Source organism: Kitasatospora sp. NPDC092286, from assembly GCF_044755565.1.
Taxonomy (GTDB): domain Bacteria; phylum Actinomycetota; class Actinomycetes; order Streptomycetales; family Streptomycetaceae; genus Kitasatospora.
Genome location: NZ_JBIVRD010000016.1, coordinates 56,219 through 166,311 on the forward strand (window position 1 = coordinate 56,219; position 110,093 = coordinate 166,311).

Below are 110,093 nucleotides of genomic sequence, written 5' to 3' on the forward strand. Positions count from 1 at the left end.
CGCTCGGGGGTGCCGGCCGGCAGCGCGCCGAGCGAGTTGCCGTCCAGGTAGACGACGCCCTCGGGCAGGGCGAACTCCCGGCGGAAGCCCGCCAGCGGGTCGGCGGCGTCCAGCGCCGCGCACTCCTCGCGCGTGATCACGGCGGGTCCCTTTCTCTCCGGCTCCGTCAGCCCCGGCAGCACCGTCGGTTCCGTCGTCACAGCTCGTCCCGGACGGTCCACAGCTCCGGGAACACGTCCTGCTCGGCGGACCTGCGCAGCCAGGCGAGGCCGCTGGAGCCGCCCGAGCCCGGCTTGGCGCCCATCGAGCGCTTCACCGCCGCCAGGTGGCGCCGGCGCCAGCGGGTCACCCGCTCGGCGACGTCCAGCAGCGCCTCGGCGAGCGCCTTCAGGTCGGCGAACCCGGGCTCGGTGTAGACCCGCCGCCAGGCCGCCTCCACCGCAGGCTCGGCCCGGTACCGCTGCTCGGACGGTTCGGCGGGCCCGACCGGCAGCGCCAGGCCGCGCCGGGCGAGCAGCGCCAGCGCGTCGTCGTAGAGGCCGGGGGAGCGCAGCGCCGCGGTCAGTTCGGCGTGCGTCCCCGGCGCCTCGTCGTACATCCGCAGCAGGGCGGCGTTCTTGTTGCCCAGCAGGAACTCCAGGTGCAGGAAGGCCGAGGACTGGAAGCCCGAGGCCTCGCCGAACACCGGGCGGAAGGCGTTGAACTCCTGCGGGGTCATGGTCGCCAGCAGGTCCCAGGACTCCACCAGCACGTCCTGGACGTGGGTGCCGCGCCGCAGCGCGGCCAGCGCGGCCGGCAGGTCGTCCTCGCGCAGCGCCCGCTGGGCGAGCGTCCACTCGTGCCGCAGCAGGTCGAAGAGCAGTTCCATCACCTGGGTGGTGACGATGAACGACAGCTCGGCCGGCACCTCGCTGCGCGGGTGCTGCAGGCTGTGCAGCTCCTCCAGCCGTACGTAGCGGGCGTACGGGGTGCCTCGACCCGGCTCCCCGTCCCGACCGAACGACAGGTTGGGTGTTTCCACCGTGTCGTGCCCCATCGTGATCCCTCCTGGTGACCCGGACGCCGCCGGGGGCCCCATTGTGCGGCGGTCCCTGCCCGTTCTTGAATGGGCTTCGGGCACGGCAACCGCATCCGTGCTTATCGTTCAAGAGGTCTTTCCGTCGGTCCTCCTTACGATCGCAAAACAGCGGGATCCAGCCACTCGACCCACCCGCCGGGAGCCGCCATGGACGCCGTCGACCGCCGCCTGCTCGCCGAGCTGCAGGCCGATGCCCGGCTCTCCTACAACGAACTCTCCCGCCGGGTGAGCCTGTCCGCACCCGCCGTCGCCGAGCGGGTGCGCCGGCTGGAGGCCGACGGGGTGATCACCGGGTACCACGCCCACGTCGACCTCGCCCGGGCCGGGCTGCCGATCACCGCGCTGGTCCAGCTCCAGTGCTACGGCCCCCGCTGCGTGCTGCGCGATCCGGCGGTGGCCCGCTGGCCCGAGGTGCTCCAACTGCACCGGGTCACCGGCGGGGCCTGCTGCGTGCTGCTGGTCGCGGTGCCCGCGATGGCCGATTTCGAGGCGCTGATCGACCGCCTCGGCGGCTACGGCCAGCCGGCCAGCTCGATGATCCTCTCCAGCCCGGTGCCCTGGCGGCCGGTGGTCGCGCCGTAGGGCCTGGACCGGGCACGCACGTGGTGGGACACGCTCCGGCAGCGGCCGGTAGGTTCATCGCCATGCCGATCAACCGTCACGTCCTCCTGATCCCCGGCAGCCTGCGCGCGGGCTCCACCAACGAGACCGTGCTGCGCACCGCCGCCGCAGTGGCGCCGGAGTCCGTCACCACGACGTACTACACCGGGCTGGCCGGACTGCCGCACTTCAACCCCGACCACGACACCGACCCGCTGCCGGAGCCGGTCGTCGAGCTGCGGGCCGCCATCGAGGCCGCCGACGCGCTGCTGATCTGTACCCCCGAGTACGCCGGCACGCTGCCGGGCTCGTTCAAGAACCTGCTGGACTGGACGGTCGGCGGGATCGAGATCTCGGACAAGCCGGTCGGCTGGATCAACGCCGCCGCACCGGGCCGGGGCCAGGGTGCCGAGGCCGCGCTGGGCGCCGTGCTCCGCCACACCGGCGCCGCCCTCGTGGCGGACGCCTGCGTCCGGGTCCCGCTGGACCGCAAGGACGTCGGCCCGGACGGCCTGGCCGCCGACCCGCTGGTCCGGGCGCGGATCGGCGAGGTCCTGGAGCTGCTGGCCGCCGGCTGAGCCGGACCGCCGCGGCGCCCGCCGGGCGGGCTCAGTGCCCGTCGGGCAGGTGCAGGCCCAGGCCCGCCAGGCCGGTCAGGAACAGCTCCACGCCGACCGCCGCCAGCAGCAGGCCGAGCAGCCGGGAGAGCACCTCCAGCGAGGTGCGGTGGGTGCGCTGCATCAGCGGGGCGAGCAGCGCCACACAGACGTAGTTGATCACCACGACGGCGATGTACGCCCCGGCGACGGTGACGCGCCAGCCCCAGTCGTTCTTGGCGAGCGAGCCCACCAGCACCGCCGTCACCGCGAGCGGGCTCGCGATGTAGGGCAGCAGCAGCTCGCGGATGCCGTCCACCAGCGGGTTGGGCAGGTGCTCGGTGTCCTCGTCGCCGCCGCCGAGGTGGATGCCCAGGACCAGCGCGAGGGCGTAGATGAAGAAGATCGCGCCGCCGGCCAGTTGCAGGGACTGGTCGGAGATGTGGAACAGCGAGGTGACGAAGTCCGCGCTGAAGGCGAGCAGCAGGCCGACGACGGCGGAGATGATCGTGCTCCAGGCGGCCAGCCTGCGCAGCTCCCCGGTGGTGCGGGTGGAGGCGAGCCGGGCGAAGGACAGCAGGACCTTGGGCGGACCGACGACGGCGAAGAAGGCGATGAAAGCGCTGCTCAGGTTGAAGACGAACATAGGGGCAAGCATGACCGGGGCGATTTACCGCAGATCGACCGCCACGCCTCCGGCGCGGAGTGTGTCGAGGATCGCGTCGAAGTAGCTCAGGGCGCGTTCGCCGAGGAAGACCGTGCCGGTCAGGTGGCTGCGGGCGATGCCGGCGTCCCGCCAGACCAGGGTGAACGGGGGCGTGGGGCCGAAGCCGCCGCGCAGGCAGTCGGCGAGCGCGTCGAGGTTCCCGCCGTAGTAGCCGCCGGGGCCGTTCAGGGCCGCCCCCAGGGCGGTGTAGAAGGCCTCGCGGTCGGTGATCGTGCCGCCGTCCAGCCGGTACTCGGGTTGCCGCCGGGTCATCGGGACTCCACTCCTCACTGCTTCGATATTCGCCCGGATGGCGGTCCCGAGTCGAGCCGGCTCGCCCTTTCGGCTGGGATGGAAGCCGGACCACCCTCCGCTGGAACGAGGATTCGACATGTGTCTGAACCGCAAGGATCTCGGTCTGCTGGCCCTGCGCGGCGCTGTGGGCGGGGTGCTGATCGCGCACGGCACCCAGAAACTGTTCGGCTGGTTCGGCGGCGCCGGCCTGGAGGGCACCGCCAAGGCGATGGAGCACATGGGCTTCCACCCGGGGCGGCAGAACGCCCTGGCGGCGGGCCTCGGCGAAGCGGGTGGCGGCGCGCTGCTGGTGGCCGGGCTGGCGACGCCGGCGGCCGGTGCGGTGGTGGCCGGCACCATGGCGGGGGCGGTGGCGGTGCACGCCCCGGCGGGCTTCTTCATGACGTCCGGCGGCTACGAGTACCCGGCGTTCCTCGGCGCGACCGGGCTGGCGCTGGGCGTGTCCGGTGCGGGGCGGTACTCGCTGGACCATCTGGCCGGGCACGTCCTCGACCGGCCGTGGATCGGCGCGGTGTCGTTCGTGGCGAGCGCGGCCTCGGCGTACTGCGTGGTGGCCCGCCGCCGGCACGTGGTGCGGCTGCGCGAGGAGCGGTCCGCCGTGGAGGCGGAGGAGGCGGCGCGCGAGGAGGGTTCGGGGCTGTCCTGAGGACCGGCCCCGCCTCCGTACGGCCACCCGGCCGGAGCGGTACGTCGGACCGGCCGACGTCCCGCTCCGGCCGGGGCCCGGGTCAGACCCGGACCGCGCCCGCGTACGGCATGCTGTCGAGCGGGACGACCTCGACGTTCTTGCCGGTACGGGGGGCGTGCAGCAGCTTGCCGTCGCCCGCGTAGATGCCCACGTGGTGGATGTCCGGGTAGTAGAACACCAGGTCACCGGGTTGCAGCTGGTCCCGGGAGATCTTGGTGCCGATCCGGTACTGGTCCTGTGAGGTGCGCGGGATCTTGATATTGGCCGCCGCGTACGCGGTGACGGTCAGTCCGGAGCAGTCGAAGCCGCTCGGGCCGACGCCACCCCGGACGTACGGCTTGCCGAGCTGGGCGTAGCCGAACGCCAGGATGTCCTTGGCCCGGCCGGCGGACGGGGCCGCCGGGGCGGACTGCGGGGTGCCGGAGGCGCCCTCGCCGTTGCTGCCCGGGGCGTCGGAACGGTTGGTGCCGCGGGAGGCGGCCTGCTGTGCGGCGGCGGCAGCCTGCTGGTTCTCGCGCAGGACCTTGGCCCGCTCGTCCGCCTTGAGGCCGTTCAGGATGCCCTGCACCTTGGCGAGCTTGGCCTGCACCTCGGTCTTCTTGGCCGCCAACTGGGCCCGGTTGCCGTCGAGTTCGGCGAGCCGGGCGGCGGTCTCGGTGCGCAGCTGGTCGATCTTGCGCTGGTCGGCCTGGAGCCGGACCAGGGTGGCGGACTGGTCGGCGGTGGCGGCCTCCTGGAGGCCGGCCCGGCCGAGGTAGTCCTCGGGGCTGGAGCTGAGCATCAGCTTGACCGTGGGGTCGATGCCGCCGGTGCGGTACTGCTCCCCGGCCACCGTGGCGAGCGACTCGTGCACGGTGTTGATCTTCGCCTGCTGGTCGGCCAGTTGCTGCTGGAAGGTGCCGGCCTGGGCCTCCAGCTGCTGCTGGCGCTCCTGGAGTCCGTTCTGCTGCTCGGTGGCGACCTCCACCTCCTCGTACAGGGCGTCGACCTCGCGCTGTACCTGTTCCAGGGACGGTTTGGCCCCGGGGGCCGGGGTGGAGGGCGCCGCGTGGGCGACGGTGCCGGAGAGCAGTAAGGCACCCCCGGCGGTCAGGGTGAGGGCGGAAATGCGTTGCCGGTTGCGGGTTTTCGGGAGGCGGTGCTGGCCCATGCGCTGAGGCTCCTGGGGGGCTGGGAGAGATCAACAAGTCCGATAATCCAGAAAATTAATAGTTCTACCGCTATGTCAGCAAGCCGTCGGGCCCTCACCCGTACGTATCAGCCCTGCTGGCGGACCCGGTCCGGGGCTCGGAGGGTGGGCGTGGAGTGTGCCGGGCAGCCCGGCGCCGGGCAGAATCGAGGACCCCATGGATCGCCAGCCGCCCACCAGGACGACCGCCACCGGCCGGCCGACCGCCCCGGTGCGGGTGACCGCGCAGGACGTCACCGCCCCCGCGGTCCGGCACCGGAGCCGGGCCGTGGCCGCCGCCCTGGCCGCGGCCGTGCTCGGCGCGGCGGCACTGGCCGGCTGCTCGTCCAGCGGCAAGCCGAACGGTGCCATCGCCTCCGCGGTGGAGAAGGGTGCCTCCGCCGCGGCCTCCGCCGCCGCCTCCGCCGCGGCCTCCGCGGTCGGCTCGGCCGCGGGTGGGCTCTCCTCGGCGGCCGGCGCCGCGGCCGGCGGGCTCTCCTCGGCCGTGGCCTCCGCGGAGGCGGCGGCCTCCTCGGCGATCGCGGGCGTCAAGGGCGGCCTGGACGCCAAGGCGGACGTCGCCGCGGGGGCGGTGACCACGACCCCGGACGGCAAGGCGGAGGTGCCGCTCACCGTCACCAACCCCGAGCAGCAGGCCAACCGGTACGTCATCCAGATCAACTTCACGGACGCCTCCGGCAACGTGCTGGACGCGACGGCGGTCACCGTGTCGGATGTCGCCGCCGGGCAGAGCGCCCAGGCCACCGCGCGCAGCAACCGGGACCTCACCGGCACGGTCAAGGCGGTCGTGTCCAACGCCGTCCGGTACTGACCCGCGTCACCCGGTCCCGCACCGCCGCTCACCCGCAGGTCAGCGGCGGTGCGGCCGGAGCGGGTGAACCTTAACGGCGGCTCAAGCGTCAACATCACCCCTTGACGGGGGAGTTGGTCTAGTCCATTTTAATCCCCAGGTGCAGGGAGCCCCTGAACCGGCGTCAGCGGTCCGTACCGCTGGCGCCGGTTCGGCATATCCCGGTGTCCGTCAGGCATGTTTCCGCTCGATTCCCTCCCCCGTTCTGTCATGCCCTGGTCGTACGGCCCCACCCCGTACGGGTTCGCCAGGGCGGCGGAATCCCCCACAACAAGGAGTCACGCACCCATGCTCCGTTCACGTATCGAAAGGGCCGGGGCGCCGGCCCAGCAGGGCGGCCGTCGACGCCGCCCGAAGAGCCTGGCCGCCCTCGCGGCCGGCACGACCGCCTCGCTGCTGCTCGGCACGGGCCTCGCGCTCAGCGGTGGCGCCGCGGCCAACGCCGCCGTCACCAACAGCACCGGCGCGCCCGCCACCAGCGGCGGCCTCAAGGTGGCCTACTTCGACCAGTGGTCGATCTACGGCAACGCGTACTACCCCAAGACGATCCAGGACACCGGCGTGGCCGGGAACCTGGACTACCTGATCTACTCGTTCGCCAACATCAGCCCGACCGACCTGGGCTGTTTCCAGGCGACCAAGGCCGCCAGCCAGGACGACAACAACCCGAACGCGGGTGACGGCGCGGCCGACGCGTTCGCCGACTACCAGAAGAGCTTCGGCCCGGACATCTCGGTCGACGGCGTCGGCGACGCCTGGGGCCAGCCGATCGCGGGCAACTTCAACCAGCTGAAGAAGCTGAAGGCGAAGAACCCCAACCTCAAGATCCTGCTCTCGATCGGTGGCTGGACCTACTCCAAGTACTTCTCGGCGGCGTCCGCCACCGACGCCTCGCGCAAGCACCTGGTCTCGTCCTGCATCGACATGTTCATCAAGGGCAACCTGCCGGTCGACGCCGGCTACGGCGGCCCGGGCTCGGCGGCCGGCATCTTCGACGGCATCGACATCGACTGGGAGTACCCGGGCGGCGGCGGCCACACCGGCAACGGTTCCAGCCCGGCCGACAAGCAGAACTTCACCCTGCTGCTGAAGGAGCTGCGCACGCAGCTCGACGCGCAGGGCAAGGCCGACGGCAGGACCTACGCCACGGCGGCGGCGGTCGGCGCCGGCCAGGACAAGATCATGAACATCGAGACGGACAAGATCGCTCCGTACCTCACCTTCCTCGATGTCATGACCTACGACATGCACGGTGGCTGGGACGCCAAGGGCCCGACCAACCACCAGGCCCCGCTGTACTCCGGTCCGAACGACCCGAGCACCCCCGTCAAGCCGGGCAGCGGCAAGTACTCGATCGACAGCGCCATCAAGGCGTACACGGTCGGTGACAAGGAGTACGGCATCCCCGGCGGCTTCCCCGCCAACAAGATCAACATGGGTGTGCCGTTCTACTACCGCGGCTGGACCGGCGTCGCGAACAACGGCCAGAACGGCCTGTTCCAGCCCGCCGCCGCGCCCGCCACCGGCGCCGCGATGTCCGGCAACATGCCCGGCATCCAGATGTACAAGGAGCTCACGGGCTTCGTCGACAACCCGTCCAAGACCTTCTGGGACGACACGGCGAAGGCCACGTACTTCTACGACGGCAACACCTTCTGGTCCGGCGAGGACGCCAAGTCGATCCAGGCCAAGGTGGACTACGCCCACTGCAACGGCCTCGGCGGCTCCTTCGCCTTCTCGCTGTACGACCTGGGCACCAAGACCGCGCTGTTCGACAAGATGGTCCAGGCCACCAACGGCTCGTCCGCGTCCTGCCCGGCCCCGCCGACCACGACGCCGCCGACCACCCCGCCGACCACGCCGCCCACCACTCCGCCCACGACCCCGCCGACCACGCCGCCCACCACGCCGCCGACCACCCCGGCCGGCTGCTCGGGCGCCCCGAGCTGGGACGCGGCCGCCACCTACGCCACCTCGACCAAGGTGTCCTGGAAGGGCCACTTCTACACCAACAAGTGGTGGACCAAGGGCGACGACCCGGCCGCCAGCGGTGCGTGGGGCGTCTGGACCGACAACGGCCCCTGCTGAGGCCGGTACCACCGGGCGGCTGACCCGCCCGTACATCTGAGGGCCTGACGGACCCTCGCACCACGAGTCCGGCCCGCCGGGGGAGCTCCCCCGGCGGGCCGGACTTCCGCGTGTGCGGGCAGGTGTGCGGGCCGGGTCAGGCCAGGTCGTCGGTGCGCCCCAGCGCGTCGGGCTGGGTCTCCTCGATCCGCCGCAGCATCCGGGCCAGCAGCGCGGACAGCTCGGTGCGCTCCTCCCCGGCGAGGTCCTGGAGCAGCTCCTCCTCGAAGCCGGCGGCCATCCGCATCGACTCCAGCCACTTGTCGCGGCCGTTCTCGGTCAGCTCGATGATCACCCGGACCCGGTTGGCCTCGTCCCGTTCCCGGGTGACCAGGTCCTCGGCGACCATCCGGTCGATCCGGTGGGTCATCGCGGCCGGGGTGAGTCCGAGCCGCTTGGCCAGCTCGCCCGGGCCGAGCCGGTACGGGCTGCCCGCGACCACCAGGGCCTTGAGCACCTCCCACTCGGCGGAGGTGATCCCGAGCACATTCAGCTGCCGGCCGTACGCCACGCCCATCCGCCGGGCGACCCGCGAGAGGGTCTGCACGATGGTCTCCACCTGTGGGTCCACGGTGGGGAATTCCCGCTGGTAGACGGCCACCTGCTCGGCGACTCCCAGCTCGTTGGCGGTGGCCGGGGCGGGCTTCTCTGCAGTCATGCGGACCAGTGTCGCATGAAGCGGTGCACTCCTTAAGCCTTTGACTCCACACTCTTCCGGATGCTAAGACTTTAGCTCTGAAATCTTCTGGACTTAAGAGTATCCAGCGAAACTAGTGAAGGGGTGTGCACGGTGACCGGCACGGTGAAGCAGCAGAGGCAGCGGCGTCATGGGGCGGGCGGCCCGCTGCGCCGCGTCCAGATCGGCAACGCGCTCAGCGCGTTCGGCAGCGGATTCACGATGCCGTACATGTTCGTGTACGTGGACCAGGTGCGGGGCCTGGGCTCGCTGGCCGCCGGGATGGTGTTCACCGTCTTCGCGCTGGCCGCGCTGGCCGTGCTCCCGTTCACCGGCCGCGGCATCGACAGGTACGGCCCGCGCCCGGTGCTGCTGGCCGGCGCGACGCTCGCCGCCACCGGCGCGTTCGCCTTCGGTCACGCCACCGGCACCCCGGCCCTGCTGGTCTCGTCCTTCCTGTTCGGCGCGGGTGTCACCACCTGCCAGCCGGCGCTCGCCACGATGATCGTCCGCTGCTCGACCACCGCGACCAGGTCGCACGCGTTCGCGCTGCAGTTCACCCTGATCAACCTGGGCATGGGCATCGGCGCGCTGGTCGGCGGCCAGATCGTCGACGTCGCCGACCCGGCCAGCCTGACCCGGCTGTTCACCATCGAGGCCGTGACCTTCCTCGGCCTGGCCCTGGTCACCGGCTCCGCCCGGATCCCGGCGCCGGCCCCGGTGTCGGTCCAGGAGCGGACGGACGGCCCCCAGGGCCTGCGCGCCCTGGTCACCGACAAGGCGATGCTGCGGCTCTGCGTGCTCGCCGGGCTGATCTTCTTCGCCTGCTACGGCCAGTTCGAGTCCGGCGTCGCGGCCTTCGCCACCGACACCGTCGGCACCGCGCCCTCCACCCTGGGCCTGGCGATCGGCGCCAACGCCGTCACCATCGTGGTGCTGCAGATGTTCGTGGTGCGGATCACCGCCCGCCGCCGCCGCACCACCGCGATGGCCGCGGCCGGTGTGGTCTGGCTCGGCGCCTGGGCGATGGCCCTGGTCGCCGGCCTGATCCGGACCGAGACCATGGCCGCCACGGTCGCGATCGTCTCGATCTACGCCCTGTTCGGTGTCGGCGAGTCGCTGCTCGCCCCCACCATGGGCCCGATGGTCGCCGAGCTCGCCCCGGCCCGGCTGCTCGGCACCTACAACGCCGGGTACGCCCTGGTGAAGCAGATCGCGATCGCGGTCGGCCCGGCCGTCGGCGTGCTGCTGGTCGGCTCCGGCACCTGGCCGCTCTACCTCGCGGCGATGGCCGGCTCCACCCTGCTGATCGTCGTCATGTCGATCCGGCTGCGCCCGCACCTCACCGCGGCCCAGGACAACGCCGCCCCGGTCGTGGTCCGCACCCCCGTCCCCGTCCGGGAACTGCAGACCGCCGCCTGACGACACCGCCCGACGGGCGCCGCCAGGGTCACCTGGTCGGCGCCCGTCGCGCTTGGATTCACGACCACCGGCACATAGTGTCAGTGGCTGTTGAACGCCCGGCCCAGGCCCGGCACAGGCGAGACAGGCGAAATCGGCGAGGCTATGACGCAAGCGGCGCTCACGCACCCACCGGCAGCACCCCCGGCCCCCGCAGCCCCCGCACCGGCTCCGCGGGGGCCGCTGCGCTGGGCGGCCGACCGGGCCGGCTGGCTCGGGCCGATCGGTGTGGCGGTCTTCGCCGGCCTGCTCCGGTTCTGGAACCTCGGCTATCCCGACTCCTTCGTCTTCGACGAGACGTACTACCCCAAGGACGCCTGGTCGTTGCTCCAGCAGGGCTACGAGGGCACCTGGCCGGAGAGCGCCAACGCCGACATCCTGGCCGTCCCGCAGCACGTCCCGCTGACCTCCGCGCCCGAGTTCATCGCCCACCCGCCGCTCGGCAAGTGGGTGATCGCGATCGGCGAGTACGCCTTCGGGCTTCACCCCTTCGGCTGGCGCTTCATGACGGCCCTGCTCGGCACCGTCACCGTGCTGATGCTGGCCCGGATCGGCCGCCGGCTCTTCGGCTCGACCCTGATCGGCTGCACCGCCGCCCTGCTGATGTCCGTGGACGGCCTCCAGCTGGTGATGAGCCGGGTCGGCCTGCTGGACGGCGTCCAGATGTTCTTCGTCCTCGCCGCCTTCGGCAGCCTGCTGATCGACCGCGACCGCACCCGCGCCCGGCTCGCCGCCGCCTACCCCGACGGCGACCTGGTCCGCCTCGGCCCGCGCCCCTGGCGGATCGCCGCCGGCGTGGCCCTCGGCGCCGCCTGCGCGGTCAAGTGGAACGGCATCATGGTGCTCGCCGCCTTCGGCCTGCTCACCGTGCTCTGGGACCAGTCCGGCCGCCGCTGGGCCGGTGCCCGCCGCCCCTGGCGCTCGATGCTGCGCCGGGACGCGCTGCCCGCCTTCCTCGCCACCGTCGGCTCCGCCCTGGTGGTGTACGTCGGTGCCTGGGGCGGCTGGCTCGCCACCGGCGGCGGGTACGACCGGCACTGGGCGGACGGCCGGGCCGGGCTCTCCCCGGACAGCCTCCTCGGCATCGGCCTGCCGCAGGTCTCGATGAGCTGGGTGCCCGCGCCGCTGCGCAGCCTCTGGCACTACCACTCGCAGATGTACGACTTCAATACCGGGCTGAGCACCCCGCACACCTACCAGTCCAACCCGTTCAGCTGGCTGGTCCAGGGCCGCCCGGTCTCCATGTACTGGGAGCAGGTGCCCAACGGGCAGCAGGGCTGCACGGCCTCCGGCGGCTGCGCCGCGCAGATCCTCGGCCTCGGCACCCCGCTGCTCTGGTGGACGGCCTGCGCCGCCCTGGTCTACCTGCTGTGGCGCTGGTTCTTCCGCCGGGACTGGCGCTCGGGCGCGGTGCTCTGCGGCGTCGCCGGCGTCTACCTGCCGTGGTTCCAGTACCAGGAGCGGACGGTCTTCTCCTTCTACATGGTCGTGCTGGTGCCGTTCCTCTGCCTGGCCGTCGCCCAGATGCTCGGAGCCATGGTCGGTCCGGCGGGCTGCTCGCCCGAGCGGCGCCGGATCGGCGCGGCCGGGGCCGGGCTGATCGTGCTGGCCATCGTGGCCTGCTTCGCCTTCTTCTACCCGCTCTACACGGCGGAGGTGATCCCGATGACGTCCTGGCAGGACCGGATGTGGTTCACCAGCTGGATCTGACGGATGACGGTTCTGGCGGCCGGGCAGTCCCAGCTGCTCCCCGTCACCCCCGTGCTCGGGGTGGTCACCGCGGTGCTGCTGGCCGCCGCCGTGGCGGTGGCCGGGTGGGGCCTGCTCGGGCACGGGCACGCGGTGCTGCGGGCCGGACTGCGCGCGGTGGTGCAGCTGGCCGCCGTCGCGCTGGTGATCACCTGGGTGGTCTCCTCGCTCTGGTGGTCGGCGCTGTTCGTCCTGCTGATGTTCGCGGTCGCCGTCCGCACCGCGGGACGGCGGATGACCCCGGGCCCGGACTGGGTCTGGGCGGCCGCCCCGATCGGCGCCGGGGTGCTGCCCGTCCTCGGGCTGCTGTTGGCCGTCGGGCTGCTGCCGCCGAAGGGCCTGTCCGTCATCCCGGTGGCCGGCATCCTGATCGGCGGCGGGCTCAGCGCGACCTCGCTGGCCGGCCGGCGGGCCCTGGACGAGCTGCGGCAGCGGCACGGGGAGGTGGAGGCGGCGCTCGCCCTGGGCTTCGAGGAGCGCGACGCCCGGCTGGAGATCTGCCGCACCGCGGCAGCCACCTCGCTCGTCCCCGCCCTCGACCAGACCCGGACGGTCGGCCTGGTGACGCTGCCCGGCGCGTTCGTCGGCATGCTGCTCGGCGGGGCGTCGCCGGTCCAGGCGGGCGCGGTGCAGCTGTTCGTCCTGGTCGGCCTGCTGGCGGTGGAGACGGTGGCGATCGTGGTGGTGCTGGAGCTCGTCGCCCGCGGGCTGGTGGGCCCGGGGGAGCCCCGCGTCATCGGGTAGGCTTGGGCGCGTTGAAGGGGAGTAGCCCTCCACCGGACCGTCGACATACTGGCCCCCAGGGGCCCGGCGCCCGGGGCACCGCGATCCGTTCCGGTGCCGGCGAGACCTTCGGCCGCAGTGCTGTGAACCATGACCAGCGCTGTCGGGCCGAAGCCTCCCCCGACGGAGCCGCCGAGGCCGGGCAGCCCGACCGAGGGAATCCAGACCCCCGATGAGCCTGACCGTAGCCGCAATCACCTTCGGCATCGTCTTCCTGGCCGAACTGCCGGACAAGACCGCCCTGGCAAGCCTGATGCTCGGCGCCCGCTACCGCGCGAGTCACGTCTTCGCCGGCATCGCCGCCGCCTTCGCCCTCCAGGTCGGTATCGCCCTGGTCGCCGGGCACCTGCTCTCCCTGCTGCCGCACCGCTGGGTGGAGGGCGTCACCGGCGCGCTCTTCCTGGCCGGGGCCGCGATGCTGCTCTTCCACGGCGGTGACGACGAGGACGGCCACGCCGCCAAGGAACCGTCCGCGAACAGCTTCTGGAAGGTCGCCGGGGCCAGCTTCGTGGTCGTCGCGATCGCCGAGTTCGGCGACCTGACCCAGATCATGACCGCCAACCTGGCCGCCAAGTACGCCGATCCGCTGGCCGTGGGCCTGGGCGCCTGGCTGGCGCTCTGCGCCGTCGCGGGGATCGCGATCGTGGGCGGGCAGAAGCTGCTGAAGCACGTGCCGATGAAGATGATCGTCCGGGTGGCGGCCGGTGTGATGGTGCTGATGGCCGGGTTCAGCATCTTCCAGGCGATCACCGGCTGACGCCGGGGTCAGCAGCTCGGGGGGCTCTGCTCCAAGGCCGCGCGGGTCTTGGGGCCGTACTCCCCGTTCTCGCCCTTGATCTTGTTCGCCTGCTGGAAGTTCAGCACCGTATTGCGGGTCCACCAGTCGAAGAAGCCGGTGGCCAGCGACTTGTCGACGGTGCCGCAGGAGGCGGCCACCAGCCGCAGTTGCATGTCCTTCACACTCGCGCCCGTCATACCGAACGTGAGGGTCTGCGGGGTGGTCGTCGGGCTCGCGCTCGTCGTCGGTGTCGGCGTCGGGGTGGTCGTCGGGCTCGGCGGGGCGGGGGGCGGGTCGGCCGGGGCCGGGGGAGCGGCCGGGGGCGGAGTGGGGGCCATCGGGGGCGGGGTGGCCGCCTTGGTGGGGCTCGCCTTGGCCGTCGTCCGGCTGGGGGACGGGCTCGGGGCCTCCGCCTCCGTGGTGGACGGCGGAGCGCTCGGGCTCGGGTCCGCCGGGGTGGTCGGGTCCACCGGTGCGGGCGCCAGGGTGGTGGAGGGGGCGGGCCGCGCCTGGTGGTCCGGCTCCTTGGAGGGCGTCACCGCGTACGCCAGACCGATGGTGACCGCCAGCAGCCCGGCGCCGGCCGCCACCAGCAGTCCCTTGCGGCGGGCGAGCGGGCCCTGTTCGGCCTGTTCCGCGGCCCGGCGGGCGGCCCGGCCACCACCGGCCGGTTCGGGTGCGCCGGGTGCCGAGTGGGCGAACGGGAAGAAGCCGATCTCGTCGTCGGCCGGCTCCGGCTGCTCCTGCGGGTGCTGGGAGTGCTGCGGGTGCTGGGGGTGCCGGGGCGGGGCCGGCGGGGGTACCGACATCACCGGCGGCAGCACGGTCGTCGCGTAGGCGTCCGCGTCGGGCCCGGGCGGCGGGGCCACCGGGGGGAGCACGGTGGTGGCGAACGGATCGGCGGGCGCGCCCGCCGACGGGCCGTCCACGATCTGGCCGACCGCCTGCGGCACGTACGGGCGCACCAGCGGCGGGCCCTCCAGATGCGGCAGGACGGCGGTCTCGGCGAGGCTCGGATCCGGGAGATCCGGGAGGCACCTGCACCCGGCGGAGCGCGCGGTGCCGCACGTCGGGCAGTGCTGGTCCGGCATCGACCGGCCCTCCTCGGTTCTCGCTCGGTACTCGGATGTTTCTCGGGTTGGCGAACGCGCCCGGGCACTCCCGTACGCGCCTGATTATGCAGGACCGTCCCCAAGGGGGGACAGGGGCGTCCGGCCCGCCGTGGGGGTGTTGTGCCGGTTGGTGGCGGTTGGGGAGCCGGTGAACGGGACGGGGCTCGGGGCCGGGCCCGCTACCGGCCGTCGTTCTTGCGTTCGGCTCAATCGAATGCCGCATATCCGGGCATTTCTGACAGCATGGTGAGCCGGGAGTGATCATTCGCACGGCCCCCGGCCCGGCCGGGGGCCGCGACCCCTACGGAGACGCCATGACGGATCCGACCGCGGCGTCCGACCGCGGCCCGGCGCACCAGCCGGGGCCGCCGGAGGTCACCGCCCCCAACCTCTGGGTCCCGATCGGGGCCCTGCTGCTGGCGATGCTGCTCGCGGCGCTCGACCAGACCATCGTCTCCACGGCGCTGCCGACCATCGTCAGCGACCTCGGAGGTCTGGAACACCTCTCCTGGGTCGTCACCGCCTATCTGCTGGCCTCGACGGCGGCCACCCCGCTCTGGGGCAAGCTCGGCGACATGTACGGCCGGAAGCGCTTCTTCCAGGCCTCGATCGTGATCTTCCTGCTGGGCTCGGTGCTCTGCGGCATCGCCCAGAGCATGGGCGAGCTGATCGCCTTCCGCGCCCTCCAGGGCCTCGGTGGCGGCGGGCTGATGGTGCTCTCCCAGGCCATCGTCGGCGACCTGGTCTCACCCCGGGACCGCGGCAAGTACCAGGGCCTCTTCGGGGCCGTCTTCGGCGTCACCAGCGTGCTCGGGCCGCTGCTCGGCGGCGTCTTCGTGGACAACCTCAGCTGGCGCTGGGTCTTCTACATCAACCTGCCGGTCGGGGCGGTCGCCCTGGTGGTGATCGCCTCGGTGCTGCACGGGCAGGAGGTGAAGCGGAAGCACCGGATCGACTACCTGGGGACCGTGCTGATCGCCTCGGTGGCCACCTGCCTGGTCCTGATGACCTCACTCGGCGGCACCACCTGGCCCTGGCGCTCCTGGCAGATCATCGGGCTGGGCGTGCTCGGCGTGGTCCTGCTGGTCGCCTTCGTCGCGGTCGAGCGGGCGGCCGCCGAGCCGGTGCTGCCGCTACGGCTGTTCCGCTCGCGGACGTTCAGCCTGGTCGCCGTCATCTCCTTCGTGGTCGGCTTCGCGATGTTCGGCGCGCTCACCTATCTGCCGACCTTCCTCCAGGTGGTCATGCAGGTCTCGCCGACCTTCTCCGGCATCCACATGCTGCCGATGGTGCTCGGCATGCTGGTCACCTCGATCGGCGCCGGCCAGATCGTCGCCCGCACCGGCCGCTACCGGGTCTTCCCGATCGCCGGGACGGCCGTCACCACCGTCGGCCTGCTGCTGCTGTCCCGGATGGACGAGCACAGCAGCACCACCGAGATGAGCTTCTACTTCCTGGTCTTCGGCCTCGGGCTGGGCCTGGTGATGCAGGTCCTGGTGCTGATCGTGCAGAACTCCGTCGGCTACCAGGACCTCGGGGTGGCCACCGCCGGGGCCACCTTCTTCCGTTCCATCGGGGCGTCGTTCGGCGTCTCCGTCTTCGGCACGATCTTCGCCAGCGGGCTGGGCAGCCGGCTGGCCGACGCCCTGGCGGGGGTGGCGCTGCCGCCCGGCTTCAACCCCGCTGTCGTCACCGCCGATCCCCGCGTGGTCGGTACCCTGCCGCCGGCCGTGCAGGCCGCGGTCCACCACGCGTACGCCGAGTCGATCACCCGGGTCTTCCTCTACGCGGTGCCGGTCGCGCTGGTCGCCTTCGTGCTCTCGCTCTTCCTGCGCGAACAGAAGCTGCGCTCCACCGTCACCGCGCCCGACCTCGGCGAGTCGATCGGCGTCAACCCGGTGGAGCGGTCCTCGCTGGACGAGATCGCCCGCGCGCTCTCGGTGCTGAACACCCGGGAGGCCCGGCGCGACCTGTTCCGGCGGATCACCGCGACCGCCGGGCTCGACCTCGGACCGGCCTCCAGCTGGCTGCTGCTGCAGATGCACCACCAGGGTTCGGTCGAGCCCGCCGAACTCGCCGAGCGCCGGATCGTCCCGATCTCGGTGATCGAGGAGGCCGTGCGGGAGGTGGAGAGCCGGGGCCTGGCGGCCCGCACCGGCGGTCTGCCGCTGCGGCTGACCGAGCCGGGCGAGGAGACGGCGCTCCGGCTGGTCGCGGCCCGCCGGACCCAGCTCTGCGAACTCCTCGGCGACTGGGACGACAAGCAGCACGCCGACCTCGCCGACCTGCTCACCCGGCTCAGCTCCGCGCTCTGCGCCGACCAACGGGACCGGCCCGACCGCAGCGGCCCGGAGCACCCGTACCACGGGGAGGGGCGGTCGTTCTAGGGCTTGCCGTCATTGATTAGCGGGGCTAATCGCCTGTTGAGGAGATCGATCTTGTTCCGCCCCGAAAGGGGTGGTGAGCTGGCTTTATGAGAAATGCGAAAACTCCGGCATCCGGGACGGCGGACGGCGTCGATTACCACTGGTCGCCGGTCATCGCCGTGGCGCTGAGCACATTCACGGTGGTGTCTTCCGAAATGATGCCGGTAGGCCTGCTGACCCCCATCTCGGACACGCTTTCCGTGTCCGACGGTGTTACCGGCCTTTCCCTCACGATCACCGGGCTCATCGCCGCGGCCGTGTCTCCCTTCGTGCCGGCGCTCATCGGACGCCGTGACCGCAAGAGGGTGCTCGTGGCCTTCATGATTCTGCTGTCCCTGGCGAACGCGCTGACCGCGGTCGCGCCCGGTTTCCCGGTGCTGGCCTTCGCCCGGACGGTCCTCGGCATTTCGATGGGGGTGGTCTGGGGGCTTGCCGCGGGGCTGGGCCCGAGACTTGCCGACGGGCGAAGCCGGTCGAAGGCCGGGACGACCTGATCCGCCAATTCCCGCCCCAGGGTGGTCGGCTCGACGCGACGGCTGGTGCGTTCGAACAGCGGGGTGCCCACCCGGCTTTCCAGGCGCTTTATCAGCTGGGAGACCCGCCCCTGGGAAATGCCGAGCGTTTCGGCGGTGCGGCCGAAATGAAGATGGTGGACCAGGACGGAAAAGCACTCAAGTTCCCGTAGCGGAAGTTCCGGGATCGGTAGCGATGGGTTTATGTGATCCACCTCCACAGTCTACGTCGACGCCTTACCGCGCTCTGCTCGCATGCGTCCCGGGTCCGTTCCGGTGTTACAGTCGATCTCTCTCATGTTCTTCCCTTTGCGGGTGAACTCCGGTCTTTCCTCAAGGGCCGCCGAACCAGCGCGGGGTGTCGAGCCGGAACGGGTTGCCGGGGGCGAGCGTGCGCAGACCGGACTCCAGGGCGCGCAGTTGCTCCTCGCCGAGCATGTCGGCCCACTCGGCGCGCAGTTCGTCGAAGATCCGCGCCGAACGGACCAGGCAGTCGACGCCGCGCGCGGTCAGCCGGACCACCTTGCGCCGGGCGTCGCCGGGGTCGGAGCCGCGCTCGACGTAGCCGAGCTGTTCGAGCTGTTCGACGGTCTTTCCGGCGGCCTGCTTGGAGACGCCGAGCCGGCGGCCGAGTTCGACGGCGGTGGTGCCGTCCGGGCCGATCGCCTGGAAGACGAAGCCGTGCATCGGCCGCAGGTCGGGGTGGCCCTCGCGGGCGATCCGCTCGTGCAGCTCATCGATGATCATCCGGAACGCGAGCAGCAGGCGCAGTGGCAGCTCGAAGCCCGGGGGAGCGGGTTCGCTTGACATTGATAGACAACCTCATTGACCATATAGACAACTCGATTGTCCATCTTAGGGGGCACCCGCATGTCTGTCGTCCGCCGCACCGAAACCCGCCGCACCGAGACCCCCAACGGGGTGATGACCACCTTCGCCTCGCCCACCCAGGGCGGCACCGGCCTGTCGATGTGGCACGTCGAGATGGCCCCGGGCCGCCAGGGCCCGCCGCACGCCGCCGACGCCGAGCAGATCTGGACCTTCCTGACCGGCGGCGCCACCGTCGACCTCGCCGGTGACGTGCTCACCGTCGGTCCCGGCGACACCCTCGTCCTGCCCGCCGGTCTGGCCCGCCGGGTGGCCACCGACACCGGCTTCACCGCCGTCGCGGTCGCCCCGGCGCCGTGCCGCGTCTACAACCCGGACCGGGTGACCCCGGAGCACGCCTGCGAGCTGGCGCCGAAGGCCGCCGAGCGGATCGTTCCGCCGTGGATGGCCTGAACCGTCGTGGCCGGACGGGCGGTTCGCCCAGCCGGTCGCGACGGTCCGGGCGGCGGTTCAGATCGCTGGTCGGCCGCCGGTGTCGATGACCGTCGTGCCGGCCGCGATGCCCGAAGGTGCGGCGGCGTTCAGCGTGGAATCACCCAGCCCGGTGTCCAGGTCCCGGCGGCGTCGTGGCCGGCCGCTGCGGCGGCGAGGTGGGCGCGGAGGGTGGCCAGCGCCGGGTGGGGGTTGTCGCGGTGCCAGAGGAGCGAGTGGGGGTAGACGGGCGTCGGGTCGGTCACCGGGATGCGGCGCAGACCGTGGTCGGCGGGCCAGATGAGGCGGGTGTGCTCGCCCATGAAGGTGGCCAGGGCCGGGGTGTCGGCGATGGTGTCCAGGAGTGCGTCGGAGCCGAAGTTGGGGCCGGTCGCCTCGATGGTGAGGCCGAACTCGGCGACGAGGTCGTCGTAGTAGGCGGTCCACTCGGTACCGGGGACGATGCCGGGCATCCAGATCCGGTGCCCGGCGAGCTGGGCGAGGGGCACCGACCGGGCGCCCGCCAGCGCGTGGGCCGGGCCGGTGAGGAGCTGGAGCGGTTCGTCGAGGACCCGGACGGACTCGATGTCCGGGGGAAGGGGCCGGCCGGGTGCGGCGACGGCGCGGAAGGACGCGTCGATCGCACCGGACCGGATGGCGGCGACGGCCGTCTCGATGTCGAACAGCATCACCACGTCGAGCTCGATGTCGGGGTGCGCGCGGTGGAAGCCGCGCATCAGGCCCGACTGCGCGCTGCGCGAGGCGATCACGTCGACGCGCAGTGGACGGTGGCCGGTGCGTACGGACGTGGCCGCGCGCTCGGCGACGCGTAGCAGCTCGCGCGCGTGGGGCAGGAACGCCTGCCCGTCGATGGTGAGTTCGGCGCCGCGCGCGGTGCGGGTGAACAGCCGAACGCCGAGGTTGCGCTCCAGCGCGGCGATGCGCTTGGAGACGGCCTGCTGGGTGACCGCCAGCTCGGCGGCGGCCTCCTGGAACTGCCCCGCGTCGGCGGCGGCGACGAAGGTCCGGACGGTGTCGAGGTCCATGCTGACACCCTATGGGTACAACCGCTGGTTGTGGCCAGGCGGTCCTGCGGTTGTTTGATCCCCGGGTGTGGTGCTCGCTTTGATGCTTCCGATCGCGGATCGGTTGTGCGGGTGAGTGGCGAGAGGGCGGCAGGCATGAGGAGCGGGCACCGGCTGGGACATCTGTGGGGACATCTGCTCGGACACCGGCTGGGGCGGCGGTTCGGGTGGCTCTGGGGAGCGTACGGGACCAGCGCGCTCGGCACGTGGCTCGCCTTCGGCGCGTTCCCGCTGATCGCCATCCAGGTGCTGCACGCCGGACCGGCCGAGGTCGCCGCGCTCTCCTCCGTGGGGGCCGCGGCGGGCGCGGCCGTGGCGGTGCCGCTCGGCCCGTGGGTGGAGTTCCGCCGCAAACGGCCGGTGCTGATCGCGATGGACCTGGTGCGGTTCGCGGCGCTGCTGACGATCCCCGCCGCGTTCGCGCTCGGCGCGCTCACCTTCCTTCAGCTCCTGCTGGTCTCGGTCGTCGTCGCGGCGGCCGACATCGCCTTCCGCGCCGCCTCCGGCGCTTACCTGAAGACGCTGCTGCCGGCCGAGGACCTGCTCGTCGCCAACGCCCGATTCGAGTCCACGGCCTGGACGACCACGATCATCGGACCACCACTGGGCGGCGCCGCGATCGGGCTCCTCGGTCCGGTGGCGACGGTGGTGGCCGACGCGGCCAGCTACCTGCTCTCGGCCCTGGGCATCCGCGCGATGGGCGGGCACGAGCCCCGGCCCGAGCGCCGGGAGGCCGCGCGCATGCGGGCCGGGGACCTGCTCGACGGCTGGCGGTACATCCTCGCCGACGCGACGCTGCGCCCGCTGTTCTTCAACACCGCCCTGTTCAACGGCCTGGTGATGGCCACCCAGCCGCTGCTGGCCGTCCTGATGCTCGACCGACTCGGCTTCGCACCGTGGCAGTACGGCCTGGCCTTCGCCGCGCCCTCGATCGGCGGGCTGCTCGGCTCACGGCTGGCCCGGCCGCTCGTCACCCGGTTCGGGCAGCACCAGGTCCTGGTCGTGGTCGGGACGCTGCGCGCGATCTGGCCCGTCGGCCTGGCCTTCATCGGGCCGGGCACCGGAGGGCTGCTGCTGGTGATGGGCGTCGAGCTCGGGCTCATCTTCTGCTGCGGGGTCTTCAACCCCGTCCACGCCACCTACCGTCTCCAGCGCACCGCGACCGACCGGGTCGCCCGCACGCTGTCCGCCTGGGCGGTGACGGCCAAGGCCTCGACCGCGCTCCTGACGGTCCTCTGGGGCGTGCTGGGCGCCCTGCTCGGCCTTCGTACGGCCATCGGCCTGGCCGGCGTGCTCCTGCTGGCGACTCCGCTGCTGCTTCCTCGCCGCGCGGCAGCGGATCTCTCCGAGCCGGAGCCGGCGCCAGCGCCGAGCCGCGCCTGACGGGCCGCCGGGGCGCAGTAGCAGACTGCTTGCCGGAAGACCTCGGGGCCGGTCCGGGGTGGCTACCTGAGCCGGTGGCGCAGCCAGGCAAGCCCGTGGCCGCTCAGCGCGTCCCACTGCCGGCCGGGGGCCTCGACGGCGCGCAGGGTCCGCATTCCGGTGAGGATCGTGCCGAAGGCGGTCACGGCCCAGGGGGAGGCCTCATGCCACATGGGCACGCCGTCGGCCCATTGCTCGGCTTCCTCGGGCGTGTGTCCGGCCTCGATCAGCCGGATGACCATGTACGCCGTGTCGACCCAGGCGGCGCCGGGGGCGGGGAACGCCCAGTCGACGACGTGTACGGAGTCGCCGTCCACCAGGAGGTTGGGGCCGGTCAGGTCGGTGTGCACCAGGGTCCTGCCGTCGACCAGACCGGGTGCTTCCCGTTCGGCCAGGATCAGCCTCTCCAGCCGTTCCATGGTCCACGGGTCGAGCCGGTCGCGGTGCCGGCCGCCGAGCTTGTGCCAGAAGTCCTGATCGGACCACCTCTTGGCCAGGCTGAACGTCCGCAGGGGAGGGGCCGGGGTCAGCGTCTCGGCGAGCGTTTCCAGCGTCCGGGCGACCATCGGCAGGTCGGCCGACCCCGGTGAGAGGTCTGCGTGCCTGCCGGGAACGCACTCGAATCCGAGGGCCAGCCATCCGCCGGCCTCGACCTTCCACAGCATGCGGGGGGCGATGCCTGGGGGGAGGGCGGTGTTCACGACCGACTCACGCCGGTGCATCCATGCCAGGGGGTTGTCGTCCCGGACGGCCTTGCAGAACACCTGCCCGCCGGTCGTCTCCAGTGTGGCGGCGAAGTCGGACACGGTTCCGGCTGTTGGCGGTACGGCGCAAGTCACCGTGCCGGTCTGCCCTTCGATGCTCGCGCGCAACTCGTCCGGCAGGCCGTTCCAGGTGTAACCCATCGTCGGGTCCTTCGGGGTCGGGCCGGTGATCCGTTCCGTGCTGATCGAAGTCACGCGGACTCTCCTAGCTCTTGTTCGGTCCCAACCAGCATGTGTAAGAGGGGATTTCACAACCGCGCATCTGTGGCCGGCTCGCCGCAGGCGGGAACCTGTGGGCGGTCCCGAATGTCACTCATTCGGCACCGTCCGGGTTCAGGCACTTCCCCGACTCGGCATGGCGTCGGCGCAGTACCCGTACGTCCGTCAGCGCCGAGTGATTGCACCCTTCCGGGTCCTGAAGGGCTTCCTGCGCCATGTCGTCCAGCCGCAGGCACGTTGGGCACACGTCGGCGTCCGGGGCGGGCTGCCTCAGCCCGATCTCACGAAGCGACATGACCGACCGCCTTCCGGCTCTGCTTCCGGTCGGCAGTGCTGACCCTTCCGGGGTACGGACCAGCCGCCCACTGCTGTGAATTGGTGGTCATGGCTCAACTCCCGCGCCGATCGACGTCATCGGTCAGCACGTTAAGCGCACGAGAATTGCTGACGGGGCGCGTGATTCTCGAATATTCCAGTGCTCACGGTCGAGGCGCGTGAGGATTCTCAGCAGGCTCCGAGTGCCCTACGGCACCGGGTGATGACCTTGTGGGCATCCGCGCCGTAGACGGCTGCGCCGGCCAACGTCTCCCACACCCGCAGGTACAGCGCCACGTTGTCCTGTTGGTCCAACCACAGCTCTGCGTGCCAGTCCTCGACAATGACGAGCCGTTCGTCATGAATCCAAAATCCGTTGGCAGGAGGCAACTTGAGCGAAGCTTCGAACGGCACAATGCCCAGGGAGACGGTGTCGAGCCCGATCACGCCGCTGAGCCGGTCAAGTTGCGCGACCATCACGGCCGGTGGGCAGACCAGAGCGCGCAGCGCGGACTCCCACATGATGATGCGGTACTGCTTGCCCGGCTGGTACAAGCTCTCCTGCCGTCGGACCCGGGCCCGTACGGCGTCCTCGACATCGCGCGGCGACTGGTGGAGGTCGACGTACGCGCTGAAGATGTGCCGGGCGTAGTCGGGTGTCTGGAGCATGCCGACGATCATGGAACTTTGCCACGCGCGCAGGACAGCCGAACGGTCGTTCTCGGCGGTCAGCGTGTCCTGCACCGGCTTGTGCCCGGCGGCCAACTGCCGCCGCCAGGAGCGGGACCCTGACTCGAAGGCTCGCAGCCTGGCAGCCAACTCGGCTGCCACGTGGGGTTGTCCGACGCCCTCGGCCCAGGCCTTGAGGTCGTCGTGGGTGGCCGTCTGCCGACCGGTCTCCAGCTTGCTGACCTTGGACTGCGTCCAGTCCAGACGCTCGGCCAGTTGCCGGCCTGTGAGATCGCCCTCGGCACGCAGCTCGCGGAGCCGCAGACCGAGGGCGATTCTGGCTTGCTGGAAGTCGGTGCTCACATGCCGGACGGTACCTCAGCGCCGAACTCGCGGTGCGGAGTGGCGAAGTGCCAGGCAGCGTCCCGCATATTCTCCCGGCACAACCGAAAGTCCCCGCCCGGCCCGGTGAAGGGCCAGACGGGGCAGAGGGCGCCACAACCGGGGAGCTCACAGGTCGACGGTCACCACCGGCGGGCCGTCCTCGTTGCGGAGGCGACGCCGGGAGCACCGCGGGCGATGGTTTCGAGTGGTTCGAGCTGCTGCGTCCGCGACAGATTCGTTGATGCACCTCTGAGGTGTCGGGACCGCCGGGTCCGCACCTGGCGTTGACCTTTGAGGCAGGATAGGGCCATGAGCGTAGTCAAGATCAATGTACTGGCCGTCCCCGCCGAGCAGCGCGAGGTGCTGGAGAAGCGGTTCGCCTCGCGGGCCGGTGCGGTGGAGAGTTCCGACGGCTTCGAGTGGTTCGAGCTCCTCCGCCCGGTTGAAGGCACTGACAACTACCTCGTCTACACGCGGTGGCGCGACGAGGAGTCGTTCCAGGCCTGGATGGAGGGCCCGATGAAGGCGGCGCACCAGGGCACCGGGGAGGGGGGCGAGCGGCCCAAGCCCGCAGCCTCCGGCTCTACCGTCTGGTCCTTCGATGTCGTCCAGCAGGCTGGGCCCAAGAGCGCCTAGCCGGCTCATGAAGATCTTGTCGAGGGGCTGTCCGGCGGTAGGCCGGGCGGCCCCTTCGGCTGTGCGGTGGCCGGGGTGAGGTGCCGGGCGTCGCTGGTGCGGGTGAGTTCGGGATCGATCGGCGTTCGCGGGTTGAGGGCGGCGGCCCGGCCCATCGTGTCCGGTCCGCCGCCCTTCACCTCCGGCTGTCCTTTCACCGGCCGATCGCGGCCACGAAGTGCCGCTGTTCGTCGAGGTAACCCGGGCTGAAGAGCGAGCGCGGTGCGGCGATCGCGAGGAAGGTGCTTCTGAGCTCCGAGTCCTCGATCGCCTCGGGGACGATGTTGTGGGTCGCGTCGGGGTGGCGCTTGACCTGGAGCTGGCCGGGGGTGGTGAGGATCCGGCGGTAGTGGGCCTCGGTGTCGTCGCTGTCGACGTTGACGTCGCGCCCGCCGAGGATCAGGAGGACCGGTACCCGGACCGCGGAGAGGTCCTCGGTGACGTCCGAGGTGTGGTTGCGGCGGTTGAACTCCCACCGGTCGGGGGTGAGGCCGGTGACGTCGCCGCCGGCGGCCTGGTACTGCTCGAAGGTCCGGCCGGTTCGCAGCGCGTCGAGGGTTCGGTCGCTCCTGGCGATCGCCGCCTCGGTCTCGGCCGGGGTGGCGTGTCGCTTCTTGAGCTCGGCGAGCAGGTTGTAGCGGCCTTGCTGAAGCCAGTTGACGGCGGGTGCGACGGCGATGACGAACTTGACGTCGGCGGACTGCCGCGCGGCCTTGGGCATCACCCAGCCGGCCTGGCTGGCGCCCCAGAGGCCGATCCTGGCGGGGTCGATGCCGGGCTGGGTCTTGGCCCAGCCGATGGCCGCGACGGTCTCGTCGGCCCGGTCCTGCATGCTCTGGTCCAGCCAGTTGCCGGGGGCGCCGTTGACGCCGGGCTTGTCCCAGGACAGCGAGGCGTAGCCGGCCTTGGCCATCGCCTCCCACATCGGCCGGTAGAAGGTGTCGTGGGTGGCGTTCTGCGCACCGTCGCCGTGCACGAAGACGACCAGCCCGACCGGGCCGTGGCCGCCGGTCGGGCGGGCGAGGACGCCGTTCAGCGGCTGCCTGCCGCCGGTGATCGTCACCCGCTCCTCCTTCAGGTCGTACTCGTTCTGGTACACGACCCAGCCGCCCGCGCCGAGCGGCAGGACCACCACGGTCAGCAGCGAACCCCAGAGCCACCAGCGTCTGCGCATCCTGCCGGCCACCAATCTATCAATCTATGAACGACCGTATTTGATTCGATCGTACTATGATGATGACCATGCTGGAGATTCCGACCCGGGTGCTGGTGGAGGCGATGGTCCGCGCGGACGGGACCGTGGACTGCGGTGAGCTGTACGCCGTCGCGGGCCTGCTCGGCATGACCGATCAGCAGGTCCGCCTGACGATCAAGCGGCTCGCCGCCGACGGACGGTTCGTCCAGGAGGGGCGCGGGCGGCGGGCCGTCCTGCGGGCCACGGCCGAAACCCGGCGCACGATCGAGCCGACCGCCGGATACATCGCGCTGATGTACGCGCAGGACCGCGGCGAGGCCCCCTGGGACGGGATCTGGCACCTGGCCGGCTTCGCCGTCCCCGAACACGCCCGCCCCGCCCGGGACGCACTGCGCGAGGCGATCACCGGGCTGGGCGGCGCCCCGGTCCAGAACGGGCTGTACGTGTCGCCGCACGCCTGGGAGGAGCCGCTCAGGGCCGAGGCCGCCGCCCTTGGCGTCCTCGGCAATCTCACCCTCCTCACCAGCCGGGACCTGCACACCGGTGACGCCGACGACCCGCGCGCGCTCGCCCGGCGGTGGTGGCCGCTGGCGGAACTCGCCGAGGGGCACGAGCGGCTCGGCGCCCTGGCCGCCGACCGGCTCGCCAGGCTGGCCGCCCACCCGTCCGACACCGAGCAGCTCACCATCGCCATCGAACTCGCCGCCGCGTTCACCGAGGCCCTGGAACCGGACCCGCTCCTGCCCCCCGAACTCCTGCCGCAGCCCTGGCCGGGCACCGCGGCCCGTGCCCTCGTCGCCCGCTGCTGGGCGCTGCTGCTGGCCGACCGCCGGCCGGGCGCACCGCGCCTGTTCGACGTCTACGCCGACGTCGTCGAGGCAGTCACGGCCTGAGCCGAACCCAGCCCGCATGCGGCCTTCCACCGCAGGTCGCGGCGCACCTGACGGGGTGGGGCCCGAAGTGTTTCCGGAGCGGCCGTTCTCAGCCAGGCAGTTCGCGCGCTGCATCTCGATGTAGGTCGGGGTGCAGTAGGCCATGCCGAGCGCGTCATCGCCGTGTTCGTCGTCCGGTGTTGTGGCAAGCTCGTGGGCCTCGTCGAACTTGGCCCGGCGGCCAGGGCCCGGATAGGCGGGGTAGCGCTGGGTGACCGTTGGGCGGCGCGGGCAAGTCCGACAGCCTGTTGTGTCTTGCGGCGGGCCGCGGTCTGATTGCCGAAACCCAATTGCGTCCGGGTGAATGATGAGTGGCATGGTCACCGAGGAGCGTGCCGTCAAGCTGGTTGAGGCCCTGCTGTCGAAAAAGCGCCAGGAGGCGCTGGCCAAGTACGGGAAGTCGCCGGAAGTTGTCGTCCTCAGCGTGGAGGAACACGCCCTGGGGTGGCTGGTCGGCTGGCAGTCGGTGGAGTACATCCGTAGCCGCGACCCATTGAACATGCTGGTAGGGAGTGGCCCCTACCTGGTGGACCGGCAGGACGGGAGCATCCACCACATCCCCGTCGTCACGTTCGTGGTCGAGGACTGGGAGGAGCTCTACCTCTGGCAGGTCAAGGGCGTCAGGCGACCAGAACCTTTGATGGCCACCGTCCGGGCACTTCTGCAGGCTGACGGAACCGTGACCGCAATGCGCCACCTGCGTAAGCACGCCCCGGCCCTTGGACTGTCGGAGGCAAAGGAGTACGTCATGGTGATGCTCGATGGAGGAGACCCTCCGGAGGAACTGATGGACCTCACTCGCACCCCTGACGTGTGCTCGCCGCTGCGCATCGAGACGCTTGCCGGACCACCGCAGCAGTAGCCCACCTACCGTGGCGCGGCCCTGGATTCGTTCGGGGGCGCGCTGTTTTGTGTTGCGCCAGGGGGTTTGTTCGCGCGCCGTCTGTTCGGGTGATCCGGAGCGGGGATTATCTGGTTCCGGCGCTGGTGTTCGTCTGCCGCGTCTACGGTGATCCTTGCGGCCAATGGTGGTGTCATACCTACCTGTTGGCGCACGTAGTCTGATGAATGGTGCCGAAAGATGGTCCCTGGCGGTGCGAATACCCTGGGGCCCGGCATCGACAGGTACGCCAGCAGGGCGAGGGGTCAAGCGGCTTGGGTCCGGTCCAGCGTGGCAGCGCCCGGTTGCGCGAGCCACACCAGTCTCGCGGTGATGCCCGGCTGCCCGGTGAACAGGTGCACGGCACGTTCGGGCGACGCGAGGGTCAACCGCGTTCGCCCGTCGACGCCGACCACGTGCGTCGGCCCGTCACCGTTGGCGAGCCCCCAGGCCACGACCCATCCGTCGGTGCCCTCGCGGCCGTCGCCGTACACCTGGACGACGGCGAACAGTTGGGGCGCGGTGTCGAGCACGAGCCCGCACAGCTCCTGGTCGAAGGGTACAGGCGTCGCCCACAGGCGGGTGGCCGGGCGGGGGTTTTGCGAGGGCGCAGCGGTCATGGAAGTCTCCTACGTGAAAGGGAGTTGGGCGCCGCGCCGCCGCTACTGCGGGCAGCGACCGGCCCTGACGCAGGATCAAAGTAGCCAGTGGGTAGCATGCAGTCCACCTTCCTTGGGGAATTCATAGCACCACCACTCCAAAGGGTGAACGGCGCCGGCCATGGCGAGCGAGGGAAGGAAACAGCGGATGCCGCCCAGCAAGGTTCCGCCGAGTATCCGGCAGCGGCGACTCGGCGCGGAGTTGCGCCGGCTGCGCGAGCGGGCAGGCCTGTCGGTCACGCGCGCCGGGGAGTTGCACGGCGCCACGCAGTCCCGGGTCAGCAACATCGAGTCAGGGGGATATCCGGTGAGCGCGGACCGGGTGCGGGCCCTGTCACGCCTCTACGGCTGTTCGGACGATGCCCTGATCGATGCGCTGACCCACATGACCGGCGGCCGCACCCGGGGCTGGTGGGAGGAGTACCGCGAGATCCTCCCGTCCGGAGCCCTCGACCTGGCCGAACTCGAACACCATGCACAGTCGCTGAGGATCGCCTCCGCGATTCACATCCCTGGACTCCTCCAGACCCCGGAACACGCTCGCGCGCTCTTCCGGGACGTGGTCCCGCCCCTGTCGCCACCCGAAGTGGAACACCTCGTCTCCCATCGCATCAAGCGACAGGCAGTGCTCTACGGCGAGCGGCCGATCCCGCTGTTGGCCATCGTCCACGAGGCCGCCTTGCGGATGGGCTTCGGCGGTCCAGAGGTTGCCCGTGATCAGCTGGAACACCTCCTGACCACAAGCGAGTACCCTCACATCGACCTGCGGGTGATCCCGTTCGGCACCGGTAGTTATCCCAGCTCCGGCGCCGGCATCGTGTACTTCAATGCCGCGGTGACACGATTGGACAGTGTCCAGGTCGACGGGGACAGGTCGGAGTTCATCGACACCGAGCCACAGCTGATCAAGTATCGGGCTGTCATGGATCGGCTGGAGATGAATGCGCTCAAGCCGGACGCCTCCCGCGACCTCATCCGCCGTATCGGCCAGAGCACCTGAGAGGGGAACGACCATGACCGTTCACAACTGGCAGAAGTCCTCGTACAGCGGCGACGCGGCGAACTGCATCTATGTCGCCGCGACCCCCGACGGCACCATCAAGCTCCGCGAGAGCGACGACCCCGGCACCGTCATCACCACCACCCCTGACAACCTCCGTGCCTTCGTACTCGGCGTCAAGGCGGGCGAGTTCGACCACCTGGCAAGGTAATGCGGGCTCTTCTGCCGGACCTGGGGGTGTGATCAGGCGAGTGTGGTGGCGGGGCAGAAGATGATCAGCTCGCTGCTCAGCTCCTCGACGATCGCGTTCGGGACGGCGTCGTAGCGGCGCTGTTTTCTGTTGTGCCAGGGGGTTTATCGGTCCCGCGAGGCACCCCAGGCCGTTGGCTGCTCACCCGGATCGGGTATCAGGCCGCCTGCGGGCGCTTCCGCTGCTGGGGGCTCATGTACTCGACCGTGTCGAGTGTCTCGCCGTCCCCGGGTGTTGATGCCCGGTGTGCCGCTTCTTCGGTACCGGTCCCTGCCGAGGGAGGCGTACCCAGTGCACCCAGTCCGTGGGTGACGCGCCCACCACGTGGTTGTACTGCTTGCCCTCCGCAGGGAACACGGAGATCAACTCGGAGGGATGGGCCCAACCGGCTGCCACGGCGCGTTCGGCGTCGATGTGCTGGAGCAGCCACTGGGGAGCATCCAGCGGGATGGTCGTCTCGTCCATGGCCGCCAGCATGCCAGCTGAGCACAACCTTCAGGTATCGATCGCTAGTTGGGGCCGGTGTTCGAGCAGTCGAACCCGCAACCGGCCAGCTGGCAGCGGCTCCGCTCTGTGGCCCTTCGGGGTGGTGCAGTTGGCCGGTCTGAAGGTTTGACTGGTTGCGGTGTCTGTGACGGCGCGCTGTTTTGTGTTGCGCCAGGGGGGTTGTTCGCGCGCCGTCTGTTCGGGTGATCCGGAGAGGGGATTATCTGGTTCCGGCGCTGGTGTCCGTCCGCCGCGTCTACGGTGATCCTTGCGGCCAACGGTGGTGTCATGCCGACCTGTTGGCGCAATTAATCTGATGAGCAGTGCCAAAAGATGGTCCCCGGCGGTGCGCCAACACCCCGGGGCTCGGCACCAGGAGAAGTAGGGCTCCCTATGCAGATTCATCGTATCCCGAAGCATGCGCCCGGGTACACGATCCTCGACAACGGCCACGTCGTCCGGAAGCACTCGCTCAGCTGGGCGGCCCGTGGGCTGCTGAGTTACCTTCTCAGCCTCCCCGACGGGGCCCGGGAGGACGTGCGGACCCTGGCGGCGAAGAGTGTCGAGGGCCGAACGACCGTAGGTCGTGCGCTCCGTGAGCTTGAGCAGGCCGGCCACTACATCCGGCGGACCGAGCGGGACCCGCTGACGGGACAGGTGCGGACCACGGTGTCCGTCCACGAGGTCCCGGTCACGGGCAAGGCGGTGCACACGGTGCCGCCGCTTCCCGTGTCCCCGGCCGCCGGTCTCCCCGGAGCCGGAACAGCGGCGGCCGGGAAGACGGGAAACCCCTCCGGGAGGGTAAGGAATCTGATTCGGAAGGAAGTTGAAGGACCTTCCGTCCTTCCGTCCCGGCCGGTCGGCCCGGACGCGGAGCTGTCCGTCGGGAGCCCGGGAAGTCCGAGGGTGCCGAGCCCGCCGCGTTCGACGGAGGGCATGGAGCTGCTGCTCGAACTGGGCCGCTGTGAACCGCGCATGGCGCTCGCGGGCAAGCCCCTGGCGGATCAGGCCGCCCGGGTGGAGGGGCTGCTCGCGGGCGGCTGGACCCGGGACGCGCTGACGGGCATCCTGTCCGCCCCGCTCCCGGAGAAGATCACCCGAAGTGTCGGTGCCGTCCTGGCGGCACGGCTGTTGAAGGTGCCCCCGTTCCCATCCGCCCACCGGCCGGCCGAAGCAACTGCCCCCGCTCCGGTGCCTCGCCCATCGAAGCCGGAGTGCGCTGGTCGGGACGGAATGTGTGGTCGATACGTCTCGGCGGTCGGGAAGTTGTGCTCGGCGTGTCGGAGCTGACCAATGTGAGACCGGCAATTCACATGGCAGGCATGTCACGCCCTGCCACGAAGGCCTACCCTGCGTCTAGGAAACCCACTGCTGGGGGCATCATGAGCGCTATTGGCGACCGCATCCGCGAGCACCGCAAGATCCGACACATGACCGTCCGAGAGCTGGCCGGGAAGGTCAACATCTCGCCGTCAACGCTGGAGAAGTACGAGGCTGGCAGCCGAAACCCGTCCTCTGGGCTGCTCGTGCGACTCGCAAAGGCATTGGCCGTCGGACCGGAGCGGTTGACTGGCCAGCCCTTTGTCAACGGGGCGGAGTCCGACGAGCAGGTGCAGGCCATTATCCCTGAACTCCGGCGAATCATGCTGACTTACAACAGCCCTGACGACCTGGACGCAGCACCACGGCCCCTCCCGGTGCTAGCTGCGGAGACGAGGCAGGTTGCCCAGATGCGGCAGGACGGGGCATACGTTCCCATGGCGCCGTTGCTGCCCTCGTTGCTGTCGGAGCTGACCCACGTAGCCCTCTCCACGTCGGGCCGTGACCAGGCGGAGGCGTTCGGCTGGCTCGCACGCGGGTACCGGGCGGCGAACTCCTTGTCGCACAAGCTCGGCTACCACGACCTGTCGCTGACGGCGATCGACCGTGTGCACTGGGCGGCTGACCGGTCTGGGGAGTCTCTGCTCCAGGTGACGGCGGCGTACCTGAGGGCCGGCGCCATGCTTCGCACGGGTTCGTTCTCGTCCGCCCGTCGGATCCTCACCGCGTTGGTGGACGAGGTCGAACGGCTGGCCCCGGAACAGTGCCCGACCACGGCACACAACGCCGTCACTGGTGCGCTGTACCTGAAGCTCGCCGTCCTGGAGGCCCGTGACAGGCAGCCGGACCGTTCAGCTCACTACCTTGCAGAGGCCCGGGTGCTTGCACGCTGGGTTGGCGGGGACACCGACGTCATGGAACTCTCGTTCGGTCCGAGCAACGTCGGGATCCACGAGGTTGCAGCACTCATTGACACGGGGGATACCGAGCAGGCTCTAGCGCGCCTTCGGGAATGGGGTGATCCGCAGGGCAAGGAGGAGTGGGCATTGCCGACAGGGCTGGCCGCCGAACGGGTGTCGCACCATCACATCGATGTGGCCTCTGCGCGGCTGGCTGAAGGCGACCGTGTTAGGGCGTTCGCGTCGTTGAAGAGCGCCCGCCGGGCGGCGCCGAACCACACACGCTTCCACCCCTCCGTCCGCGCAACAGCCGCGACGTTGGTTCGGGTGGACCGGCACGCCACTGACGAGATCACCGCCTTCGCAAAGTGGGCAGGCGTGTAACGGTCTGTCAATAGCTCCGGAGGAATTTACTCCGGACAGTTTGTGCGGAGCGCCGCGAACCTACGTGGAACGATCCCTTCACTGACTGAGAGTGAGGGGATCGTTTCATGCCGTCCAACCGTGCAAATACACGGCGCACCGTGCAGGCGGTGCAGGTCACGTACTCGACGAGACACGCGCGGACCCCCCAGGGCAGCCCGTTGGACGACTACCTGAACGCCCGGCGTCCCAGCGCCTTCGACAGCACTGCCGAGGCGCTGAGCAAGGCTGCTGTCCTCGCGCACTGCGAGTGCGTCAACTGCACTGTGGGGAGGTCGGCGTGAGTGCCTTCCTGCCGGTTCCGCCCGCCGAGCGCCGGGGGCGCGGGCCGTGGCGGTTCCTTGAGTGGACGCTTCAGGCCGATGTCGCGCCGGACCGGCCTCCTGTCCGCCACCGGTTCCGGTGCGCGGGGGAGTACGAGGACGGTCAGCCGTGCGAGGAGGAGGGACCGGTCTGTGACGACTTCGCGGAAGCGCAGCGCTGGACGGCATCCCACCTCAAGGTCCACCAGGACCACCGGAGCTACGAACACGTGGCCGTGACACCGTGGTTGATGATTCCGGCGGAGGAACCCAGCTGATGAGTACTGCGAACAAGGCCGTCGCCAAACGCGTGTCGAACGCGGGCGCCGGGTGCGCCGAGTGCGCGCGTCTCGCACAACAGGAGCGGGACGCCAGCGACGTATACGACTACTCCGCGGGCACCGACGCCCGGGTACGGATGCGCCGTCACCGAGACGAAACACACCGGTGACGGACGACGGCCTGGAGGACTACCGCTCCGCCGCGGAACAGGCCCGGCTCAACACCTACAGCCAGGGCGACACCTTCATCAGCACCCTCCTGGAAGCCGGCGGACACCCCTTGATCGAACGCCTGCTCAAGAACGAAGACCTCCTGCCCACCCTCAGTGAGATCACCAACCCCACCTCCTGGCTGAAGCGCTACGCCCCGGCGATGAACGGGGTGTGAGAACGGCGGCCCCGAGCTTCCGCCAACCCCTGAGGGTAAGGACTTTGGTTCGGAGGGAAGTTGAATTCCCTTCCGTCTTTCCGTCCCGGCCGGTCGGCCCGGACGCGGAGCTGTCCGTCGGGAGCCCGCGGGTGCCGATTCTGTCGCGTTCGACGGAGGGCATGGAGCTGCTGCTCGAACTGGGCCGCTGTGAACCGCGCATGGCGCTCGCGGGCAAGCCCCTGGCGGATCAGGCCGCCCGGGTGGAGGGGCTGCTCGCGGGCGGCTGGACCCGGGACGCGCTGACGGGCATCCTGTCCGCCCCGCTCCCGGAGAAGATCACCCGAAGTGTCGGCGCCGTCCTGGCAGCCCGGCTGACGAAGGTGCCCCCGTTCCCATCCGCCCACCGGCCGGCACCGTCCGAGGCTGCTCCGGCGCCTCGCCAGGCGTCTCCCGAGTGCCAGGGCGACGACGGCCTGTGCCGTCGGCCGGTCCCGAGCGCGGACCGACTGTGCTCGGAGTGCCGTCCGCAATAGCACACCGGACGGTCCAGGCTCCCCGAACGCACGCGCAGGGCGTACTCTCCGACTAGACGTGACACCGTCGGGGAGCAACCATGAGCGAACTGCCAGCGGAACTGACGACAGGCGAGCGGATTCGGTTCCACCGCGAACGGGTGGGTCTGACTCGCGCCGTCCTCTCCGGCCTCGTGGGTCGGTCTGAGGGCTGGCTGAAGAAGATCGAGCTGGGAGAGCGGAACCTCAGCAACGTCACCATGTTGGTGCGGCTGGCGCAGGTGCTTCGCCTTGACGATGTAGGCGTGCTCACCGGAACGCCGGGCGCTGTCCCCGTGGGATCGTGGGGGAAGCTCTCGCACGCTTCCGTGCCGGCGCTGCGGGAGGCGGTTCACGCGAGCATCTACCGTCGTCCGACCGACCTGCCCACGACCACGGAGGAACTGGCCGGACGTGTCCGTCAGACGTGGGCTGTTTGGCATACATCTCCCCACCAGCGCACTGAGGTTGGCGCGCTGCTTCCCGAACTGATCACGGCTTGTCACGCGTTGGTGAGGGGGCGTGAGGGGACCGAGCGGCGACACGCGTACCGCGTAATGGCGGAGACGTACGCACTCGCACAGCAGTACGCCGCGCACACGACGGAGCCGGAGCTGTACTGGCTGACCGTCGACCGCGCGCGCATGGCTGCAGAGGAGGCTGACGAGCCGGTGATGCTGGCCATAGCTGCGTGGATCGTCGGGAACGGGCTGCGCGACTCCGGGCATGCTGACGAGGCTCTGCGGCTGGTGACTGACGCGGCGGACTCCCTTCGTCCGATGCTGGAGAACGGCCCGTCGCTGCTGCGGGGTACGTTTGGCTCGCTCTGCCTCCACGCGGCCGTCACGAGCGCGAAGGAAGGTCGCGAGGGTGATGCGTGGCGATGGTGGGATGAGGCCGACCGCACTGCTCGACAACTAGCCGACTACGCACATCCGTTCACGATGTTTGGTGCCGGGAACGTGGCGGTGCACGGGGTCACCCTGGGTGTCGAGCTGCGGACGCCAGGGGCGGCGCTCCGTCGGCTGACGGATGTGCAGCCAGAAGCCATCCCATCGACCGAGCGACGGAGCCGACTGTTCGTCGACGCGGCACGGAGTGAGTATGCGCGACGGGAGTCCGCCGGGGCGCTGCACTACATCCGGCGCGCATTCGACACGAGCCCGGAGGCGGTGCGCTACGTCCCGCCAGCACGGGCACTCGTGGTTGAACTTACCCGCACCGCATCAGGCCCCCTTCGGGGGGAGGCGGTTGCTCTCGCGGAAGCCGTGGGAGTGGCTGCCTGAAGATCATTAATGAGGGGCCCCGCTCTGGGGCCGTTCCCTTCCCCAAGAGCCCGTAGCGTCGACTGACGTTACGGGCTCTTGGCATGAGGGAGTACTGATGGCATCGGAGACGCGGCGGCACGGCAACCCGGTCAGGCCAATTCCCAAGCGGCAGAGCGGTATAGCGCCGAAGTCCTGGGTGCCGTTGGACGACTACCTGAACGCCCGGCGTCCCAGCGCCTTCGACAGCACTGCCGAGGCGCTGAGCAAGGCTGCTGTCCTCGCGCACTGCGAGTGCGTCAACTGCACTGTGGGGAGGTCGGCGTGAGTGCCTTCCTGCCGGTTCCGCCCGCCGAGCGCCGGGGGCGCGGGCCGTGGCGGTTCCTGGAGTGGACGCTTCAGGCCGATGTCGCGCCGGACCGGCCTCCTGTCCGCCACCGGTTCCGGTGCGCGGGGGAGTACGAGGACGGTCAGCCGTGCGAGGAGGAGGGACCGGTCTGCGACGACTTCGCGGAAGCGCAGCGCTGGGCGTACCGGCACCTCAAGGTTCACCAGGATCACCGGAGCTACGAACACGTGGCCGTGACACCGTGGTTGATGGTGCCGGCGGAGGAACCCAGCCTGTGAGCATTCCGAAGAAGGCCGGAGCCGGCCGCCTGCCGAGGCCGGATTCCGGATGCGCCGAGTGCGCACGTCTCGCACAACAGGAGCGGGACGCCATCGACGTATACGACTACTCCGCGGGCACCGACGCCCGGGTACGGATGCGCCGTCACCGAGACGAAACACACCGGTGATGGACGACGGCCTGGAGGACTACCGCTCCGCCGCGGAACAGGCCCGGCGGGGACTGCGTGACCCCCGCCGGCTCACCGCCGCCTACGCGGTGTCGCTGGCCGGCATCGCCGCGTTCATCGCAGTGCTGCTCATGCCGCGCACAGCCCCCTGACCACCTGACGTACCTACAAGAGAACAGAGTTCATGACCGCCTTCACGCTCCACAATGACGCCGGGGTCGACAGCGGCACCTACGACCGCATCAGCCGACTCCTGGCCAGGGCCGCGCCGCTGGCCGACCGCCACTCCCGGCTGAGCCTGCCCGACCGGGCGAGCGTCCGCATCGTCTCCACGGAGCAGTTCGTCTCCTTGACGGCCGACCACGGTGAGTACACCATGCGACAGGCCGCCGACGCGTTCCCCGCCGGCTCCGGATCGCGTGACCGGGCGCTCGCCGAGGTCCAGGCGTGCCGGGACGGCTTCGAGCAGGCGGCCGCACAGAGCTGGCCGATGGTCACGGCCGCCGTTGTCTGCCGGTCCACCGCCGGAGACCCGGAAATGATCACCATGCCCGAAGGGCACGCCGAAAGCCGCGCCACAGACCGCTACCTCACCGGCGCGTTCGCACACGAGTGGACCCACCTCGCCCAGAACAAGGTCTGGCCCGCCATGCCCTACGCCCACATACGAATCGCCCTCCAAGCCGACGCCGACGGCCTCCCACCCGAGCAGCGCCGCACCACCCACCACGTCATCGAAGGCCACGCCCAATGGGTCCAGCGCCAAACGGTCCAGGAACTGTGCGGCGTGGCCACCGCACAGCTCCGGCTGGACGGCGAACCGAAACCCACCAAACGATTCCGCCGCCTCAAAACGCAATCACCCCTGATCAGCATCTACGACCAGGGCGACGCCTTCATCAGCGCCCTCCACGACACCGGCGGACACCCCCTGATCGAACGCCTGCTCAGGAACGAAGACCTCCTGCCCACCCTCGGCGAGATCACCAACCCCACCACCTGGCTGGAACGCTACGCCCCGGCGATGAGCGGGGCGTGAGAACGGCGGCCCCGAACTGCCGCCAACCCCTGGGCCGGTCCGGCCGTCCGTAACCCCACGGAGGACGGCCGGACCATCAACGGTGCCAGTTCGTGGTGACGGAGCAGTCCGGCTGATGAGCGATCCGGAGAGAGCCACCGAGAGCGAGGCGCCGAAGCGACAGGCTGCCGCCGGTTCCGTCCTCTGGTCCCCTTCGGCGCCGTCGTGCATGCCGAACGCGGGTGGCCCTCGGTGGCGTTCGGGCGGCCGGGAACCGGAAGCGGAAGGATCGGTTTCGGCCAGTTGTGTCACGCGCGGATGCATTCGTCCCCGGCTGCGGCATGCTGTCCGCACAAGTTGTCGGTACTGGGACAAGGAGAAGGTCATGCGTCGAATAGCAGCCCTGGGCACCGGAGCGGCGCTGCTCGTGGCGGCGGGAGTGATGGCGGCGCCGCAGGCGTCGGCGACCTCGTACTGCTTCACGGACCAGGGCACCAACTGGGGCTCGGTGAGCTGCCAGACCACGGCTCCGAAGAACCACTGGCAGCTGGTGCTGGTCTGCGAGAGCAACACCGTCAAGGGGATCCGGCAGACGGTCACGGGCCTCTGGCACACCGGGGACGGGAGCGACAAGCTCTACTGTCCGAACGGTTACAGCGCGGCCCTCACCAACGTCAACAACGACAACTGACGCTACTGGCAGGGGTGTCGGCCCTCATCGCGCGATGACGGGCCGGCCCCGGCCTCGGCCGGCCGCAGTACGCGCGCGCTTCTCCCTCCTCCTCGGGTGGGAGGCCCGGATACGGCGGGGGGACGACACAAGTTCACACTCTGAGGCGACGTCAGATGTGCTCCCGCGGATCTACCATGCTCGGCATGACCAGACTCCGACGTACCGCCGTTGCCGTCCTGCTCGCGCTCGCTCTGCCGTTACCGATCGCCGGGGCGGGTTCGGCCTTCGCCGCGCCCGCGCCCGTCGCGTCCGTTGCCGACACCGCTGCCGTGGGCCCGTCCGCCGGGCGGCTCGATCTGCCCCGCCCGACCGGCCGGCACGCGGTCGGCCGCAGCACGCTGCACCTCGTCGACCGGAACCGCCAGGACCCGTGGGTGCCGTCCGCGGGCCCGCGGCAGCTGATGGTGTCGATGTACTACCCGGCCAGGCCGGGGACGGGTGGGCCCGCCACGCCCTACCTGACCGCGGAGGAGGCCCGGCTGCTGCTCGGCGACCAGGTGCCGGGCGAGGGCATTCCGCCCGAGGTGGTCACCGGCCTGCACCCGTGGGCGCGCACGGACGCGCGTCCGGCGTCGGGCAGGTTCCCGCTGGTGGTCCTCTCGCCCGGATTCACGCTGCCGCGCGCCACACTCACCGGCCTCGCCGAGGACCTGGCCAGCCGCGGGTACGTCGTCGCCGCGGTCGACCACACCTACGAGACCTCCGGGACGACGTTCCCCGACGGCCGGACCCTCGCCTGCGCCATCTGCGACTACCCGGAGACGGACCGGACCGCGCTGGTGCCCCCGAGCCGGGCCAAGGACGTCTCCTTCGTGCTCGACCAGCTGACCGGCCGCCGGCCGGCCTGGCCGTACGCCCGCATGATCGACCGGGACCGGATCGGTATGGCCGGGCACTCCATCGGCGGCAACGCCGCCGCCTCCGCGATGACCGCCGACCGCCGGATCCGCGCGGGCGTGAACATGGACGGCAAGTTCTTCGACCCGGTGCCGTCGGCCGGGCTCGGTGGCCGCCCCTTCCTGATGCTCGGCACCCAGGCCGTCCACAGCACGACGGGCTGGGACACCAGCTGGCCCGAGACCTGGACGCGCCTGGACGGCTGGAAGCGCTGGCTGACCGTCACCGGTTCCGACCACAGCAGCTTCACCGACTCGCCCGTCATCGCGGCGCGGGCGGGCTTTCCCGACCCCGAAGGGACGACGATCGCCCCGCTGCGGGCCGAGAAGGTCACCCGTGACCTTGTCGCCGCCTTCTTCGACCTTCAGTTGAAGGGCACTCCGCAGCGCCTGCTCGACGGCCCCTCGGCGGCGTACCCGGAGGTCGTCTTCCAGCGGCCCTGACACCAGCCCCCGCCCCGGCCCCGGCCCCGGCCCCGGCCCCCGCCCCGGCCCCGACTCTGACGCCAGTCCCGGTCCTGACACCGATCCGGCGCCACCGGCCCACGGGCCCCGCCCGGCCGGTGGCGCCGGGTTCAGGCCGGTCCGCCGCTCCCGGACGGCGGCGGAACCCGGTCCGCCGGCTCCTCCGGCGGGCGGAAGGCCGCCGGGGCGGCGAAGGCGGCGCGGCGGGTGGCCCGGCGGAGGGCGCGCAGCAGGGGGGTGCCCAGGGTGAGGCAGAGGACGACGGTGAGGGCGGCACGGGGGAGGTCCCAGCCGAGCGAGGTGGTGAGGCAGTAGGCGGCGAAGCGGACCAGGTTGGCGGAGAGCGGGTCGCCGGGGACGAAGGAGATGGAGCCGGAGAGGCCGGCGATGTAGGGCCAGCCCTGGAGGTTCATGACCGTGCCGTAGAGCAGGGAGGCGACCGCCCCGTAGCCGGCGAGCAGGGCGAGTTCGCGGCGGCCGCGCAGGGTGGCCGCGCCGGGCAGCAGGCCCGCGCCGAGGCAGACCCAGCCCATGGCGAGCATCTGGAACGGCAGCCAGGGGCCGACCCCGCCGGTCAGCAGCGCCGAGGCGAACATCGACAGGGAGCCGAGGACGAAGCCGAAGCCCGGGCCGAGTACCCATCCGGAGAGGACCATCAGGAAGAACATCGGCTCCAGCCCGGCGGTGCCCGCGCCGAGCGGCCGCAGCGCCGCGCCGGCCGCGGCGAGCACACCGAGCAGGGCGACGGACTTGGCGTCCAGGCCGGGTGCGCCGCCGCCCGCCGTACGGCCCTCGGAGATCTGGGCGATCACCACGGCGAGCAGCAGCGGGAGGAGCAGGGCGAACAGCCAGGGGGCGTCGGTGGCGTGGCCGACCAGGGCGGACCGGGCCGAGGCGAGCAGTGGCCAGCCGAAGGCGACCACGCCGACGGCGGAGGTGAGCAGCAGGACGGCGACGGAGCGGCGGCCGAGCGGGACGGGGCGGTTCATGCCGGTGCGCCCCCGGCGAGGGCCCGCTCGACCTGGTGGACGGTGAGCCAGGGAGAGGGCGCGAGGATCTTGGCGACCTGCGGGGCGAAGGCGGGGGAGGAGACCACCACATCGGGCGTCGGGCCGTCCGCGACGATCTCGCCGTCGGCCAGGACGGCCGTGCGGTGGGCGAGTTCGGCGGCCAGCTCGACGTCGTGGGTGGCCAGCAGGACGGCGTGCCCCTCGGCGGCGAGGGCGCGCAGGATCTCCACCAGGCGGGCCTTGGCGGCGTAGTCCAGGCCGCGGGTCGGCTCGTCGAGCAGCAGCAGCGGGGGCCGCGCGGTGAGGACGACGGCGAGGGCGAGGGTGAGCCGCTGGCCCTCGGAGAGGTCGCGCGGGTGGGCGGTGTCGGCGATCCCGGGCAGCAGCCGTTCGACCAGCGCCCGGCAGGTGCCGGGGTCGGCGCCCGCGTCGGTGTCGGCGGCGGCGCACTCGGCGGCGACGCTCTCCCCGTACAGCAGGTCGCGCGGGTCCTGCGGGACGAGTCCGACCTGCCGGATCAGCTCGGCGGGCCGGGTGCGGTGAGGGGTGCGGCCGCCGACCCGGACGGTGCCGGAGGCGGGTGGGTGCAGGCCGACCAGAGTGCCGAGCAGGGTGGACTTGCCGGCGCCGTTGCGGCCCATCAGCGCCGTGATCTCGCCGGGGTGCAGGGCGAGGTCGACCCCGCGCAGGGCCGGTACGGGCCCGCGCTTCACCGCGAGGCGCTCGGCCACGGCGGCGGGGGGCCCGGCGGGGGAGGGCGCGGCGGCGGGCCGCCGGCCGTCCAGCCGGGTGCGCAGCGGAGCGGCCCTGCGGCGGGCGTCGCGGACGGAGAGCGGCAGCGGGTGCCAGCCCGCCAGCCGGCCGAGGCCGACGACCGGCGGGTGGACGGGCGAGTGCGCCATCACCTCGGCCGGCCCGCCCAGGACGGGCGCCGAGCCGGGGGTGAGCAGCAGCACCTGGTCGGCGTACTGGACCACCCGCTCCAGCCGGTGCTCGGCCATCAGCACGGTGGTGCCGAGGTCGTGGACGAGCCGCTGCAGGACGGCCAGCACCTCCTCGGCGGCGCCGGGGTCGAGGGCGGAGGTGGGTTCGTCCAGGACGAGTACGCGCGGGTGGACGGTGAGCACCGAGCCGATGGCGACACGCTGCTGCTGGCCGCCGGAGAGCGAGGTGAGCGCCCGGTCGCGGAGTTCGGCCAGGCCGAGCAGGTCGAGGGTCTCCTCGACGCGGCGCCGCATCACGTCCGTCGGCAGGCCCAGGGACTCCATGCCGTAGGCGAGTTCGTCCTCGACCGTGTCGGTGACGAAGTGCGCCTGCGGGTCCTGGCCCACCGTGCCGACCAGGTCGGCGAGTTCGCGCGGGCGGTGGGTGCGGGTGTCGCGCCCGCCGACGGTGACCCGGCCGTGCAGCACGCCGCCGGTGAAGTGCGGCACCAGCCCGCTGACGGTGCCCAGCAGGGTGGACTTGCCGGAGCCGGACGGGCCCACCAGCAGGCAGAGTTCGCCCTCGGGGACGGTCAGGTCGACGCCGTCGAGCGCGGGGGCGGCGGTGTCGGCGTACTGGACGGAGACCTGCTCGAAGGTGATCACGAGGCCCTCCGGGGCGGGGTCGGGGTGGCGAACGCCGGTATCAGACCGACGAGGACGGCGAGCACGGCGGCCAGCGGCAGCGCGGGGGCGGTCGGCGGGACGACGGTGGGGGCGAACGCGGCCGGGTCGCGGGTGGACAGCCAGATCAGCGAGCCGGCCACGGCGGCTCCCGAGCCGGCCGTCAGCCACTCGGGCAGTGACCACGGGTCAGGCCGGTAGCGGGTCCTGACGGAGCGTCGGCTGCCGAGCAGCAGTCCGGCGAAGGCGGCGGCCAGGCCCAGCAGCAGGACGGGCAGCGCCCAGCCGGTGCCGTCGGCGGTCAGCAGCCCGTACGCGGCGAGGCAGATGCCGAGCAGTCCGGCCAGGGTGAGGGCGGCGGTGGCCCGGGCGAGGCGTGGCGGGACGTCGGCGGTGCGGCCGAAGCCCCGGGTGTCCATCGCGGCGGCCAGCGCCACCGAGCGCTCCAGCGCGCCCTCCAGGACGGGCAGTCCGACGCTCAGCACGGCGGCGATGCCCCGGTCGGTGCGCCCGCGCAGCCGGCGGGCGGCGCGCAGCCGCTGGACGTCGGCGACCAGGTTGGGCGCGAAGGTCATCGCCACCACGACCGCCACGCCCGCCTCGTAGAGCGCGCCGGGCAGGGCACGCAGCAGACGGGCCGGGCTGGCCAGGGCGTTGGCGGCGCCGACGCAGACCAGCAGGGTGGTCAGCCGCAGGCCGTCGTAGACCGCGGCGAGCAGCCCCTCGACGGTGACCCGGCCGCCGATCCGCACGCCCTGGGCCCAGGCGGGCAGCGGGACTTCGGGGAGGGTGAACAGGACGTGCGTCCCGGGGACGGGCGAGCCGAGCAGCACGGCGAAGACCAGGCGGATGCCGAGCACGATCAACCCGAGCCGCAGGAAGGCGCCGTAGGAGCGGGACCAGGGCGCGTCACCGCGCCGGGCGGCCACCACGTAGCCGGCGACGGCGGCGAGCAGGAGCAGCAGTACCGGGTTGGTGGTGCGGGTGGCCGCCGCGCCCAGCCCGAGCGCCCACAACCACCAGGCCCCGGGGTGCAGTTGGCGGGGGCCGGTGGGCGGTCGGGTGGCGCGGGCTGTGGTCACGGGAGGTCCAGGGGGAGGCGGCGGTGCGGAGGGGGCTGCGGAGGGGCGCCGTGCGGGCTCGGGCGGTTCAGCGGCGCCGGCGCGCCTGCCGGACGGCGCCGGCGGCCAGTGCGGCGACGAGCGCGCCGCCCGCGATCAGGCCGAGCTCGGGGCCGCTGCCGCCGGTGCCGCCGCCCCCGGGGCCGCTGCCCCCGGAGCCGCCGCCCCCGGACGGCTGGTGCGCCGCGCCGAGCTGCTCGCCGCAGCCGGCCTTCGGGTAGCCGGCGATGGCGCAGAGCATGCCGTTGGTGTCGTAGCGCAGCGGTGGCACGACGGCGGCCAGCACCTCGGCCGAGCTCGCGCTCGTCGGGACGGCGGCGCAGGCGGTGCGGGGCTCCGGCGGGGTCTCGCCGGAGGCGGCGTCGGCGGCGGTGCCGAAGTCCAGCACCACGGCGACCCGCTTGCGCCCCGCCTGCCCGGGTGTCCCGGCGCAGGCGGTGGCGAAGTCCCCGGGGGTGCCGGGCCGGGCGGCGTCCTGTCCGCCGTCGGGGCTGACGGCGAACCGCCAGCCGTCCACGCTCCCGTCCGGCGGGACGTACACGGCGGGGCCCTGCTGCTGGTACGCCCAGCCGGTGCCGGACCACTTCCAGAACGACCAGTACCGGTACCCCGCGGCCTGGGCGGGCGCGGCGCCGAGCGTGAGCAGCAGCCCGGCGGTGAGCGCGGCGACCAGGGCCACCAGGGCGGCCGGCCGCCGGGCGGTGCCGGTAGTGGTGATGACGGGCGGGTGGTCCGGCCGGGTGGTCACGGCTTCAGGCCGCGCTTGCGCTGGAGGCTGAGGATCAGACCGCCGCCGACGCCGATCAGCAGGCCGACGCCGATCAGCCAGTACTGGCCCATGCCGCCGTCCTTCTTCCCGTCCTTCTTCGCGGCCGAGGCGGACGCCGAGGGCGCGGCGGTGGCGGCCTTGGGCGCCGGGCCGAGGGCGGTCAGCTGCGCGACCAGGTCGGCGCCGAAGGCGGCCGGGTCGCGCTGGGCGGCCTGGGCGACCAGCAGCAGGGTGGCGGTGGCGGAGGCGTCGGTGCCGCCCTTGGACCAGGTGCCGCCCTCCTTGGCCAGCCAGTCCACCGCGCCGGCGGCCTGCTGCGGGTGGCCGCCCTGGATCAGGCCGAGCGCGGCCCAGGCGGTGGCGGTGTAGTCGGGGGTGGGGGCGGCACCGGGGGTGGTCAGGGCCAGGTACCCGCCGCCCGCCGTGAGCTGCGCGGTGAGGTAGGCGCCGGCCGCCTCGGCGGAGTCGGCGCGCGGCACGGTCTTCTCGGTGGAGCCGTCGGCGCAGGTCAGGGCCTTGGGCGCGGCATCCGTCCGGTTGGTGTTGGCGACCGGCAGCCGCCCGCCCGCCGCCGCCGGCGCGGTCTGGGCGGTGGCCAGGGCGTTCGGGGCGAGCGCGCCGGCCGGGTCGGGCTGGTAGGCGAAGGCGCCGCGCTGGTCGGCGGGCGCGGCGCAGCCGAGCTGGAACAGGGCCAGCCCGTCGAAGGCGCTCCGGCCGTCCTTGGCGACCTGCGCCGGGTCCGCCTTGGCGGCGAACAGCGCGTTCACGGCCAGGCCGGTGGAGTTGGCGTCACCGGGGCTGCCGGGGTTGTACGCCCAGCTGCCGTCCGTGTTCTGGGTGGCCTTGAGCCACTGGACGCCCTTGTCGACGGCGTCCTGGTGGCCGCCGAGGGCGACCAGCGCCTGGATCGCGACGGCGGTCGCGTTGCTGTCCTCGGTCCTGGCGTCGCAGGCGGCGGCGGTGTCCGCGCGGAACGACGGCCAGCCCCCGTCCGCGCACTGCTGGCCGGTCAGCCAGGAGACGGCGGAGTCGGCCGGGGTCACCCTGGCGCCCGCCAGCGCGGTCAGGGCCAGCGACTGCCGCCACACCCCGTCGTACGTCGGGTCGCCCTTGCCGTACAGGCCGTCGGGGGCCGCGACGGGGGTCGGCGAGGGACTGTCGGCGAGGGCCGGCGCGGCGGCGGCGCCGGTCAGCAGCGCGGCGGACAGGGCGGCGGCGCCCAGGCGGGCGGCGGTGAGCATGGTGGGGGGAGCGCCTTTCGGTGAGCGGTGTGGTGGCCCGGGTGGGCCGTTCCGTAGTCCTCGACGGTGCCGGGCGGTGGTGTGCCCGGGTCGGCCGCTCGCCTCACCCCGGGCGCTCCGACTCGCCCGGCCGTCCTGCGCGGGCTCACGGCTGCGGGGTCAGTGCCGGAGTCGCACCGGCTTTCCCCGGAGGAGAGGCGGATGGAGTTGTGCTTCCCGACGACTGTAGCCGCCGGGCCGGGGCGGCCGGAAAGCCGGCGGCTGGAACACGTTCCAGTCAGGGCAGGGAGAGCAGCCGGGCCGCGGTGTGCAGATCGGCGCGGACCTCGGCGATCGAGGAGCGGCCGGAGAGCCAGGAGACCAGGGCCGAGTGCCAGGTGTGCTCGATCACCCGGACGGCGGCGCGCTGGCTCTCGGTGGGCGGCCCGGACTGGCCGATCGCGTCCAGGATCAGCTGGCCGGTGGCCATGCTCACCCGGTCCACCTCGGTGCTCACCGACCGGTCGGCGAAGGACAGCGCCCGCACCATCGCCTCGGCCAGCAGCGGCTCGCGCTGGAGCGCGTGGAACGCCCGGGTCAGCGTCTCGGCGACCCGCGGCGCGGGCTCCCGCTCGCTCGGCGGATGCCGCCTGACCTGCTCCTGGAGGCCCTGCAACTGCTCCAGCATGACCGCGACCAGCAGGTGCACCTTGGACGGGAAGTACCGGTACAGGGTGCCGAGCGCCACCTGGGCGCCCTCCGCCACCTCCCGCATCTGCACCGCCTCGTACCCGCCCCGGGCGGCCAGCGCGGTCGCGGCCCGCAGGATCCGCCGTCGGCGTTCGGTCTGGCGGGCGGTCAGCGGGGGGTCGGCGGACGGGGTGGCGGCCGCGGGTGTCGCGGGGGTCACGGGCGAGGGCAAGGGGTGCTCCCGGGGCGCGGTAGTGGCGGTCTGCTCCAACGGATCCAGCAGGTCCAACGGGTCCAGCGGGGGTGAACGGGTTCAGCCGGTCCGACGGGTTCCGGGCGGGTCCCGGCGCCGTTCGCCGGCCGGGGTTCCGGCGTGGCGTGAATCACCGGCCCTGGCTTCTGACGGGAAGCTACGGGCCGGTATCTTCGAGGTCTCTCATTGTTCATATGGTCGACGGCAGGCTCCGCGCCACACTGAAACCTGATCTACTTTAGCGACCGGCAGCACAGACAGCAGCAGAGATATGGGGGCCGAGGATGACCGCGCAGCCGCTGCGGATTGCCCTGCTGTCCTACCGCGGCGACCCGTTCTGCGGCGGCCAGGGCGTGTACGTACGGCACCTCTCCCGGGAGCTGGCCAGACTCGGCCACCACGTGGACGTGATCGGGGCCCAGCCGTACCCCGTGCTGGACGAGGTCGAGGGGCCGGGCTCGGTCCGGCTGGTCGAGCTGCCCAGCCTGGACCTGTACCGCGCCGACGACCCCTTCCGCACCCCGGCGCTCGCCGAGTACCGCGGGCCGGTGGACGTGCTGGAGTTCGCCACCATGCGCACCGGCGGCTTCCCCGAGCCGCTGACCTTCTCGTTGCGCGCCCGCCGGTACCTCGCCCTGCACAAGGGCCGCTACGACGTGGTGCACGACAACCAGACCCTCGGTTACGGCCTGCTGGGCCTGGCCCGGCACGGCTTCCCGCTGGTCACCACGGTCCATCACCCGATCACCGTGGACCGGCGGCTGGAGCTGGCCGCGGCCCCCGACCGGCTCAAGCGGCTCTCGCTGCGCCGCTGGTACGCCTTCACCCGGATGCAGCGCCGGGTCGCCGCCCGGCTGGACCACATCATCACCGTCTCCGAGACCTCCGGGCGCGAGATCGCCGAGCACCTCGGCGCCGCGCCGGGCGCGATCTCGGTGGTGCCGATCGGCGCCGACACCCGGCTCTGGTCCCCGTCCGAGCGGGCCGCCCGGGTGCCCGGCCGGATCGTCACCACCTCCAGTGCGGACGTCCCGCTCAAGGGCCTGGTCCACCTGGTCGAGGCGCTGGCCAAGGTCCGCACCGAGCGGGACGCGCACCTGGTGGTGGTCGGCAAGCCGCAGAAGGAGGACGGGCCGGTCGCCGAGGCGGTGCGCCGGTTCGGCCTGGAGGGGCACATCGAGTTCCGCAGCGGCCTGACCGACCAGGAGCTGGTCGACCTCTACCGCTCGGCCGAGGTGGCCTGTGTGCCGTCGCTGTACGAGGGCTTCTCGCTGCCCGCCGCCGAGGCGATGGCCACCGGCACCCCGCTGGTCGCCACCACCGGCGGGGCGATCCCCGAGGTGGCCGGGCCGGACGGCGAGACCTGCCTCGCGGTGCCGCCGGGCGACGCGTACGCGCTGGCGGCGGCGCTGGGGCGGCTGCTGGACGACCCGGGCCTGCGCTCGGCGCTCGGTGCGGCCGGACGCGAGCGGGTGCTCGCCCGGTTCACCTGGGAGCGGGCCGCCGAACTGACCGCCGAGGGCTACCGGGCGGCGATCGCCACCGGAGCCGGGCGGCGCGCCCGGTCGGGACCGGGCTGGCGGTACGTCCCCTGAGCGGCCCGCCGGGCGGCCCGCGCCGCACCACCGGCGGCCCGTCGGATTCACCTGACGAAGCGTCAAGAACGTGTGGTACCAAAGGAATGGGAGCCCGCAGTGCTGACCGTCGATTTCTCGCGCTTCCCGCTCGCCCCCGGCGACCGGGTGCTCGACCTGGGCTGCGGCGGGGGCCGGCACGCGTTCGAGTGCTACCGGCGCGGCGCCCGGGTGACCGCCCTCGACCAGAACGCCGAGGAGATCGCCGAGGTCAGGAAGTGGTTCGCCGCCATGGAGCAGGCCGGTGAGGCGCCCGAGGGCGCGTCGGCGGTCGCCGTCGAGGGCAACGCGCTGGCCCTGCCGTTCGAGGACGAGTACTTCGACAAGATCATCATCTCCGAGGTGATGGAGCACATCCCCGACGACAAGGGCGTGCTCAACGAGATGTTCCGGGTCCTCAAGCCCGGTGGCCTGCTCGCCGTCACCGTGCCGCGCTGGCTGCCCGAGAAGATCTGCTGGGCGCTCTCCGACGAGTACCACGAGGTCGAGGGCGGCCACATCCGGATCTACCGGGGCGACGAACTGCTCGACCGGCTGAAGGACGCCGGCCTGGAGCCGTACGGCACCCACCACGCGCACGCGCTGCACTCGCCGTACTGGTGGATCAAGTGCGCCGTCGGCGTGGACAACGACAAGGCGCTGCCGGTCAAGGCCTACCACCAGCTGCTGGTCTGGGACATCGTCGGTACCCCGGTGATCAGCACCCTCACCAAGGCGGCCGAGAAGGCCCTCAACCCCGTCATCGGCAAGAGCTTCGTCGCCTACGCGGCCAAGCCGAACCGCGCCGAGCCGAACCGGGCCGACGCGTGACCGCGGCCGTCCCCGAGGTGCTGCTGCTCGACGGGGTGCTCGACGCCGAGCAGGCCGCCGGGACCGTCCGCTCCATCCTCGCCGAGCAGCGCCCCGACGGCGCCATACCGTGGTTCACCGGTCACCACCTCGACCCGTGGGACCACACCGAGGCCGCGATGGCCCTGGACACGGCCGGCGAGCACGCCGCCGCCGAGGCCGCCTACCGCTGGCTGGCCGCCAACCAGAACCCCGACGGCTCCTGGTACGCCGCGTACGGCTACGGCCCCGGCGGCACCGACGGGCTGGTCTCCAACCCGTCCAAGGAGACCAACTTCTGCGCCTACATCGCCGTCGGCGTCTGGCACCACCACCTCAGCACCGGCGACGACACCTTCCTGGAGTGGATCTGGCCGGTCGTCAGACGCGCCCTGGACTTCATCGTCTCGCTGCGGCTGCCCGGCGGCCCGATCCCCTGGCGGCTCGACGAGCACGGCGCGGCGACCGACGAGGCGCTGCTCACCGGCTCGTCCAGCATCCTGCACGCGCTCCGCTGCGGCCTCGCCCTCGCCGACTACCTGGAGGAGCCGCAGCCCGACTGGGAGCTCGCGGCCGGGCGGCTGCGGCACGCCGTCGCCCACCACCCCGAGCGGTTCCTGGACAAGGACCGCTACTCGATGGACTGGTACTACCCGGTGCTCGGCACCGCGCTGCGCGGCCCGGCCGCAGTGGCGCGGATCGAACGGGACTGGGACCGCTTCGTCGTCCCCGGCCTCGGGGTGCGCTGCGTCAGCGACCGGCCGTGGGTGACCGGCGGCGAGAGCGCCGAGCTGGCCATGGCGCTCTGGGCGGTCGGCGAGTCCGACCGGGCGGTGGACATCCTGCGCTGGATCCAGCGGCTGCGGCACAGCGACGGCTCCTACTGGACCGGCTACGTCTTCGAGGACGACGCCGTCTGGCCCGAGGAGCGCACCACCTGGACCGCCGGGGCGCTGCTGCTGGCGGTCGCCGCGCTCGGCGGCGACCCGGCGACGGTGGCGGTCTTCGGCGGCGAGCAGCTCCCCGCCGGGCTGGTGGTCCAGGACTGCTGCTGAGCCCGCGCGCACACGCCGAAGGGGCGGGACCGGATCACTCCGGTCCCGCCCCTTCGGCGTCGTGCGGGTACGGCGGGGTCAGCCGCGCTGGATGCCCGAGGTGTCGGCCAGCACGCCCTGGGCGCCGTCCTGGAGCTGCGCGACCAGCGCGGCGCCGCGCTGCTCGACCGCCAGGTACCAGGTGCCGGGAACCAGCTCGCCGACCGGGGCGCCGACCGGGTTGTCCTTCGGGGCCAGCGGACGCGGCGCCGGGACGGCGAACCAGAACGGCGCGAAGTCGGACGCCGGGGCCGGGGCCGGCACCGGGGCGGCCTGGGCCTGGGCGGTCTGGGCGGGCGCCGGAGCCTGCTGGGCCGCCTGCTGCGCGGCGGCGTCCTGCGGGTAGCCGTAGCCGGCGGGCTGGCCGCCGAACGCCGGGGCCGGCGCCTGGTGCGCGTCCTGGCCGGGCGCGGGGTAGCCGTACTGGCCGGGCTGGCCGGCCTGCGGGGCCGGGTAGCCGCCCGGGTAGCCCTGCACCGGGGCCGGGCGGTCGGTGACCAGCGGGACCTTCAGCGCGGGCACCAGCGGACCGGCCGCGGCGGCGCCGGCGAGGACCACCAGTGAGATGACGGCGAGCCAGGCGCCGATGCCGTGGTTCACGCCGTCCGGGCCACCGCCCAGGCCCCAGATTCCGGCCCAGAGCGCGGAGACGGCGAAGGCGATGCCCCACTGGTCCAGCCGCAGGCCGAGCACCTGGCGGCTGGTCGCGGCGGCACCCTGGAAACGCTGCACCAGGATCAGCACCGCGGCGAGGATGCCGAGCAGGAAGACGGAGGGCAGGACGGGGAACAGGATGGTGTCCCACGCGTTCTTGGACGTGTCCCCGCAGTACCGACCCTTGCAGTCCACGGTCCAGTACGGCAGGAAGGATGAGATGGCGAGCAGGACGGCCGCACCTGCGACGGCGGCGTCTCCCCTGCTGAGAGCGCGCAGATTCACTAACGTTCCCCTCGTGGTGTTGTCGTGGACGGCCCGGTTGGGCGGCCGTCCGACCGGCCGGAAAACTGCCGAACGGACCAAGAGCCTAGGGCCAACCGCCCCGCGGGCGCACAGCGGGCTCGGGAATGGGGCGAAGTCGTTGCAAACCACGCGGTCCGGACCGGCGCGCGGGCCTGCTAACGCGCGGTCAGAAACGTGGTCAGCGCGTCCGCGATGCCCTGGGCGGCCTGCTGGCGCCACTGAGGGTCCGTCATCCGTTCGGCGTCCGTCGGGTTGCGCATGTTACCGCACTCGATGAACACCTTCGGCACGGCCGAGAGGTTCAGTCCGCCGAGGTCGGAGCGGGTGTCCAGGCCCTCGCTCGCGATGTAGTCGGCGTACGGCTCACCGGTCGCCGTGCGGAAGGAGTCGCGCAGCAGCAGGCCGAGCCGGTGCGAGGGGGCGACGATCGCGGAGTTGTCCGCCTTACCGGCGACCACCCGGGCGGGCATGATCACGTGGAAGCCGCTGCCGCCGGCCGGGCCGCCGTCCCCGTGCACGGAGACCGCCACGTCGGCGTGCGCCTGGGCGCCGGCCCGGGCGCGCTCGTCGACGCACGGCCCCCACGGGCGGTCGCCCTCGTGGGCCAGGACCACGGTGGCGCCCCGGGCGGTCAGGATCGCGCGGGCCCGGCGGGTCACGTCCAGGGTGTACTCGGCCTCGGTGTAGCCGGCGTCGGTGGAGGTGCCGGTGGTGTCGCACTCCTTGCGGGCGTTGCCGACGTCGACCTGGCGGTTGATCTCGGTGGGATGGGTGAAGTTGCCGGGGTTGTGGCCCGGGTCGAGCAGGACGGTGCGGCCGGTCAGCGAGGTGGGGGCCGTTGACGCTGCCTGTGTCGTCGGTGCCGTTGGTGCCGCCGGGGTCTCGGCGGCGGCCGGGGTGTCCGAGGGGCTCGGGGTCGCCTCGGTGGCGGACGGGTCCGGCGGTGCGGCCTCCGGAGAGGTGACCGCCGGTGCGGCGGCGCCCGCCGGGGTGTCGTGGTGGACGGCCCGCCAGCCCAGCCAGCCGGCCAGGCAGAGCGGCACCACCGCCCCGGCCACGGTGGTGGCGCGCAGCAGGGCGGAGCGGCGGGGCGGCTCCCCGTTCGGGCCGGTGCGATCGGGGGTGGTGCGGGTGGTGCGGGTCACTGGCGGGTCAGATCCTGTCCTGGGTCCGCGGGGTCAGACCGAAGGTGTCGGCGATCGCCTTCCACTTCGTCACGAAGTCCTTCTTCGCCTGGGTGGCCTGCGGGTTGAGCTCGTCGGCGTGCTTCTTGTCGGCGGTGGCCGGGGCCGTTCCGGAACAGCCCTGGGCCGCGACCGTGCGCGCCCAGCTCGCGTACGCCCGGTCGATGTCGGCGGAGAGCTGCCAGGCGGACTTCAGCGACTGCGTCGCGTCCGCGCCGCCGGGCAGGTCGGTGACGGTCAGGGCGCCGAGCTTGCGGAGCAGTTCGTCGCGCTGCTTGGCGCCGGTGTCGAAGACCTGCGCCGCGCTCTCGATGTCGGCCTTGGACGGGCAGCTGCTCACCTTGGCGACCGCGCTGCCGATCGGCGCCTTCGCGCTCTCGCCCTGGGCCAGCAGGTCGTCCAGCGCCTTGGCCTGGGCCTGCGCGCCGGGGCCGGCCGCACCGGCGGTGGGGCTCGCGCCCGGGCTCGCCGAGGCGGAGTCGGTGGGGCCCGGCGGCGTGGTGGCCGCCCCGCCCGGTGCGGGCGCCGGCGGGTTCCCGGCGGGCGTGGTGTCGGTGGCGGCGGGCGGGGCGGCCTGGTCCTTCGTGGAGCCGTCGTCCCGCACCGCCCAGAAGAGGCCGCCGCCGAGTGCCAGGACGACCAGCAGCGCGAAGCCGATCAGCAGCGGCGCCCGCTTGTTGCGGCCGCTGTCCTCGTCGTCGAGGTCCTCGTAGCCGGCCGGGTAGTCCGGCTGCGGCTGCCCGGGGTACGGGCCGTAGCCGTACGGGGGCTGCGGCGGGCCGGCGGGCGGGGCCGGGGGCTGCGGGTAGCCGTAGCCGCCGGAGGCCTGGGGGGCCGCGTGGCCGGGGAAGCCCGTGGCGGGCGGGGTGGCCCCGAGGTGGAGGGGGGCGGTCGGGGCGTCGTAGCCGCCGTCCACCGGGCCCGGGTGCGGGCCGGCCGGCTGTGGCGGTGCGGCGGGCGGCGCGGCGGGCGGGGGTGTGGCTGCCGGGGGTGCGGGCTGCTGCTGCGGGCCGCGCACCCAGCCGCCGGCGCCGCCGCGCGCGGTGGGATCCCAGACCGCCGGCGCGGTGTTGTGCCGATCCGTCATTGCGCTAGCCCCCACCGTCTGCCCGATGCTCTGTCTGGTGCCGCTGCCGCTGCCGCTGCCGCTGCCGCGGGCGCCCCGTACGCCGCGCGGACACCGTACCGTTCGAGCCCCCGCCCGACAGCCCCGGCACGACGTTAGAGCATCCGCCGCCGCCCGTGGGACGGTCCGTCGATCCTGGGACCCCGGCGGATGCCCGCGGCCTCAGCCCGCGGCGCGCCGCAGCACCCGCAGCGAGCCCGTCACCGAGACCTCCTCGAACCCCTCGGCGAGCGCCCGCAGATACACCCGGTACGGCGCCTGGCCGCCGTCCGCCGGGTCGGGGAAGACGTCGTGCACCACCAGCAGGCCCCCGGGCGCCAGATGCGGCGCCCAGCCCTCGTAGTCGCCGGTGGCGTGCTCGTCGGTGTGGCCGCCGTCGATGAAGACCAGGCCGAGCCGGCCGCCCCAGAGCGCCGCGATCTGCGGGGAGCGGCCGACCAGGGCGACCACGTGCTCCTCCAGCCCGGCCGCGTGCAGGGTGCGGCGGAACCGGGGGAGCGTGTCCATCCGGCCCACCTCCCGGTCCACCAGCGTCGGGTCGTGGTACTCCCAGCCGGGCTGCTGCTCCTCGGAGCCGCGGTGGTGGTCGACGGTCAGCGCCACCGTGCCGGTCTCCCGGGCGGCGGCGGCCAGCAGGATCGCCGAGCGGCCGCAGTACGTGCCGATCTCCAGCACCGGCAGACCGGTCCGGCGGGCCGCCGTCACCGCCGCCGCGTACAGCGCCAGGCCCTCGTCCACCGGCATGAACCCGGTCGCCGCCTCGAACGCCGACAGCACCTCGGGCGTCGGGCGGGTGCTCTCCAGGACGTCGGACATGGTGCGCTCCTTGCCGGGGGTCGGTGGGCGGTACCGCCCGCCGTCGGACCCTACTGGACGGTACGCCGGGGTGTCCCGCCCGTGGCCGGCCCGTCCCCGTCAGCCCGCCAGCAGGACGCGGGCGACGCGTTCGCGGTGAGGGGCCAGCTCGGCGGTGATGGCGGTGAACTCGGCGGGGGTCGCGGTGATGGCAGCCGGTACCGGCGTGGACCGTTCGAGCAGCGCCAGCCGGAGATGGGTCGGCGGGTGGGTGGCGTCCACGGCGCACCGGTCCAGGGCGGAGCGGCGCCGCAGCCGCTCGCGCTCCAGCGGGGGGACGGCGGCGAGGTGGTCGCGCAGCCGCTCCCAGAGCGCGTCGGAGGCCGGGGCCAGGTCGCGCGTTGCCTCGGCGTGCGCTGCCCCGGCCCGGGCGGCCCCGGCGCGGGCGGTCATGCCGCGGCGGCCCGCCCGGGGGCGGTTCTGGTGGTCGGCCCGCAGCCGGGTGACCAGGGTGCCGACGGCCCCGCCGAGCAGCAGGGTCTCCAGCATCCCGCGGGCCGCCTCGGTGGACGCGGTCCGCGCGGCGAGGGTGTCCGCGTGGTACTCGGCCTGCTGCCCGGCCCGGGCGGTGAGCCGGTCGAGCAGCAGCAGGGCCCGCCAGAACAGCCAGGCGAGGCCGTGCAGCACCGCGCCGCTGATCAGCTCGGCGAACTGGAACAGCAGCCGCAGGCCGCCCGGCTGCCCGGGGTGCTCGCGCGGCCGGGCGAGGTCGTGCCAGTGCGCCAGTGCGCCGATCGCGGAGGAGAGCCAGAGGCCGCGCCGGTGGTCGGCGTTGACCCGGTGGGCGAACTCGTGGCCGAGCAGGGCGATCCGCTGCTGCTCGTCGAGCGCCTCCCAGAGCGGCAGACCGAGGGTGAGGACGGTCCGCCGGCGCAGCCCCACCACCCCGATGCTCGCGTTGAACGACCCGTCGATCCGGATCACGCCGACCGGCCCCGTCCCGAGCTGCGCGGCGATCCGGTCCGCCAGGCCGTACAGGGCGGGCGCCCGGCGGCGGTCCAGCAGATGCTCGTCGCGCGGCACCCGGCCGAGCCTCGGGCGCAGCAGGACGACGACCGCGAGGGCGGCCGCGCCCAGGCACCTGAGCGGGGTGTTCCCGGTGACGAGCAGCCAGAGCGCCCAGCCGAACAGGGCGGCGGTGGCCAGGTGGACGACGGCGGCGACGGCGGCCGCGGCGAGCCAGTCGCGCCGGCCGGTGGCGGTGCCGCGCCCGGCGGCGAGCTCCCGGTAGAGCTGCTCGGCCCGGTCGGCGGCGGCCTGTTCGCGCCGGACGGCCCGGGTGCGTGCGGCCCCGCTCTTCTCCGTGGGCTCGGCCTCGGGCTCCGGTGCGAGGTTCCACTCGCACCGGGGGCACCAGACGGTGAAGCGCGGGTCGGCGTCCAGCCGCGCGGCGCAGCGCGGGCAGGTCCGGACGGAGTCGGCGGTGGTCGTGACAGGTGTGGACACGGCGGATGATCATGCCAGTGGGGGCCGGCACCACGCACCCGGGTTCCGCCGGGTGGGTGGAACGCGTTCCAGTCCGGACGGGCGAGGCGTGCCAGAATCGGCCCGACCACCGATCCGCGGGGACCTCGGGAGCAGCTCCATGCGCGCAGCCATCCTGCACAAGACCGGCCAGGACACGCTCGACGTCCGCGACGACGTGCTGGCGGTCGGCTTCGGCCCCGGCAAGGTACGGGTCCGCCTGCGGGCGGCCGGCCTCTGCCACTCCGACCTCTCGGCGATGAGCGGCGTGCTGCCGCAGCCCGCGCCGTTCGTCCCCGGCCACGAGGGCGCCGGGGACGTGCTGGAGGTCGGCGAGGGCGTGAGCGGCGTCGCCGTCGGGGACCGGGTGGTGCTCTGCTGGATGGCGCCCTGCGGCCGCTGCGCCCACTGCGGGCGCGGGCGCGGCCACCTGTGCGTGGCCAGCCTGCGGCGGCTCGGCGCGCCCGCCTTCCGCTTCGGTGACGGCGGCCCGGACGGCCCGGTGGAGGCCTCGGGTTTCTACGGCACCGGCGCGTTCGCCGAGGAGGTGGTGGTCGACCAGGACGCGGTCATCGTGGTGCCGGCCGACCTGCCGTACGAGTCGGCCGCGCTGATCGGCTGCGGGGTGACCACGGGCGTCGGCGCGGCGGTCAACACCGCCCGGGTCGAGCCGGGTGCCTCGGTCGCGGTGCTCGGCGCGGGCGGGGTGGGCGTCGCGGCCGTGCAGGGCGCCCGGGTCTGCGGTGCGGGCCGGATCACCGTCGTCGACCCGGTCGTCTCGCGGCGGGAGCGGGCGCTCGCCTTCGGCGCCACCGACGCCCTCGCCCCCGAGGAGCTGAAGGCCGCCGCCAAGGCCCTGCCGGGCGGCGGGTACGACTACGTCTTCGAGGCGGTCGGCCGCGCGGCCACCGTCCGGGCCGGGTACGAGGCGGCCCGGCGCGGCGGCGCGGTGGTGGTGATCGGCGCCGGGGCGCAGGACGACCTGGCGCAGTTCGGCATGGGCGAGCTGTTCTTCAACGAGAAGCGGCTGCTGCCCTCGCTGTACGGCGGCGCGTCCGTGCCGAGCACCATCGCACTGGTGACCGGGCTGTGGCGGGCCGGGCGGATCGACCTGGCCGGGATGGTCACCCACCGGGTCGGGCTGGCGGACGTCAACGAGGCCGTCGCGCAGATGCGGAGCGGCGAGGCGCTGCGGACGGTGGTGACGTTCGACTGACGGCGCCGCGTGCGGCTTCGGTCAGCCCCGGTCGGTACCGGCGCCGAGCCGGTGGCGGCCGTGCGGGTCGGCCTCGGGACGGTCGTCGGCGGCGGAACGGCCGCGGTGACGACCGTGCGACGCGCTGTCCTCGGCCGTGGTCTCGTCGGCGTCGGTCCCGAGGGTCGTGGGTCCGGTGGTGTCGGTGAGGGTGTCGGACATCAGAATCGTCTTTTCCGTGCGAGGGTGCAGGTGCTTCGGCGCCTGGCCGGCGCCGCGGGCGCGATCGGGCGCCTGGTCGGGCGCCGGAAGCGCGCCACAGCCGGTGATCACGGCCCGCGTCCCGGCCACCATAACGGCCGGAACGGGCGAGATCCTATCGAGATCATGACGGGTGCCCGGTGACCGGCGCGGCCCCGCGCGGGCCTGCCGACCCCCACCAGTGGCCGACCAGTTCGCGGTAGAGCGGGGACAGCACCTGGAGGTCGCCGTGGCGCGCGAGGACGCCGCGCCCGCCGTCCAGCAGCAGGACGCGGTCCGCGCGCAGGGCCGAACCGAGCCGGTGCGCCACCACGACGAGCGTTCCCGGCCGGGCGGCGAAGGCCCGTTCGACCCGGTCCTCGGCGGCGGCGTCCAGATGGCAGGTGGCCTCGTCGAGAACCACGACGGGCGCGGGGGAGAGATAGGTCCGTACCAGTGCCAGCAGTTGGCGCTCCCCGGCGGAGAGCGCGGCGGGGTCGGCGATCACGGCGTCCAGGCCGCCCAGCCGGGCGACGAGGGCTCCGGCGCCCAGCAGCTCGACCGCGTGGGTGAGCCGGGCCTCGGTGGGGGCGGCGAGCCAGGCCAGGTTGGCGCGGACCGGGCCCGGGAAGATGTACGCCTCCTGCGGCAGGAGCGCCACCAGGCGGGCGCGTTCGGGGCCGGGGAGGGTGTGCGGGCGGACGCCGGCCACGGTCAGCCCGCCGCCGAGCGGTGCGAGCAGGCCGGCCAGCAGCGCGGCGAGGGTGGACTTTCCCGTTCCGCTCGGGCCGACCACGGCCAGGTGCTCGCCCGGGGCCGTCGTCACGTCGAGGTTCGCGAACACCGGCTCGGCGCCCGGGCCGTGGGCGTAGCACAGGGAGGTGAGCCGGACGGTGGCGGTGGCCGCCGCCGCAGGTGCGCAGGGCGGCTCGGCCGGGCCGGGCCGGGGCGCGTCGGGCCCGGCCGGTTCGTGTTCGGCCGGTTCGTGTTCGGCCGGGTCGGGGGAGGTGGCGGCCAGGCGGTCCAGTACGACCGCGAGGCCCAGCAGCCAGCCGCCGACCGTACCGGCCAGCGTCCGCACCGCCGGGTCGAGTTGTTGCAGCAGATAGGTGGTGACGCCGAGCAGCTCACCGGCCGTCAGCCCGCCCTCGTCGAGCAGCCAGGGCGCGGCCGCGACCACCGCGAGAACGGGCAGCCGCCCGCCGAGCGCGACCACCAGGGAGCGGAGCGCGGCGGCCCGGCCGAGTGCGCGGGAGGCGGCCGCGCTCGCCTCGGCGGTCGCCGTCAGCGCCTCGGCGACCCGCCGGTCCGCGCCCGTCGCCTGGATGTCGCGCAGCCCGTGCAGGGCGGGCACGGCATCGGCGGCCAGGCGTTCCTCGGCGAGCACCACGGCCCGGCGGCGGGCCACGAGCGGGCGCAGCAGGCGGGCGAAGAGCGCGCCCGAGGCGAGCAGCGGCAGCAGGACCAGCGGCAGCACGGCCGGCGCGAGCAGCGCCAGACCGGCCAGGGCGGCCACCAGGGTGACCCCGACGCCGCGCAGGGTGCGCAGCAGGGTGGCGGTCAACTGGCGGGCGGATTCGACCTGTTCGGTGAGCCGGGCGACCTCGGCCGGGTCGGCGTGCGAGCGGGCGAGCGCACCCCGGACCACCCGCTCGACCAGGGCGTCCCGCAGCGGCTCGACCACGGCCGCCAGATGCGGGAACCCGGCCCGCGCCGCATAGGCGCGGACGGCGGTCGCCGCCCCGAAACCGGCCAGCCAGGCCACTCCGACACCAGGCCGCCCGGCGAGGAAGCCCTGGTCCACGGCGGCCGACACCATCAGCCCGGACAGCAGCGGCGGCACCGCCTCCGCTCCGGACCAGGCCAGCAGCCGGAGCAGCGGCCCCCGGGTGGTGGCGAGCCGGTGGGCCAGCAGGGCCCACCCGGGGGAGCGGGCGACGAGGAACCGGCGGGCCCCGGCGCGCGGGGAGCTGTGGCGGCCCATCAGGCGGTGGCCGCGTCGAGGGCGGCGCCGGAGAGGGCCGCGCCGGAGAGGACGGCGCGGTAGTCGGGGTCGGCCAGCAGTTCGGAGTGCGGGGCGAGGGCGCGCAGCCGGCCGCCGTCGAGCCAGGCGACCAGGTCGGCGCGGGCGGCCACCGTGCCGCGGTGGGCGACCGCCAGTCGGGTTCGTCCATGGGTGGCGCGGTCGAGGGCCTCGGTCACCTGGTACTCGGTGGCGAGGTCGAGCCCCGAGGTGGCGTCGTCCAGCACCACCACCCGGGTGGGGTGCGCCAACAGCCTTGTCAGTCCGAGGCGTTGAAGCTCTCCGCCGGATATTCGCAGTTCGTTCAGCGGGGTGTCCCAGCCCTTGGGCAGCCGCCGCAGGAAGCCGTCCGCGCGGGCCGCCGCGGCCTGTTCGGGGCCGGCGCCGTCCAGCGCCTCGCGCACCGTCCGGCCGACCAGTACGGGCCGTTCGAAGGCGTGGCCGACGGCGCGGCGCAGCTCGGACGCGGCCAGTTCGTCCACCGGGACGCCGTCGATCAGCACCCGGCCCTCGTCCGGGTCGCGCAGCCTGCCGGGCAGGGCCGCCAGCAGCGACTTGCCGCTGCCGGAGCTGCCGACCAGGGCGACCGTGCGGCCGCCCGGCACGGTGAGATCGACCGGTCCGAGCAGGACCCGGCCGCCCTCGCGCACCACCACGCCCCGGAAGACGAGCTCGCCGGTGCCGCCGTCCGGCAGGGCGCGCGCCCCGGTGGCCGCCGGGGCGAGGGCGAACAGTTCGTCGACCCGGGCCTGCCCGGCCCGCGCGTGGGCCACCCCGACCAGCGCCTCGATCTGCTCGAACAGCCCGGCCCCGAGCGCCGCCCAGCCCGCCGCCGCGGCCAGCGACCCGGGCGCCAGCGCGCCCGCCGCCACCTGCGCGCCGGCGGTGGCCAGCACCGCGACCTCGACCACGGCGATCAGCAGCGTCGCCTGCCACGCCGTCCGGCGCTGGGCGGACCAGAGCGCGTGCCCGGCCGCCGAGAGCGCGGGCAGCGGCGCCAGGACACGGGCCGCCTCGCGCCGCTCGGCGCCGGCCGCGTGGATGCTGCGCAGCCCGGTCAGCGCACCGGTGAGCCGGGCGGCGAGGTCCGCCTGGACCTCCTGGTAACGGACGAACACCTGCCCGGCCTCCCGCAGGAACAGTCTGATCAGCACCACTCCGGGCACCACCCCGGCGAAGAAGGCCAGTGCCAGCCAGGGCGACAGCACCCCGAGCCCGACGATCGCGCCGGCCGAGGTGAACAGCGCGGTGGCGGCGCCGAGGGCGGCGGGCAGCCGGCCGCCCGCGTCGGCGGCGGAGCCCACTAGGCGCGCGGCCAGGTCGCCGGGGGGCGGCCCGCCGCGGAGCAGCCGGCCGCCGGGGCCGAGGGCGAGCAGCCGGCGGACCAGCCGTGCCCGCAGGGCGGCGGTGGCCTCGGCCGCGCAGGCCGGACCGGCCGCGGCGGCGACCGCGTTGGCGGCGGCGGCCGTCCCCAGGACGAGGACGAGCAGAACGAGGGCGCCGTGCCCGGGTTCACGGTCGAGCGCGGCGTCGACGGCCCCGGCGAGGGTGGCGGGCAGGGCCAGTGTGGTGGCGGCCTCGACGGGCAGGGCGACCGCCAGCGCGAGGGTCCAGCCGGTGGTGGGGCGGCGGGGCATGAAGGGCTCCCGTCGGGTGAGTGGTCGAAGGAGAGAGGGCGAAGAAGAACGAGGAGGAGGGCGAACGGGTCGCCGGGAAGCAGGACGGCGCCGTTCCCGCCTGTCCGGACAGGCGGGAACGGCGCCCGCGGGTGCCGCGTGACTAGCTGATCGTGAAGATCAGGCAGGTCAGGATGAGACAGGTGTACTGGCAGCCGCCGCCGTGGCCGGTCAGCTCGACGGACTCGGTCTCCGGCAGCTCCTGGAGCGCCGCGAGGTCGGTCTCGAAGTCCACCATGTTCTCCATGATCGGGTTCCTCCCCTGGTACTTCCGCCCGCCGCGATCTGCTCTGCGGGCGTTGGGTGTTGCTCCCCGGGCGGCTCGGTCCGCCGCGCCGGGGTCCGTCCCCGGGCCGCAAGGCCCGGGAGTCTGTGGGGCCGGGTGGTTACCCCGGCCGGCCGGTCCGCAGGAAGGCGGCCAGCAGTTCGTGGAGCACGGCCGCGCCCTCCTCGGCCAGCACCTCGTGCCCGGCGCCGGCCGCCTCCACGTACCGGAAGTCGGCGCCCTCGGTGCGTCCGATCCGCAGCAGCTCGTGCCGCAGCGAACGGGACTGGCTCACCGGGACGACCTCGTCCCGGTCCCCGTGCACCACCAGCAGCGGTGCGCTCAGCCGGTGCGCGAGCTGGAGCACGTCCCGTGGTCCGCGGGCGTCCTCGATCGGCTCGCCGCCGCCCAGCCGGGTCGTCAACGCCCTGACGGGGGGCGCCGCTTCGGCCAGCAGCCGGCCGCCGGACAGGAACGGTGCGACCACCGCGCAGCGCGCGACCTGATCGGCGGGCGCGTGCGCGGCCGCCAGCAGGGCCAGGAACGCGCCGTAGCTGACGCCGAACAGGGCCGGCGGTTCCAGGCCCAGCGCGGCGCGCTGACCGGCGATGCCCTCCAGCAGGTACAGGATGTCGTCGAGGTCGGGACCGCCCCAGGCGCCCCGGATGGCCATCGCGTGCGCCACCCCGTAACCGGTGGAGCCGCGCTGGTTGGGCGCCACCACGGCCAGGCCCTCGGCCGCCATCCGCTGCAGTGCCGGATCGAACTCCAGCCGCCAGGCGTCCGCCGGGCCGCCGTGCAGCGCGAGCACCAGGTGCGGGCTGCTCAGCCAGCCGTCGCCGCCGTACACCACGGCCTCCATCGGCCCGGCCGGTCCGGCGAGTTCGAGGCTCTGCGCGGGCTGCCAGCGGCCGCCGTCGCACGGCGGGGTGCTGCCGTCCAGCCGCCAGCCGGGCAGCGGCGTCCGGGAGACGCGCGGTGCGCCGGGCTGCCAGGGCAGGATGGTGTCCCGCCACGGACCGGGCAGCCCCGAGCCGAGCGGCGCCAGTTGCAGGGGCAGCGGCACCGGTCCGGACACGGCGGTGGGCGGGCCGTGCCGCAGCAGCGCGTCCACGTCCAGGGTGGCCAGCGCGGCCGGGTGGTCGGGCGACGAGTACGGCAGCCGCAGTCCCGCCGCCGACCAGTGCCCGACCGCGCCGAGCCGGCCGGGCGGCACCGGCAGCGGGTCCAGCCTTCCGGCGGCGGGCTGCCACAGGGCGAGCGCCGAGCCGGCGCCGTGGTCGATCTGGACGGCCACCCGGGCCCCGTCCGGCGCGGGCCGCAGGGCGACCGGCCGCAGGAACATGCCCGCCATGTGCAGCCGGTCCGGGAACCGCAGCGGTGCGTCCCCGCCCAGCACGCCCCAGCCGAGCCGGTCGGTGCCGGGCGCGTCGCTGCGCACCATCGCGAAGCGGCTGTCCGGGTCGAACAGCACCAGCCGGTCGTTGCTGCGCTCGCCGATCTCCAGCAGCGGGCTGACCGTGCCGTTGCGCAGATCCAGTACCACGGTGCGGACGGTTCCGGCGCTGACCCGGTCGAGCGCCAGCAGGGCCCCGGTGTGGTCGAGCCAGACGCCGCCGCCGTGCAACCCGGGGATCTCGGCGAGCTGTTGGGGCTCGCTGCCGTCGGCGCGCACCAGCCACACGGTGGTGGCAGGCCGGGTGTCGGTGCCCAGGACGAGCGCGACCGGCGCGCGGGCGGCGTTCGGCGGACGGGGGTCGCCCGGGGCCGCCGGGATCGGCAGCAGCCGCAGCCCGGGCATCCGGATGGAGGCCAACTGCCTTTCCATGGTGGCTGGTTCACGGCCGTCCACGGAGGCCCGGAGCTGCACCAGGTCGTGCCGTTCGCCGTCGTGCCGGCAGACCAGCACCGAGCCGTCCGGCAGCGCGATCAGCTGCGAGCGCAGGCTCTCGGACCGGTTCCCGGGCAGCGGCAGCGGGGTCGGCAGGGCGGGCCCGACCGGCGGCAGGTGCCAGCTCTCCGCGTACCAGCCGCCGTCGGCGGCGGAGGCCAGACAGGCCGCGTGGCTGCCGCCGGCCGCGAAGGTGAAGCTGAGGCGACGCAGGGCCTGCGTCGCGGAACGGGTGGCCACGTTCATGCCGCACTCGTCTCGTTCGGGCCCGGCCGGGTGCGGCCGGTCGTCCGGGGGTGGCGGGCCGCGGCGGGCGGCACCGGGTCCACCCAGAGCCGGGGGCCGCCGTGCCGCAGCCGCAGCAGGAAGGCGAGCGCGCCCGCCGTGCCCGTGCCGTACGCGGTGGCGCAGCCGGTACCGGTCTCGTCCGGCAGCACCAGCAGTCCGTCCCGCAGGGCCGACCTGGCGGCGATCAGCTGCGCCAACTCCTCGGCCCCGGAGCGGAATTCCGCCTCACCGGTGGCCTCGGCCAGGTCCAGCAGGTACTCGCCGCCGCCGGCCAGCCCGTGGCAGGCGCTGACACCGCTGTGCCAGCGCCCGGCCAGCACCGCCCGCCCGGCGGCGAGGGCGAGTTCGTACGCGGTGGCGTCGCCGGTGGCCTGCCAGAGCCGGATCAGGAAGCTGCCGGCGCCGGAGGAACCGCTGCACCAGTGCGCCAGCCGGACGTGCTCCGGGTCGCCCGCGCTCTGCGGCCACCAGACGGTCCACGGTGCGCCGTCGCCGTTGTCGCCGTCGCCCCGGCGGGCGGTGGCCGCGAGGGTGCGCCCGGCCTCGGCGGCGCCGGCGAGCAGCGCCGCGTCGCCGGTGGCCTCGGCGGCGGCGAGCAGGAAGGCGCCGATCCCGGCGACCCCGTGGGCGAATCCGAGGTGGGTGATCCCGGCCAGCGCCGAGTCGAAGTCGCGCGGCACCGGCCAGACCGTGCCGTACGGCTCGCGCCGGGCGGCGGCGAGCAGCGCGTGCCCGCAGCGGGCGGCCCGGTCCAGGAACTCCCGGCCGTCGTCGTTCGCACCGGCGTCGTCGTTCCCGTCGGCGCCCTCGGGCAAGGGTGCCGCGGAGAGGCGGAGCTGGAGGAGGCCGGAGCCGGCCGCGCCGTGGCAGACGTCCGGGTTGGGCCAGGTCACCGGGATCCGGCGGGCCAGGGCGGTGGCGCGCTCGGCGAGCGGGCGGTCGGCCAGGGCCCCGGCGGCGTCGAGCAGTGCCCAGGCGACGCCGGAGCGGCCGAAGTGCAGCCCGGGCAGGACGACCGGCTCGGCGGCGCACCGGCGCTCGATCCACTCGGCGGCGGTCCGCGCCGTCCGCCGGGCCTCCGCGCGTATCCCGTCCGGCAGCCCGTCGGCGAGCGCCGCCCGGGCGAGCAGGGCGAGCACCCCGGCGGCGCCGTGCTGCACATTGCACGGGTCCGACCGCTGCCCGGCCGGCACGACGGGCCAGAGCCGGTCCGGCCGCTCGGGTGTGGCGCTCACGGCGAGATGCCGCAGCCCGTCGTGCAGCACCCGGTCGACGACGGCCGCGTCGCGCTCCCGGGCGGTCGTCTCGGTCCGCGCGGGTCCGTCCATGGGTCCGCTGGTGGGCTCGGGCCCGGCCGCGAGCGCCGCCCGTGCCTCGTCGAGGCTCCAGCGCCGCTCCGGCTCCCGCGCCCGGAGCCCGAGGACGACCGGGGCGAGCCGCCGGGCGGTGCCGCCGGCCCGGGCGGCGAGGGCGAGCCAGCGGCCCAGGCGGTCGGCGACCGGGCGGGCGTGCGGCAGGTCCTCGGGGAGCAGTGGATCGTGACCGGTGGCGAGCAGGAAGAACAGCCCGCCGAGCGCGTACAGATCGGCGGCCGGCTCGGCCCTGCGGCTGCCGTCGGTCACCAGGGCGAGCCGCCCAGGCCCCTGTTCGGGTGCGCGGTAGCCGGGGGTGCCGGCCGAACCGGCCCGGGTGCCGGCCTCGGCGGCCAGCTCCAGGTCCACCAGCCGCAGCGAGCCGTCGGGCCGGACCAGCACGTTGCCGGGGGAGAGGTCGCGCAGCACCAGCCCCTGGGCGTGCACCCGCTCGACCAGGTCGAGCAGGGCGTGGGCGAGCGGTCCGGCCTCGGCCCAGTCCACGTCCGGGCTGCCGTCGCGCCGCAGCCGTGCGGCGACCCAGGCGCCCAGCGGCTGCCCGGCGATTCGTTCCTGCACCAGGAACAGCGAGTCGTCCTGCTCGATCAGTTCGACCGGGCGCGGCGCCAGCCCCTGTCCGTCCAGCCGGGCCAGCATCGCGGCCTCGTGGCGCAGTGCCGTCCTGGCGTCGGTGCCGGAGCGGTCGACCTCGATGTGCGCGCGGGCCTGCTTGACCACGACCTCCGCGCCGCCGCCCGCGTCCCGTCCGAGGAAGACGCCGCCCTTGGCGCCGTGCCGGACGGCGGCGGTGAGCGCGTACCGCCCGGCGAGCAGCACCCCGCCGGCCCGCTTCGCGGCGGCCGGCTTCGGCGTACCGGTGGCCGGCCCGCGCTCACCGCCGCCGTCCGGAGGGCCGCCCGCCAGCGGGTCGCGCGCCCACGGCGGGCAGCGGTACGAGGCGCCGCGCACGTCCTCGACCCGCTCCCCGGCGGGTCCGTGCAGGATCGACCGGTACGCGCCGTCGTTGCCCAGCTCGGCGCGGGCCGCGAAGGCGCCGTACCGGTAGTGGACCCGGCTGCCGGGCCGGTACGGCCGGTCGGAGAGCACCACCGGGCCGGGCCGGCCGGCCGTCGCCCGGTGCAGCGCGGCGGCGAGCCGCCGGAACTGCTCGTCGTCCCGGGGGTAGACGGTGATGAACTTGCCCGCAGATCCCCGGTCGCTGTTACGGGAGTTGAGCTCGTGCAGCCGCTCCGGACCGGCGGCGAACTTGAAGGTGCACGGGTCGCCGGCCAGCACTCCGGCGACGGCCGCCAGCACCGCGCCGCCGACCTCGGACGCCGCGCTGACGTGCAGCTTCCAGCCCTGTCCTGCGGGCTCTTCCGGGACGCCTCCCGCGGTCGGCCTGGCCGTGCACCAGAAGCCCTCGACGGTGACGTCCCAGTCGCCGCCTCCCCGGCCCCCGGCGCCGGCCAGCGCCGTCCGCGCGACCTCCGGCCACGGGCCGGCCGCATCCGGCCCGTGGCCCGCCGATCCCCTGCCCCCGGCCGTACGCAGCGATGTGCCCGCCCCCATCCGCATTCACACCCCTTCGTCTCGGCCGCCGCCCGCCGGTGCCCACTGCTCCGGCACCCGGGCGCACGGCCACGGCCTGATCGGTTTCTCGGAAGTACGGGAGCGCCGCCCCGGCCGCGTCCGCCCCGGGCCCGGTCACACCTGGACCCGCTCTTCGGCGGAGCGCCGTCCCGACCCCCCGGGTCGGGGCAACTCCCGTTCGCAAAACTGAAGTTACTTTCGAGACGGGGGAGGCTCAACGCGAAGGCGGTCACTTCACTCGTAAGGGTGATCTGGAACGGGTTTCGAATATGTGCGAACGGGCCGGTGTGAGCAGCGCCCGCCCGGCACCCCGGCGCGCGGCGCCCCCGGGGCGCCGTCCGAACACCTCGAACCGCAGGTTGACGCGCACCCGGGCGTCCGCCGCGCCCCCGCCGCACAGCGGGCCGCGGCCCGGCCGGCGGCCCGACCGCCCCCGCGCGCACGGTAGTCTCGACAGGTGCCGAAACTGTCCGACGTCATCACCGCGCTCGAAGAGGTCTACCCGCCGCAGTGGGCGGAGTCCTGGGACGCCGTCGGCCTGGTCTGCGGAGACCCCCAGGCCGAGGTCCGTCGCGTGCTGTTCGCCGTCGACCCCGTGCAGACGGTCGTCGACGAGGCCGTCGAGTGGGGTGCCGACCTGGTGGTCACCCACCACCCCCTCTATCTGCGCGGCACCACGAGCGTCGCCGCCACCACCTTCAAGGGCCGGGTCGTGCACACCCTGATCCGGCACGGGATCGCCCTGCACGTCGCGCACACCAACGCCGACCACGCCGACCCGGGCGTCTCGGACGCGCTCGCCGAGGCCGTCGGAGTGCGGGTCACCGGCCCGCTGATCCCGGACCCGACCGACCCGCTGGGCCGTCGCGGTACCGGGCGGATCGGCCTGCTGGAGCCCCCGCTCACCCTCTCCGCCTTCGCCGCGCAGGTCGCCGCCGGCCTGCCGGCCACCGCCGCCGGCGTCCGGATCTCCGGCGACCCGGACCGGCTGGTCGGCCGGGTCGCGGTGTGCGGCGGCTCGGGCGACAGCTTCTTCGCCGAGGTGCGGGCGGCCGGCGTGGACGCCTACCTCACCGCCGACCTGCGCCACCACCCGGCCTCCGAGGCCGCCGAGGCGTCGCCGGTCGCGCTGGTCGACGCCGCGCACTGGGCCACCGAGTGGCCCTGGCTCACCCTGGCCGAGCGGGCTCTGCACCGGGCCGCCGACGCGTCCGGCTGGGCCGTGGAGACCAAGGTCTCCCACCGGGTCACCGACCCGTGGACCGCGCACGCCCCCATGTCCTTCACCGCCTGACCCGATTCACAGGAGCTCTCCGCTTGAACGCCGCGCCCGCCGACCAGATCCGCCTGCTCGACCTCCAGGCCATCGACTCGAAGCTCGACCAGCTGGCCCACCGGCGTCGCAGCCTGCCCGAGCACGCCGAGATCGAGAAGGCCACCGCCGACCACACCGCGCTCAAGGACCTGGTGGTCGCCGCCCAGGCCCAGCAGGGCGACACCGCCCGTGAGCTGACCAAGGCCGAGCAGGACGTCGAGCAGGTCCGCGCCCGGTCCGCCCGCAACCAGCAGCGGCTGGACTCCGGCGCGATCACCTCGCCGAAGGACCTGGAGAACCTCCAGCACGAGATCGGCTCGCTCGCCAAGCGCCAGGGCGACCTGGAAGAGGTCGTCCTGGAGATCATGGAGCGCCTGGAGTCCGCGCAGACCCGGGTGACCGAGCTGGGCGCGCGGCTGGAGCACTCGACCATCGTCCTCACCGAGGCCGAGGGCCGCCGCGACGCCGCGTTCGCCGAGATCGACGCCGAGGCGGAGAAGGTCAGGCGCGACCGCGAGGCCGTCGCCGCCGTCGTCCCGGCCGACCTGCTCAAGCTCTACACCCGCCTGCGCGAGCAGCAGGGCGGCGTCGGGGCGGCCCGCCTCTACCAGCGCCGCTGCGAGGGCTGCCGGGTCGAGTTCGCCGTCTCCGACCTGAACGCCATCAAGGCCGAGCCCAAGGACGCGGTGGTCCGCTGCGACAACTGCGGCCGCATCCTGGTGCGCACCCCCGACTCGGGCATCTGATCCGGTGGCGGGGCGCAGGTTCATCGTCGAGGCGGACGGCGGTTCCCGGGGCAACCCGGGGCCGGCCGGCTACGGCGCGGTGGTCCGGGACGGTGACACCGGCCAGATCATCGCCGAGGCCGCCGAGTTCATCGGCCACGCCACCAACAACGTCGCCGAGTACAAGGGCCTGATCGCCGGTCTCAGGGCGGCCAGGGAGCTCGACCCGGACGCCTCGGTGGACGTCCGGATGGACTCCAAGCTGGTCGTCGAGCAGATGTCCGGCCGCTGGAAGATCAAGCACCCCGACATGCAGCCGCTCGCCGCCGAGGCGCGCACCGTCCTGCCGCGCGGCCAAGTCAAGTACACCTGGATCCCGCGCGAGCGGAACAAGGACGCCGACCGGCTGGCCAACGAGGCGATGGACGCGGGCCGGGCCGGCCGGCAGTGGGAGCCGAAGGCGGCCGGGGCCGTTGCCACGGGTGCCACCACCGCTGCCGCCGTCGCCGAGGAGCCGCCGCTGGAGACCGCCGCGCCCAAGGTGGGCTGGGCGGCCGCCGCCGACCTCGGCACCCCGACCACCTTCGTCCTGCTCCGCCACGGCGAGACGGCCCTCACCCCGGAGAAGCGGTTCTCCGGCAGCGGCGGCAGCGACCCGGAGCTCTCCGAGAAGGGCCGCTGGCAGGCCGAGCGGGCCGCCGAGGCGCTGGCCGCGCGCGGCAGCGTCCAGGCCGTGGTCAGCTCCCCGATGCGCCGCACCCGGGAGACCGCCGAGACCGTCGCGGCCCGGCTGGGCCTGGAGGTCCGGTACGAGGAAGGGCTGCGCGAGGTCGACTTCGGCGACTGGGAGGGCCTGACCTTCGCCGAGGTGCAGCAGCGCTACCCGGACGACCTCAACGCCTGGCTGCGCTCCACCAAGGCCAAGCCGACCGGCAGCGCCGAGAGCTTCACCACCCTCACCCACCGGGCCGGGGTCGCCCGCGACAAGATCCTCGCCCGCCACCCCGGCAAGACGGTGCTGGTGGTCTCGCACGTCAGCCCGATCAAGACGCTGGTCCGGCTGGCGCTCGGCGCCCCGCCGGACTCGCTCTACCGGATGGAGCTGTCGGCCGCCTCGCTCTGCGCCGTCCAGTACTACGCGGACGGCAACGCCTCGGTGCGGCTGCTCAACGACACCGGCCACCTGCGCTGACCGCCCGGGGAGGCGGGGCGCCCGCCCCGCCTCCCCGGCGCCTCAGTGCACCTCGGTGACCACCACGTCCAGCTGCCACGGCTTGCGGGCGGTGCCCTCGGCCGCGACCTCCACCCGGTGGCCCAGCTCCGCCAGCGCGTCCACCAGCTCGCCGGGCGTCTTCGGCTCGGCGCCCGCGACCAGCAGGTCGCGCACCAGCCGGCCCTTGGTGGCCTTGTTGAAGTGGCTCACCACCGAGCGCTTCAGCACCCCCGCGACCTCGCGCTCGTGCAGCACCCGCACGGTCGCCGTCCGGGAGGCCACCTCGCCGGCCGGCTTCCACGCCGCCGCGTACGCGGAACTGCGCAGATCCAGGACCAGCCCGTCCGTCACCTCCGGCAGCACGGACGCCATCGCGCTCCGCCAGTACGCCCCGAGCGCCCCCGGTCCGGGGAGTTTCACACCCATCGAGCAGCGGTAGGGCGGGATCCGGTCGCCGATCCGCACCGCTCCCCAGAGGCCGGAGAACACCAGCAGCGAACGTTCGGCCCGGTCGTACGCGGCCTCGTCCAGCGTGGCCAGGCCGAGGTTGTCGAAGAGCACCCCGGTGTACACCTCGCCGGCCGGCAGCGCGCCCGCCGTCGGCAGGCCCGCGTTGCGCGCGAGCTCGCCGCGCAGGCCCGGGCTCAGCCCGAGCACCTCGGCGGCGGTGTCCTGGTCGCCCCGGCAGAGCCCGACCAGGACGTCCAGCACCTGCGCGCGCGCCGCCGTCAGCCCGGGCAGCGAGAGCCGGTCGAGCGCCACCGGCACCCCGCCCCCGGACGCGGCCTTGCCCTCCGAGGGCGGCAACAGCACCAGCACAGCGGACTCCTCAACGGTTTGCGGTGGATCAACGGCTCGCGCTGGATCAACGGTTTACGGTGGACAACCCCGCCACCCTACGCAAAAGCCGGCCCGGCACGGCACCTCACCTGCGGCCCGGCCCCCGGCCCGCCGCCGCGACCACGGCCGCCCCGGCCCCGAGTGCCAGGCAGAGCGGCGAGTAGTAGCGGACGTTCAGCCGCCTGAACCGCTCGGTGCGCTCGGTCAGCCCGCCGAACACCAGCGGCCCGGCCGCGCCGCGCGCCAGCAGCACCCCGGCCACCGCCCGGACGCCCGCCCGGCGCACCCACCGCGGCCCCGCGGCCGGCAGCACCCCGGCCTCCGCGCCCACCAGGCAGGCGGCCGTTCCGAGCACGCCGGCCACCGCGAGGCAGGCCGCCGCCGACGGCGCCCCCTCGCCCGCCCCGACCATCGTCTCCGCGAACTCCTCCGGCGTCCGCAGCGGCCACGGCGTCACCGCCCACAGCGCGTGCAGCGCCCCCGTCGCCGCCAGCGCCCCGGCCACCGCCGTACCCGTCACCCGAACCGCGTCCATCGGCCGAACCCCCTGTGATCATTGTTCCTCCGGCCACCCTACGAGCACTTACGCCCTCCTCCCCGAAGCCCTTCGCCGGCTGATTCACTGGGCCGCACGGCTGTCACCCCTCTACCGTGGGGCGGAGAAGGAGCGTGACGAGATGACCCTGCACCCCCTGGACCTGGTCCCCGGCGACGACGACGCGGTGGAGGAGTCCCTGGCCGTCCGCCTGCCCGCCGACCTGCCACCGCAGACCCGGCAGGCCCTGGAGTTCGCGCTGCGCGCGGCGGCGCAGGCCGTGATGGCCGGGCGGATCAGGGTCACCGAGGCGCCGGGGGCGGACCGCGCCGAGCTGGTCCTCGAGGTCCGCCAGTCGGAGGTGCCGCCGTCCCTCACCGAGCCGTCCCTCACCGAGCCGGCCCGGCCCGGCCGGGAGGAGCGCCGGGCCGCCCTGGTGAACCGCATCCGCGAGGCCAACGCCGAGACACTGGAGAGGCTCGCGGACCTGTGACCGCCCAGGACGGGACGCGCCGGGTCGAGTACCTCGACCTGGAGGACGTCAGCTACCTCGCCGGCGGCCCGCGGAACATCCGCGACCTCGGCGCCCTGCTCGCGGCCCTCGGCCGGCCGCAGGCGAGCCTCTTCGGGGGCGACGCCTACCCCGACCTCTGGACCAAGGCCGCCGCCCTCGGCCAGAGCCTCGCCCGCAACCACCCGCTGATCGACCGGAACAAGCGCACCGCCTTCGAGGCCATGCTGCTCTTCCTCGACTACAACGCCGAGCCCTACACCGACCCGCACCCCGACGCCGCCGTCGCCTTCATGCTGCGCCTGGCCACCGGGGGCTACGACGACGCCGTGGCCCTCGCCGCCAAGGACCTCCGCGCGCTGCTCGGCCGCTGACCGGGGGCCGCTGACCGGAGGCCGACCGGCCGCAGGGCCGTCGGCCGGCCGGGCACCCCGGCGGGACCGGCGCGCCCCGCGTCCGGTTCCGCCGGGAATCACCCGATTCGCCCTACGCTGCCTGCATGCCACGCCGAAAACTGCGCGTCAAGGCCGCCGACTCCGCCCGGATCAACGCCGAACTGGCCGAGCTGCGCGCCCGCCTGGAGATCCACACCGAGTGGCCCGAAGCGGTACTGGCCGAGGCGGAGGAGGCGGCCGACGCACCGCGGCGGCCCGAGGACGACGCCACCGAACTCCCGCTGTTCACCGTCGACCCGCCCGGCTCCCGCGACCTCGACCAGGCGATGCACCTCGCCCACCGGCCCGGCGGCGGCTACCGGGTGCACTACGCGATCGCCGACGTCGCCGCCTTCGTCCGCCCCGGCGGGGCGATCGACACCGAGGCGCGCCGCCGCGTCCAGACCCTCTACTTCCCCGACCACCCCGTCCCGCTGCACCCCGCCCGGCTCTCCGAGGACGCCGCCAGCCTGCTGCCGGGGGAGACCCGCCCGGCCCTGCTCTGGCAGCTCGACCTGGACGCCGACGGCGCCCTCGTCCTCGCCGACCTGCGCCGCGCCCTGGTCCGCTCCCGCCGCCGGCTCGACTACGCCGGCGTCCAGCGCGCCCTGGACGCCGGCGGCGCCGACGAACAGCTCGCGCTGCTCGCCACCGTCGGCCGACTGCGCGAGGAGCGGGAACGCGCCCGCGGCGGGATCAGCCTGCCCGTCCCCGAACAGGAGATCGAGGAGACCCCGCGCGGCTACCTCCTCGGCTACCGCGCGCCCACCCCCGCCGAGGGCTGGAACGCCCAGATCTCCCTGCTCACCGGCCTGGCCGCGGCCGACCTCATGCTGGACGCCGGCGTCGGCCTGCTGCGTACCCTGCCCGCCGCCCCCGCCACCGCGTACCAGCGGCTGCGCCTGGTCGCCCGCGCGCTCGACATCGACTGGCCGGACACCCTCCCGTACCCCGACCTGATCCGCTCCCTCGATCCGGACCTCCCGCTGCACGCCGCCTTCCTCAACGAGTGCACCGGACTGCTGCGCGGCGCCGGCTACCGCGCCTTCGACGAGGCCCGGGGCCTGCCCGCCCCCGCCGACCCGGCCCATGCCGCGCTCGCCGCCCCGTACGCGCACTGCACCGCGCCGCTGCGCCGCCTCGGCGACCGCTTCGCCCAGGAGGTCTGCGCGGCCGTCGCCGCCGGCTACGAAGTCCCCGGCTGGGCCCGCGAGGCGCTGCCCGCCGTCCCCGTGCTGATGGCCGGCGGGGACCGCCGCTCCGCCGAGGTCGAGCGGGCCTGCGTGGACCTGGTGGAGGCGGAACTGCTGGCCGGGCGGGAGGGCGAGGACTTCACCGCCGTGGTCGTCGACGTGGACGGGGAACGGCCGGGGTACGGCACCGTCCAGCTGCGCGAGCCCGCCGTCCGGGCCCGCTGCGACGCTGCTGGGGACGGCGCTGGGGACGGTGACGGGGACGGCCGCGACGGCGGTCCCGGCCGGGCCGGTCTGCCGCTCGGCGGCCTGATCCGGGTCCGGCTCACGGTGGCCGATCCCGCCACCCGGACGGTCCGCTTCGCCGCCGTCTGACCCGTCCGGGTGGGAGGATCGACCCGTGGCCCATCCGATCCCCTCCCGTACGCCGACCCCTTCGGGCACGGAGTCCACCGCGCTCGGTCGGCGCCGCAGGCTGCTGATCCTCGCGATCTGCTGTCTGAGCCTGTTCATCGTCGGGCTCGACAACACGGTGGTGAACATCGCGCTCCCGGCGATCCAGAAGGACCTGGACGCCCCGGCCTCCGGCCTGCAGTGGATCATCGACGCCTACACCCTGGTGCTGGCCTCGCTGCTGATGCTGTTCGGCTCGGTCGCCGACCGGTTCGGCCGCCGCCGGGTGTTCCAGACCGGGTTGCTGCTCTTCGTGCTCGGCTCGCTGCTCTGCAGCCTGGCGCCCAGCCTGGAGTGGCTGGTGGTGTTCCGCGCGGTGCAGGCGGTCGGCGGCTCGATGCTCAACCCGGTGGCGATGTCGATCATCACCAACACCTTCACCGAGCCGGCCGAACGGGCCCGGGCGATCGGCGTCTGGGGCGGCGTGGTCGGCATCTCCATGGCGCTCGGCCCGCTGCTCGGCGGCTTCCTGGTGGACGGCGCGGGCTGGCCGTCGATCTTCCTGATCAACATCCCGATCGGTCTGGCCGCCTGTCTGCTGACCGCCCGCTACGTCCCCGAGTCGCGCGCCCCCAGGCCCCGGCGGCTGGACCCGGGCGGGCAACTGCTGATGGTGGTGCTGCTCGGCTGCGGCACCGCCGCGATCATCGAGGGCCCCGGGCACGGCTGGACGTCCCCGCTGATCCTCGGACTCACCGCCGCCGCCGTCGCGGCGCTGATCGCCTTCCCGCTCTGGGAACGGCGGGTCGCCGAACCGCTGGTGGACCCGAGGTTCTTCCGCAGCGCGCCGTTCACCGGTGCCACCGTGACGGCCGTCTGCGCCTTCTCCGCGCTCGGCGGCTTCCTCTTCCTCAACACCCTCTACCTCCAGGACGTCCGCCACTACAGCCCGGTCGAGGCCGGGCTCTGGACGCTGCCGATGGCCGGGATGATGCTGGTCTGCGCGCCGCTGTCGGGCCGGATCGTCGGGGGCCGGGGCCCGCGCGGCCCGCTGGTCGCGGCCGGCCTCGGGCTCACCGCCAGCGGCATCCTGCTCACCCGGCTCGCCGCCGACTCCCCGCCGGCCCTGCTGCTGGTCGCGTACGCGCTGTTCGGCTTCGGCTTCGGCATGGTCAACGCGCCAATCACCAACGCCGCCGTCTCCGGCATGCCGCGCGCCCAGGCGGGCGTGGCCGCGGCGGTCGCCTCCACCAGCCGGCAGGTCGGCCAGTCGCTGGGCGTCGCGGTGATCGGCACCGTGGTCACCTCGGCCGTGGTCGGCCCGTTCGCCACCGGCTTCGCCCCGGCCAGCCACGCCGGCTGGTGGATCGTGGCGGCGCTGGGCGTCGCGATCCTCGTCCTGGGCCTGGTCACCACCACCGCCTGGGCCACCGGCACCGCCGCCCGGGTGGCCGCCTGCTTCGGCGCCGAACCGCCCGCGCCCGGCCCCGGGGTACGGGAAGCCTCGTCCGAGCGGCTACCATGACCACTACGGCGGACGAGCCGGCCGGGCGGTCGCGACGGGTCCTCAGGGGCTCGCCGAGGAACGTCCGGGCTCCACAGAGCAGGGTGGTGGGTAACGCCCACCCGGGGTGACCCGCGGGACAGTGCCACAGAAAACAGACCGCCCACCGCCTCGGCGGCGGGTAAGGGTGAAACGGTGGTGTAAGAGACCACCAGCGACCGAGGTGACTCGGCCGGCTAGGTAAACCCCACCTGGAGCAAGGTCAAGATCGGTGCCCTCGGGCGCCGTGCGCGGATGTCCGAGGGCTGCTCGCCCGAGTCCGCGGGTAGACCGCACGAGGCTGTCGGCAACGGCAGCCCTAGATGGATGGCCGCCTCCCCGGGCCGCGCAAGCAACCCGGGAGACAGAACCCGGCGTACAGGCCGCCTCGTCCGCCGCCTAGCTTGAGTGAGGCCCCCCGACCTGCAAAACAGCAGGTCAGGGGGCCTCAGGCTTTGAGCCACCCCGGGTTGTCAATCCAGGGTGGTTCTGCCCGTTCGGGGCCGTTTCTTGGCGCTCTGTGGCGATGGTGTGGCGGTGGTCGCGACCGGATTACCGCTCCGTCTGCCTGAGAACCAGGTCACGATAGGGGAGTGAAACCGTCGGGTGGCCGACGGTGCCCAGGGCCTTCTCGATCTCCTCGACCAGCTCAGCGGCGCCGTCCGGGGTGGCCCGGATCACCTCCGTCTCCACGAAGACACCCGCCCCAGCCACGGTGTCGATGCTGACGGAGACACCGGGGATCTCCGGGTGGCGGTGGGTGACGCGGGTCTTCACCACCCGGACCAGTTCCCGCATACCGATGTTGAGAAGAAGCCGTTCGGCGCTGATCGCCTGAGCGGCCCCGGCGAGGATCGCGTTAGTCTCGACCTTGGACACCATGTCGTCCTCGCGGTGCGTGGTGCCGTTGGAAGCGGGCTTGTAGGTGATCTCAGCGAAGTCGCCCCGCCGCCGAACCCGCAGGCACTCGACAGTCTCCAGGTAGTCGACGTCCAGCCTGCTGTAGTAGGTGTCCTCCTCGGTCACGGGCGCTTCCGTCAGGTAACCGAGTTCGGAGAGCAGTCGCGTGATGCTGCTGCCGTCGTCGGGAAGCTCCCGCTTGCGTTCCACCTCAGTGGTTTCTGTCATGCCGGTCATTCTCCCGAGTTCACCGCCGCGTACATCCGGGCCAGGCTCGCGTGACTGCACCAGTGTTGAACCGAGTCCATCGCCCTCCCCAAGGTGTCCGAATCGCTGAGCGGAATGTTCGAGAAGAGCACCAGTTGCTTCGCGTCGCGCAGCGGGTTCGGGAGGGCCCGCCGCAAGTAGCGGTTGTAGTAGCCCCGGTCCCGCTGGGTCACGTCCGTCACCTGCACCGGCATCAGGACGGTCCGGTCCGGCCGGCTCGACTCGGTGGAGCTGGCCGCGAACGCGGCGAGCAGCGCGTCGAGCGTCATGTAGGCGTAGGTCTCGCGTCCCTCCCGGGTGGTCCAGTGCTCCCAGATCACCCGGCACTCCCCGTCGCCACGTTCCGCCGTGGCGAGGAACTGCGAGAGCGCGATGTCCGTGCACTCGTCGAAGATGTCCCCGTCGACCGTGAAGTGATCGCCGTAGCGCTCGCTCAGCGCGTGCATCATGCGCTTCTGCGACTCGGGCAGCCACTCGGCGTCCGTCAGGCGGTAGTGAACCCGCTTGTGCCCCGTCCGGGCGTCGATCCAGTCCGCCGCCATCTGCCCATCGAGGAACGGCACGAAGCCGAGGGCCCCGGACCGCCAGATGTGGTCCCGGAAGGTGATGTAGTGCCGCTGGACCTCGCGGAAGATCCCGACCGGCGCGGAGACGAACGCGGCCGTTCCGGTCGCGAGCTCACCGACGGGGACGATGCGGGAGTCCTGGCGGGTGACCACCTCGTCGTGGGCGCCGTGGTACGGGTGCGTTCCCTCCCGGAGGTACTGCGGCAAGAACATGCGGAGGAACTGAATCCAAGACCTGGCGGCGAAGGTCTGCACCGAGCGTTCATGCAGCGACGTACCGTCGACGGCGTACACGTCGCGGTAAGCGAAGAGGCCGCCCGGCCGGAGCACGGTCGGGATGGTGCGGATCATCGAGTGGAGCCCGTTGTAGCCGCCGCCGTAGCTGTAGACCTCGTGCAGCAGCGCGGACGCGCTGATCACGTCGACGGGCTCCGGCAGCAGCGTCCCGATGTCCTGGGCGAACCCGCTGACGAGTTCGACCGTGCCGACCTTCTGGAACTCGGTCATCGCCTCGTTGAGCGAGGCCGAAACGACGCCGGGAACCTCGACAAGCGTGAGGTCCACACCTCGATGCGTGCTGCCGCCGGTAGCGAGCTGCGAAGCAAGGAAGATGACCGCCGAGCCGCCACCCGGCCCGATCTCGACCGCCTTCGGGCGGTCGCTCCGAACCCGCTGGAGGGCTTGGTAGGCCAGAAAGCCCTTCTCCTCCCCATGCGCGTTCGCGGCCACGTCGAGGTAGCCGGCATCCGTCTTCGACTCGGTGGCGAACTTCGATCCGTTCAACTGTCCACCCCAGAGTTTGAGTTGGTTTGCTGGATCGCTTACTTGGAGCCCCGTGCTCGGGCGGCGTCGAGCTTCCGCCGTAGCCGGTAGCGCCGTGCGAGCTGGCGCCGAGACGAGCTGAACATCGTCACGGGCCAGGTGAACTGGAGGTACACGCCCCACATCCACGCAAGGGTGTTGCGTGGTTCCGTGACCAGAGAGCGAAGAGCACGGCCGATGACGACCGCGCGTGTGGGCCTCACGAGGCGAGCCCCTTCTGGGCCCTCGTACGGGCGGGGCCGTAGACGGGAAGCAGCTCCGGCGTCGGCTCAACCTGCTCGACCTCGCCGGGCAAGGTGGTCCACTCGATGCCGCCTCGACGGGGGCGGAGGTAGACCAGACCTCCCCTCGTCTCCATGCAGACGCCCTCGCAACCGAGATTGGCGCGGTCCCTAACGACCTCGCCGGTCTTCGGCTGATAGATCACCGCGTGAGACCTCTTGCGAACCGCCACTACAGCTCCCTAGAGCACAAGCTTCGTGTCCTAGGGCAGAAGGTAGAGCTTGGGGAAGTGCTTTCGGGTCGAATGTCGGTGCACTAGTGTGCTCCTGAGTGACTATCACCTCGACCGAGGAGTAGCGCATGGCCAGCCCAAAGACGTTCACCGCGATCGCTGACCACTACCGGCAGGCGATCCTCACAGGCGAACTTGTGTCCGGTGAGAAGCTCCCCACGAACAGGGAGATGTGCCAGCGGTGGAACGTGGCGACAGCAACCGTCAGTAGGGCCTTGAACCAGCTGCTGGTTGAAGGACTCATCAGGACCAGCCCCCGCGGAACCTTCGTGGCGGACGAAGCGACGGCAACCGCCACGGGACGGGATCGGCTGTCGATGGTCCAGCGGCTGAGGTCCAGCCTGACGGAAGGCGAGACCAGCCGGGTCACGGCGGCCGAGTTGGTTGTTCCGCCCCTGTACGTGCAGGACATCTTCAGTCTCGACCCCGGCGACCAGCTTGTACGACGTGAGTACGTCGCCGGGCGTGGCAAGACCCGCACCATGCTGGCGGTGGTCTGGTATCCGGCGCACTTCGCTGCGTTGGTGCCCGACTTGCTCTCGACCGCGCCCAGCAAGAATGCAGGGCTCGCCGCGAAGGTGCTTGAGGCATCCGGCCGGACGATCACGCATGCCCGGGACGACGTGCACGCCCGGGAGTGCGATGCCCGGGAGGCATCGGCGTTGGGGCTCCGCGTGGGATCGCCGGTGCTGGGAGGGGTTCACCGCTGGTCTGATGATGAGGGCGTGATCGAGTTCGGCCTCTGGGTCGTGCCAACACGAGTCACGATCGGCTACGAGTACGGCACCTGAGTAGCTGGCCTCGGATCACTACCGAACGAAAGAACCGCCCCAGCCGAGTTGGCCGGGGCGGTTTGCTTTGTTTCGAGCGTTCAGAGCAGCGCCAGGAACGGGTTCCCGGTCACGACCGGCTCAGGGCGGGGAGTGGGAGCGGACACGGGAACCGGGGGCGTGGTCTTGGCTGGGCGGTAGGTGTCCATGCGGACCACGGTGGCCGGGCGTTCGTCACGCTGAGTCTGCGGCCGGCTGTTCGGAGCGTGACCGGCCTCCTCCTCTGTGAGGGTGTAGACCGTGGCCGGGCGGCCGAGGCCGGAGCGGTCCAGGGTGACCTTCACTCCGGGCAGGGCCTTGACCTCATCGGCGGAGGCACCCACGTGCGGCAGCAGTTCGGAGGACTTCGCCTTGCCCCCGTGCATCTCGATCCGGGCTCGGACCTTATCCGCCAGTGTCGGCACCCGGCGGGTGGGCTTGGCAGTCGCCGCCGTGCCACCGGTGATGTTGACCGCGCAGCGGACGCTGTAGCGCACCAGGGAGAAGGCGGCGGCCAGACAGGCGGGGTCGATCACCTCCAGCCGCTCAGAGGCGGCCAGGCAGGCCGCCACCCGGATGGTTTGTTCGGCCGTCCGCTCGACGTACACGGCCTGCGCCTCGGGAAGGTTCTCCGAGATGATCCGGGCGTACCGGCGGATGACCTTCCACAGCGGCCGGGCGTCCTCTCCGAGGCTGATCACGTGGCTGTCCCCGGCCGCCCAGTAGTAGGCCTGAGTCAGATCCCACCCGTTCACCTCAGGCAGGGTGGCCCCGTCGTCGTCCAGCATCGGCACGGTCCCCAGCGTGAAGGGCATGATGCGGTTGTAGCTGCCTCCGGCCGCTTCCGTAGCCCCGATGTACTTGGACCGATCCGAAGGCGTTATGTGAGCATGGAATACGACCGCCGGATCGTCCACGCTTTGGGCCTCGGCCTTCGTGGTGTTCCGGATGGGGGCCCCGTCCCAAGCGCTTCGGAGCTTGGCGGTGAAGCTGGCATCGCGCCGCACACGTCGCAGGACCTCCGACCACTCTTCCTCCACCACCAGGGCCCGGACGTCGCGTCCGGCCTCCGTCTTCTCCGTGGCCTCCATCTGTTCGGCAAGGTAATTCACCAGGCTCGCACCGGAAGTGATCCCGGACGTGGTGTGAGTCTCCAGGAAGCGGCCAAGGGCAGGTTTCATGATGTGCTGGGCGGCCCGCAGAGCCGTGCCCTTCCCCTTGCCCGTGCCACCGACCAACGCACTCCAGACCAGGGCCGGACGGGCATTGCCCCGGCTGGACACCTTCACCGTCTGGCCGATGGCAGCACTCCAGAACGAGAGGGCCGCTACGTAGATGCCGACCGGATCGCACTCGACGTACGGGCTGACCTTCTCGACGGCCCGGCCGATGGGCCCGTACAGGGCGATGGTGCTCAACTTCTCTTATCCTGAGACTGGTTGGGATCGGGTGGCCGGGCCGACCCCGGCCACCCAGGTACGTGCTGCTGGTCAGGCCGCTTGCTTGGCTGCCACCCGGTATGCGTGGCGGACCGATGCGGGGATGGGACCCTTGGCGTTCACCGTGTAGCCCTGGGCCTTGGCCCAGTCACGTATGGCCTGCGCTTCGGACTTGGCCTTGACGGCCTGAGCGTCCACCTTCACCGGTTCGGGAAGGGGGTCACCGCCCCTGAACTCTCCGGCGCACACGGCGTCACGGAACGCACCCGGCCGCGTGGCGTCAAAGCAGAGAAGCAGGTACTCAACTGCTTCTTGCAGCTTCTTAGTTGCTCGCTCCGCGCCCTCACCGCAGATGATCAGAACGGTGCTGCTGTCCGCACGGCCCACCACCTCATAGCCCAGGTTGCGGACGGCCCCCCGCGCGTCGTCCCACTCGTACCCGGGGATCTCACCGGACACCATCACGGTCGGACGGGCCCCCGGCTCAGCCTCGGTCGCGTCGTCCTCTCCGGCATCGTCCTGGTGGTCCTGCTCGGCCTCCGTCACGGACGGCTCATCGGTGATAGTCACGGCTGGTTCGGCAGCAACCGTGAGGTTCCCCCGAGGTGCGGAAGGTTGCCGGACATGACCTGATAGGTCGCGAGAAGGGAGCCTCTGCCATGGCTGCACCGATGAAGTACCCCAATGCCGCGTAGTTAAGGGGCGGTTGGGCCGGTCAAGACCACGTCCGGGTGGTTTTCCAGTCCGCCGAAGGCAGCAGTGGAGATCATGAAGGCGGGACCCCGGGTAGAGCCAGGAAGCCGACCAAGGTCTTCCTGCCCGAAGGGGTCCCGTTGTCCGATGATTGTGCCACTGTCGTGCTTGCTCGTACCGTCACCATCGCGAAGGGTCTGTACGCGCCGGGACATCTGGGGGAGTTGACCCGGCAGATTCCCTTCGAAAAGACATTCAAGAGAGCCCTGGCCGTTGCGGGCCTTCCGGCGGACTTCCGGTTCCACGACCTTCGCCACAGCTTCGCCTCCCACGCCCTCGATCAAGGCGTGCCGGAGGCGACCGTGCAGCTCTACATGGGCCACGCCTCGGCGGAGGAGCTGAAGGGCACCTACCACCACCAGGTGAAGGGAGCGGCGGCCCGGGACCGGAAGGCCCTCGAAACGGTCTTCTTCACGGAGACCAGGACGTTGCGATCCCGGATGTCGTGGAGGTGGACGACGAGGAGGCGGCCTGATGCGTGGCGGTTGGCCGGGGCGTGGCGATCGCGTGGCGATCCGGCCCCGACGGATGACATCGCCGCAGCTCACAGCTCATATGGCGACAGTTCCCGGCGTATAAGGCCGCCTCGTCCGCCCCCTGACTTGAGGCAATGCCCCTGACCTGCGCTTTCGCAGATCAGGGGTCATTTGTCCTTCGCGGCGTGGCACGCATGCGCCGATGATGGCAGCCGGTGCTCTCGCTCACGGGGCCTTGGCGTAGTCAGTCGTATCCTTCACCTGCCGGTACACGGCATCACCGACCCAGTGGCAGTACAGCGACGTTCCTGGAATCGAAAGTCGGGGGGAGTGCTGCCCCGCCGAGGACCAGGCCGCGACCTCGGCCCGCGGCTTCCGGTTGTTGTTGAGGGCGGCGACGAACTCCAGCGCGGGCTTGAGATCGGTATCGGCCGACATCATGATGCCGATGTCGTATGCGTCCTGGGAGGCCAGGGCGACGAAGTCGACGGCCAGCTGGACATCGATGCCCTTCTCCTGAGCGGGGTCCGCCGGCCACCCCTGCGGGTATCGCAACGGCCGGGTCACCAGGTGTACCAAGGGGTCGCGTTGCCACATGGCGTGCTGGCGACGGGACGCGCCGTATGAACCGGGCTGTTTCGTCGCGTCCGGCTGTCCACGGTAGATCCGGACCTGGGTCAGCTGCCTGTCATAAGGGCTGTCCCGGGTGATGTGCTGGGCCAGCGCCACTGGGTTGACATGACCACAGGCTGAGGGTTCCCAGTGGCTGTGGAATCGGCGACGCGCGCCTCCGTAGACGTTCTGGTAGTCCAGGAAGACGATGACCCGGTCCGGCACGCGCCCCTCCCCACGGGGCGCTCCAGGCCCCCAGGAACGAAATAATCCCCGCCAGTGCGGGCTATGCCCGGACGGCGGGGAGGAATGCCTCAAATATAGGCGTGGGCGAGCCGAACGCGCAGCCGGAGCGCCACCCAAGGGTGAGACCTGCGTCACATTCGCTCGAACGGGTGGCCAAAGATGCTGCCGGATTCGAGTCCGCAGTGGGCGATCGACAACCGGTTCGATCGGCGGCAGGCCGCCTCGTCCGCCCCCTCTTCCCCCCTGGCCCGGTCAGCCCGGGTGGGCGCCGACCGCGTCGCGGATCCGGTCGCCCAGGCCGCCGTTGACGCGGGCGCAGTTGGCGCAGCAGAAGAACCGGCCGGATACCTCGACGCCGTGGCCGACGATCCGGACCTGGCAGTGTTCGCAGCGCGGCGCGAGCTTCTCCATCGCGCACTCGAAGCTGTCGAAGGTGTACACGTCGCCGGTGATCGTCTTGATCTCGAAGGCCAGCCAGTAGTCGTTGGAACAGACGTCGCAGACCGCCATGGGGCCGTCTCCCTTTCCTGGTACGGGGCTTGCTGTCGGGGCCGGGCGGCCGGGTGAGCCGCTCGGTCCCTCCCAGTGTCGGAGCCGCCCCCGGGAGCGGCCACCCGGCGCGGGCGATCAGGCGGACGGGCGGGCGGGGCCCGCGGTCAGGCCGACCGGGCGGCCAGCTCCTCCAGCGCCCGGACGGCCGGCTCGGCGGCGTCGGCGGCGACGAACAGGTGGTCGTGATGGAACCCGGCCACCACGTTGCAGCTGATCCCCTCCTCGGCGAGCCGGCCGGCCACGGCGGCGGTCAGGCCGACGGCCTCCAGCGCCGAGTGGATCCGCAGCGTGATCCAGGCCGCCACGTACTCGTAGCGCAGTCCGAGCGCGTCCGCCTCCTCCTGCGCCACCACCACCGTCACCCCCTCCGGTTCGGCGACGGTGACCACCGGCCGCATCCCGGCGGGCACCTTCGCGGGCAGCGTGCAGTACACGTACCGCCCCGGGTTGAGCTGCGGGTGCATCCCGCGCAGCAACGTCGCAAGATCTCTTTCACCGGCCATGCCCGCCACCGTAGCGGCTCGGCCCGGGCGGGGGCGGTCCCGGCGGATGTGACGTTCAGGGAGAGTCGACACCACCCGGTCGGTCCAGCCGGGGTCCGAGGCCTCTTCCGAGAGGGCGGTCGTGACGGGGCGGCGTTCCCGGGGCGTCGGCCCAGGAGGCTTGCGGCGCTCGGCAGGTCAGGTCCTCGGCCGGGAGCCTGCCCGTGGTCAGATAGGCCGTGAGGCTCTTGTCCGCACAGGAGTTGGAGCCGTGGACGATGTGCCCCTCACCTCCGGCGACGGTGACCATCCGGGAGCCGCGCAGGGCCCGGTGCATCCCCTGGCCGCCGGCCAGGGGCGTTCCGGGATCCCACTCGTTCTGCAGGATCAGTGCACCGACCTTGTTGTTCACCGTTGTCCCGGGCTCGCTGCCCTCCTTCCAGAAGGCACACGGCTTGATGTTGGACGCGAAATCGCCGTACAGCGGATACCGGGCCTTGTCGCGGATCGCGTCGCGGCGGTACTGCTCGGGGTCGCGCGGCCACGTACGGGTGTCGGCGCACAGGACAGCCCAGGCACTCGCGGCCTCGTTGTCCGGGGGAACGTCACGGGCGAAGGCCGGCGGGACGGGGCCCGGGGTCCGCTCGGGGGTGCCGGACGGGGCCGGCTTCTTGCCCTCGGCCGCCTTCTTCAGCCGGGCGACCCATTCGGCGGCGGCCTGAACGTGGAAGAACGTGGCGTGCTCGGCGCGGATGCCGTCACCGGTGAGGGGCTTCCCGTCGGCGTCGATGGGCTTGCGGTCGGCCTGGGCGACCAGGTCCCAGAAGGTCTTGCGGACCTCGGCCGGGGAATCACCCAGGTTGTACGTCGTGTGCCGCTCGGCAGTCCATTCGCTCCATCGCGTGAAGGCGGCCTCGGTCCCCTCCGCCATCTCCTGGAACATGCCCCGCCAGATCCGTGCGGGGTCGGTCGCGCTGTCCAGCACGAACCGGTCGGTCCGCCGGGGGAACATCTGCGTGTAGACGGCGCCGAGGTAGGTGCCGTAGGAGAACCCCAGGTAGGAGATCTTCTTCTCGCCCAGCACGGCACGGATGACGTCCATGTCGCGAGCGGTGTTGCGGGTGGTGAGGTGCCGCAGTGTGTCACCCCCCTTGGCCCGGCACTTGTCGGCCACCGTGCGCGCCCACTCCACATCCGCCGCGAATGTCCCGGCCCTGTAGGGGCGTTCAAAGTTCTGTTCGTCGTCGGTCAGACCGCAGCTGACGGGAGAGCTCTGTCCGACGCCCCTCGGGTCGAATCCGATGAGGTCGTACCGTTTCCTGACTTCCTCGGGGAGGTTCAATTCCGGGTCGACAGGCAGATTCAGGCCCGGCCCGCCGGGGCCGCCGGGGTTGAGCAGCAGAACGCCGCGACGTTCCTCCGCACTGCCGGCCGTCAGCCGGGATATCGCGATGTCGGTCTTCTTGCCACCGGGATCGCTGTAGTCCAGCGGCACCTTGAGAGTCGCGCACCGATAGGTGGCGGGGCTCCCCGCGTCGCAGCGCTGCCACCGCGGCTTCTGCTGCGTGTACTGCCACAGCGGGTCCTTGGCCGCGGAGGCCTCGGACGCGGAGGAGGCTGTTGCGGGAGTAAGCGCCGAAACGAGAGTTGCCACGGCGCCGACAGCCAGAAGAGATGCTGTTCGTCTGTTTCGCACGATCATGCTCGTCCTTGCCGGGGAGGGGTTGCTGGTCAGGACACGATCCTGGTTTCCGGGGCCTCGGGTGCGCATCGCGGGAAGGCGGGAGAAAACGCTCCCTCGATCGGGGGAGATCGCCGGTGGGCTGCCCGGCCATACTGACGATCATGATCAGGGGAATCCGGCCGTTGCTGCGCGGCTCCACGTATGCGGGTGCGTTGTTCGCCGGCTGCGGGGCGCTGGCGAGTCTGCCGTTGCTGCCTTTCGCCATGCTGCCGGCGCTGGCGTGGCGGTCCGCTCCCTACGGGGTTCAGTTCGTGCTGACCCTGTTGGTCCGGGCGGCGCTGATCGTCGTGGTCGGGCTGGCCCGTACCTGTGTTTTGCGTCGATCCGGTGGCGGCGCGGGCGGCTCTGCGTGGTATCGAGGAGTCGGCCCGGGCCGCGTTGGAGGACCTGGACTATGTGCTGGGTGTGCTGCGTGAGGAGGAGCCGGGGACGGCGCCGGCGCGGACTCTGGAGGATCTGCCCGAGTTGCTGGACCGGTTGCGGTGCGCGGGTGCGGTGGTGGAGCCGGAGCGGGGACGGGCACGGGGGCGGGTGTCTTTCCGACGTCCGGGCACGGTCTGCCGGGGCTGGCCGACCCTGCCGGCACCCCCGTGACACTCCCGGTACCCGCCCGTGCAGCGCTGGTGACGCCCGGGGCCGAGGACATCGCCGTTGGCTCCGGCGGCGTCAGGCCGGGTGGATGAGGCGGCTTTCGTAGGCGAAGACCACGGCCTGTATCCGGTCGCGGAGTTCGAGCTTGTGCAGGATTCGCCCCAGATGGGACTTCACGGTCGCCTCCGCGAGGTACAGGGTGGCCGCGATCTCGGTGTTGGACAGGCCGCGGCCCACCTGGACGAGCACCTCGCGTTCACGGGCGCTGAGCCGGCTCAGCCGTTCGTCGCGGTCGGCGCTGCTGCCGTCGGGGATGTGCGGGCGGAGGTTCTCCAGCAGGCGTCGGGTGATCCGCGGGGAGACCACCGCGTCGCCCGCGGCGACGCTGCGTATCGCGGTGAGAAATTCCTCGGGCCTGGTGTTTTTCAGCAGGAAGCCCGAGGCTCCGGCGTTGAGTCCGGCGAAGGCGTATTCATCCAGGTCGAAGGTGGTGAGGATCAGCACTCTGCTCTGCGGGGAGATTCTGATGACCTGTCGGGTCGCCTCGATCCCGTCGGTCCCGGGCATCCGGACGTCCATGAGGACGATATCGGGGCGCAGCTCCCGGGCGAGGCGGATGGCCTGGGTGCCGTCCGCGGCTTCGCCGACCGGTGCCATGTCGGGCTGGGCCTCCAGGACCGTGCTGAAGGCCATCCGGAGCAGCGCTTCGTCGTCGGCGATCAGGATGCGGATCGTCATGCGGACGCCGCTCCGCTGCTGCCGAGGAAGAGGAGGGTATGGACTCCCCAGCCGCCGCCCGGAAGCGGTCCGGCCCGCAACTTCCCCCCGTAGGCGGCCGAGCGCTCGCGCATGCCGGGGATGCCGTGGCCGGATGGTGTGGCGGCGGGAAGTGGCGGGCAGGGGCCGCTGTCGGTGACGTCCACGGTGACGGTCTCGGTTGAGCACCGTATCCGGACCTTCGCGTGTGTGCCGGTGGGTGTGTGCTTGAGGGAGTTGGTCAAGGCTTCCTGTACCAGGCGGTAGACGGTGAGTTGTGCGGTGGCGGGTATGTGGGTGTGGCCGCCGTGGACCTCGAGGCGGGTCGGCAGCCCGGCAGCGCACATCTGGTCGGCGAGGGTCTCCAGTTGTGCGATGCCGGGCAACGGGTGGCGCTCCGCGTCCGGTTCGTCGGTCCGCAGGATGCCCAACGAGCGCCGCATGTCGGTCAGGGCCTGTCGGCCTGTCTCGGAGACCTGGAGCATCGCGGTGGTGGTCCGGTCGGGCGACCGGTGCTGCGCGTAGACGGCGGCGTCGGTGAGCGCGACCATGACGGACAGGTTGTGGGTGACGATGTCGTGCATCTCCCGGGTGATGCGTGTCCTTTCCTCGGCGACGGCCAGTCGCGCCTGCTGTTCCTGTTCCTGCTCCAGGCGTGCGGCCCGTTCCTCCAGGGCCGCGAGGTAGGCGCGCGTGGTCCGCACATTCACACCGAGGACGGCGGCGGCGACGGCCATCGCGGTGACCGCGACGAAGGGGGTCAGGAATGCGCCTTCCGCCGCCCAGCGCAGGCAGGCCAGAAGGACCCCGGCCTCCACGATGGCACCGGCGACAAGCGTGCCGCGCCGGCCCGAGTTCGCGGCCGCCGTGTAGAGAGCCACCAGCAAGGCGATGTCCGCCGGCAGTTGGACGTCCATCAGCCACTGGACGAAGGCCGCGGCCGCCACGGCGCCGAACACCGTGAGCGGGGCCCGGCGCCGCCACACCAGGGGCAGCGCAAGGGCGGCGGTGAGGGCCACGGCCACCGGCAGCTCCTGCGGCGCGCGTGTGGTCACGACGTTGAAGAGGAGAAGCGTCGGCAGCAGCGAGTCCCACACCACGGGCGGCAGCCGGGAGCCCCAGCGCCCGGCGGCTGTCACCAGTCGCGCCGCTCGTGCGGAGGCCAGGTCGGCGTACCCGGTCAGCCGTAAGGCTGTCCTCGCCCACCGCACCCGGTCCCGGTGGCGTACCCGGTGGGCATGGCCGGGTTCCGCGGCCGCCTCGGTCATCACACGTCCCTGTCGATTCGGCATCATGGTGGCCCCGGCCAGGGCTGCCACCGCGTACAGCCGGATCCGGGTCGAGTACGGGGAACGTACGCCTCGCGCTGCCCGGCACGTACCGCAGCCCTGTCACGGTAGGCCGCGGGCCCCGCGAAGCACATGAGCCCACCGTCTGATGGCACCGTGCCGGGATACGACCGCAGGAGGAGTCCCGCCACCTCCCGTGGTCGCAGGGCGGCCGCTGATCCGGCGTGCTCGATTGCTGCTCCGGTTGCACGGGGACCCGCCACGGATCGCGACCCCGGTCGCACACGATGGCGACCCGGGATCGATGTGGCAGCGCATACCCGGCGCCGAGTATGGCCGGGTGACCGAGATCATCGCGGGACTGTACATGTCCCCCCTGGAAATCCTTGCCTTGCTGGGCGCCGTCGCACTGGTGGTGGCGCGCTGGCTTCCCCCCGCCGCCCGCCCACGCGTCACGATCGTGGCGGGGGCGGTTCTCGTGCTGTCCGCGGTCCTGCTGAGTGCGGCGGGGATCCGCTGGCAGATGCTGCCGGTACTGGCAGGCGCTGCCTTCGCGTTGCCGTTCGCCTTCTCTCCCCTGCTGCGACGCCGTACCGGCCGGCCGGCGTGGCGGGCCCGCTGGTGGCTGGCGTTGCCGGGATCGGTGGCCTGCGTCGGCCTGGTCGCCACGGGCCCGGTGGCCGCCTGGGCCTTTCCCGTACCCGTGTTCCCCGAGCCGTCGGGCGACTTCGCGGTCGGCACCCGCGTGGTGCAGTGGACCGACCCGGGCCGCCCCGAGACCTTCACCGCCGATCCGGACGACCGGCGCACCGTCGTGGTCCAGCTCTGGTACCCCGCGCAGAAGAGCCCCGCAGGCGCGCAGCGGGCCCAGTACCTCGGACGCACGGAGGCCGAGGCGCGCACCGTCTCCGACGCCCTCGCCCGCGGAGTCGGCCTGCCGGGCTTCCTGGTCGACGGTGTTCCGCGTGCCCGCACCCATTCGGTCTTCAACGCCCCGGTGGCCGGTGGGGGCGAACGGTTCCCGGTCGTGCTGTTCTCTCCCGGGTCGGGCGGAGTGCGCACCCAGAACACCGCCTGGGCGGAGGAACTGGCCAGCCACGGCTATGTGGTCGCCGCCCTCGACCACCCGTACGACTCCGCCGCCGTCGTCCTCGCCGACGGCCGGACGATCACCACCGAGACCGCCTCCAGCGGCGACCCGGACGAGGACGACAAGCTGGCGGCCGACTGGACAGCGGTCCGAGCCGCCGACCTCAGCTTCGTCCTCACCCAGCTGGACAGTCTGGACCGAGGCGAGATCGCCGGCCCGCTGAGCGGACGCCTGGACACCAGCCGGGTCGCGGTTACCGGCCACTCCATGGGGGGTGCTGCCGCCCTGCAGGCGGCCCGGCAGGATCGCCGGTTCGACGCCGTCATCGATCTGGACGGCTACCCCCACGGCCCCACCTCGCCCTCCCTCGACCGGCCGACGCTCGCGCTCACCCAGGCCGTCACCCCGGGAACCGACCCGCGCTACGTACCCCGCCTCACCGAGGTGCTCAAGTCCAGCACCGCGACGAGCTACCGGCTCACCATCCCCGGCGCCGCACATCTCACCTTCATGGACGGCCCCCTGTATCTGCCGCCCGTGCCCTCGATAGTCGGCTCCCTGGGCCGCACCGAGAGCCCGCGCGTCGTCGCCGCAGCCACCCTCGCCTTCCTGGACGCCGTTCTGCAGGACAAACCCGGCGACCTGGCGGGCGTTCTGCCGGCCTACGGCAACCTCAGCGTCTACCACCCGGACAACGGCCGCTGATCAGCCGTTCCGGGGCACGTACGACTGCCGGACGAGGACGACGAGATCATCGACCCCGGACGGCCGCGCTCGAACCGCTGGTAGGCGGACCGTGTCGGGGAGCGTTGACGAGCGACAGTCACCGATATATCGTCGAGATATCGAGACAGTTACTCGACGACTGTCCGGACAGACCGGGAGGTGGGCGCGATGCGCTCAGGGAGGCGATTTCGTGAGGAGGGCCCGCGCGGCGGACGGCGCCGTGGACCGGGCCCGGAGTTCGGGGGGATGCCCGGGGAGGGGTTCGAGGGCCGGGAGGCGTTCGGCTCCTTCGGGCCGCTGTTCGGCGGGGGCGGTCCGGGCCGTCCGGTCGGCGGGCCGTTCGGTCACGGCTTCGGCGGGCACGGCGGGCGCGGGCACGGTCCGCGTGGCCGGCGCGGCGGACGGGCCCGGCGCGGGGACGTCCGGGCGTCGCTGCTGGCGCTGCTCAAGGAACGGCCGATGCACGGCTACGAGATGATCGCGGAGATCACCGAGCGGACCGGCGGGGCCTGGCGGCCGAGCCCGGGCTCGATCTACCCCAACCTCCAGCTGCTGGAGGAGGAGGGTCTGATCACCGCCGAGGAGGTCGGTGGCAAGCGACTGGTCTCGCTCACCGAGGCCGGCCGGGCCCAGGCCGAGGCGGGGCCCGCCGAGCCGTGGGCGGAGGCCGGCCGCGAGGTCGACTGGGAGGCCGTCCAGGAGGTCGATCAGGCGCTCGGCGCGGTCGACCACGCGATCCGGCAGGTCATGGCGACCGGCACCGAGGCGCAGCGCGCCAAGGGTCTGGCCGTGCTCAACGAGGCCCGCAAGAAGCTGTATCTGATCCTCGCCGAGGACGCCTGAGCCGAGGACGCGTGACCGGTCGGGGCGAGCGGGCGGGCGGTGCCGCCGCTCAGGGGCGGATGGCGAACAGCCCCAGGCACACGAGCAGCAGCACCGCCCAGCCGAACCAGAGCCAGCCGTCCGATCCGAAGGCGGCGCAGTAGGCGCCGACCACCACCAGCAGCGCGGAGGTCAGCCAGACCGCCTGCCGGTTGCGGCGCGTCGCAGCCCGGGGTGTCGCCCTGGGGCGGGGGTGTCGTACGGTCTTCGCCATCGCCGTCCTCCCGGGGGGATCGGCGGTCACCCGGAGGCGCGGTCGGTGGCCGCCTCGTCGAACTCGTAGCGCCAGAACCAGCCGGCACCCCGCTGCTGCTTGGCCCTGACGTACACCAGTGTGCGCGCCGGACTGTCCCCGTGTGAGGGAACCGGCACCTTGTACGTCCTGGGCACGCCGTACATCGGCCCCAGGGGGATCGGCAGGATCCGGCCGTCCAGGGGGCCGCCGACGAATTCGGTGTCCGCGCTCTTCACTCCACCAGGGTCTCACCTCGCCGCGATTCCCCCGGCGGCCCGGGTCGGCGAGGGGGAGGGGTGGTGGCGGGCCGGTGGCGGGAGTGTGACCGGAGAGGCACCGCCCCCGGTCATCCGCAGGCCCCGCGCACCCTTATCCTTCCTGTACGCCCTCGGGGTTCACCCGGGTCAGCGGGCCTGTACGGGCCGGGTGAGGCGCACATCGGCGCGCCCGCCGAGGCGCAGCCTGCGTGCTGCCGCGACTCCGTACCGTGACCCGGCGTCGGCCGTCCGGCAACCCCGGGCACCGGTCGGCAGGGCGCGGACGACAGGGCCGAGCACCACCCCGGGAAGCAGCGGGGGGCGCCGTGCGTTGCGTCCAGTGGTACGTCGAATGCTGTGTCACACCAGGCATGGCAGTGCGCGGAAGGGGCCCGATGGAAGCCGGCAGCAGGTGGACGACCTGGTGGCAGAAGCGTGAGCGGCAGCGGGCCCGGTCGGGTGACGTGGACAGCCCCGCCGCCAGACTGGACCAGCTGCTCGGCGCCGTACGCGCCGGTTTCCCGCTCGCACCCGCCGCGCATCCGGCCGGCTACCGGTGTTCCTGTGACCGGGTGGCCTGCCCGGCCCCCGCCCAGCACCCGGTCTCCTTCGCCTGGCAGACCCAGGCGACCACCGACCCGGAGCAGCTCGCCCGCTGGCTCTCCCGCGACCCGCGGGCCAACTTCGTCACCGCCACCGGCCGCGCCCACGACGTGCTGGACGTGTCGGCCGAGGCCGGCCGGCTCGCCCTGGAGCGGCTCGCCGCGCTGGGCGTCGAGGGCCCGGTGGCCGCCGTCGGCGAGGACCGCTACCTCTTCTTCACCGCCACCAGGGGCACCCCGGTCGACGAGGACGAGTGGTGGCCGAGCGCGCTGGACTCCACGCCGGACACCATGTCCGAGCACCCCGGTCTGCGCTGGCACTGCCGCGGCTCGTACACCCTGCTGCCGCCCGCCGCGCTGCCGGACGGCTCCGAGGTGCGCTGGCTGCGCGGGCCCGAGCAGCCCCTGCCGGACCCACTGCGCGTCCTGGACGTGCTGACCGACGCCTGCACCGAGGTGGGCGCGGTCGCCGAGGAGCAGTGGCTCATCGGCTGAGGCCCGCGCCCACCGGGGGTCGCCGCGACGGCCACGGCTACGGTCGCCGCGACGGCTACGGCAGGGTGAGGATCTCCGCGCCGTCGGCCGTGACCACCAGCGTGTGCTCGAACTGGGCGGTGCGCTTGCGGTCCTTGGTGACGACCGTCCAGCCGTCCGCCCAGATCTCGTAGTCGTAGGTGCCCAGGGTCAGCATCGGCTCGATGGTGAACGTCATCCCGCGCTTGATCACCTCGGTGGCCCGCTCGCTGTCGTAGTGCGGGATGATCAGGCCGGAGTGGAACGACGTGTTGATGCCGTGCCCGGTGAAGTCCCGTACCACGCCGTAGTCGAAACGCTTGGCGTAGGACTCGATGACCCGCCCGATCACGTTGATCTGGCGGCCTGGCTTGACCGCCTTGATGGCCCGGTTGAGCGCCTCCCGGGTGCGCTCGACCAGCAGCCGGGACTCCTCGTCCACATCGCCGCACAGATAGGTGGCGTTGAGGTCGCCGTGCACCCCGTGGATGTACGCGGTGGCGTCGATGTTGACGATGTCACCGTCCTGGAGGACGGTCGAGTCCGGGATGCCGTGGCAGATCACCTCGTTGATCGAGGTGCAGACCGACTTGGGGAAGCCCCGGTAGCCGAGGTCGGACGGGTAGGCGCCGTGGTCGCACATGTAGGTGTGGGCGACGGCGTCCAGCGCGTCCGTGGTGACGCCCGGCGCGATCAGCTTCGCGGCCTCCTCCATCGCCCGCGCGGCGATCCGGCTCGCGATCCGCATCTTCTCGATGGTCTCGTCGGTCTGCACCTCGGGCCCGGTGTAGGGCGTCGGTGCGGGCCGGCCGACGTACTCGGGGCGGGCGATGTGCGCCGGGACCTTGCGGGTGGGGGACTGGATGCCGGGTACGAGAGCCATGGCCGCGAGTCTAGCCGCCGGGCCGGACCCGGCCGGGGGTGTGCGGGACAGGTGGGGCCGGGGAATGATCGGTATGACGCATCCGTCGACGGGAGTGACCACCATGCCCCTGGGATTCCATCGCAAGCCGACCGGCAAGCCCGGTGAATGGTTCTACTGCATCAAGCACGCCAAGGTGGAGGAGGGGCCGGAATGCCCCGCCAAGGACCGCCTCGGCCCGTACGCCAGCCGCGAGGAGGCGGCCCACGCGCTGGAGATCGCCGACGAGCGCAACCGCGAGTGGACCAGTGACCAGCGCTGGAACGACAAGCCCGCGGACGGCGACGCGCGGTAGCCGGCCCGGCCTCAGGCGGCCGGCCCGGCGGCGGCCGCCCCCTGCCCGTCCTGCTCACGCTCCGACCTCTCGGCCTTCTCGTGTTCGGCGCGGACGGCGGCCGCGTGCGGGTCGGTGCGGTCGTCGTAGGCCAGCAGGCTGGGCAGGGCGGCGGCGAGGGCGAGCACACCCACCACGCACGCGATCCCGCCGGCCCAGACCGAGGCGCGGACGCCGACCAGCCCCGCCATGCCGCCGGCCCGGACCTGCCCGAGCTGCGGGCCGATCGAGTAGCTGAGCAGCTCCACCCCGGCCATCCGGCCGCGCACCCCGTCGGGGATGGACTGGTTCCACATGGTGGAGCGGGCGATGCCGCTGATCTGGTCGGCGCCGCCGGCCAGGGCCAGACAGAGCAGCACCGGCCAGACGCTGCCGGACAGCCCGGCCAGGGCCATCGCCGTGCCCCAGACGAGCGCCGCGACCACCAGGAGCCGGCCGTGCCGGTGGATCCGTGAAGTCCACCCGCTGGTCGCCGAGACCAGCAGCGCGCCGACCGCCTCGGCGGCGTACATCGGGCCGAGCGCCCAGTCCGCGCCCAGCTCCGAGGCGAGGAACGGGAAGATCGCCACCGGGAAGGCGAACAGCATCGCGCAGGTGTCGATGGCGTAGGTGCCCAGCAGGTCCTTGCGGCTCCAGGCGTACCGCACCCCGGTGAGGACGGCCCGGACGGAAGGCTTCTCGGCGCCGGTGGGCGGCGGCACCGCGCGGATCCGGGCGAGCAGCAGCAGCGAGGCACCGAAGGTCAGCGCGTCCAGCGCGTACGCGGTCTGCACCCCGGCGAACGCCACGATGATCCCGGCCAGCGCCGGGCCGATCACCGAACCGGCGTTGCGGTACAGGGAGTTGAGCGCGAAGGCGGCGGTCAGCTGGTCGTGCGGGACGATCCGCGGGGTGAGCGAGTCCAGCGCCGGGCGCTGGAGGCCGTCGGCGGCGGCGACCAGCGCGGCCACCAGGTAGACGGGCCAGAGCAGCGGGGTCGGCAGCAGCGCGTTGAGCAGCAGCAGACCGGTGAGCAGGGCGAGCCCGGCCTCGGAGAACAGCACCAGCCGGCGGCGGTCCAGCGCGTCGGCGAGGGCGCCGCCCCAGAGCCCGAAGACGATCAGCGGCACCAGTTCGAAGGCGCCGACCAGACCCACCGCGAAGGACGAGCCGGTGAGCTCCTTGATCTGCATCGGCACCGCGACATACGTCAGATAGCTGCCGAGGCTGGTGACGCACCCGGAGAGCCAGAGCAGCCGGAAGTCCGGTGAGGAGTGCCAGGGGGCCAGGTCGGGGCGGAGGGAACGCAGGAGCGTCCGCAGCCGTCCGTGCGGGGGTGGTTCGGCGTCGTTCACGAACGGACATCCTCGGCCGCCCGTGCCCGCCGCCGCAACGGGTTTTTCCCGCCGGGAGCGGTCGTCGGCGGGCCGGTGCGGTGCCGGTGCCGGGGGCCGTCGGCGGGCCGGGCCCGCGGTTCACCAGCGGCTGATCGCGGGCCCGGCGGTGAGCCGCCCGGCGAGGTCGGCCAGCCGGCCGAGGGCGGAGCGGCGGGCCGCCGGCCGCCCGGCGGCGGCGCTGACCAGGTGCTGGGCGAGGTCGAACGGCTCCTCCTCGGCCGTTCCGACCGCCAGCCGCTCGTGCGCGAGGCCCGCCAGCTCACCGGCGGCGGCGGGACCGGCGCCCTCCAGCGCGAGCACCGTCGCGCCCTGGCGGCGGGCGTCCTGCACCCGCTCCAGCAGCGGTTCGCCGGCCGTCGCCGGGGCCACCACCAGCACCGTGGCGCCGCGCCCGGCCCCGGTGAGCCGCCCCAGGTCCTGCGCCAGATGGGCCGGGGCCCGGGCCGGCACCCGGTGGCGCAGCAGGGTCGGCGCCAGCCGGGGGACGTCCGACCAGGCGGCCTCGTCCCGCAGATGGGCGGCCAGGTGCCAGGGCTCGTACGCCTCGGTGCCGACCAGCAGAAGTTCGCCCGCACCGCGCCGGGAGACCGCGTGCCGCAGCGAGCCGGCGAAGCCGCCGACCGCCTCCAGCCAGCCCGTTCCCGCCAGGCGCTCCCCGAGTGCCGAAACTCTCACCGCGTCCATGCGGCCCAGAATGCCGCGCGGGACCGGGTGTTTGACAGGATCGGCCCATGACTTCCCTCGATTCAGCGACAAACCCGGCCCATGAGCTGCCGGACGTCTCGCAGCTGGTGGTCGGTGTCCTCGGCGGCACCGGCGACCAGGGGCGGGGGCTGGCCCACCGGCTCGCCAAGGCCGGCCAGCAGGTGATCATCGGCTCCCGGCACGCGGCCCGCGCGGAGGCCTCGGCCGCCGAACTCGGCCTCGGCGTCCGCGGCGCCGACAACGCGGCCACCGCGCGCGACAGCGACATCGTGATCGTCGCGGTGCCGTGGGACGGTCACGCCGCCACCCTCTCCGCCCTGCGCGAGGAGCTGGCCGGCAAGATCGTGGTGGACTGCGTCAACCCGCTCGGCTTCGACAAGCAGGGCGCGTACGCGCTGGTGCCGGAGGAGGGCAGCGCCGCCCAGCAGGCCGCTGCCCTGCTGCCGGACTCCCGGGTCACCGCCGCCTTCCACCACCTCTCGGCGGTGCTGCTCCAGGACGAGTCGGTGGAGCGGATCGACACCGATGTGATGGTGCTCGGCGACGAGCGCGCCGCCACCGACGTCGTACAGGCGCTGGCCGGCCGGATCCCGGGGATGCGCGGCATCTTCGCGGGCCGGCTGCGCAACGCCCACCAGGTGGAGTCGCTGGTGGCGAACCTGATCTCGGTCAACCGCCGTTACAAGGCGCACGCGGGCCTGCGGATCACCGACGTGTGACACCCCCGGCGCCGGCCTCACCCCTGGACCGCGTCCGGAGGTGAGGTCGGCGACAATGGGGGCCGACCGTTTCCGGCCCTAGGAGCCCTTCGCCATGCCCCGCACGTCCCGCTACGCCCTGATCGTCGTCGTTCTCGCGGTCGCCGCCGCCGTGGTCTCCCTGGTGCAGGGCTTCTGGCTGGGCCTGATCTGGATCCCGCTGGCGGGCGTGGCCAGCAACGTCCTGTGGCTGAACCTGCGCCGGGCGAAGCTGGCGAAGGCCGCGGCCGAGCGCGCCTGAGGCCCCGCGCCCAGGCCCCGGCGCGCTGGTTCCTACCGAAACGCGCTAGTTCTTCCAGAAGGTGAACAGCTCCCGGCCGAACACCGCGTACGCCCGGTCGACGCCGAACACGTCCATCAGACCGTAGACGGCGTCGAAGAAGAAACGGTTCACCTCCGGCTGCCACAGCAGGGCGAACACGGCCAGCATCCCGTACGGCGCGAACGGCTCGACCGCGCGCCTGGTCCCGTAGGAGAGCCAGGGCTCGATGATCCCGTAGCCGTCGAGACCGGGCACCGGCAGCAGGTTCAGCAGGGCCGCGCTCAGCTGCAGCATGCCGAGGAAGCCCAGCGCCAGGGCGAGCGGCGAGACGGCCAGCTCCTGGCCGTGCCAGACGGCGTGCACCTTCGGGTCGTCCAGCCAGCCCGCGCCGACCGGGACCAGCAGCAGGGCCGCGCAGACCACGTTGACCAGCGGGCCGGCCGCCGAGATCAGGCTGTGCTTGAGCCGCCCGCTGATCCGGTGCCGCTCGATCCAGACCGAACCACCGGGCAGGCCGATGCCGCCGAGGATCACGAAGACGATCGGCAGGACGAAGCTGAGCAGCACGTTCGCGTACTTGAGCGGGTTGAGCGTCAGATAGCCCTTGGCGCCGACGGTGAGGTCGCCGCCGTGCATCGCGGTGCGCGCGTGCGCGTACTCGTGCAGGCAGAGCGAGACCATCCAGCCCGCCACCACGAACAGGAAGACGCCGAACGAGGCGTTCCCGTAACCCGCGTAGACGGCCCAGCCGGACGTGCCCAGGATCGCGAGGAGCGCCCAGAACACCGGACTGATCCGGCGCTCCTCGCTGCGTGAGCGCTGCGTTGCGGCGAAGGTCATGGTGTGGGTGCTCCGGGAGTGTCGGGGGTGCGGGCAGAGGACCGATCATGCCGGGCGGGCCCGTCGCCGGACAAGCCGTCCCAGGTGAACGTACGGCAGCCCGGTCCCGGTTCCGGACGGGGACAAATGTGCGTGCGCACCGGCGGGCATCGACCAGAATGGGCGGGTGCACTACGGCATCCTCGGAACCACCACGGCCCACCATGACGACGGCACGCCCGTCCCGCTCGGCGGAGCCCGGCTGCGGGCGCTGCTCACCGCGCTGGCCCTGCGGCAGGGGCGGCCGGTCCCGGCCGACCTGCTGGTGGACGAGGTGTGGGACGCCGAACCGCCGCAGGACTCCTCCGCCGCGCTGCAGACCCTGGTCGGCCGGCTGCGGCGCACCATCGGCCGCGCCGAGGTCGGCTCCGGCCCGGCCGGCTACTGGCTCACCGACCCGCGGACCGACCTGGCCGAGTTCCAGCGGCTCTCCACCGAGGGCCGCCGGGCCCTGGAGAACGGCGACCACCCGCTGGCCGCCGAGCGGCTGCGGGCCGCCCTGGCGCTCTGGCGCGGCCCCGCCCTGGCCGACCTGCCCGACCGCGGCGGCCCCGCCACCCGGCTGGAGGCGCAGCGCGACGAGGCCTGCCGGCACCGCATCACCGCCGACCTCGGCCTCGGCCGGGCCGCCGACCTCACCGCGGAGCTGGCCGAGCTGTGCGAGCGGCAGCCGCTGGACGAGTCGCTGCAGTACCTGATGGTCCGGGCGCTGCACGAGAGCGGCCGCACCGCCGAGGCGCTGCGCCACTACGAACGGACCAGGCGCGCCCTGGCGGACGAGCTCGGTGCCGACCCGGGCCGCCGGCTCCAGCTGCTCCACGCCGAGCTGCTGGCCCCGGCGGACCGGCCCGAGCAGCCCGCGGCCCCCGTGCGGCCCGGGCCGCCGCCGGAGGCGCCCCCGGCCCGCAGCGCGGGCAATCTGCGCGGCCGGCTCACCAGCTTCGTCGGCCGGGAGAGCGATCTCGCCGCCCTGCGCGCCACCCTGACGGGCAGTCGGCTGGTCACCCTGACCGGTCCCGGCGGCTCCGGCAAGACCAGGCTCTCGGTCGAGGCCGGCCGCGCCGAACAGGCCGCCGGGTCCTGGCCGGACGGCGTCTGGCTGGCCGAGCTCGCCCCGCTGGAGAGCCCGGCCGCCGTCCCGGCCGCGGTGGTTTCCGCGCTCGGCCTGCGCGAGACCCTCCTGCACACCGGCGGCATGGTCGCCGAGGTGATCGAGCCCCGTACCGACGACCCGGTCCGCCGGCTGGTCGAGCACTGCGGCCGCCGCCGGATGCTGCTCGTCCTGGACAACTGCGAGCACCTGGTCCAGGCCGCCGCCGACCTGGCCGACCGGCTGCTCGCCGAGTGCCCCGGCCTGACCGTGCTCGCCACCAGCCGCGAGCCGCTCGGTGTCCCCGGTGAGACCGTCCTGCCGGTCGAGCCGCTGCCCGACCCGGTGGCCCTGCGCCTGCTCGCCGAGCGCGCCGCCGCCGCCCGCCCGGGCTTCGACCCGCGGCGCGAACCGGAGGCCTGCGCCGAGATCTGCCACCGGCTGGACGGCCTGCCGCTGGCCATCGAACTGGCCGCCGCCCGGCTGCGGGTGATGACGGCCCGCCAGATCGCCGACCGCCTGGACGGCCGGTTCGCCCTGCTCACCGCCGGCAGCCGCACCCTGCTGCCGCGCCAGCAGACCCTGCGCGCGGTGGTCGACTGGAGCTGGGACCTGCTCGGCAAGCGCGAACGGGCGGTCCTGCGCCGGCTGTCGGTGTTCGCCGGCGGCTGGACGCTGGAGGACGCCGAGGCGATCTGCGCCGACGACGCCGACGTCCCCCGCGAGGAGGTCGCCGACCTGCTGCTCTCGCTGGTCGACAAGTCCCTGCTGGTCGCCGACCTCGGCGGGGGCGGACCGCCGCGCTACCGGATGCTGGAGACCATCCACGAGTACGCCGTCGAGCGGCTGGCCGGGGCGGCCGAGCGGGACGAGACCGAACGCCGCCACGTCGCGCACTTCCGCGCGCTGGTGTGCGCCGCCGAGGAGCGCATCCACGGGCCGGAGCAGCTGGACTGGCTGGCGGTGCTGGAGCGCGAGCAGGACAACATCCGGGCCGCGCTGCGCCGCGCGGTGGACCGCGGCGACGAGCAGGAGGGCCTGGCCCTCGCGCTCGGCATGAGCTGGTACTGGTCGCTGCGCGGCTTCAGCCTGGAGGCCCGGGGCTGGTACGACGCGGTGGCGGCGCTCGGCCCGGACCCGTTCGCCCCGGACGCCCCGCCGCCGGTGCCGCTGGACCGGCACGTGCTGGCGTACGGCCTGCCGATGCCCGAGGGGGTCGCGGCGGAGACCCGCCGGATGGTCGCGATGTACCGGCTGGTCGGCCTGTTCGAGGGGAACCTGGAGGTCCTGGGGGACCAGGAGGCGATAGCCATCTCGCAGCGCATGATCGACGTGTACACCCCGGAGCTGCCGCAGGGGTACCGGTTCCCCGGGCTGATGCGGGTGTTCGGGGCCTTCCTGGTCGGCCGGCTGGACCTGATGAAGGAGCTCCTGGAGGACGCGGTGGAGGGCTGCCGGGTCCACGGCGGGCCCGGTGACCTGGCGTTCATCCTGCAGGTCCGGGCCAAGGTGATGAACGACTGGCCGGGCGGCCTCGAACAGAGCGTCCGGGACGGCGAGGAGTCGCTGGAGCTGTACCGCCGGAGCAGCGACCTCTGGGGGATGTCCCAGGCCTACGCGGCCCGGGGCGAGTCGATGGCCAACCAGGGCCGGTCGCGGGAGGCCGCCGACGCGTACCGGCGGGCGATCGAGCTGGCCGAGGAGCTGGGCGCCCCGCAGGAGGTGCCGATGCTGCGGGTGCATCTGGGCAGTGCGCTGCTGGAGGAGAGCCTCGACGAGGGCGAACGGGTCATCCGGGCGGCCCTCGTCTCCATCGACGGGCCCGGGCCCAACCAGGCCGCCAACGGCGCGCTCCTCTTCGGCCGTCTGATGCTCTGTGGGATCCATGCCCAGCGCGGCGAGTACGAGCAGGCGCTGGCCGAACTGGAGCTGCTGGACCAGGGCCGGGTCGGCGCGTTCGCCCCCGGCCTGGTCGGCGGGCTGCTGACGACCACCCGGGGCTGGATCCTGGCCCGGGCCGGCGATCCCGAGCAGGGGCTCGAACTGCTCCGGCGAGGGCGGTCGTTGCTGAGCTCGATGCACACCGCCAGCGGCTTCGGCGAGCACATGACGGTCATGGTGGCGCCCGCGGCCGTCGGCGTGCTGCAGGCCTTCGCCGAGCGCGACGGCGATCCGGAACCGGCCCGTCGGGCCGCGGTACTGCTGGGTGCGCACGCCGGGCTGAACGGTCCGAAGGGCAGCTACCTGGACCGCCGGGAGCGGGAGCGCGCCGAGGAAGGGCTGCGCGCCCTGCTCGGGGACGAGGGTTACGAGGCGGCGCTCGCCGAGGGCCACGGCCTCACCCCGGTGCAGACCGCCGAGCTGCTGGACCGGCTGGTCGTCCCGCCCACGGGCTGACCGGCCGTCCGCTCCCGGCCGCCCCGGGAACGGGCCGGGAAAGGACCGGCCGGCCGGCCTCGGGGCCCGTCCCCCCCGAAGCCGGCCGACCGGTGGATCGACGGCCCGCGGTCACGTCCGCTTGCGGAACCGGGCCACCGCGAGCGGTGCGAAGACCGCGGTGATGCCGGCCGACCAGACCAGCACGATCAGCACCGGATGGGCCACCGCGCCCTGGCCGTTGAGCAGGCCGCGGCAGGCGTCGGCGAGCGCGGAGAGCGGGTTGTACCGGGTGAAGGCCTGCAGCCAGCCCGGCATGGTGTCGACCGGGGCGAAGATCGAGCTGCCGAACTGCATCGGCATCAGGACCAGCATCGAGACGCCCTGGACGGCCTGGGCGCTGCGCAGCGCCATGCCCAGCAGCATCGAGATCCAGACGACCGACATCCCGAAGAGCAGCGACAGGCCGATCGCGGCCAGCAGCTCCAGCGGGCCGGTCTTCACCTCGAAGCCGATGCAGAGCGAGAAGACGATCATGATGGTGAAGGAGAGCAGGGCCCGGCAGGTCTCCGCCGCGATCTTGGAGAGCAGGACGGAGGCCCGGCCGATCGGCAGGGTGCGGAAGCGGTCCATCACCCCGGTCTGGAAGTCGCTGTTCAGCCCGGTGCCGACGGCCATCGCCAGGGTGATGCCGGTCTGCCCGAGCAGGCCCGGGATCATGTACTGCTTGTAGGCGTCCTGGTTGCCGGAGACGGCTCCGCCGAACACGTAGACGAACAGCACGGTGAAGATGATCGGCATCAGCACCGCGTCGAACATCGACTCCGGGTCGGCCTTGATCCGCATCAGGTTGCGGCGGGTCAGCGCGCCGATGTGCCGGAAGGTGCCGGCCAGACCGATCCGGCTGTCCTCCGCCCGGGCGGGGGCGAGTGTGGCGGTGCTCATGCGACGGGCTCCTTGACGAGGCGGGGGGCGGTGTCCGCGGCGGCCGCGGGCTTGCCGGTGATGGTGAGGAAGACCTCGTCGAGGCTGGGCACCTTGGTGTCGATGCCGGCGATGGCGAAGCCCCGGGTGCCGAGCACCCCGACCACGGCGGTGAGCTGCTTCTCCCCGGTGATCGGCACCGAGAGCAGGCCGGTGTCGGCGGAGAAGGTGGCGGTGACCCCGGTGTCGTGCAGGCAGCGGGCCATCTCGGGCAGCTCGGCCGGGTGGGCCGGGCGGACCTGGAGGGTCTGGCCGCCGACCCTGGCCTTGAGTTCGGCGACGCCGCCGGCGGCGATCACCCGGCCCTTGTCGATCACGGTCAGCTCGTCGGCGAGCTGCTCGGCCTCCTCCATGTACTGGGTGGTGAGCAGCACGGTGGTGCCCTCGGCGACCATCCGCTGCACCTCGTCCCAGACCTCGTTGCGGGTCCGCGGGTCCAGGCCGGTGGTGGGCTCGTCCAGGTAGAGCACCCGGGGGCTGCCGATCATGCTGGCGGCCAGGTCGAGGCGGCGGCGCATGCCGCCGGAGTAGGTCTTGGCGACGCGCTTGGCGGCGTCGGTGAGCGAGAAGCGCTCCAGCAGCTCGGTGGCGCGGGCCTTGGCGTCCCGGCGGGAGAGGTCCAGCAGCCGGCCGATCAGGTAGAGGTTCTCGTAGCCGGAGAGCAGTTCGTCGACGGAGGCGTACTGGCCGGTCAGCCCGATGGTGCGGCGCAGCTGCTTCGGCTGGCGCAGCACGTCGTAGCCGCCGACGACGGCGGTGCCGGCGTCCGGCTTGATCAGGGTCGACAGGATGCGGACCAGGGTCGTCTTGCCGGCCCCGTTCGGGCCGAGCACACCGAGCACGGTGCCTTCGCGGACGGTGAGGTCGACACCGTCGAGCGCTTTGGTGGCGCCGTAGTGCTTGACGATGCCGTGGACCTCGACGGCGTTGCCTGCGGCGGGCCCCCGGTCGTTCGGGGCGGTGGCGATGCGTGTCATGCCTTCAGGCTGTCCGGTCCCGCTGTCAGCGGTCTGTCGCCGCCCGGTCGGACCGGTCGGCCCGCTGTCGGTTCGCTGTCGGCTCGCTGTCACGGCGCCGTCGGCGGGTGCCGGGAGACGACAGGAGCCCCGCTCCACGGGGAGCGGGGCTCTGCTGTCGGCGGCGTCCGCCGGCCGGTCAGTGGAAGGTGTGCTCCGGCGCCGGGAAGGTGCCGGCCGTCACCTCGGCGGCGAACTCGCGGGCGGCGTCGCCGAGTACGGCCCGCAGGTTGGCGTACTGCTTGACGAACTTGGGCACCCGGCCCGCCGTCATGCCGGCCATGTCGGTCCAGACCAGGACCTGGGCGTCGGTGTCCACGCCCGCGCCGATCCCGACGGTCGGGATCGCCAGCTGCTCGGTGACCTGGGCGGCCAGTTCGGCGGGCACGGCCTCCAGCACGACGGAGAAGGCGCCGGACTGCTGGACGGCCTTGGCGTCGCGCAGCAGCTGGTGGGCCGCCTCGTCGCCGCGGCCCTGGACGGGGTAGCCGCCGAAGGCGTGCACGGACTGCGGGGTGAGACCGATGTGCGCCATCACCGGGATGCCGGCCTCGACCAGCAGCTCGATCGAGCGGGCGCTGCGCTCGCCGCCCTCCAGCTTGACGGCGCCGACCCCGGCCTCCTTCATCAGCCGGGCCGCGTTGTGCATGGCCTGGGCCGGGGACTCCTGGTACGAGCCGAACGGCAGATCGGCGACGATCATGGCGCGCTTGGTGCCGCGGACGACGGCGGCGGCGAGCATCACCATCTGATCCATGGTCACCGGCACGGTGGTCTCGTAGCCGAGGTGGCAGTTGCCGGCCGAGTCGCCGACCAGCAGGACGGGGATCCCGGCCTCGTCGAAGACGCCGGCCGTCAGGGCGTCGTAGGCGGTGAGCATCGACCACCGCTCGCCGCGCTGCTTGGCCGCGGCGAGATCGCGGACGGTGACGCGGCGGTTGGTGACCCCGCCGTAGAGGGTGGTGGTCGACGCCTGGTTCTGGGCAGGCGAAGGCGAAGAAGCGTTCATCGAACGGGCTCCTGAAGGTTTGTCGTCTCGTGGCGCCGTGCGGCGTCCCCGGATCACCTCCATGCTTGCACGCCTCGGCGCGGGCGCAAAGAGGCGTGCGCGCCGTTCGGTGCGATCTGCCGCACACCGGTCTTTGCCCGGTCTTTACGAAACGGAGTCGTCTCGTATCGAAAGTCGCGCTACTCTGGTCCGGGGGTTACGAGACGTATGCGACTCGGAAATTCCCGCCAGTGTCACGCCACCACGGACGGGAACACCAATGACCACCGCAGCCGCGCCACCCCGCGTGCCGGAAGCAATCCACCGTCGGCGCTGGGCCATCCTGGGCACCCTGGTGCTCGCCCTGCTCGTCGTCGTGCTCGACAACTCGATCCTCAACGTCGCGATGAAGACCATCGCGTCCCCGGCGCCCACCGGTCTCGGCGCCAGCCAGAGCGACCTGGAATGGTCGATCAACTCGTACACCCTGGTCTTCGCCGGGCTGCTGTTCACCTCGGGCCTGCTCGGCGACCGCTTCGGCCGCAAGCGCGCGCTGCTGGCCGGCATGGTGGTCTTCGGCGTCGCCTCGCTGCTGTCCGCGCTGGCCGCCTCGCCGGGTGAACTCATCGGCTACCGCGCCCTGATGGGCGTCGGCGGCGCGCTGGCGATGCCCGCCACGCTCGCCATCATCATGAACGTCTTCGACCGTTCCGAGCAGCCCAAGGCGATCGGCATCTGGGCCGGCGCGGTCGGCCTGGCCATCGCGATCGGCCCGATCACCGGCGGCCTGCTGATCGAGCACTTCTGGTGGGGCTCGGTCTTCCTGATCAACGTCCCGATCGTGATCGTCGCCCTGGTCGCGATGGTGCTGCTGGTCCCCGAGTCCAAGGACCCGAAGCCGGGCCGGCTCGACCCGGTCGGGGTGCTGCTCTCGATCATCGGCCTGGTCTCGCTGATCTACGGCATCATCAAGGGCGGCGAGCTGGCCGACTTCACCGCCGTCGGCGCCTGGGTGCCGATGCTGGTCGGCGTGGTGGCCCTGGCCGCCTTCGTCTGGTTCGAGAAGCACACCGCGCACCCCGCGCTGGACGTCACCTGGTTCCGCAACAAGGTGTTCAGCGCCTCCGTGGTCGTGGTCGGTGTGGTCTTCTTCGCGCTGATGGGCGTCTCCTTCTTCGGCGTCTTCTACATACAGAGCGTGCGTGGCTACAGCGCGCTCCAGGCCGGTCTGCTGATGCTGCCGCTGGCCGCCGCGCAGCTGCTGTTCGCCCCCCGGGCCCGGCTGGTGGTCGACCGCATCGGCATCCGCGCCACCTGCGCCGGCGGCATGGTGCTGATCGCCCTCGGCTTCCTCGGCTACCTGCTGCTGGATGTCACCACGCCGATCTGGGTCCTGATCGTGCTCGGCCTGCTGATGGGTTCGGGCATGGCGCACGTCATGCCGCCGGTCACCGTCGCGATCATGGCCTCGCTGCCGCGCGAGAAGGCCGGCGCCGGCTCGGCGATCAACAACACCTTCCGCCAGGTCGGCGGCTCGCTCGGGGTCGCCGTGCTCGGCGCGGTGCTCTCCACCGTCTACCGCGACGGCATGGCCGACAAGCTGGACCACCTGCCGACCGAGGCCCTGCGGGAGAAGGCCGGCGAGTCCCTGGAGGCCACCCGGGCCATCGCCGGGAAGCTCGGGCCGCAGGGCGCCGAGCTGATCGGTCCGGCCAACGACTCCTTCATCAACGCCATGCACGTGGTGGCCGGAATATCCGCCGGCGTCACCGCCGTCGGTGCCCTGCTGGCCTGGTTCCTGCTCCCTGGCCGGATCACCGGCGGCCCCGGCGGGGCCCCGGCCGCCGCCGAGCAGACGGCGGGCGGCTCCGGGCCGGCCCGGGAGACGGAGGCGGCGGGCGCCTGACCTGCGGTCGCTGGGCGAGAATGGGGCCCTGTCACTCCGGGTACGTCTGGGGCGGCAGGGCCACCGTCGGTGCCACGCGGCTACCGCCGGGCCCCGTCCACGGACGACAATCGGAAACGGAACGGCTCCGCGCGTCCGCGAACGCCCGGAACACGCAGAGAGAAGAGCGGGGATGAAGACGGACACCACGGCCGAGACGCCCTGTGCCGCCCCGCGCCGGGGCCGCCCGCGCAGTGAGGCGGCCGAGCAGGCGATCTTCACCGCGGTCGAGGAGCTGATGGCGGGCGGCACCACGCTGTCCGAGCTGACCATCGAGGGCATCGCCACCGCCGCCGGAGTCGGCAAGGCCACCATCTACCGGCGCTGGCCCAACAAGGAGGCCCTGCTGGTCGACATGGTCAGCCGGCTGGAGGCCCCGGTGCCCGATTCGACCGGCGACTCCGTCCGGGACGACCTGATCGCGATGATCGAGTACATGCGGATCCGCGGTCTGGCCAAGCGCTCCCGCTGGGTGCTCAAGGCCGCCCTCGGTCAGATGCACAGCTGGCCCGAGCTGCACGCCGCCTACCGCGCCCGGGTGATCACGCCGCGCCGGCAGATGGCGCAGAAGGTGATCCGGCGCGGCATCGCCGAGGGGGCGCTCCGCTCCGACCTCGACGAGGAACTGCTCGGCGACCTGCTGCTGGGCCCGATCCTCGCCCGCAGCGTGCTCTGGGACGACTCCGACCTGGACGATCCAGGGCTGGCCGCCCGGATGATCGACGCCCTGCTCAGCGGGCTCGCCCCGCAGCCCGGGAGCCGTTAGGGCTCGTCCGCGGCCGTCGGGCGTGGCATGACTCACCAAACGGACCGCGCCGGAACCCGTCCGGCGGGCCCCGCGTCTGTCCCGACATAGGCTGAGCCGGGAATCCGATCAAACCGGCACCAGTCCGGCAGTCGTCCGCACCTCGCGCGGATCCGGCGTCGGACCGGCAGACGGCACGAACGACGGGAGCCACGGAATGGCGCAGGCGGACAGGGCGGACCGGCCTACGGCACCGGTGGCGGAGAACGGCGGGAGCGGCCCGGCCATCGCCGGGGGCCCCGGCATCAACGGGGTTGGCATCAACGGGGTCGGTGGCACCGGTGGCGGCACCGGCGGCTTCCTCGGGCTCCGGCACTGGGGCCGGGACGGCCGGGGGAGCACCACCTGGCGGCGCGGCCTGGTCATCGCCCTCCTCGCCGGGCTCGCCGCCGCCCTGCTGGCCTTCCACTCCGAGGTGCCCAACAGCGTCGGCAACCTCGGCAGTCTGCTGGAGACCTTCCTGCCCTGGCTGGGCCTGGCCGTCCCGGTGCTGCTGGTGCCCGCCCTGCTGCGGCGCTCCGCCACCGCCCTGCTCGCGCTGCTGCTGCCCGCGCTGATCTGGTTCAACCTGTTCGGCGGGCTGCTCAGCGACCGGAGCGGCGGCACCGGCGACTGGACGGTGGTCAGCCACAACGTGGCCGCCGCCAACACCGACCCGCAGGGCACCGTGAAGCTGCTCAACGACTCGGGCGCCCAGATCGTCGCCCTCCAGGAGCTCGCCGGAAAGCCGCTGCGCACCTACGAGAGCGGGCTGGCCGGCACCTACCCGTACCACGTGGTGGAGGGCACGGTCGGCCTCTGGTCGAAGTACCCGATCGGCGACGTGTCCGTGGTGGACATCAGGATGGGCTGGACCAGGGCCTTCCGCGCCCAGGTCACCACCCCGCAGGGCCCGGTCGCGGTGTACGTCGCGCACCTGCCGTCGGTCCGGCTCAAGGCCGAGGGCGGCTTCACCGTCGACCAGCGGGACGTCAGCGCGCAGGCGCTCGGCGACGCGATCCAGGCCGAGCCGCTGAAGAAGGTGCTGCTGCTCGGCGACCTCAACGGCACCATGAACGACCGCAGCCTGGCGCCGGTCACCTCGCAGATGCGCTCGGCCCAGGGCGCCGCCGGGGACGGCTTCGGCTTCAGCTGGCCGGCCGGCTTCCCGATGGCCAGGATCGACCAGATCATGAGCAAGGGCGGCCTGCGGCCCACCGACTCCCGCACCCTGGGCCGGGACGGCAGCGACCACCTCGCGGTGGCCGCCACCTACCGGTACTAGCCGCGCCGCCAGCGGTTGGTGATCGGCAGCCGGCGGTCCCGGCCGAAGCCCTTGACGGAGATCTTCGGGCCCGGCGGGTACTGCCGGCGCTTGTACTCGGCGGTGTCGACCAGCCGTACCACCCGGTCCACCACCGCCGGGTCGAAGCCGGCCGCCACGATCGCGTCGCGGCCCTGGTCGCCCTCGACGTACAGGTCGAGCACGGTGTCCAGCAGGTCGTAGTCGGGCAGCGAGTCGCTGTCCACCTGGTCCGGCCGCAGTTCGGCGGACGGCGGCTTGCTGATGGTGTTCTCCGGGATCGGCGGCACCTCGCCGCGCCGCTCGGCCTCCTCGTTGCGCCAGCGGGCGAGCCGGAAGATCAGCGACTTGTAGACGTCCTTGATCGGCCCGTACGCGCCCACCGAGTCGCCGTACAGCGTGGAGTAGCCGACCGCCAGCTCGCTCTTGTTGCCGGGCGCGAGCACGATGTGCCCCTCCTGGTTGGAGATCGCCATCAGCAGGGTGCCGCGCAGCCGGGACTGCAGGTTCTCCTCGGCCAGCCCGGTCAGCTCGGTGGCCGCCAGGTAGGCGTCGAACATCGGGGCGATCGACACGGTCCGGAAGTGCAGCCCGGTCCGGCGGGCCAGCTCGGCGGCGTCGTCCCTGGAGTGCTGCGAGGAGTAGCGGCTCGGCATCGAGACGCAGTACACGTTCCCGGCGCCGATCGCGTCCACCGCGATGGCGGCCACCAGGGCCGAGTCGATGCCGCCGGAGAGGCCGATCAGCACCGACCGGAAGCCGTTCTTGGTGACGTACGCCCGGGTGCCGGCGACCAGCGCGGCCCAGATCTCCGCCTCGTCCGAGACCCGGGGCGCCACCTCGGCGGTCAGCGTCCCCCACCCTTCGGCCGGGGGGACCTTGATGGCCGGGGCCGGCCGGGGCTCGCCGGCCAGCTCGGTGCGGACCAGGTGCAGCCCGTCGCCGAGCAGCAGGCCGTCGGTCTGGTCGCTGCCGGAGGCCGGCAGGTCGAGGTCGAGGACCAGCAGGTGCTCCTCGAACTGGGGGGAGCGGGCCAGCACCTCGCCGTCCGCGCCGACCACGATCGAGTCGCCGTCGAAGACCAGCTCGTCCTGGCCGCCGACCATGTTGACGTACGCCAGCGGGCAGCCCGCCTCGGCGGCCCGGCGCCGGACCAGCTCCAGCCGGACGTCGTCCTTGTTCCGCTCGTACGGCGAGCCGTTGATCACCAGCAGCAGGCCGGCCCCGGCCTCGCGGGCGGCGGTGACCCGGCCGCCGTCCTGCCAGATGTCCTCGCAGATCGCCAGCGCCACGTCCACCCCGTGCAGCCGCAGCACCGGCAGCTGGTCGCCGGGGACGAACCAGCGGTACTCGTCGAACACGCCGTAGTTGGGCAGGTGGTGCTTGGCGAACCGGGTGGCCACCTCGCCCCGGTACAGCACCGCCGCGCAGTTCTGCGGCGACCCGGCGGGCCGGCCGAACCGCGGCGAGGCGTGCTCGGAGCGTCCGAGGTACCCGACCACCACCGGCACCTCGCCCAGGCCCTCGTCGGCCAGCCGCGCGGCCAGCCCGACCAGCGCCGAGCGGGACGCCTCGACGAACGAACGGCGCAGGGCGAGGTCCTCGACCGGGTACCCGGTCAGGGCCATCTCGGGGAAGGCGACCAGCTGGGCACCGGCGTCGGCGGCCTGCCTGGTCCAGCGCACCACCTCATCGCTGTTGCGGGCGATGTCACCGACCCACGGGTCGATCTGGCTCAGGGCGAGACGGAGATTGGGCATGGCCCCGAGTGTAATCGTCGATCTGACGCAATGTCTCCGCCGGGGGGGGGGTCACCACTGCCCTCCCGCGCGGTGATCGGACATGATGGGGGAAGCCGCTCCCGGGTGGCTTCCGGGCGTAACGCGAACGTAAAGAGCAGAGGTGAGACTGTCCCCATGGGCAAGCAGCAGGAGTTCGTGCTTCGTACGCTCGAGGAGCGTGACATCCGGTTCGTCCGGCTGTGGTTCACCGATGTACTGGGGTTCCTGAAGTCGGTCGCGGTGGCGCCGGCGGAGCTGGAGCAGGCCTTCGAGGAGGGCATCGGCTTCGACGGCTCGGCGATCGAGGGCTTCGCCCGGGTCTACGAGTCCGACATGATCGCCAAGCCGGACCCGACCACGTTCCAGATCCTGCCGTGGCGCTCGGAGACACCGGGGACCGCCCGGATGTTCTGCGACATCCTGATGCCGGACGGCTCGCCGTCCTTCGCCGACCCCCGGTTCGTGCTGAAGCGGACCCTGGAGAAGGCGTCCGCCCTCGGGTTCACCTTCTACACCCACCCCGAGATCGAGTTCTTCCTGCTGAAGAACCTGCCCGGCGACGGCACCGCGCCGATCCCCGCCGACCAGTCCGGCTACTTCGACCACACCCCGCGCGGGGTGGGCCACGACTTCCGCCGCCAGGCGATCACCATGCTGGAGTCGATGGGCATCTCGGTGGAGTTCTCCCACCACGAGGGCGCACCCGGCCAGCAGGAGATCGACCTGCGCTACGCCGACGCGCTCTCCACCGCGGACAACATCATGACCTTCCGCCTGGTCATGAAGGAGGTCGCACTGGAACAGGGCGTGCACGCCAGCTTCATGCCGAAGCCGTTCTCCGACCACCCGGGCTCCGGCATGCACACCCACCTCTCCCTCTTCGAGGGCGACCGCAACGCCTTCCACGAGTCCGGCGCCGAGTACCAGCTCTCCAAGGTCGGCCGGTCCTTCATCGCCGGCCTGCTGAAGTACGCCGCCGAGACGGCCGCCGTCACCAACCAGTGGGTGAACTCCTACAAGCGCATCTGGGGCGGCTCGCAGCGCACCGCCGGCGCCGGCGGCGAGGCCCCGTCGTACATCTGCTGGGGCCACAACAACCGCTCGGCCCTGATCCGGGTGCCGATGTACAAGCCCGGCAAGCAGGGCTCCACCCGGATCGAGGTCCGCTCGCTGGACACCGGCTGCAACCCCTACCTGGCCTACGCCGTCACCCTCGCCGCAGGCCTC

At 72.8% G+C, this 110,093-nt stretch carries 110 protein-coding genes, 1 other RNA gene, 1 pseudogene and 1 riboswitch (2 of these 113 running past the window's edge); of the genes and pseudogenes, 57 read left to right on the plus strand and 55 right to left on the minus strand.

The window, feature by feature from the left end:
• Both kynU and ACIQIB_RS18315 read right to left on the minus strand, forming a co-directional pair.
• Positions 1–137 carry the 5' end (the start) of a kynureninase gene (kynU, locus tag ACIQIB_RS18310; RefSeq protein ID WP_400652346.1) on the minus strand. It extends 1,084 nt beyond the left edge of the window, so the window shows 137 of its 1,221 coding nt (coding positions 1–137); the start codon lies at positions 135–137; its stop codon lies beyond the left edge, outside the window.
• A gap of 59 nt (positions 138–196) precedes the next feature.
• On the minus strand, positions 197–1,036 hold the full coding sequence (locus ACIQIB_RS18315) for a tryptophan 2,3-dioxygenase family protein (protein ID WP_363607080.1): 840 nt from the start codon (positions 1,034–1,036) through the stop codon (positions 197–199).
• Positions 1,037–1,225: 189 nt separating this feature from the next.
• On the opposite strand from ACIQIB_RS18315, the gene ACIQIB_RS18320 reads away from it, so the two are divergent.
• On the plus strand, positions 1,226–1,660 hold the full coding sequence (locus tag ACIQIB_RS18320) for an Lrp/AsnC family transcriptional regulator (RefSeq protein WP_363607079.1): 435 nt from the start codon (positions 1,226–1,228) through the stop codon (positions 1,658–1,660).
• Between the two features lie 62 nt (positions 1,661–1,722).
• Positions 1,723–2,256, plus strand: coding sequence for an NADPH-dependent FMN reductase (locus tag ACIQIB_RS18325; protein WP_400758979.1), 534 nt, complete (start codon positions 1,723–1,725; stop codon positions 2,254–2,256).
• A gap of 31 nt (positions 2,257–2,287) precedes the next feature.
• Here the strand turns inward: ACIQIB_RS18325 and ACIQIB_RS18330 are convergent, their stop codons facing one another.
• Together ACIQIB_RS18330 and ACIQIB_RS18335 are read right to left on the minus strand one after the other, a co-directional pair.
• Entirely contained in the window at positions 2,288–2,920 is a 633-nt protein-coding gene (locus tag ACIQIB_RS18330) for a MarC family protein (protein ID WP_363607076.1), read from the minus strand.
• 24 nt (positions 2,921–2,944) lie between these two features.
• Entirely contained in the window at positions 2,945–3,253 is a 309-nt protein-coding gene (locus tag ACIQIB_RS18335; protein ID WP_400758982.1) for a barstar family protein, read from the minus strand.
• A 118-nt stretch (positions 3,254–3,371) separates the two neighbouring features.
• On the opposite strand from ACIQIB_RS18335, the gene ACIQIB_RS18340 reads away from it, so the two are divergent.
• Entirely contained in the window at positions 3,372–3,941 is a 570-nt protein-coding gene (locus tag ACIQIB_RS18340) for a DoxX family protein (RefSeq protein WP_400652184.1), read from the plus strand.
• A gap of 82 nt (positions 3,942–4,023) precedes the next feature.
• Here ACIQIB_RS18340 and ACIQIB_RS18345 read toward each other — a convergent pair whose 3' ends face one another.
• A complete protein-coding gene (locus ACIQIB_RS18345; protein ID WP_363607071.1) occupies positions 4,024–5,133 on the minus strand; it encodes an NlpC/P60 family protein in 1,110 nt (369 codons plus the stop codon).
• 196 nt (positions 5,134–5,329) lie between these two features.
• On the opposite strand from ACIQIB_RS18345, the gene ACIQIB_RS18350 reads away from it, so the two are divergent.
• Complete coding sequence (locus tag ACIQIB_RS18350; RefSeq protein ID WP_400758985.1) at positions 5,330–5,983, plus strand: hypothetical protein; 654 nt, start codon at positions 5,330–5,332, stop codon at positions 5,981–5,983.
• A gap of 327 nt (positions 5,984–6,310) precedes the next feature.
• Positions 6,311–8,110 carry a glycosyl hydrolase family 18 protein gene (locus ACIQIB_RS18355; protein WP_363607068.1) on the plus strand — a complete coding sequence of 600 codons (1,800 nt, stop codon included), beginning with the start codon at positions 6,311–6,313 and terminating at the stop codon, positions 8,108–8,110.
• Between the two features lie 136 nt (positions 8,111–8,246).
• On the opposite strand, the gene ACIQIB_RS18360 is transcribed toward ACIQIB_RS18355, so the two are convergent.
• Positions 8,247–8,807, minus strand: a complete 561-nt coding sequence (locus ACIQIB_RS18360; RefSeq protein ID WP_363607067.1) for a MarR family transcriptional regulator — start codon at positions 8,805–8,807, stop codon at positions 8,247–8,249.
• Positions 8,808–8,939: 132 nt separating this feature from the next.
• Here ACIQIB_RS18360 and ACIQIB_RS18365 point away from each other — a divergent pair, with 132 nt between their 5' ends.
• The 4 genes from ACIQIB_RS18365 to ACIQIB_RS18380 all read left to right on the plus strand — a co-directional run bounded on the left by ACIQIB_RS18365 (position 8,940) and on the right by ACIQIB_RS18380 (position 13,575).
• Complete coding sequence (locus ACIQIB_RS18365; protein WP_363607065.1) at positions 8,940–10,247, plus strand: MFS transporter; 1,308 nt, start codon at positions 8,940–8,942, stop codon at positions 10,245–10,247.
• A gap of 144 nt (positions 10,248–10,391) precedes the next feature.
• Complete coding sequence (locus tag ACIQIB_RS18370; RefSeq protein WP_400652197.1) at positions 10,392–11,996, plus strand: dolichyl-phosphate-mannose--protein mannosyltransferase; 1,605 nt, start codon at positions 10,392–10,394, stop codon at positions 11,994–11,996.
• Positions 11,997–11,999: 3 nt separating this feature from the next.
• Entirely contained in the window at positions 12,000–12,779 is a 780-nt protein-coding gene (locus ACIQIB_RS18375; protein WP_363607062.1) for an ABC transporter permease, read from the plus strand.
• Between the two features lie 211 nt (positions 12,780–12,990).
• Positions 12,991–13,575, plus strand: a complete 585-nt coding sequence (locus ACIQIB_RS18380) for a TMEM165/GDT1 family protein (protein ID WP_363607060.1) — start codon at positions 12,991–12,993, stop codon at positions 13,573–13,575.
• An 8-nt stretch (positions 13,576–13,583) separates the two neighbouring features.
• On the opposite strand, the gene ACIQIB_RS18385 is transcribed toward ACIQIB_RS18380, so the two are convergent.
• Complete coding sequence (locus ACIQIB_RS18385; RefSeq protein WP_400758988.1) at positions 13,584–14,687, minus strand: peptidoglycan-binding protein; 1,104 nt, start codon at positions 14,685–14,687, stop codon at positions 13,584–13,586.
• Positions 14,688–15,022: 335 nt separating this feature from the next.
• Here ACIQIB_RS18385 and ACIQIB_RS18390 point away from each other — a divergent pair, with 335 nt between their 5' ends.
• Both ACIQIB_RS18390 and ACIQIB_RS18395 read left to right on the plus strand, forming a co-directional pair.
• Positions 15,023–17,095, plus strand: coding sequence for an MFS transporter (locus ACIQIB_RS18390; RefSeq protein ID WP_363607056.1), 2,073 nt, complete (start codon positions 15,023–15,025; stop codon positions 17,093–17,095).
• Positions 17,096–17,181: 86 nt separating this feature from the next.
• Positions 17,182–17,628, plus strand: a complete 447-nt coding sequence (locus ACIQIB_RS18395) for an MFS transporter (RefSeq protein ID WP_400758991.1) — start codon at positions 17,182–17,184, stop codon at positions 17,626–17,628.
• A gap of 23 nt (positions 17,629–17,651) precedes the next feature.
• Here ACIQIB_RS18395 and ACIQIB_RS18400 read toward each other — a convergent pair.
• Positions 17,652–17,867: pseudogene (locus ACIQIB_RS18400) on the minus strand (LysR family transcriptional regulator); the annotation flags it as partial.
• A gap of 112 nt (positions 17,868–17,979) precedes the next feature.
• Complete coding sequence (locus ACIQIB_RS18405) at positions 17,980–18,456, minus strand: MarR family winged helix-turn-helix transcriptional regulator (protein WP_400652216.1); 477 nt, start codon at positions 18,454–18,456, stop codon at positions 17,980–17,982.
• A gap of 60 nt (positions 18,457–18,516) precedes the next feature.
• Between ACIQIB_RS18405 and ACIQIB_RS18410 the strand changes: the two genes are divergently transcribed.
• On the plus strand, positions 18,517–18,927 hold the full coding sequence (locus ACIQIB_RS18410) for a cupin domain-containing protein (RefSeq protein WP_400652219.1): 411 nt from the start codon (positions 18,517–18,519) through the stop codon (positions 18,925–18,927).
• Positions 18,928–19,055: 128 nt separating this feature from the next.
• Here ACIQIB_RS18410 and ACIQIB_RS18415 read toward each other — a convergent pair whose 3' ends face one another.
• A complete protein-coding gene (locus tag ACIQIB_RS18415; protein WP_363607050.1) occupies positions 19,056–19,991 on the minus strand; it encodes a LysR family transcriptional regulator in 936 nt (311 codons plus the stop codon).
• A 135-nt stretch (positions 19,992–20,126) separates the two neighbouring features.
• On the opposite strand from ACIQIB_RS18415, the gene ACIQIB_RS18420 reads away from it, so the two are divergent.
• Positions 20,127–21,413: an MFS transporter gene (locus tag ACIQIB_RS18420; RefSeq protein ID WP_400758993.1), complete on the plus strand. Its 1,287-nt coding sequence runs from the start codon at positions 20,127–20,129 to the stop codon at positions 21,411–21,413.
• A gap of 62 nt (positions 21,414–21,475) precedes the next feature.
• On the opposite strand, the gene ACIQIB_RS18425 is transcribed toward ACIQIB_RS18420, so the two are convergent.
• A complete protein-coding gene (locus ACIQIB_RS18425; protein WP_400758996.1) occupies positions 21,476–22,411 on the minus strand; it encodes a phosphotransferase family protein in 936 nt (311 codons plus the stop codon).
• Positions 22,412–22,939: 528 nt separating this feature from the next.
• The gene (locus ACIQIB_RS18430; RefSeq protein ID WP_363607047.1) at positions 22,940–23,782 is read right to left on the minus strand and encodes a helix-turn-helix transcriptional regulator; all 843 of its coding nucleotides are present in this window, start codon (positions 23,780–23,782) and stop codon (positions 22,940–22,942) included.
• Between the two features lie 330 nt (positions 23,783–24,112).
• On the opposite strand from ACIQIB_RS18430, the gene ACIQIB_RS18435 reads away from it, so the two are divergent.
• A complete protein-coding gene (locus ACIQIB_RS18435) occupies positions 24,113–24,439 on the plus strand; it encodes an antibiotic biosynthesis monooxygenase (protein ID WP_363607045.1) in 327 nt (108 codons plus the stop codon).
• A gap of 5 nt (positions 24,440–24,444) precedes the next feature.
• Here the strand turns inward: ACIQIB_RS18435 and ACIQIB_RS18440 are convergent, their stop codons facing one another.
• Together ACIQIB_RS18440 and ACIQIB_RS18445 are read right to left on the minus strand one after the other, a co-directional pair.
• Positions 24,445–24,636, minus strand: a complete 192-nt coding sequence (locus ACIQIB_RS18440) for a hypothetical protein (protein ID WP_400758999.1) — start codon at positions 24,634–24,636, stop codon at positions 24,445–24,447.
• Complete coding sequence (locus tag ACIQIB_RS18445; protein ID WP_400759002.1) at positions 24,633–25,652, minus strand: alpha/beta hydrolase family protein; 1,020 nt, start codon at positions 25,650–25,652, stop codon at positions 24,633–24,635. The genes ACIQIB_RS18440 and ACIQIB_RS18445 overlap by 4 nt, the downstream gene beginning before the upstream one ends.
• A 68-nt stretch (positions 25,653–25,720) precedes the next feature.
• Between ACIQIB_RS18445 and ACIQIB_RS18450 the strand changes: the two genes are divergently transcribed.
• Both ACIQIB_RS18450 and ACIQIB_RS18455 read left to right on the plus strand, forming a co-directional pair.
• Positions 25,721–26,566 (plus strand): PaaX family transcriptional regulator C-terminal domain-containing protein, encoded by an 846-nt coding sequence (locus ACIQIB_RS18450; RefSeq protein ID WP_363607039.1) that lies wholly within the window; start codon positions 25,721–25,723, stop codon positions 26,564–26,566.
• Positions 26,567–26,921: 355 nt separating this feature from the next.
• Complete coding sequence (locus ACIQIB_RS18455) at positions 26,922–27,467, plus strand: YrhB domain-containing protein (protein WP_400759005.1); 546 nt, start codon at positions 26,922–26,924, stop codon at positions 27,465–27,467.
• A 284-nt stretch (positions 27,468–27,751) separates the two neighbouring features.
• On the opposite strand, the gene ACIQIB_RS18460 is transcribed toward ACIQIB_RS18455, so the two are convergent.
• The gene (locus tag ACIQIB_RS18460) at positions 27,752–28,105 is read right to left on the minus strand and encodes a hypothetical protein (protein ID WP_400759007.1); all 354 of its coding nucleotides are present in this window, start codon (positions 28,103–28,105) and stop codon (positions 27,752–27,754) included.
• Between the two features lie 187 nt (positions 28,106–28,292).
• On the opposite strand from ACIQIB_RS18460, the gene ACIQIB_RS18465 reads away from it, so the two are divergent.
• From ACIQIB_RS18465 to ACIQIB_RS18540, 16 genes are all read left to right on the plus strand, one after another.
• Positions 28,293–29,144, plus strand: a complete 852-nt coding sequence (locus ACIQIB_RS18465) for a helix-turn-helix domain-containing protein (RefSeq protein WP_400759010.1) — start codon at positions 28,293–28,295, stop codon at positions 29,142–29,144.
• A gap of 13 nt (positions 29,145–29,157) precedes the next feature.
• Positions 29,158–29,355, plus strand: coding sequence for a DUF397 domain-containing protein (locus tag ACIQIB_RS18470; RefSeq protein ID WP_400759013.1), 198 nt, complete (start codon positions 29,158–29,160; stop codon positions 29,353–29,355).
• Positions 29,356–30,273: 918 nt separating this feature from the next.
• Positions 30,274–31,170, plus strand: coding sequence for a helix-turn-helix domain-containing protein (locus ACIQIB_RS18475; protein ID WP_400759112.1), 897 nt, complete (start codon positions 30,274–30,276; stop codon positions 31,168–31,170).
• A gap of 92 nt (positions 31,171–31,262) precedes the next feature.
• Positions 31,263–32,483: a helix-turn-helix domain-containing protein gene (locus tag ACIQIB_RS18480; protein WP_400652244.1), complete on the plus strand. Its 1,221-nt coding sequence runs from the start codon at positions 31,263–31,265 to the stop codon at positions 32,481–32,483.
• 107 nt (positions 32,484–32,590) lie between these two features.
• On the plus strand, positions 32,591–32,806 hold the full coding sequence (locus ACIQIB_RS18485; RefSeq protein WP_400759015.1) for a hypothetical protein: 216 nt from the start codon (positions 32,591–32,593) through the stop codon (positions 32,804–32,806).
• Positions 32,803–33,102: a hypothetical protein gene (locus ACIQIB_RS18490; RefSeq protein ID WP_400759017.1), complete on the plus strand. Its 300-nt coding sequence runs from the start codon at positions 32,803–32,805 to the stop codon at positions 33,100–33,102. The genes ACIQIB_RS18485 and ACIQIB_RS18490 overlap by 4 nt, the downstream gene beginning before the upstream one ends.
• The gene (locus ACIQIB_RS18495) at positions 33,102–33,275 is read left to right on the plus strand and encodes a hypothetical protein (protein ID WP_400652259.1); all 174 of its coding nucleotides are present in this window, start codon (positions 33,102–33,104) and stop codon (positions 33,273–33,275) included. The genes ACIQIB_RS18490 and ACIQIB_RS18495 overlap by 1 nt, the downstream gene beginning before the upstream one ends.
• Positions 33,272–33,493, plus strand: coding sequence for a hypothetical protein (locus ACIQIB_RS18500; protein ID WP_400759019.1), 222 nt, complete (start codon positions 33,272–33,274; stop codon positions 33,491–33,493). Before ACIQIB_RS18495 ends, ACIQIB_RS18500 begins: the two co-directional genes overlap by 4 nt.
• 131 nt (positions 33,494–33,624) lie before the next feature.
• Positions 33,625–34,008 carry a hypothetical protein gene (locus ACIQIB_RS18505; RefSeq protein ID WP_400759022.1) on the plus strand — a complete coding sequence of 128 codons (384 nt, stop codon included), beginning with the start codon at positions 33,625–33,627 and terminating at the stop codon, positions 34,006–34,008.
• Positions 34,009–34,088: 80 nt separating this feature from the next.
• Positions 34,089–35,312, plus strand: a complete 1,224-nt coding sequence (locus ACIQIB_RS18510) for a helix-turn-helix domain-containing protein (protein ID WP_400759025.1) — start codon at positions 34,089–34,091, stop codon at positions 35,310–35,312.
• Positions 35,313–35,490: 178 nt separating this feature from the next.
• Entirely contained in the window at positions 35,491–35,619 is a 129-nt protein-coding gene (locus tag ACIQIB_RS18515; protein WP_400759027.1) for a hypothetical protein, read from the plus strand.
• Entirely contained in the window at positions 35,616–35,918 is a 303-nt protein-coding gene (locus tag ACIQIB_RS18520) for a hypothetical protein (RefSeq protein WP_400759030.1), read from the plus strand. Before ACIQIB_RS18515 ends, ACIQIB_RS18520 begins: the two co-directional genes overlap by 4 nt.
• Before the next feature lie 169 nt (positions 35,919–36,087).
• Positions 36,088–36,240, plus strand: a complete 153-nt coding sequence (locus ACIQIB_RS18525) for a hypothetical protein (protein WP_400759033.1) — start codon at positions 36,088–36,090, stop codon at positions 36,238–36,240.
• Between the two features lie 32 nt (positions 36,241–36,272).
• Positions 36,273–37,127: a hypothetical protein gene (locus ACIQIB_RS18530; protein WP_400759035.1), complete on the plus strand. Its 855-nt coding sequence runs from the start codon at positions 36,273–36,275 to the stop codon at positions 37,125–37,127.
• 364 nt (positions 37,128–37,491) lie between these two features.
• Positions 37,492–37,797 (plus strand): hypothetical protein, encoded by a 306-nt coding sequence (locus tag ACIQIB_RS18535; RefSeq protein WP_363610093.1) that lies wholly within the window; start codon positions 37,492–37,494, stop codon positions 37,795–37,797.
• A 185-nt stretch (positions 37,798–37,982) separates the two neighbouring features.
• Positions 37,983–39,179, plus strand: coding sequence for an alpha/beta hydrolase family protein (locus ACIQIB_RS18540; protein WP_400759037.1), 1,197 nt, complete (start codon positions 37,983–37,985; stop codon positions 39,177–39,179).
• A 131-nt stretch (positions 39,180–39,310) separates the two neighbouring features.
• Here ACIQIB_RS18540 and ACIQIB_RS18545 read toward each other — a convergent pair whose 3' ends face one another.
• The 6 genes from ACIQIB_RS18545 to ACIQIB_RS18570 form a co-directional block, all read right to left on the minus strand.
• Positions 39,311–40,189, minus strand: coding sequence for an ECF transporter S component (locus tag ACIQIB_RS18545; RefSeq protein WP_400759040.1), 879 nt, complete (start codon positions 40,187–40,189; stop codon positions 39,311–39,313).
• Entirely contained in the window at positions 40,186–41,799 is a 1,614-nt protein-coding gene (locus ACIQIB_RS18550) for an ABC transporter ATP-binding protein (RefSeq protein WP_400759043.1), read from the minus strand. Before ACIQIB_RS18550 ends, ACIQIB_RS18545 begins: the two co-directional genes overlap by 4 nt.
• Positions 41,796–42,899, minus strand: a complete 1,104-nt coding sequence (locus ACIQIB_RS18555; protein ID WP_400759046.1) for a CbiQ family ECF transporter T component — start codon at positions 42,897–42,899, stop codon at positions 41,796–41,798. Before ACIQIB_RS18555 ends, ACIQIB_RS18550 begins: the two co-directional genes overlap by 4 nt.
• A 67-nt stretch (positions 42,900–42,966) precedes the next feature.
• The gene (locus ACIQIB_RS18560) at positions 42,967–43,656 is read right to left on the minus strand and encodes an SCO2322 family protein (protein WP_400759115.1); all 690 of its coding nucleotides are present in this window, start codon (positions 43,654–43,656) and stop codon (positions 42,967–42,969) included.
• Positions 43,657–43,682: 26 nt separating this feature from the next.
• Positions 43,683–44,948, minus strand: coding sequence for a prenyltransferase/squalene oxidase repeat-containing protein (locus ACIQIB_RS18565; RefSeq protein WP_400759049.1), 1,266 nt, complete (start codon positions 44,946–44,948; stop codon positions 43,683–43,685).
• Positions 44,949–45,064: 116 nt separating this feature from the next.
• Positions 45,065–45,129: riboswitch (cobalamin riboswitch) on the minus strand.
• Positions 45,130–45,225: 96 nt separating this feature from the next.
• Positions 45,226–45,849, minus strand: coding sequence for a TetR family transcriptional regulator (locus ACIQIB_RS18570; RefSeq protein ID WP_363610081.1), 624 nt, complete (start codon positions 45,847–45,849; stop codon positions 45,226–45,228).
• Between the two features lie 305 nt (positions 45,850–46,154).
• On the opposite strand from ACIQIB_RS18570, the gene ACIQIB_RS18575 reads away from it, so the two are divergent.
• The 3 genes from ACIQIB_RS18575 (at position 46,155) to ACIQIB_RS18585 (ending at position 49,387) form a co-directional block, all read left to right on the plus strand.
• Complete coding sequence (locus ACIQIB_RS18575) at positions 46,155–47,465, plus strand: glycosyltransferase family 4 protein (RefSeq protein WP_400759051.1); 1,311 nt, start codon at positions 46,155–46,157, stop codon at positions 47,463–47,465.
• 99 nt (positions 47,466–47,564) lie between these two features.
• Positions 47,565–48,314 carry a class I SAM-dependent methyltransferase gene (locus tag ACIQIB_RS18580; RefSeq protein ID WP_400759054.1) on the plus strand — a complete coding sequence of 250 codons (750 nt, stop codon included), beginning with the start codon at positions 47,565–47,567 and terminating at the stop codon, positions 48,312–48,314.
• Positions 48,311–49,387, plus strand: a complete 1,077-nt coding sequence (locus ACIQIB_RS18585; protein WP_363610075.1) for a prenyltransferase — start codon at positions 48,311–48,313, stop codon at positions 49,385–49,387. The genes ACIQIB_RS18580 and ACIQIB_RS18585 overlap by 4 nt, the downstream gene beginning before the upstream one ends.
• Positions 49,388–49,465: 78 nt before the next feature.
• On the opposite strand, the gene ACIQIB_RS18590 is transcribed toward ACIQIB_RS18585, so the two are convergent.
• From ACIQIB_RS18590 to ACIQIB_RS18610, 5 genes are all read right to left on the minus strand, one after another.
• Entirely contained in the window at positions 49,466–50,365 is a 900-nt protein-coding gene (locus tag ACIQIB_RS18590) for a hypothetical protein (RefSeq protein ID WP_400759056.1), read from the minus strand.
• Between the two features lie 176 nt (positions 50,366–50,541).
• Positions 50,542–51,531, minus strand: a complete 990-nt coding sequence (locus tag ACIQIB_RS18595; protein WP_400759058.1) for an N-acetylmuramoyl-L-alanine amidase — start codon at positions 51,529–51,531, stop codon at positions 50,542–50,544.
• A gap of 7 nt (positions 51,532–51,538) precedes the next feature.
• Entirely contained in the window at positions 51,539–52,657 is a 1,119-nt protein-coding gene (locus ACIQIB_RS18600; RefSeq protein ID WP_400759060.1) for a hypothetical protein, read from the minus strand.
• Between the two features lie 201 nt (positions 52,658–52,858).
• Complete coding sequence (locus tag ACIQIB_RS18605; RefSeq protein ID WP_363610067.1) at positions 52,859–53,512, minus strand: class I SAM-dependent methyltransferase; 654 nt, start codon at positions 53,510–53,512, stop codon at positions 52,859–52,861.
• Between the two features lie 99 nt (positions 53,513–53,611).
• Positions 53,612–54,997, minus strand: a complete 1,386-nt coding sequence (locus tag ACIQIB_RS18610) for a M48 family metalloprotease (protein ID WP_400759062.1) — start codon at positions 54,995–54,997, stop codon at positions 53,612–53,614.
• A 139-nt stretch (positions 54,998–55,136) separates the two neighbouring features.
• On the opposite strand from ACIQIB_RS18610, the gene ACIQIB_RS18615 reads away from it, so the two are divergent.
• On the plus strand, positions 55,137–56,231 hold the full coding sequence (locus ACIQIB_RS18615; RefSeq protein WP_363610061.1) for an alcohol dehydrogenase catalytic domain-containing protein: 1,095 nt from the start codon (positions 55,137–55,139) through the stop codon (positions 56,229–56,231).
• Positions 56,232–56,252: 21 nt separating this feature from the next.
• Here ACIQIB_RS18615 and ACIQIB_RS18620 read toward each other — a convergent pair whose 3' ends face one another.
• The 6 genes from ACIQIB_RS18620 to lanL form a co-directional block, all read right to left on the minus strand.
• Positions 56,253–56,432, minus strand: a complete 180-nt coding sequence (locus ACIQIB_RS18620; RefSeq protein WP_363610059.1) for a hypothetical protein — start codon at positions 56,430–56,432, stop codon at positions 56,253–56,255.
• A 163-nt stretch (positions 56,433–56,595) separates the two neighbouring features.
• Positions 56,596–58,434, minus strand: a complete 1,839-nt coding sequence (locus tag ACIQIB_RS18625; protein ID WP_400759064.1) for an ATP-binding cassette domain-containing protein — start codon at positions 58,432–58,434, stop codon at positions 56,596–56,598.
• Complete coding sequence (locus ACIQIB_RS18630) at positions 58,434–60,110, minus strand: ATP-binding cassette domain-containing protein (RefSeq protein WP_400759066.1); 1,677 nt, start codon at positions 60,108–60,110, stop codon at positions 58,434–58,436. The genes ACIQIB_RS18625 and ACIQIB_RS18630 overlap by 1 nt, the downstream gene beginning before the upstream one ends.
• 142 nt (positions 60,111–60,252) lie before the next feature.
• The gene (locus tag ACIQIB_RS18635; RefSeq protein WP_153882823.1) at positions 60,253–60,396 is read right to left on the minus strand and encodes a VenA family class IV lanthipeptide; all 144 of its coding nucleotides are present in this window, start codon (positions 60,394–60,396) and stop codon (positions 60,253–60,255) included.
• 139 nt (positions 60,397–60,535) lie between these two features.
• Positions 60,536–62,551 carry an alpha/beta hydrolase family protein gene (locus ACIQIB_RS18640; RefSeq protein WP_400759068.1) on the minus strand — a complete coding sequence of 672 codons (2,016 nt, stop codon included), beginning with the start codon at positions 62,549–62,551 and terminating at the stop codon, positions 60,536–60,538.
• Positions 62,548–65,517 (minus strand): class IV lanthionine synthetase LanL, encoded by a 2,970-nt coding sequence (lanL, locus tag ACIQIB_RS18645; protein WP_400759070.1) that lies wholly within the window; start codon positions 65,515–65,517, stop codon positions 62,548–62,550. Before lanL ends, ACIQIB_RS18640 begins: the two co-directional genes overlap by 4 nt.
• A 478-nt stretch (positions 65,518–65,995) precedes the next feature.
• Here lanL and ACIQIB_RS18650 point away from each other — a divergent pair, with 478 nt between their 5' ends.
• From ACIQIB_RS18650 to ACIQIB_RS18660, 3 genes are read left to right on the plus strand one after another with little or no spacing between them, the layout of a single operon-like run.
• The gene (locus ACIQIB_RS18650) at positions 65,996–66,832 is read left to right on the plus strand and encodes a Nif3-like dinuclear metal center hexameric protein (protein ID WP_363610048.1); all 837 of its coding nucleotides are present in this window, start codon (positions 65,996–65,998) and stop codon (positions 66,830–66,832) included.
• A gap of 23 nt (positions 66,833–66,855) precedes the next feature.
• Complete coding sequence (locus ACIQIB_RS18655; protein WP_363610047.1) at positions 66,856–67,599, plus strand: C4-type zinc ribbon domain-containing protein; 744 nt, start codon at positions 66,856–66,858, stop codon at positions 67,597–67,599.
• Between the two features lie 4 nt (positions 67,600–67,603).
• On the plus strand, positions 67,604–68,770 hold the full coding sequence (locus ACIQIB_RS18660; RefSeq protein ID WP_400759073.1) for a bifunctional RNase H/acid phosphatase: 1,167 nt from the start codon (positions 67,604–67,606) through the stop codon (positions 68,768–68,770).
• A gap of 42 nt (positions 68,771–68,812) precedes the next feature.
• On the opposite strand, the gene yaaA is transcribed toward ACIQIB_RS18660, so the two are convergent.
• Both yaaA and ACIQIB_RS18670 read right to left on the minus strand, forming a co-directional pair.
• The gene (yaaA, locus tag ACIQIB_RS18665) at positions 68,813–69,610 is read right to left on the minus strand and encodes a peroxide stress protein YaaA (RefSeq protein ID WP_400759076.1); all 798 of its coding nucleotides are present in this window, start codon (positions 69,608–69,610) and stop codon (positions 68,813–68,815) included.
• 106 nt (positions 69,611–69,716) lie between these two features.
• A complete protein-coding gene (locus ACIQIB_RS18670; protein ID WP_400759078.1) occupies positions 69,717–70,166 on the minus strand; it encodes a DUF3995 domain-containing protein in 450 nt (149 codons plus the stop codon).
• A gap of 142 nt (positions 70,167–70,308) precedes the next feature.
• On the opposite strand from ACIQIB_RS18670, the gene ACIQIB_RS18675 reads away from it, so the two are divergent.
• From ACIQIB_RS18675 to rnpB, 5 genes are all read left to right on the plus strand, one after another.
• Positions 70,309–70,659 (plus strand): hypothetical protein, encoded by a 351-nt coding sequence (locus ACIQIB_RS18675; protein ID WP_363610039.1) that lies wholly within the window; start codon positions 70,309–70,311, stop codon positions 70,657–70,659.
• Entirely contained in the window at positions 70,656–71,051 is a 396-nt protein-coding gene (locus tag ACIQIB_RS18680) for a Fic family protein (RefSeq protein WP_363610037.1), read from the plus strand. The genes ACIQIB_RS18675 and ACIQIB_RS18680 overlap by 4 nt, the downstream gene beginning before the upstream one ends.
• A gap of 125 nt (positions 71,052–71,176) precedes the next feature.
• Entirely contained in the window at positions 71,177–72,679 is a 1,503-nt protein-coding gene (locus tag ACIQIB_RS18685; RefSeq protein ID WP_400759079.1) for an RNB domain-containing ribonuclease, read from the plus strand.
• 25 nt (positions 72,680–72,704) lie between these two features.
• Positions 72,705–74,222 carry a DHA2 family efflux MFS transporter permease subunit gene (locus tag ACIQIB_RS18690; RefSeq protein WP_400652309.1) on the plus strand — a complete coding sequence of 506 codons (1,518 nt, stop codon included), beginning with the start codon at positions 72,705–72,707 and terminating at the stop codon, positions 74,220–74,222.
• A 13-nt stretch (positions 74,223–74,235) separates the two neighbouring features.
• Positions 74,236–74,635: RNase P RNA component class A (gene rnpB, locus ACIQIB_RS18695), an RNA gene on the plus strand.
• A 157-nt stretch (positions 74,636–74,792) separates the two neighbouring features.
• On the opposite strand, the gene ACIQIB_RS18700 is transcribed toward rnpB, so the two are convergent.
• The 3 genes from ACIQIB_RS18700 to ACIQIB_RS18710 form a co-directional block, all read right to left on the minus strand.
• A complete protein-coding gene (locus tag ACIQIB_RS18700; protein ID WP_400759082.1) occupies positions 74,793–75,368 on the minus strand; it encodes a class IV adenylate cyclase in 576 nt (191 codons plus the stop codon).
• A gap of 5 nt (positions 75,369–75,373) precedes the next feature.
• Complete coding sequence (locus ACIQIB_RS18705; RefSeq protein WP_400759085.1) at positions 75,374–76,756, minus strand: hypothetical protein; 1,383 nt, start codon at positions 76,754–76,756, stop codon at positions 75,374–75,376.
• A gap of 238 nt (positions 76,757–76,994) precedes the next feature.
• Positions 76,995–77,222 carry a hypothetical protein gene (locus ACIQIB_RS18710; RefSeq protein ID WP_363610031.1) on the minus strand — a complete coding sequence of 76 codons (228 nt, stop codon included), beginning with the start codon at positions 77,220–77,222 and terminating at the stop codon, positions 76,995–76,997.
• 155 nt (positions 77,223–77,377) lie between these two features.
• Between ACIQIB_RS18710 and ACIQIB_RS18715 the strand changes: the two genes are divergently transcribed.
• Positions 77,378–78,100: a GntR family transcriptional regulator gene (locus tag ACIQIB_RS18715; protein ID WP_363610029.1), complete on the plus strand. Its 723-nt coding sequence runs from the start codon at positions 77,378–77,380 to the stop codon at positions 78,098–78,100.
• An 80-nt stretch (positions 78,101–78,180) separates the two neighbouring features.
• Here the strand turns inward: ACIQIB_RS18715 and ACIQIB_RS18720 are convergent, their stop codons facing one another.
• Together ACIQIB_RS18720 and ACIQIB_RS18725 are read right to left on the minus strand one after the other, a co-directional pair.
• Positions 78,181–79,536 carry a DUF3987 domain-containing protein gene (locus tag ACIQIB_RS18720; protein ID WP_400759087.1) on the minus strand — a complete coding sequence of 452 codons (1,356 nt, stop codon included), beginning with the start codon at positions 79,534–79,536 and terminating at the stop codon, positions 78,181–78,183.
• Between the two features lie 72 nt (positions 79,537–79,608).
• Positions 79,609–80,103 carry a histone-like nucleoid-structuring protein Lsr2 gene (locus ACIQIB_RS18725; RefSeq protein WP_400759089.1) on the minus strand — a complete coding sequence of 165 codons (495 nt, stop codon included), beginning with the start codon at positions 80,101–80,103 and terminating at the stop codon, positions 79,609–79,611.
• A 371-nt stretch (positions 80,104–80,474) separates the two neighbouring features.
• On the opposite strand from ACIQIB_RS18725, the gene ACIQIB_RS18730 reads away from it, so the two are divergent.
• A complete protein-coding gene (locus ACIQIB_RS18730; RefSeq protein ID WP_400759117.1) occupies positions 80,475–80,930 on the plus strand; it encodes a tyrosine-type recombinase/integrase in 456 nt (151 codons plus the stop codon).
• Positions 80,931–81,011: 81 nt separating this feature from the next.
• Here the strand turns inward: ACIQIB_RS18730 and ACIQIB_RS18735 are convergent, their stop codons facing one another.
• From ACIQIB_RS18735 to ACIQIB_RS18760, 6 genes are all read right to left on the minus strand, one after another.
• Complete coding sequence (locus ACIQIB_RS18735; RefSeq protein ID WP_400652312.1) at positions 81,012–81,623, minus strand: NYN domain-containing protein; 612 nt, start codon at positions 81,621–81,623, stop codon at positions 81,012–81,014.
• 273 nt (positions 81,624–81,896) lie between these two features.
• Positions 81,897–82,154, minus strand: coding sequence for a Prokaryotic metallothionein (locus tag ACIQIB_RS18740; RefSeq protein WP_363610019.1), 258 nt, complete (start codon positions 82,152–82,154; stop codon positions 81,897–81,899).
• A 146-nt stretch (positions 82,155–82,300) separates the two neighbouring features.
• Positions 82,301–82,699: an ACT domain-containing protein gene (locus ACIQIB_RS18745; protein ID WP_363610017.1), complete on the minus strand. Its 399-nt coding sequence runs from the start codon at positions 82,697–82,699 to the stop codon at positions 82,301–82,303.
• A 55-nt stretch (positions 82,700–82,754) separates the two neighbouring features.
• The gene (locus ACIQIB_RS18750) at positions 82,755–84,380 is read right to left on the minus strand and encodes an alpha/beta hydrolase (protein ID WP_400759091.1); all 1,626 of its coding nucleotides are present in this window, start codon (positions 84,378–84,380) and stop codon (positions 82,755–82,757) included.
• A gap of 708 nt (positions 84,381–85,088) precedes the next feature.
• Positions 85,089–85,751, minus strand: coding sequence for a response regulator (locus ACIQIB_RS18755; protein WP_400759093.1), 663 nt, complete (start codon positions 85,749–85,751; stop codon positions 85,089–85,091).
• Positions 85,748–87,037: a sensor histidine kinase gene (locus tag ACIQIB_RS18760; RefSeq protein ID WP_400759096.1), complete on the minus strand. Its 1,290-nt coding sequence runs from the start codon at positions 87,035–87,037 to the stop codon at positions 85,748–85,750. The genes ACIQIB_RS18755 and ACIQIB_RS18760 overlap by 4 nt, the downstream gene beginning before the upstream one ends.
• Positions 87,038–87,362: 325 nt before the next feature.
• On the opposite strand from ACIQIB_RS18760, the gene ACIQIB_RS18765 reads away from it, so the two are divergent.
• Positions 87,363–88,853, plus strand: coding sequence for a dienelactone hydrolase family protein (locus ACIQIB_RS18765; protein WP_400652323.1), 1,491 nt, complete (start codon positions 87,363–87,365; stop codon positions 88,851–88,853).
• 267 nt (positions 88,854–89,120) lie between these two features.
• Positions 89,121–89,717, plus strand: coding sequence for a PadR family transcriptional regulator (locus ACIQIB_RS18770; RefSeq protein WP_400659763.1), 597 nt, complete (start codon positions 89,121–89,123; stop codon positions 89,715–89,717).
• Between the two features lie 49 nt (positions 89,718–89,766).
• Here ACIQIB_RS18770 and ACIQIB_RS18775 read toward each other — a convergent pair whose 3' ends face one another.
• Together ACIQIB_RS18775 and ACIQIB_RS18780 are read right to left on the minus strand one after the other, a co-directional pair.
• Entirely contained in the window at positions 89,767–89,970 is a 204-nt protein-coding gene (locus ACIQIB_RS18775) for a hypothetical protein (protein ID WP_363610111.1), read from the minus strand.
• 26 nt (positions 89,971–89,996) lie between these two features.
• Positions 89,997–90,227 carry a hypothetical protein gene (locus tag ACIQIB_RS18780; protein ID WP_363610005.1) on the minus strand — a complete coding sequence of 77 codons (231 nt, stop codon included), beginning with the start codon at positions 90,225–90,227 and terminating at the stop codon, positions 89,997–89,999.
• Positions 90,228–90,643: 416 nt separating this feature from the next.
• On the opposite strand from ACIQIB_RS18780, the gene ACIQIB_RS18785 reads away from it, so the two are divergent.
• A complete protein-coding gene (locus ACIQIB_RS18785; protein ID WP_363610003.1) occupies positions 90,644–91,345 on the plus strand; it encodes a bifunctional DNA primase/polymerase in 702 nt (233 codons plus the stop codon).
• A 55-nt stretch (positions 91,346–91,400) separates the two neighbouring features.
• Here the strand turns inward: ACIQIB_RS18785 and map are convergent, their stop codons facing one another.
• Positions 91,401–92,246 (minus strand): type I methionyl aminopeptidase, encoded by an 846-nt coding sequence (map, locus tag ACIQIB_RS18790; protein ID WP_363610001.1) that lies wholly within the window; start codon positions 92,244–92,246, stop codon positions 91,401–91,403.
• A 103-nt stretch (positions 92,247–92,349) separates the two neighbouring features.
• On the opposite strand from map, the gene ACIQIB_RS18795 reads away from it, so the two are divergent.
• Positions 92,350–92,580, plus strand: coding sequence for a hypothetical protein (locus ACIQIB_RS18795; RefSeq protein WP_363609999.1), 231 nt, complete (start codon positions 92,350–92,352; stop codon positions 92,578–92,580).
• Positions 92,581–92,591: 11 nt separating this feature from the next.
• On the opposite strand, the gene ACIQIB_RS18800 is transcribed toward ACIQIB_RS18795, so the two are convergent.
• Complete coding sequence (locus ACIQIB_RS18800) at positions 92,592–93,953, minus strand: MFS transporter (protein ID WP_363609997.1); 1,362 nt, start codon at positions 93,951–93,953, stop codon at positions 92,592–92,594.
• A gap of 120 nt (positions 93,954–94,073) precedes the next feature.
• A complete protein-coding gene (locus ACIQIB_RS18805; RefSeq protein ID WP_363609995.1) occupies positions 94,074–94,679 on the minus strand; it encodes a hypothetical protein in 606 nt (201 codons plus the stop codon).
• A 47-nt stretch (positions 94,680–94,726) separates the two neighbouring features.
• On the opposite strand from ACIQIB_RS18805, the gene npdG reads away from it, so the two are divergent.
• The gene (gene npdG, locus ACIQIB_RS18810; RefSeq protein WP_363609993.1) at positions 94,727–95,419 is read left to right on the plus strand and encodes an NADPH-dependent F420 reductase; all 693 of its coding nucleotides are present in this window, start codon (positions 94,727–94,729) and stop codon (positions 95,417–95,419) included.
• Positions 95,420–95,513: 94 nt separating this feature from the next.
• Complete coding sequence (locus ACIQIB_RS18815) at positions 95,514–95,699, plus strand: hypothetical protein (protein ID WP_363609991.1); 186 nt, start codon at positions 95,514–95,516, stop codon at positions 95,697–95,699.
• Positions 95,700–95,744: 45 nt separating this feature from the next.
• Here ACIQIB_RS18815 and ACIQIB_RS18820 read toward each other — a convergent pair whose 3' ends face one another.
• A complete protein-coding gene (locus ACIQIB_RS18820; RefSeq protein WP_363609989.1) occupies positions 95,745–96,560 on the minus strand; it encodes a site-2 protease family protein in 816 nt (271 codons plus the stop codon).
• A 166-nt stretch (positions 96,561–96,726) separates the two neighbouring features.
• Between ACIQIB_RS18820 and ACIQIB_RS18825 the strand changes: the two genes are divergently transcribed.
• On the plus strand, positions 96,727–100,086 hold the full coding sequence (locus ACIQIB_RS18825) for a BTAD domain-containing putative transcriptional regulator (protein WP_363609987.1): 3,360 nt from the start codon (positions 96,727–96,729) through the stop codon (positions 100,084–100,086).
• A gap of 111 nt (positions 100,087–100,197) precedes the next feature.
• On the opposite strand, the gene ACIQIB_RS18830 is transcribed toward ACIQIB_RS18825, so the two are convergent.
• From ACIQIB_RS18830 to panB, 3 genes are all read right to left on the minus strand, one after another.
• Positions 100,198–101,010: an ABC transporter permease gene (locus tag ACIQIB_RS18830; protein ID WP_363609985.1), complete on the minus strand. Its 813-nt coding sequence runs from the start codon at positions 101,008–101,010 to the stop codon at positions 100,198–100,200.
• Complete coding sequence (locus ACIQIB_RS18835; protein ID WP_363609983.1) at positions 101,007–102,026, minus strand: ATP-binding cassette domain-containing protein; 1,020 nt, start codon at positions 102,024–102,026, stop codon at positions 101,007–101,009. The genes ACIQIB_RS18830 and ACIQIB_RS18835 overlap by 4 nt, the downstream gene beginning before the upstream one ends.
• A gap of 178 nt (positions 102,027–102,204) precedes the next feature.
• Positions 102,205–103,074, minus strand: coding sequence for a 3-methyl-2-oxobutanoate hydroxymethyltransferase (gene panB, locus ACIQIB_RS18840; RefSeq protein WP_363609981.1), 870 nt, complete (start codon positions 103,072–103,074; stop codon positions 102,205–102,207).
• A 259-nt stretch (positions 103,075–103,333) separates the two neighbouring features.
• On the opposite strand from panB, the gene ACIQIB_RS18845 reads away from it, so the two are divergent.
• The 3 genes from ACIQIB_RS18845 (at position 103,334) to ACIQIB_RS18855 (ending at position 107,067) form a co-directional block, all read left to right on the plus strand.
• Positions 103,334–104,959, plus strand: a complete 1,626-nt coding sequence (locus tag ACIQIB_RS18845; protein ID WP_363609979.1) for an MFS transporter — start codon at positions 103,334–103,336, stop codon at positions 104,957–104,959.
• A 172-nt stretch (positions 104,960–105,131) separates the two neighbouring features.
• The gene (locus ACIQIB_RS18850) at positions 105,132–105,764 is read left to right on the plus strand and encodes a TetR/AcrR family transcriptional regulator (protein ID WP_363609977.1); all 633 of its coding nucleotides are present in this window, start codon (positions 105,132–105,134) and stop codon (positions 105,762–105,764) included.
• 196 nt (positions 105,765–105,960) lie between these two features.
• Positions 105,961–107,067, plus strand: a complete 1,107-nt coding sequence (locus tag ACIQIB_RS18855) for an endonuclease/exonuclease/phosphatase family protein (RefSeq protein WP_400759100.1) — start codon at positions 105,961–105,963, stop codon at positions 107,065–107,067.
• Here ACIQIB_RS18855 and ACIQIB_RS18860 read toward each other — a convergent pair.
• The gene (locus tag ACIQIB_RS18860) at positions 107,064–108,845 is read right to left on the minus strand and encodes an NAD+ synthase (protein ID WP_400759102.1); all 1,782 of its coding nucleotides are present in this window, start codon (positions 108,843–108,845) and stop codon (positions 107,064–107,066) included. The two genes, ACIQIB_RS18855 and ACIQIB_RS18860, sit on opposite strands and share 4 nt — an antisense overlap.
• 156 nt (positions 108,846–109,001) lie before the next feature.
• Here ACIQIB_RS18860 and ACIQIB_RS18865 point away from each other — a divergent pair, with 156 nt between their 5' ends.
• Positions 109,002–110,093: the 5' portion of a glutamine synthetase family protein gene (locus tag ACIQIB_RS18865; RefSeq protein WP_363609971.1), read on the plus strand. It continues 270 nt past the right edge of the window; only the first 1,092 of its 1,362 coding nucleotides appear in the window; it begins with the start codon at positions 109,002–109,004; its stop codon lies beyond the right edge, outside the window.

Bases quoted from the DNA above. Each gene is read 5' to 3' on its own strand.
- ACIQIB_RS18340 (WP_400652184.1), top strand. From the start codon at position 3,372: ATGTGTCTGAACCGCAAGGATCTCGGTCTGCTGGCCCTGCGCGGCGCT.
- ACIQIB_RS18445 (WP_400759002.1), bottom strand. From the start codon at position 25,652: ATGCGCAGACGCTGGTGGCTCTGGGGTTCGCTGCTGACCGTGGTGGTC.
- ACIQIB_RS18355 (WP_363607068.1), top strand. From the start codon at position 6,311: ATGCTCCGTTCACGTATCGAAAGGGCCGGGGCGCCGGCCCAGCAGGGC.
- ACIQIB_RS18685 (WP_400759079.1), top strand. From the start codon at position 71,177: ATGCCACGCCGAAAACTGCGCGTCAAGGCCGCCGACTCCGCCCGGATC.
- ACIQIB_RS18745 (WP_363610017.1), bottom strand. From the start codon at position 82,699: ATGGCCGGTGAAAGAGATCTTGCGACGTTGCTGCGCGGGATGCACCCG.
- ACIQIB_RS18860 (WP_400759102.1), bottom strand. From the start codon at position 108,845: ATGCCCAATCTCCGTCTCGCCCTGAGCCAGATCGACCCGTGGGTCGGT.
- ACIQIB_RS18785 (WP_363610003.1), top strand. From the start codon at position 90,644: ATGGAAGCCGGCAGCAGGTGGACGACCTGGTGGCAGAAGCGTGAGCGG.
- ACIQIB_RS18470 (WP_400759013.1), top strand. From the start codon at position 29,158: ATGACCGTTCACAACTGGCAGAAGTCCTCGTACAGCGGCGACGCGGCG.
- ACIQIB_RS18830 (WP_363609985.1), bottom strand. From the start codon at position 101,010: ATGAGCACCGCCACACTCGCCCCCGCCCGGGCGGAGGACAGCCGGATC.
- ACIQIB_RS18565 (WP_400759049.1), bottom strand. From the start codon at position 44,948: ATGCTCACCGCCGCCCGCCTGGGCGCCGCCGCCCTGTCCGCCGCGCTG.
- ACIQIB_RS18675 (WP_363610039.1), top strand. From the start codon at position 70,309: ATGACCCTGCACCCCCTGGACCTGGTCCCCGGCGACGACGACGCGGTG.
- ACIQIB_RS18495 (WP_400652259.1), top strand. From the start codon at position 33,102: ATGAGTACTGCGAACAAGGCCGTCGCCAAACGCGTGTCGAACGCGGGC.
- ACIQIB_RS18395 (WP_400758991.1), top strand. From the start codon at position 17,182: ATGAGAAATGCGAAAACTCCGGCATCCGGGACGGCGGACGGCGTCGAT.
- ACIQIB_RS18530 (WP_400759035.1), top strand. From the start codon at position 36,273: ATGACCGCCTTCACGCTCCACAATGACGCCGGGGTCGACAGCGGCACC.
- ACIQIB_RS18835 (WP_363609983.1), bottom strand. From the start codon at position 102,026: ATGACACGCATCGCCACCGCCCCGAACGACCGGGGGCCCGCCGCAGGC.
- ACIQIB_RS18700 (WP_400759082.1), bottom strand. From the start codon at position 75,368: ATGACAGAAACCACTGAGGTGGAACGCAAGCGGGAGCTTCCCGACGAC.
- ACIQIB_RS18405 (WP_400652216.1), bottom strand. From the start codon at position 18,456: ATGTCAAGCGAACCCGCTCCCCCGGGCTTCGAGCTGCCACTGCGCCTG.
- ACIQIB_RS18630 (WP_400759066.1), bottom strand. From the start codon at position 60,110: ATGCCCCGCCGCCCCACCACCGGCTGGACCCTCGCGCTGGCGGTCGCC.
- ACIQIB_RS18625 (WP_400759064.1), bottom strand. From the start codon at position 58,434: ATGGGCCGCCACAGCTCCCCGCGCGCCGGGGCCCGCCGGTTCCTCGTC.
- ACIQIB_RS18410 (WP_400652219.1), top strand. From the start codon at position 18,517: ATGTCTGTCGTCCGCCGCACCGAAACCCGCCGCACCGAGACCCCCAAC.
- ACIQIB_RS18760 (WP_400759096.1), bottom strand. From the start codon at position 87,037: ATGACCGAGGCGGCCGCGGAACCCGGCCATGCCCACCGGGTACGCCAC.
- ACIQIB_RS18525 (WP_400759033.1), top strand. From the start codon at position 36,088: ATGGACGACGGCCTGGAGGACTACCGCTCCGCCGCGGAACAGGCCCGG.
- ACIQIB_RS18330 (WP_363607076.1), bottom strand. From the start codon at position 2,920: ATGTTCGTCTTCAACCTGAGCAGCGCTTTCATCGCCTTCTTCGCCGTC.
- ACIQIB_RS18805 (WP_363609995.1), bottom strand. From the start codon at position 94,679: ATGGACGCGGTGAGAGTTTCGGCACTCGGGGAGCGCCTGGCGGGAACG.
- ACIQIB_RS18640 (WP_400759068.1), bottom strand. From the start codon at position 62,551: ATGAACGTGGCCACCCGTTCCGCGACGCAGGCCCTGCGTCGCCTCAGC.
- ACIQIB_RS18605 (WP_363610067.1), bottom strand. From the start codon at position 53,512: ATGTCCGACGTCCTGGAGAGCACCCGCCCGACGCCCGAGGTGCTGTCG.
- ACIQIB_RS18455 (WP_400759005.1), top strand. From the start codon at position 26,922: ATGGTCACCGAGGAGCGTGCCGTCAAGCTGGTTGAGGCCCTGCTGTCG.
- ACIQIB_RS18360 (WP_363607067.1), bottom strand. From the start codon at position 8,807: ATGACTGCAGAGAAGCCCGCCCCGGCCACCGCCAACGAGCTGGGAGTC.
- ACIQIB_RS18575 (WP_400759051.1), top strand. From the start codon at position 46,155: ATGACCGCGCAGCCGCTGCGGATTGCCCTGCTGTCCTACCGCGGCGAC.
- ACIQIB_RS18380 (WP_363607060.1), top strand. From the start codon at position 12,991: ATGAGCCTGACCGTAGCCGCAATCACCTTCGGCATCGTCTTCCTGGCC.
- ACIQIB_RS18820 (WP_363609989.1), bottom strand. From the start codon at position 96,560: ATGACCTTCGCCGCAACGCAGCGCTCACGCAGCGAGGAGCGCCGGATC.
- panB (WP_363609981.1), bottom strand. From the start codon at position 103,074: ATGAACGCTTCTTCGCCTTCGCCTGCCCAGAACCAGGCGTCGACCACC.
- ACIQIB_RS18775 (WP_363610111.1), bottom strand. From the start codon at position 89,970: ATGGCGAAGACCGTACGACACCCCCGCCCCAGGGCGACACCCCGGGCT.
- ACIQIB_RS18335 (WP_400758982.1), bottom strand. From the start codon at position 3,253: ATGACCCGGCGGCAACCCGAGTACCGGCTGGACGGCGGCACGATCACC.
- ACIQIB_RS18475 (WP_400759112.1), top strand. From the start codon at position 30,274: ATGCAGATTCATCGTATCCCGAAGCATGCGCCCGGGTACACGATCCTC.
- map (WP_363610001.1), bottom strand. From the start codon at position 92,246: ATGGCTCTCGTACCCGGCATCCAGTCCCCCACCCGCAAGGTCCCGGCG.
- ACIQIB_RS18370 (WP_400652197.1), top strand. From the start codon at position 10,392: ATGACGCAAGCGGCGCTCACGCACCCACCGGCAGCACCCCCGGCCCCC.
- ACIQIB_RS18715 (WP_363610029.1), top strand. From the start codon at position 77,378: ATGGCCAGCCCAAAGACGTTCACCGCGATCGCTGACCACTACCGGCAG.
- ACIQIB_RS18435 (WP_363607045.1), top strand. From the start codon at position 24,113: ATGAGCGTAGTCAAGATCAATGTACTGGCCGTCCCCGCCGAGCAGCGC.
- ACIQIB_RS18535 (WP_363610093.1), top strand. From the start codon at position 37,492: ATGCGTCGAATAGCAGCCCTGGGCACCGGAGCGGCGCTGCTCGTGGCG.
- ACIQIB_RS18670 (WP_400759078.1), bottom strand. From the start codon at position 70,166: ATGGACGCGGTTCGGGTGACGGGTACGGCGGTGGCCGGGGCGCTGGCG.
- ACIQIB_RS18765 (WP_400652323.1), top strand. From the start codon at position 87,363: ATGTGGCAGCGCATACCCGGCGCCGAGTATGGCCGGGTGACCGAGATC.
- ACIQIB_RS18465 (WP_400759010.1), top strand. From the start codon at position 28,293: ATGCCGCCCAGCAAGGTTCCGCCGAGTATCCGGCAGCGGCGACTCGGC.
- ACIQIB_RS18635 (WP_153882823.1), bottom strand. From the start codon at position 60,396: ATGGAGAACATGGTGGACTTCGAGACCGACCTCGCGGCGCTCCAGGAG.
- ACIQIB_RS18845 (WP_363609979.1), top strand. From the start codon at position 103,334: ATGACCACCGCAGCCGCGCCACCCCGCGTGCCGGAAGCAATCCACCGT.
- ACIQIB_RS18855 (WP_400759100.1), top strand. From the start codon at position 105,961: ATGGCGCAGGCGGACAGGGCGGACCGGCCTACGGCACCGGTGGCGGAG.
- ACIQIB_RS18615 (WP_363610061.1), top strand. From the start codon at position 55,137: ATGCGCGCAGCCATCCTGCACAAGACCGGCCAGGACACGCTCGACGTC.
- ACIQIB_RS18385 (WP_400758988.1), bottom strand. From the start codon at position 14,687: ATGCCGGACCAGCACTGCCCGACGTGCGGCACCGCGCGCTCCGCCGGG.
- ACIQIB_RS18815 (WP_363609991.1), top strand. From the start codon at position 95,514: ATGCCCCGCACGTCCCGCTACGCCCTGATCGTCGTCGTTCTCGCGGTC.
- ACIQIB_RS18345 (WP_363607071.1), bottom strand. From the start codon at position 5,133: ATGGGCCAGCACCGCCTCCCGAAAACCCGCAACCGGCAACGCATTTCC.
- ACIQIB_RS18770 (WP_400659763.1), top strand. From the start codon at position 89,121: ATGCCCGGGGAGGGGTTCGAGGGCCGGGAGGCGTTCGGCTCCTTCGGG.
- ACIQIB_RS18750 (WP_400759091.1), bottom strand. From the start codon at position 84,380: ATGATCGTGCGAAACAGACGAACAGCATCTCTTCTGGCTGTCGGCGCC.
- npdG (WP_363609993.1), top strand. From the start codon at position 94,727: ATGACTTCCCTCGATTCAGCGACAAACCCGGCCCATGAGCTGCCGGAC.
- ACIQIB_RS18850 (WP_363609977.1), top strand. From the start codon at position 105,132: ATGAAGACGGACACCACGGCCGAGACGCCCTGTGCCGCCCCGCGCCGG.
- ACIQIB_RS18420 (WP_400758993.1), top strand. From the start codon at position 20,127: ATGAGGAGCGGGCACCGGCTGGGACATCTGTGGGGACATCTGCTCGGA.
- lanL (WP_400759070.1), bottom strand. From the start codon at position 65,517: ATGGGGGCGGGCACATCGCTGCGTACGGCCGGGGGCAGGGGATCGGCG.
- ACIQIB_RS18375 (WP_363607062.1), top strand. From the start codon at position 12,000: ATGACGGTTCTGGCGGCCGGGCAGTCCCAGCTGCTCCCCGTCACCCCC.
- ACIQIB_RS18755 (WP_400759093.1), bottom strand. From the start codon at position 85,751: ATGACGATCCGCATCCTGATCGCCGACGACGAAGCGCTGCTCCGGATG.
- ACIQIB_RS18600 (WP_400759060.1), bottom strand. From the start codon at position 52,657: ATGACGGATCGGCACAACACCGCGCCGGCGGTCTGGGATCCCACCGCG.
- ACIQIB_RS18480 (WP_400652244.1), top strand. From the start codon at position 31,263: ATGAGCGCTATTGGCGACCGCATCCGCGAGCACCGCAAGATCCGACAC.
- ACIQIB_RS18460 (WP_400759007.1), bottom strand. From the start codon at position 28,105: ATGACCGCTGCGCCCTCGCAAAACCCCCGCCCGGCCACCCGCCTGTGG.
- ACIQIB_RS18545 (WP_400759040.1), bottom strand. From the start codon at position 40,189: ATGAACCGCCCCGTCCCGCTCGGCCGCCGCTCCGTCGCCGTCCTGCTG.
- ACIQIB_RS18315 (WP_363607080.1), bottom strand. From the start codon at position 1,036: ATGGGGCACGACACGGTGGAAACACCCAACCTGTCGTTCGGTCGGGAC.
- ACIQIB_RS18485 (WP_400759015.1), top strand. From the start codon at position 32,591: ATGCCGTCCAACCGTGCAAATACACGGCGCACCGTGCAGGCGGTGCAG.
- ACIQIB_RS18795 (WP_363609999.1), top strand. From the start codon at position 92,350: ATGCCCCTGGGATTCCATCGCAAGCCGACCGGCAAGCCCGGTGAATGG.
- ACIQIB_RS18325 (WP_400758979.1), top strand. From the start codon at position 1,723: ATGCCGATCAACCGTCACGTCCTCCTGATCCCCGGCAGCCTGCGCGCG.
- ACIQIB_RS18415 (WP_363607050.1), bottom strand. From the start codon at position 19,991: ATGGACCTCGACACCGTCCGGACCTTCGTCGCCGCCGCCGACGCGGGG.
- ACIQIB_RS18620 (WP_363610059.1), bottom strand. From the start codon at position 56,432: ATGTCCGACACCCTCACCGACACCACCGGACCCACGACCCTCGGGACC.
- ACIQIB_RS18390 (WP_363607056.1), top strand. From the start codon at position 15,023: ATGACGGATCCGACCGCGGCGTCCGACCGCGGCCCGGCGCACCAGCCG.
- ACIQIB_RS18510 (WP_400759025.1), top strand. From the start codon at position 34,089: ATGAGCGAACTGCCAGCGGAACTGACGACAGGCGAGCGGATTCGGTTC.
- ACIQIB_RS18450 (WP_363607039.1), top strand. From the start codon at position 25,721: ATGCTGGAGATTCCGACCCGGGTGCTGGTGGAGGCGATGGTCCGCGCG.
- ACIQIB_RS18320 (WP_363607079.1), top strand. From the start codon at position 1,226: ATGGACGCCGTCGACCGCCGCCTGCTCGCCGAGCTGCAGGCCGATGCC.
- ACIQIB_RS18740 (WP_363610019.1), bottom strand. From the start codon at position 82,154: ATGGCGGTCTGCGACGTCTGTTCCAACGACTACTGGCTGGCCTTCGAG.
- ACIQIB_RS18350 (WP_400758985.1), top strand. From the start codon at position 5,330: ATGGATCGCCAGCCGCCCACCAGGACGACCGCCACCGGCCGGCCGACC.
- ACIQIB_RS18540 (WP_400759037.1), top strand. From the start codon at position 37,983: ATGACCAGACTCCGACGTACCGCCGTTGCCGTCCTGCTCGCGCTCGCT.